Annotated in this window: 95 protein-coding genes and 1 tRNA gene (1 of these 96 only partly in view); 34 read left to right on the top strand and 62 right to left on the bottom strand. The window is 59.2% G+C overall.

Annotated elements, in window-relative coordinates; genetic code table 11:
* Both ACO07T_RS07865 and ACO07T_RS07860 read left to right on the top strand, forming a co-directional pair.
* A partial coding sequence (locus ACO07T_RS07865; RefSeq protein ID WP_422048936.1) for an EF-Tu/IF-2/RF-3 family GTPase occupies window positions 1–601 on the top strand: 601 nt, incomplete at its 5' end.
* 162 nt (window positions 602–763) lie between these two features.
* Window positions 764–839 (top strand) — tRNA-Trp (locus tag ACO07T_RS07860).
* A 56-nt stretch (window positions 840–895) separates the two neighbouring features.
* Here the strand turns inward: ACO07T_RS07860 and ACO07T_RS07855 are convergent.
* On the bottom strand, window positions 896–1,477 hold the full coding sequence (locus tag ACO07T_RS07855) for a hypothetical protein (RefSeq protein ID WP_422048935.1): 582 nt from the start codon (window positions 1,475–1,477) through the stop codon (window positions 896–898).
* A 303-nt stretch (window positions 1,478–1,780) separates the two neighbouring features.
* On the opposite strand from ACO07T_RS07855, the gene ACO07T_RS07850 reads away from it, so the two are divergent.
* Complete coding sequence (locus ACO07T_RS07850) at window positions 1,781–2,425, top strand: 2-hydroxychromene-2-carboxylate isomerase (RefSeq protein WP_422048934.1); 645 nt, start codon at window positions 1,781–1,783, stop codon at window positions 2,423–2,425.
* 280 nt (window positions 2,426–2,705) lie between these two features.
* Entirely contained in the window at window positions 2,706–4,955 is a 2,250-nt protein-coding gene (locus ACO07T_RS07845) for an ATP-binding protein (protein ID WP_422048933.1), read from the top strand.
* 13 nt (window positions 4,956–4,968) lie between these two features.
* Here the strand turns inward: ACO07T_RS07845 and ACO07T_RS07840 are convergent, their stop codons facing one another.
* The 3 genes from ACO07T_RS07840 to ACO07T_RS07830 form a co-directional block, all read right to left on the bottom strand.
* Window positions 4,969–5,691, bottom strand: coding sequence for a glutathione S-transferase family protein (locus tag ACO07T_RS07840; protein WP_422048932.1), 723 nt, complete (start codon window positions 5,689–5,691; stop codon window positions 4,969–4,971).
* 141 nt (window positions 5,692–5,832) lie between these two features.
* Window positions 5,833–6,423 (bottom strand): NAD(P)H-dependent oxidoreductase, encoded by a 591-nt coding sequence (locus tag ACO07T_RS07835; RefSeq protein WP_422048931.1) that lies wholly within the window; start codon window positions 6,421–6,423, stop codon window positions 5,833–5,835.
* Between the two features lie 173 nt (window positions 6,424–6,596).
* Window positions 6,597–7,511 (bottom strand): glycosyltransferase family 2 protein, encoded by a 915-nt coding sequence (locus ACO07T_RS07830; protein WP_422048930.1) that lies wholly within the window; start codon window positions 7,509–7,511, stop codon window positions 6,597–6,599.
* Window positions 7,512–7,717: 206 nt separating this feature from the next.
* Here ACO07T_RS07830 and ACO07T_RS07825 point away from each other — a divergent pair, with 206 nt between their 5' ends.
* Both ACO07T_RS07825 and ACO07T_RS07820 read left to right on the top strand, forming a co-directional pair.
* Window positions 7,718–9,349, top strand: coding sequence for a hypothetical protein (locus ACO07T_RS07825; RefSeq protein WP_422048929.1), 1,632 nt, complete (start codon window positions 7,718–7,720; stop codon window positions 9,347–9,349).
* 101 nt (window positions 9,350–9,450) lie between these two features.
* The gene (locus tag ACO07T_RS07820; RefSeq protein WP_422048928.1) at window positions 9,451–10,227 is read left to right on the top strand and encodes a sulfotransferase family protein; all 777 of its coding nucleotides are present in this window, start codon (window positions 9,451–9,453) and stop codon (window positions 10,225–10,227) included.
* Here ACO07T_RS07820 and ACO07T_RS07815 read toward each other — a convergent pair.
* The 3 genes from ACO07T_RS07815 to ACO07T_RS07805 are packed head-to-tail and all read right to left on the bottom strand — an operon-like array spanning window position 10,224 to window position 13,930.
* Window positions 10,224–11,324 carry a glycosyltransferase family 4 protein gene (locus ACO07T_RS07815; protein ID WP_422048926.1) on the bottom strand — a complete coding sequence of 367 codons (1,101 nt, stop codon included), beginning with the start codon at window positions 11,322–11,324 and terminating at the stop codon, window positions 10,224–10,226. The two genes, ACO07T_RS07820 and ACO07T_RS07815, sit on opposite strands and share 4 nt — an antisense overlap.
* A complete protein-coding gene (locus tag ACO07T_RS07810; protein ID WP_422048925.1) occupies window positions 11,321–12,469 on the bottom strand; it encodes a glycosyltransferase in 1,149 nt (382 codons plus the stop codon). Before ACO07T_RS07810 ends, ACO07T_RS07815 begins: the two co-directional genes overlap by 4 nt.
* A 12-nt stretch (window positions 12,470–12,481) precedes the next feature.
* On the bottom strand, window positions 12,482–13,930 hold the full coding sequence (locus tag ACO07T_RS07805; protein WP_422048924.1) for a mannose-1-phosphate guanylyltransferase/mannose-6-phosphate isomerase: 1,449 nt from the start codon (window positions 13,928–13,930) through the stop codon (window positions 12,482–12,484).
* A gap of 958 nt (window positions 13,931–14,888) precedes the next feature.
* Here ACO07T_RS07805 and ACO07T_RS07800 point away from each other — a divergent pair.
* Together ACO07T_RS07800 and ACO07T_RS07795 are read left to right on the top strand one after the other, a co-directional pair.
* Window positions 14,889–15,335, top strand: coding sequence for a hypothetical protein (locus tag ACO07T_RS07800; RefSeq protein WP_422048922.1), 447 nt, complete (start codon window positions 14,889–14,891; stop codon window positions 15,333–15,335).
* Window positions 15,336–15,480: 145 nt separating this feature from the next.
* On the top strand, window positions 15,481–16,377 hold the full coding sequence (locus tag ACO07T_RS07795) for a hypothetical protein (RefSeq protein ID WP_422048920.1): 897 nt from the start codon (window positions 15,481–15,483) through the stop codon (window positions 16,375–16,377).
* Between the two features lie 8 nt (window positions 16,378–16,385).
* Here the strand turns inward: ACO07T_RS07795 and ACO07T_RS07790 are convergent, their stop codons facing one another.
* Complete coding sequence (locus ACO07T_RS07790; RefSeq protein WP_422048948.1) at window positions 16,386–17,444, bottom strand: acyltransferase family protein; 1,059 nt, start codon at window positions 17,442–17,444, stop codon at window positions 16,386–16,388.
* Window positions 17,445–17,662: 218 nt separating this feature from the next.
* Here ACO07T_RS07790 and ACO07T_RS07785 point away from each other — a divergent pair, with 218 nt between their 5' ends.
* Window positions 17,663–18,757 (top strand): glycosyltransferase family 4 protein, encoded by a 1,095-nt coding sequence (locus ACO07T_RS07785; RefSeq protein ID WP_422048919.1) that lies wholly within the window; start codon window positions 17,663–17,665, stop codon window positions 18,755–18,757.
* Here ACO07T_RS07785 and ACO07T_RS07780 read toward each other — a convergent pair.
* The 4 genes from ACO07T_RS07780 to ACO07T_RS07765 all read right to left on the bottom strand — a co-directional run bounded on the left by ACO07T_RS07780 (window position 18,687) and on the right by ACO07T_RS07765 (window position 23,327).
* On the bottom strand, window positions 18,687–19,484 hold the full coding sequence (locus ACO07T_RS07780) for a metallophosphoesterase (RefSeq protein ID WP_422048918.1): 798 nt from the start codon (window positions 19,482–19,484) through the stop codon (window positions 18,687–18,689). The two genes, ACO07T_RS07785 and ACO07T_RS07780, sit on opposite strands and share 71 nt — an antisense overlap.
* Window positions 19,485–19,581: 97 nt before the next feature.
* Window positions 19,582–21,435, bottom strand: a complete 1,854-nt coding sequence (locus tag ACO07T_RS07775; protein ID WP_422048917.1) for a hypothetical protein — start codon at window positions 21,433–21,435, stop codon at window positions 19,582–19,584.
* On the bottom strand, window positions 21,435–21,701 hold the full coding sequence (locus ACO07T_RS07770) for a spike base protein, RCAP_Rcc01079 family (RefSeq protein WP_209063978.1): 267 nt from the start codon (window positions 21,699–21,701) through the stop codon (window positions 21,435–21,437). Before ACO07T_RS07770 ends, ACO07T_RS07775 begins: the two co-directional genes overlap by 1 nt.
* 156 nt (window positions 21,702–21,857) lie before the next feature.
* On the bottom strand, window positions 21,858–23,327 hold the full coding sequence (locus tag ACO07T_RS07765; protein ID WP_422048916.1) for an oligosaccharide flippase family protein: 1,470 nt from the start codon (window positions 23,325–23,327) through the stop codon (window positions 21,858–21,860).
* A gap of 191 nt (window positions 23,328–23,518) precedes the next feature.
* On the opposite strand from ACO07T_RS07765, the gene ACO07T_RS07760 reads away from it, so the two are divergent.
* The 4 genes from ACO07T_RS07760 to ACO07T_RS07745 all read left to right on the top strand — a co-directional run bounded on the left by ACO07T_RS07760 (window position 23,519) and on the right by ACO07T_RS07745 (window position 29,729).
* The gene (locus tag ACO07T_RS07760) at window positions 23,519–24,967 is read left to right on the top strand and encodes a hypothetical protein (protein ID WP_422048915.1); all 1,449 of its coding nucleotides are present in this window, start codon (window positions 23,519–23,521) and stop codon (window positions 24,965–24,967) included.
* A gap of 98 nt (window positions 24,968–25,065) precedes the next feature.
* Complete coding sequence (locus tag ACO07T_RS07755) at window positions 25,066–27,282, top strand: GumC family protein (protein WP_422048914.1); 2,217 nt, start codon at window positions 25,066–25,068, stop codon at window positions 27,280–27,282.
* A gap of 55 nt (window positions 27,283–27,337) precedes the next feature.
* Complete coding sequence (locus ACO07T_RS07750; RefSeq protein WP_422048913.1) at window positions 27,338–28,495, top strand: polysaccharide biosynthesis/export family protein; 1,158 nt, start codon at window positions 27,338–27,340, stop codon at window positions 28,493–28,495.
* A gap of 520 nt (window positions 28,496–29,015) precedes the next feature.
* On the top strand, window positions 29,016–29,729 hold the full coding sequence (locus ACO07T_RS07745; RefSeq protein ID WP_422048912.1) for a sugar transferase: 714 nt from the start codon (window positions 29,016–29,018) through the stop codon (window positions 29,727–29,729).
* 237 nt (window positions 29,730–29,966) lie between these two features.
* Here ACO07T_RS07745 and ACO07T_RS07740 read toward each other — a convergent pair whose 3' ends face one another.
* From ACO07T_RS07740 to ACO07T_RS07710, 7 genes are all read right to left on the bottom strand, one after another.
* On the bottom strand, window positions 29,967–31,004 hold the full coding sequence (locus tag ACO07T_RS07740) for a hypothetical protein (protein ID WP_422048911.1): 1,038 nt from the start codon (window positions 31,002–31,004) through the stop codon (window positions 29,967–29,969).
* Window positions 31,005–31,012: 8 nt separating this feature from the next.
* Window positions 31,013–33,739, bottom strand: a complete 2,727-nt coding sequence (locus ACO07T_RS07735; RefSeq protein ID WP_422048910.1) for a Hint domain-containing protein — start codon at window positions 33,737–33,739, stop codon at window positions 31,013–31,015.
* Between the two features lie 486 nt (window positions 33,740–34,225).
* Window positions 34,226–36,010: a methyl-accepting chemotaxis protein gene (locus ACO07T_RS07730; RefSeq protein WP_422048909.1), complete on the bottom strand. Its 1,785-nt coding sequence runs from the start codon at window positions 36,008–36,010 to the stop codon at window positions 34,226–34,228.
* A 235-nt stretch (window positions 36,011–36,245) separates the two neighbouring features.
* Window positions 36,246–37,133: a GNAT family N-acetyltransferase gene (locus tag ACO07T_RS07725; RefSeq protein ID WP_422048908.1), complete on the bottom strand. Its 888-nt coding sequence runs from the start codon at window positions 37,131–37,133 to the stop codon at window positions 36,246–36,248.
* A 209-nt stretch (window positions 37,134–37,342) separates the two neighbouring features.
* Window positions 37,343–39,007 (bottom strand): Dyp-type peroxidase, encoded by a 1,665-nt coding sequence (locus ACO07T_RS07720; protein ID WP_422048907.1) that lies wholly within the window; start codon window positions 39,005–39,007, stop codon window positions 37,343–37,345.
* Window positions 39,008–39,016: 9 nt separating this feature from the next.
* Window positions 39,017–40,006, bottom strand: coding sequence for a hypothetical protein (locus ACO07T_RS07715; RefSeq protein ID WP_422048906.1), 990 nt, complete (start codon window positions 40,004–40,006; stop codon window positions 39,017–39,019).
* A gap of 12 nt (window positions 40,007–40,018) precedes the next feature.
* Window positions 40,019–40,663, bottom strand: coding sequence for a hypothetical protein (locus ACO07T_RS07710; protein ID WP_422048905.1), 645 nt, complete (start codon window positions 40,661–40,663; stop codon window positions 40,019–40,021).
* A 369-nt stretch (window positions 40,664–41,032) separates the two neighbouring features.
* On the opposite strand from ACO07T_RS07710, the gene ACO07T_RS07705 reads away from it, so the two are divergent.
* The gene (locus ACO07T_RS07705; protein WP_209087894.1) at window positions 41,033–43,822 is read left to right on the top strand and encodes a bifunctional aconitate hydratase 2/2-methylisocitrate dehydratase; all 2,790 of its coding nucleotides are present in this window, start codon (window positions 41,033–41,035) and stop codon (window positions 43,820–43,822) included.
* 317 nt (window positions 43,823–44,139) lie between these two features.
* Window positions 44,140–44,844 (top strand): NAD(P)H-dependent oxidoreductase, encoded by a 705-nt coding sequence (locus tag ACO07T_RS07700; RefSeq protein ID WP_422048904.1) that lies wholly within the window; start codon window positions 44,140–44,142, stop codon window positions 44,842–44,844.
* Between the two features lie 52 nt (window positions 44,845–44,896).
* Here the strand turns inward: ACO07T_RS07700 and ACO07T_RS07695 are convergent, their stop codons facing one another.
* Window positions 44,897–45,808, bottom strand: coding sequence for a LysR family transcriptional regulator (locus ACO07T_RS07695; RefSeq protein ID WP_422048903.1), 912 nt, complete (start codon window positions 45,806–45,808; stop codon window positions 44,897–44,899).
* A gap of 134 nt (window positions 45,809–45,942) precedes the next feature.
* Window positions 45,943–47,013, bottom strand: a complete 1,071-nt coding sequence (gene zapE / locus ACO07T_RS07690; protein WP_422048902.1) for a cell division protein ZapE — start codon at window positions 47,011–47,013, stop codon at window positions 45,943–45,945.
* A 138-nt stretch (window positions 47,014–47,151) separates the two neighbouring features.
* Here zapE and ACO07T_RS07685 point away from each other — a divergent pair, with 138 nt between their 5' ends.
* A complete protein-coding gene (locus ACO07T_RS07685; protein WP_422048901.1) occupies window positions 47,152–48,390 on the top strand; it encodes an MFS transporter in 1,239 nt (412 codons plus the stop codon).
* Between the two features lie 188 nt (window positions 48,391–48,578).
* Here ACO07T_RS07685 and ACO07T_RS07680 read toward each other — a convergent pair whose 3' ends face one another.
* From ACO07T_RS07680 to ACO07T_RS07670, 3 genes are all read right to left on the bottom strand, one after another.
* Window positions 48,579–49,493 carry an ornithine cyclodeaminase family protein gene (locus ACO07T_RS07680; RefSeq protein ID WP_422048900.1) on the bottom strand — a complete coding sequence of 305 codons (915 nt, stop codon included), beginning with the start codon at window positions 49,491–49,493 and terminating at the stop codon, window positions 48,579–48,581.
* Window positions 49,490–50,113: an HAD family hydrolase gene (locus tag ACO07T_RS07675; RefSeq protein WP_422048899.1), complete on the bottom strand. Its 624-nt coding sequence runs from the start codon at window positions 50,111–50,113 to the stop codon at window positions 49,490–49,492. Before ACO07T_RS07675 ends, ACO07T_RS07680 begins: the two co-directional genes overlap by 4 nt.
* Before the next feature lie 84 nt (window positions 50,114–50,197).
* On the bottom strand, window positions 50,198–51,163 hold the full coding sequence (locus ACO07T_RS07670; protein WP_422048898.1) for a DMT family transporter: 966 nt from the start codon (window positions 51,161–51,163) through the stop codon (window positions 50,198–50,200).
* 242 nt (window positions 51,164–51,405) lie between these two features.
* Between ACO07T_RS07670 and ACO07T_RS07665 the strand changes: the two genes are divergently transcribed.
* Complete coding sequence (locus ACO07T_RS07665) at window positions 51,406–51,900, top strand: SRPBCC family protein (protein ID WP_422048897.1); 495 nt, start codon at window positions 51,406–51,408, stop codon at window positions 51,898–51,900.
* Window positions 51,901–51,915: 15 nt separating this feature from the next.
* Here ACO07T_RS07665 and ACO07T_RS07660 read toward each other — a convergent pair whose 3' ends face one another.
* The 4 genes from ACO07T_RS07660 to ACO07T_RS07645 are packed head-to-tail and all read right to left on the bottom strand — an operon-like array spanning window position 51,916 to window position 55,129.
* Window positions 51,916–52,365, bottom strand: a complete 450-nt coding sequence (locus tag ACO07T_RS07660) for a YaiI/YqxD family protein (RefSeq protein ID WP_209079464.1) — start codon at window positions 52,363–52,365, stop codon at window positions 51,916–51,918.
* 17 nt (window positions 52,366–52,382) lie between these two features.
* The gene (fghA, locus tag ACO07T_RS07655) at window positions 52,383–53,216 is read right to left on the bottom strand and encodes an S-formylglutathione hydrolase (RefSeq protein ID WP_209064023.1); all 834 of its coding nucleotides are present in this window, start codon (window positions 53,214–53,216) and stop codon (window positions 52,383–52,385) included.
* A 36-nt stretch (window positions 53,217–53,252) separates the two neighbouring features.
* Window positions 53,253–54,182 carry an AEC family transporter gene (locus ACO07T_RS07650; RefSeq protein WP_422048896.1) on the bottom strand — a complete coding sequence of 310 codons (930 nt, stop codon included), beginning with the start codon at window positions 54,180–54,182 and terminating at the stop codon, window positions 53,253–53,255.
* 56 nt (window positions 54,183–54,238) lie between these two features.
* On the bottom strand, window positions 54,239–55,129 hold the full coding sequence (locus ACO07T_RS07645; RefSeq protein WP_422048895.1) for an EamA family transporter: 891 nt from the start codon (window positions 55,127–55,129) through the stop codon (window positions 54,239–54,241).
* Between the two features lie 72 nt (window positions 55,130–55,201).
* On the opposite strand from ACO07T_RS07645, the gene ACO07T_RS07640 reads away from it, so the two are divergent.
* Entirely contained in the window at window positions 55,202–55,552 is a 351-nt protein-coding gene (locus ACO07T_RS07640) for a winged helix-turn-helix transcriptional regulator (RefSeq protein ID WP_422048894.1), read from the top strand.
* A 122-nt stretch (window positions 55,553–55,674) separates the two neighbouring features.
* The gene (locus tag ACO07T_RS07635) at window positions 55,675–56,295 is read left to right on the top strand and encodes a TetR/AcrR family transcriptional regulator (protein WP_422048893.1); all 621 of its coding nucleotides are present in this window, start codon (window positions 55,675–55,677) and stop codon (window positions 56,293–56,295) included.
* A gap of 12 nt (window positions 56,296–56,307) precedes the next feature.
* Here ACO07T_RS07635 and ACO07T_RS07630 read toward each other — a convergent pair whose 3' ends face one another.
* Together ACO07T_RS07630 and ACO07T_RS07625 are read right to left on the bottom strand one after the other, a co-directional pair.
* A complete protein-coding gene (locus ACO07T_RS07630) occupies window positions 56,308–57,015 on the bottom strand; it encodes an NYN domain-containing protein (protein WP_422048891.1) in 708 nt (235 codons plus the stop codon).
* 76 nt (window positions 57,016–57,091) lie between these two features.
* Window positions 57,092–58,231: an S-(hydroxymethyl)glutathione dehydrogenase/class III alcohol dehydrogenase gene (locus tag ACO07T_RS07625; protein WP_280637743.1), complete on the bottom strand. Its 1,140-nt coding sequence runs from the start codon at window positions 58,229–58,231 to the stop codon at window positions 57,092–57,094.
* A gap of 197 nt (window positions 58,232–58,428) precedes the next feature.
* Here ACO07T_RS07625 and ACO07T_RS07620 point away from each other — a divergent pair, with 197 nt between their 5' ends.
* Entirely contained in the window at window positions 58,429–58,692 is a 264-nt protein-coding gene (locus ACO07T_RS07620) for an I78 family peptidase inhibitor (protein WP_422048890.1), read from the top strand.
* Between the two features lie 21 nt (window positions 58,693–58,713).
* Here ACO07T_RS07620 and ACO07T_RS07615 read toward each other — a convergent pair whose 3' ends face one another.
* Window positions 58,714–59,148 (bottom strand): c-type cytochrome, encoded by a 435-nt coding sequence (locus tag ACO07T_RS07615; protein ID WP_209079471.1) that lies wholly within the window; start codon window positions 59,146–59,148, stop codon window positions 58,714–58,716.
* A 347-nt stretch (window positions 59,149–59,495) separates the two neighbouring features.
* Here ACO07T_RS07615 and ACO07T_RS07610 point away from each other — a divergent pair, with 347 nt between their 5' ends.
* Window positions 59,496–59,843, top strand: coding sequence for a DUF2794 domain-containing protein (locus ACO07T_RS07610; protein WP_422048889.1), 348 nt, complete (start codon window positions 59,496–59,498; stop codon window positions 59,841–59,843).
* A 78-nt stretch (window positions 59,844–59,921) separates the two neighbouring features.
* Here ACO07T_RS07610 and speB read toward each other — a convergent pair whose 3' ends face one another.
* The 4 genes from speB to ACO07T_RS07590 form a co-directional block, all read right to left on the bottom strand.
* The gene (speB, locus tag ACO07T_RS07605; protein ID WP_422048888.1) at window positions 59,922–60,899 is read right to left on the bottom strand and encodes an agmatinase; all 978 of its coding nucleotides are present in this window, start codon (window positions 60,897–60,899) and stop codon (window positions 59,922–59,924) included.
* Window positions 60,896–61,771: an NlpC/P60 family protein gene (locus tag ACO07T_RS07600; RefSeq protein WP_422048887.1), complete on the bottom strand. Its 876-nt coding sequence runs from the start codon at window positions 61,769–61,771 to the stop codon at window positions 60,896–60,898. The genes speB and ACO07T_RS07600 overlap by 4 nt, the downstream gene beginning before the upstream one ends.
* A complete protein-coding gene (locus ACO07T_RS07595) occupies window positions 61,771–63,162 on the bottom strand; it encodes a leucyl aminopeptidase family protein (RefSeq protein WP_422048886.1) in 1,392 nt (463 codons plus the stop codon). Before ACO07T_RS07595 ends, ACO07T_RS07600 begins: the two co-directional genes overlap by 1 nt.
* A gap of 88 nt (window positions 63,163–63,250) precedes the next feature.
* Complete coding sequence (locus ACO07T_RS07590; RefSeq protein ID WP_209064048.1) at window positions 63,251–63,631, bottom strand: hypothetical protein; 381 nt, start codon at window positions 63,629–63,631, stop codon at window positions 63,251–63,253.
* 144 nt (window positions 63,632–63,775) lie between these two features.
* On the opposite strand from ACO07T_RS07590, the gene ACO07T_RS07585 reads away from it, so the two are divergent.
* On the top strand, window positions 63,776–64,426 hold the full coding sequence (locus ACO07T_RS07585; RefSeq protein WP_209064050.1) for a carbonic anhydrase: 651 nt from the start codon (window positions 63,776–63,778) through the stop codon (window positions 64,424–64,426).
* A gap of 121 nt (window positions 64,427–64,547) precedes the next feature.
* On the opposite strand, the gene ACO07T_RS07580 is transcribed toward ACO07T_RS07585, so the two are convergent.
* From ACO07T_RS07580 to ACO07T_RS07560, 5 genes are all read right to left on the bottom strand, one after another.
* Entirely contained in the window at window positions 64,548–65,177 is a 630-nt protein-coding gene (locus tag ACO07T_RS07580) for a LysE family translocator (RefSeq protein ID WP_422048885.1), read from the bottom strand.
* A 243-nt stretch (window positions 65,178–65,420) separates the two neighbouring features.
* Window positions 65,421–65,552: a hypothetical protein gene (locus ACO07T_RS07575; protein WP_422048884.1), complete on the bottom strand. Its 132-nt coding sequence runs from the start codon at window positions 65,550–65,552 to the stop codon at window positions 65,421–65,423.
* Between the two features lie 118 nt (window positions 65,553–65,670).
* Complete coding sequence (locus ACO07T_RS07570) at window positions 65,671–67,296, bottom strand: DUF4139 domain-containing protein (RefSeq protein WP_422048883.1); 1,626 nt, start codon at window positions 67,294–67,296, stop codon at window positions 65,671–65,673.
* 199 nt (window positions 67,297–67,495) lie between these two features.
* Window positions 67,496–68,518 carry an aspartate-semialdehyde dehydrogenase gene (locus tag ACO07T_RS07565; protein WP_209064062.1) on the bottom strand — a complete coding sequence of 341 codons (1,023 nt, stop codon included), beginning with the start codon at window positions 68,516–68,518 and terminating at the stop codon, window positions 67,496–67,498.
* A 145-nt stretch (window positions 68,519–68,663) separates the two neighbouring features.
* Entirely contained in the window at window positions 68,664–69,836 is a 1,173-nt protein-coding gene (locus ACO07T_RS07560; protein ID WP_422048882.1) for an MFS transporter, read from the bottom strand.
* Window positions 69,837–70,023: 187 nt separating this feature from the next.
* Here ACO07T_RS07560 and ACO07T_RS07555 point away from each other — a divergent pair, with 187 nt between their 5' ends.
* Both ACO07T_RS07555 and hpaR read left to right on the top strand, forming a co-directional pair.
* Complete coding sequence (locus ACO07T_RS07555) at window positions 70,024–71,187, top strand: DUF3095 domain-containing protein (protein ID WP_422048881.1); 1,164 nt, start codon at window positions 70,024–70,026, stop codon at window positions 71,185–71,187.
* 136 nt (window positions 71,188–71,323) lie between these two features.
* On the top strand, window positions 71,324–71,764 hold the full coding sequence (gene hpaR / locus ACO07T_RS07550) for a homoprotocatechuate degradation operon regulator HpaR (protein WP_209064067.1): 441 nt from the start codon (window positions 71,324–71,326) through the stop codon (window positions 71,762–71,764).
* Window positions 71,765–71,768: 4 nt separating this feature from the next.
* Here the strand turns inward: hpaR and maiA are convergent, their stop codons facing one another.
* The 7 genes from maiA to hmgA form a co-directional block, all read right to left on the bottom strand.
* Window positions 71,769–72,407: a maleylacetoacetate isomerase gene (maiA, locus tag ACO07T_RS07545; RefSeq protein WP_422048880.1), complete on the bottom strand. Its 639-nt coding sequence runs from the start codon at window positions 72,405–72,407 to the stop codon at window positions 71,769–71,771.
* Entirely contained in the window at window positions 72,404–72,610 is a 207-nt protein-coding gene (locus ACO07T_RS07540; protein ID WP_422048879.1) for a DUF2783 domain-containing protein, read from the bottom strand. Before ACO07T_RS07540 ends, maiA begins: the two co-directional genes overlap by 4 nt.
* Window positions 72,611–72,614: 4 nt before the next feature.
* On the bottom strand, window positions 72,615–74,225 hold the full coding sequence (locus tag ACO07T_RS07535; protein WP_422048878.1) for an FAD-dependent oxidoreductase: 1,611 nt from the start codon (window positions 74,223–74,225) through the stop codon (window positions 72,615–72,617).
* Between the two features lie 103 nt (window positions 74,226–74,328).
* On the bottom strand, window positions 74,329–75,279 hold the full coding sequence (locus ACO07T_RS07530; protein ID WP_422048877.1) for an MBL fold metallo-hydrolase: 951 nt from the start codon (window positions 75,277–75,279) through the stop codon (window positions 74,329–74,331).
* Complete coding sequence (locus ACO07T_RS07525) at window positions 75,276–75,818, bottom strand: dihydrofolate reductase family protein (protein ID WP_422048876.1); 543 nt, start codon at window positions 75,816–75,818, stop codon at window positions 75,276–75,278. The genes ACO07T_RS07530 and ACO07T_RS07525 overlap by 4 nt, the downstream gene beginning before the upstream one ends.
* A complete protein-coding gene (gene fahA, locus ACO07T_RS07520) occupies window positions 75,815–77,089 on the bottom strand; it encodes a fumarylacetoacetase (RefSeq protein ID WP_422048875.1) in 1,275 nt (424 codons plus the stop codon). Before fahA ends, ACO07T_RS07525 begins: the two co-directional genes overlap by 4 nt.
* 121 nt (window positions 77,090–77,210) lie before the next feature.
* Window positions 77,211–78,566: a homogentisate 1,2-dioxygenase gene (hmgA, locus tag ACO07T_RS07515; protein WP_422048874.1), complete on the bottom strand. Its 1,356-nt coding sequence runs from the start codon at window positions 78,564–78,566 to the stop codon at window positions 77,211–77,213.
* Window positions 78,567–78,643: 77 nt separating this feature from the next.
* On the opposite strand from hmgA, the gene ACO07T_RS07510 reads away from it, so the two are divergent.
* Both ACO07T_RS07510 and ACO07T_RS07505 read left to right on the top strand, forming a co-directional pair.
* Complete coding sequence (locus tag ACO07T_RS07510; protein ID WP_422048873.1) at window positions 78,644–79,075, top strand: MarR family winged helix-turn-helix transcriptional regulator; 432 nt, start codon at window positions 78,644–78,646, stop codon at window positions 79,073–79,075.
* A 220-nt stretch (window positions 79,076–79,295) separates the two neighbouring features.
* Window positions 79,296–79,583 carry a VPEID-CTERM sorting domain-containing protein gene (locus tag ACO07T_RS07505; protein ID WP_247742937.1) on the top strand — a complete coding sequence of 96 codons (288 nt, stop codon included), beginning with the start codon at window positions 79,296–79,298 and terminating at the stop codon, window positions 79,581–79,583.
* Window positions 79,584–79,622: 39 nt separating this feature from the next.
* Here the strand turns inward: ACO07T_RS07505 and xrtE are convergent, their stop codons facing one another.
* The 3 genes from xrtE to ACO07T_RS07490 all read right to left on the bottom strand — a co-directional run bounded on the left by xrtE (window position 79,623) and on the right by ACO07T_RS07490 (window position 82,685).
* Complete coding sequence (gene xrtE / locus ACO07T_RS07500) at window positions 79,623–81,215, bottom strand: exosortase E/protease, VPEID-CTERM system (protein ID WP_422048872.1); 1,593 nt, start codon at window positions 81,213–81,215, stop codon at window positions 79,623–79,625.
* A gap of 6 nt (window positions 81,216–81,221) precedes the next feature.
* A complete protein-coding gene (locus ACO07T_RS07495; protein WP_209064087.1) occupies window positions 81,222–82,031 on the bottom strand; it encodes a division plane positioning ATPase MipZ in 810 nt (269 codons plus the stop codon).
* A gap of 105 nt (window positions 82,032–82,136) precedes the next feature.
* A complete protein-coding gene (locus ACO07T_RS07490; protein ID WP_422048871.1) occupies window positions 82,137–82,685 on the bottom strand; it encodes a pseudouridine synthase in 549 nt (182 codons plus the stop codon).
* A 98-nt stretch (window positions 82,686–82,783) separates the two neighbouring features.
* Here ACO07T_RS07490 and ACO07T_RS07485 point away from each other — a divergent pair, with 98 nt between their 5' ends.
* The 3 genes from ACO07T_RS07485 to ACO07T_RS07475 all read left to right on the top strand — a co-directional run bounded on the left by ACO07T_RS07485 (window position 82,784) and on the right by ACO07T_RS07475 (window position 85,070).
* Complete coding sequence (locus tag ACO07T_RS07485; protein WP_422048870.1) at window positions 82,784–83,926, top strand: trans-sulfuration enzyme family protein; 1,143 nt, start codon at window positions 82,784–82,786, stop codon at window positions 83,924–83,926.
* Window positions 83,927–84,058: 132 nt separating this feature from the next.
* The gene (locus tag ACO07T_RS07480; RefSeq protein WP_422048869.1) at window positions 84,059–84,553 is read left to right on the top strand and encodes a hypothetical protein; all 495 of its coding nucleotides are present in this window, start codon (window positions 84,059–84,061) and stop codon (window positions 84,551–84,553) included.
* A 100-nt stretch (window positions 84,554–84,653) separates the two neighbouring features.
* Window positions 84,654–85,070: a VOC family protein gene (locus ACO07T_RS07475; RefSeq protein ID WP_209079493.1), complete on the top strand. Its 417-nt coding sequence runs from the start codon at window positions 84,654–84,656 to the stop codon at window positions 85,068–85,070.
* 20 nt (window positions 85,071–85,090) lie between these two features.
* On the opposite strand, the gene ACO07T_RS07470 is transcribed toward ACO07T_RS07475, so the two are convergent.
* Window positions 85,091–86,017 (bottom strand): alpha/beta fold hydrolase, encoded by a 927-nt coding sequence (locus tag ACO07T_RS07470; protein WP_422048867.1) that lies wholly within the window; start codon window positions 86,015–86,017, stop codon window positions 85,091–85,093.
* Window positions 86,018–86,150: 133 nt separating this feature from the next.
* Between ACO07T_RS07470 and ACO07T_RS07465 the strand changes: the two genes are divergently transcribed.
* From ACO07T_RS07465 to yghX, 3 genes are all read left to right on the top strand, one after another.
* The gene (locus ACO07T_RS07465; protein WP_422048865.1) at window positions 86,151–87,371 is read left to right on the top strand and encodes an MFS transporter; all 1,221 of its coding nucleotides are present in this window, start codon (window positions 86,151–86,153) and stop codon (window positions 87,369–87,371) included.
* Window positions 87,372–87,539: 168 nt separating this feature from the next.
* Window positions 87,540–88,940: a DUF3179 domain-containing (seleno)protein gene (locus tag ACO07T_RS07460; RefSeq protein WP_422048864.1), complete on the top strand. Its 1,401-nt coding sequence runs from the start codon at window positions 87,540–87,542 to the stop codon at window positions 88,938–88,940.
* A gap of 120 nt (window positions 88,941–89,060) precedes the next feature.
* Window positions 89,061–89,948 (top strand): YghX family hydrolase, encoded by an 888-nt coding sequence (gene yghX / locus ACO07T_RS07455; RefSeq protein WP_422048863.1) that lies wholly within the window; start codon window positions 89,061–89,063, stop codon window positions 89,946–89,948.
* Between the two features lie 93 nt (window positions 89,949–90,041).
* Here yghX and queF read toward each other — a convergent pair whose 3' ends face one another.
* The 6 genes from queF to rplS all read right to left on the bottom strand — a co-directional run bounded on the left by queF (window position 90,042) and on the right by rplS (window position 93,094).
* Window positions 90,042–90,506, bottom strand: a complete 465-nt coding sequence (gene queF / locus ACO07T_RS07450; RefSeq protein WP_209064104.1) for a preQ(1) synthase — start codon at window positions 90,504–90,506, stop codon at window positions 90,042–90,044.
* A gap of 40 nt (window positions 90,507–90,546) precedes the next feature.
* Window positions 90,547–91,254, bottom strand: coding sequence for a 7-carboxy-7-deazaguanine synthase QueE (queE, locus tag ACO07T_RS07445; RefSeq protein WP_422048862.1), 708 nt, complete (start codon window positions 91,252–91,254; stop codon window positions 90,547–90,549).
* Window positions 91,251–91,604 (bottom strand): 6-carboxytetrahydropterin synthase QueD, encoded by a 354-nt coding sequence (gene queD, locus ACO07T_RS07440; RefSeq protein ID WP_422048861.1) that lies wholly within the window; start codon window positions 91,602–91,604, stop codon window positions 91,251–91,253. Before queD ends, queE begins: the two co-directional genes overlap by 4 nt.
* Window positions 91,604–92,308 (bottom strand): 7-cyano-7-deazaguanine synthase QueC, encoded by a 705-nt coding sequence (gene queC / locus ACO07T_RS07435; RefSeq protein WP_422048860.1) that lies wholly within the window; start codon window positions 92,306–92,308, stop codon window positions 91,604–91,606. Before queC ends, queD begins: the two co-directional genes overlap by 1 nt.
* A 178-nt stretch (window positions 92,309–92,486) precedes the next feature.
* Entirely contained in the window at window positions 92,487–92,708 is a 222-nt protein-coding gene (rpmE, locus tag ACO07T_RS07430; protein ID WP_058239645.1) for a 50S ribosomal protein L31, read from the bottom strand.
* Between the two features lie 11 nt (window positions 92,709–92,719).
* Entirely contained in the window at window positions 92,720–93,094 is a 375-nt protein-coding gene (gene rplS, locus ACO07T_RS07425; protein WP_209064113.1) for a 50S ribosomal protein L19, read from the bottom strand.
* Window positions 93,095–93,506: 412 nt separating this feature from the next.
* Between rplS and ACO07T_RS07420 the strand changes: the two genes are divergently transcribed.
* Window positions 93,507–94,325: a glycoside hydrolase family 25 protein gene (locus ACO07T_RS07420; protein ID WP_422048859.1), complete on the top strand. Its 819-nt coding sequence runs from the start codon at window positions 93,507–93,509 to the stop codon at window positions 94,323–94,325.
* A 115-nt stretch (window positions 94,326–94,440) separates the two neighbouring features.
* A complete protein-coding gene (locus ACO07T_RS07415) occupies window positions 94,441–95,535 on the top strand; it encodes a peptidoglycan-binding protein (RefSeq protein WP_422048858.1) in 1,095 nt (364 codons plus the stop codon).
* A 137-nt stretch (window positions 95,536–95,672) separates the two neighbouring features.
* Here the strand turns inward: ACO07T_RS07415 and ACO07T_RS07410 are convergent, their stop codons facing one another.
* The 5 genes from ACO07T_RS07410 to bluB form a co-directional block, all read right to left on the bottom strand.
* Window positions 95,673–96,614 (bottom strand): alpha/beta hydrolase, encoded by a 942-nt coding sequence (locus ACO07T_RS07410; RefSeq protein WP_422048857.1) that lies wholly within the window; start codon window positions 96,612–96,614, stop codon window positions 95,673–95,675.
* A 119-nt stretch (window positions 96,615–96,733) separates the two neighbouring features.
* Window positions 96,734–97,066, bottom strand: coding sequence for a YegP family protein (locus tag ACO07T_RS07405; RefSeq protein WP_422048856.1), 333 nt, complete (start codon window positions 97,064–97,066; stop codon window positions 96,734–96,736).
* A 97-nt stretch (window positions 97,067–97,163) separates the two neighbouring features.
* On the bottom strand, window positions 97,164–97,976 hold the full coding sequence (gene trmD, locus ACO07T_RS07400; RefSeq protein WP_422048855.1) for a tRNA (guanosine(37)-N1)-methyltransferase TrmD: 813 nt from the start codon (window positions 97,974–97,976) through the stop codon (window positions 97,164–97,166).
* Entirely contained in the window at window positions 97,976–98,494 is a 519-nt protein-coding gene (gene rimM / locus ACO07T_RS07395; protein ID WP_209064126.1) for a ribosome maturation factor RimM, read from the bottom strand. Before rimM ends, trmD begins: the two co-directional genes overlap by 1 nt.
* 182 nt (window positions 98,495–98,676) lie before the next feature.
* On the bottom strand, window positions 98,677–98,977 hold the 3' end of the coding sequence (gene bluB / locus ACO07T_RS07390; protein WP_422048854.1) for a 5,6-dimethylbenzimidazole synthase. The gene runs 329 nt beyond the window's last position; the window shows 301 of its 630 coding nt (coding positions 330–630); its start codon lies beyond the right edge, outside the window; it ends in the stop codon at window positions 98,677–98,679.

The raw sequence follows: 98,977 nt of genomic DNA, 5'->3' as shown, positions 1-98,977 counted from the left end.
TGTTGACGAGTACATCCCACAGCCACCACGTGCGGTTGACGAGCCGTTCCTGATGCCAATCGAAGACGTGTTCTCGATCTCTGGCCGTGGTACTGTTGTGACCGGCCGTGTTGAGCGTGGCGTGATCAACGTTGGCGACGAAATCGAAATCGTTGGCATCAAAGACACTCAGAAAACCACCTGTACCGGTGTTGAAATGTTCCGCAAGCTGCTGGACTCCGGTGAAGCGGGCGACAACATCGGCGCGCTGCTGCGTGGTGTTGACCGTGAAGCGGTTGAGCGTGGTCAGGTTCTGTGTAAGCCAGGTTCCGTGAACCCACACACCAAGTTCGAAGCAGAAGCCTACATCCTGACCAAGGATGAAGGTGGCCGTCACACCCCGTTCTTCGCGAACTACCGTCCACAGTTCTACTTCCGTACAACTGACGTGACCGGCACTGTTGAACTGCCAGCGGGCACCGAGATGGTGATGCCTGGCGACAACCTGAAGTTCAACGTTGAGCTGATCGCACCGATCGCAATGGAAGCCGGCCTGCGCTTCGCGATCCGCGAAGGCGGCCGCACCGTTGGTTCCGGTGTTGTGTCCAAAATCGTCGAATAATCAGTTCTGCTGATTGTTTACGGAAAGGCCGCCCCTCAGGGCGGCCTTTTTGCTTGGGGAAGGCGCGGTCCCGCCAAGGGAAGAAAGCCGCGATCAGAGCGCATTTTGCGCGTTTTCCCTCTTGCCCTTCCTGCAGCACTGCACTACGAAACTGCTCACGTTAGGGGTATAGCTCAGTTGGTAGAGCGACGGTCTCCAAAACCGTAGGTCCCGGGTTCGAGCCCTGGTGCCCCTGCCATTTCCCAAAAGATACATGTGTCAGAGATTTGTGCGCTTCGCGGCGCTTTTGGAACTTTATATGCGGACCATGTGCCTGAAGCGGCTTGCGGACATGCGGGCCAGTTTGATGGCGCGCTGCGGGGTTTTGAACTTCACATAAGGCGCGTTGGCATCAAAAAGCGGGGGCGAGAAGCTGCTCTCCACCCCAAGCCATTTGTAGAAATCCTGATAGTAGATCTCCCGCAGCGCCAGTGCGCTTTCAAAGCTGAAGATGTAATACTCATGTGTCTGCATGATGTTGGCGAAGATGTCGCGCGCGCGCGCATCATCGGCTTTGTACGTCGCGGTGGCGCCGCCAAAACGGAGCTGGCGGCTTGTGCGGCTGATGGAAAGGTCGCGGGTGCAGATCACGAAGCGCACATCATAGTCGGCCAGATCCTTGATCTCGTCCTGAAGCTCCTCAAACCATTTTTTTGGCCCGCGGGAGTAAGGCATCGAGCGGTGGATGATCACCAGATCGTCGCCTCTGTCGCCGTTCCAGCCGTAGCCATCCCACGCGCCGAAGGTTTTGCATTTCTGGAGCACGTGTGAGGCCACGCGGGCAAGGAATACGCTACCGGAAGATTCAAAACCGGTGACAATCAAAAGCCGTTTCATGTCTCTCGTCCTTAACACTATCCATACTGGCACAGACCGGGCCTTGGGGCCCGCAGCGGCACATTTGACAGGCTCTGAAAGGGGGCAGGACTGATCGAAATTCTCAGCGATCCCCGGCAGATGAGCGTGCCGCTATGCGCCGCAGATAAGCTATCATGGGTTGTCGTAGCGGCAGAGTATTATCTGCATGTGACGGGCCACAGGCGGAGTTGAGCCGGCGGCTGCTGATTTGTTGTGCGGGGCGGCGGAGGGGGCTGGAGCTTTTTTCTGGTTATGGGGGAGGGCCGCTGTTAGCGTCCCGCTATGGCTGAAATCGAGATTGAATATTTTTACTCCACCCACTCTGCCTTTGCTTATATCGGGCATCAGAGACTGCTGGACATCTGTGCCAGGAAGGGCGCGCGTTTGCGGCATCGCCCCATAGAGCTGTCGCCAGTTGTGGAGCATGCAGGCGGGCTGTCCTTTGCAGGCCGGACGCAGGCGCATGTGGACTATTTCTTTGGTCGCGAAATCGAGCGGTGGGCCGCGTTCCGGGGCGTGGAGGTGCTTGGGCATCGTCCGAGTTTTCACGATGCGCCGTTTGCGCTCTCCAGTGGTGTGATGATTGCAGCCGCAGAGGCGGGCTTTGATCTGGACAGGTTGGCCTTTGCCCTGCTGCAGGGTCATTGGCGTGACGATATGGATTTGAGCGATGCAGGGGCCTTGGCCGAGGTGCTGCAACGTGAAGGGGTAGATGCGGTCGGGCTGCTGGAGGCGGCGATGTCGGCGCCCGTGCAGGCGCAGTTGGCGGCAAACACGCAGGAGGCCATGGCACGCAATGTATTTGGCTCGCCCACCTATGTGTTGAACGGGGACATGTTCTATGGGCAGGATCACTTGGAGCTCCTGGAGCATGCGCTGGAGACGCCCTTTGGCCCGCATCGGTTTCAAAACCCGCCGGTGGGTTGAGGCTTGGCTGTTTGCCGATTTTTTATGCGCTGCTGGCGGGCGACGGGTTTGTACGTGACGTCGCGGCGTGTAACCGCATAACGGGTGGCTTGACTTGAGTGCTCACCCAAAAGTAAGTGTCTGACCGCACGATTAGCCCCGTGATCAACTTAAAATTTACAACAAATGATTTTTAGAATACTGAAAACGCTATGAAAAATGGCGGTCTTCCCAGTCGCGATGTTAACGTTTGTGACCCTTAGAATAGTTTCTGAATACCTTTTTATCCTCTAACGAGACCATGACCCAGGCACCGACAGCTCTTTACTCTGCGCAGGACGCCCTGCCGGCTGATGCCGCGCAGCGCAATCGCTGTCCGCTGCTTAAAGAGTATGCACAGGAGCGGGCTGCGCGTTGGAAGGCGCGGCTGGTGCTGTTTGCGATTGGTTGTTTCATTGCCAGCTTTGCGCTGGATCCGCGGATTGTTGCGATTGCCTTTCTGCTCGCTGTTGGCGGTGATTGGTTGGACAGCCATATACTGAGAACCCATGTGCGCCGCCTGATTGACGCAGGGCGGTTGCGGCCTGCGCAAAGGTTGGCTGTGATCTCCAGCGCCATTCAGGGTGGCGCCTTTGTGGCCAGCATTGCGGTGTTTTATTTTGCGGAGCTTGAAGAGGCTGATTTGCTGTTTGTCGTTGGGGCGCTCTGTATAGGCGCGGTGAATGCGACAATTGCCCTGCCGAAAAACCCGGCAACAGCCATTTGCAGATTGTTTTTCTATGCCAGCGCCCCGTTTGTTCTGATGGGGGTGCATGCCCTGCAGCTGGGGTCCTTTGAGCCGTTCTACCTCATCCGCGCCTCCAGCGTGATGCTGATGTTTTGCCTGTGTTATATGTTCATCGCATTTTCGAAGGCGGGGCTGGAAAACGCCCGTATCACTCAGGATCTGCGTCAGCAGCGGGCAGAGATGAAGGCGGTGACAGCGCGCCTGCAGGAACAGCAGACCGAGATGCGCCAGTTGTCTCTGGTGGCCCGCAACGCCAACGACTGTGTGATCATTTCTGACAAGAACCGGCACATCGTCTGGGTGAATGACGCTTTCACAAGGATCACAGGGTTTTCTTTGGCTGAGGCAAAGGGGCAGGCCATTGTCGATCTGTTGACCGGCAACATCGAAGAGCTGCGAAGCTACAAACCCATTGAGGATGCTGTGGCCGCTGGCCGTGCGTTTCGCGGTGAGCTGCAGAATGTGACTAAGGACGGGCGTCGCATCTGGGTGGATGTGAACCTCTTCCCGATCCGGGATGAGGCTGGCGAAGTTGAGTTCTTCGTGTCCATTGAGCGGGACGTGACCGAGGCGCGGCAGCTCGCACAAGATATGGTGACGGCCCGAGAGGCGGCTGAGCAGGGGGCACGCACCAAAGCGGAGTTTCTGGCCAATATGAGCCATGAGATTCGCACGCCGCTGTCCGGTGTGATCGGCATGGCCGACCTATTGGCCGAAACCCAGCTGGACACAGAGCAGGCGCGCTTTACCGAGACCATTCGCGGATCCTCCATGTCGCTGATGGCGATCATCAACGACATTCTGGACCTGTCCAAGTTGGATGCCGGGCGCATGCAGTTGCACCCGGTGGTGTTTTCACCGCACGCCTGCATCAAGGAGACCTTGGATCTGTTGAGCCCTGCGGCGGACGACAAAGGGTTGGTGATCACCTTTAATGTCGGGGAGAGCACGCCGGACTATGTGAAGGCTGATGACGGGCGCATCCGTCAGGTTCTGACCAATATTTTGGGCAACGCCATCAAGTTCACAGACACTGGTGGTGTGGATGTGATGCTGCGCCATACCTGTGATGCAAACGGGCGGCGCCTGATCTGCAAAGTCAGCGACACCGGGATCGGTATTCCGAAAGATCAGCAGGACAAGATTTTTGATCACTTCACTCAAGCCGAAGCCGCGACCTCGCGCAAGTTTGGCGGTACGGGGCTTGGTCTTTCGATCACGCGGCACATTCTGGATGTGATGGGTGGCAGTATCATGGTGGAGTCCGAGCCCGGCGAAGGGGCGACGTTCTGCGTTGAGATCCCTTATGAAGATGTGGAGCAGTCTGAGCTGTCCCCTATGCAAGCTGCCAACACAGATGTGCCCGCACAGATCGAACCGGGGCTGCGCATACTTGTGGCTGAGGACAATCAGACCAACCGTTTCCTGATGAAGAAATACCTCAAGGATCAACCGCTGGAGCTGGCCTTTGCCGAAGATGGTCAGGAAGCGGTCGAGATGGTTGAAGGCTTTGCGCCCAACCTGATTTTCATGGATATGTCGATGCCGCGTCTGAACGGCGTGGAAGCGACGAAGGCCATTCGCAAAATGGCCATTGCGCAGCCGACCATTGTGGCGCTGACCGCGCATGCGTTTGATGGGGAAATGCAGGCCTGTCTGGATGCAGGCATGGATGAATTTCTTACGAAGCCGCTGCGCAAGGTTCAGCTTTTGAACTGGATCGCGGATCACCAGAAAAACGGGCAGATCACCGGCGCAGCGTGACGCTTGGTGTGACCTAGGGCTGTTTTGCATCCATGGCAAAGCGCGCAGCGTTTTCGGCGCCAAAGGCATCATCCTGCGCTGAGGCGCTCCAGAATTGCGGCTGGGCCTTGGGGATGGTGAGTGCTCTTTGCGTTGCGGGGCGTGCGTCGATCCGGTCAAACCACGCTTGCAGATGCGACAGCCCGTCGATCGAAACCTTGGCCCATACGTACGCACGTGCCCATGGAAAGGTTGCCATATCGGCGATGCTGTAATTCTCGCCCGCAAGCCATTCGCGGCCCTCCAGGCGGGTGTTGAGCACTTCGAGAAGGCGGCGGCTCTCATCCACATAGCGTTTGATTGCGTAGGGCTCTTCATGCCCATTGGGCGCGGCGATGCGCTGGAAGTACATGGCTTGGCCCATCATCGGCCCGACACCGCCCATTTGAAACATCAGCCACTGCAGGGCTTCGGACCGTGCGTTTGGATCTGTTGGCAGGAACTTCCCGTATTTTTCGGCCAGATACCAAAGGATTGCGCCGCTCTCAAACACCGCAAAATCGCCGTTTGAGCGATCCACGATGGTAGGGATGCGCCCGTTCGGGTTGAGCTTCATATAGTCCGGCGCTTTCTGCTCGCGTTTGCCAAAATCAATGAATGTCAGATCGTAGGGCACACCGGCCTCTTCCAGAAAAAGGACCGGTTTGTAGCCGTTCATTGTGGCGGCGGTATAGAGGTGGATGTCTGGCGTGGGCATCAGGGCACTCCGGCAGTCGGCTAGCTGGTATCCTCAGGGTAGCAGTTTTGCCTATTGCTGGCGACACGTGGCTGGCGGCAACACATTTGACTGGTGCAGCCGCCGAGTTTGGGATGCAAGTTTGGTTGAGGGCGTTGGCCGTTAGCCTGCGAGATGTGCCGCGATATGGGCGTCAAAACGCTCAAAATCCGCGGCAATGTCAGGGTTCTTCATCACGTCAAACGCGGCAAAGGTTGGCAGGGCGGACATGTCAAAGAACTTTGCGTTCAGGTGCATGGGGCGCAGCAGGTCATCGACGCTGCCACCGGCAAAAAGAGCCTCGGCAGGATCATCAAAGGACTCTCGCGGGGCGTTGAATGTGACTGACAACATGTAGCGGGTGCCCGTGAGCGCGCCACCCATGCCGTAGTTGGACTTGGGGGCCTCCTCGGTGCGGCCATCGCCCGCACTCAAGCGGCCGTCCAGACCGGCGGTGTAGACTTCATCCATGTATTTCTTAAAGGACCATGGCACGCCCATCCAATTGACCGGGAACTGGAAAATCACAGTGTCCGCCCATTGGTGGTTCGCGATCTCGGCGTCTACGTCATAGCCCTCGGCGACGGTTGTGACGCGCACGTCATGGCCTTTGGCTTCGAGCGCTGTGCGGGCGCGGTCGGTCAAAGAGGCGTTCAGGCGGCCCGGTGCAAACTCATAGGGTTGGGCGCCGTTGAGGATCAGTATGTTGGTCATGATGCATTCCTTGCATTTGGGACAACCGCTTGGGGAGGTGCGGTGCGCAGGACGTGTGGCTGCACAATGCGAGGTTCAACCTTTGCGCGTTTCTCAAATCCGCACGTTTCCGTGAAACTTGCAGAGGGCACAGAGAAATCAATTTGTAAGGAACGGGTTATGCGCCCCCGCTGCTACATTTTCAGGATCTTTTCGGGGTCAGACCGGCCCATCAGCACATCTGCAATGGCGATCCAGTTGCCGCGGGCGCGGCCGCGTCTGTCCACCCATGCCTCCGGGCGCAGGGACCGCAGGTGGTTGGCAGCGAAGTTGCGCAGGCACATGGTCAGGCCGCGCCGCCACGGAATGCTGCCTTTGCGGATCAGGTAGAGCGGGTTGGCGATCTGGGAATAGCCCAGGATTGCGCCGTTGCGCTCGCGGCCAGATTTGACGCCGCAATGCACCCCTACAAGACTTTGCAGTCTGACCTTCTGGCCCGGCAGGCGGGCGCCAAAGTCGAGATCTTCCTGCCATGCATAGAGCGGGAGTTTCTCGTCAAAGCGCACGTCTTTGGCCGCAGAGGACCGCACCGCCATGTTGCAGCCGTAAAGCCCAAGCAGGCCGGAGTTCAGGATTGTGGGTTCCCCCCTTCCAGCGTCCGGAGCTTGCTGCTCCCAATTGACAACGGCATGCCCCGCATCCTTGATGCTGATGCCCTCAGAGTTGATCCCATCCGCCAAGAGATTGCCGGTGACCCCGGTCACCTCCGGGAAGGCCTCAAAAGCTTTGATGATGTCAGCAATCACATGGCAGCTGGGCACATAGTCGTCATCTTGAAAGAAGACAAAGTCGGACTGATCCACAACGTGATCCAGCCCGACGTTGCGTTGCCGGGAAGAGCCTTTTTCCGAGAGGATCACCTCCGGGAGGACAGGTGCATGGGGGAGAAGTTTTGCAAAATCCGGCGCGTCTTCGGGTTTGGTGACCACCAATAGGATCCGGCTGGGCAAGACGGTCTGCCGCATCAGATAGGGCATCATTTGGGCCAGAGTGTCAGAGCGACCAAGCGAGCAAATCACCACTGCTACGCGCTTTGGGGCAACCGACATACAAGCACTCCGAAAAATTTCATTTTCCAGTGTCTATATGTCTAGCAGGTTGCATAATGCGATAAAGTGACAGTTGTGCCTTTTCCGGTTTTTTGGTGGTGTGTTTGGTGGTATTTCGCAAAAGAGGTCCGCTGCTTAGGCAGATTATCGCCACTGTGCTGTTGGGTAGTTTTTTATCTGCGCAGCAAAGTGGCGCTGAGGGGAAATTGAGGGCACCGCCCATTGGTGTGGCGAGCAATTTTGGGGTGGACCAGCAGGATCGGGTGCTGCGACTGGCGCAGGCGTTTCCCATTCTCAACATGCGCGATTCCATTTCCTGGAAAGAGCTGGAACGCGAGGGTGCTGCCTATGACTTCGGCAGGCCGCGCACAGGCTTTCCCGCGCAATTTGATCTGGAGAAGGTCGCGACAACGCTGATCGTGCATCCCGCCAACCCGCTTTATGAGGCGGGCAATACGGTGATGACTGAACACGGCATCGCCGCCTTTGCGCGCTATGTGGAGGCGGTGGCCACGGCTTATCCCGGGGTGGTGGCCATTGAGGTGGCCAATGAGTTCAACGGAGGCAGTTTTGTCAAAGGCCCGGCGCGTAAGCTGGGGCCGATGGCGCGCGCGGATTTGCATGCGGTACATCTGGCCGCGGTTTCAGAGAGGTTGCGTGCGCGAGCCCCTGAGGTACGCATCATTGGTGGAGCCGCGCATTCAATCCCTGCAGGCTTTCTGTGGCGGCTTCTTGATCAGGGTGCGGCGGCGTGGATAGATGCCATCGCGCTTCATCCCTACACCACAGAGCCTGAACAGTTTGTGCGGCAAGTGGCGGTGTTGCGGCGGCATCCGGAAATGGCGGGGCTTGGCATTGATGTGACGGAGTTTGGTCATATCGACCGGGAGGCGGCGCCGGGCTACATGCTGCGGTATTATTGCCAGATGGCATTGGCCGCTGTGGACCGCGTCGCTTGGTATCCGCTGGTGCGCAGGGGGAAATATGCGGGTCTGTTCACGCGCGATGGGCGGATTGAGCCTGCGGGGCGCAGTTATCGTATGATCGCTGCGGAACTCTCGGGCACGGATGTGGAGACATTTGAAGCCGGGGCCTTTACCTATGGCTGCGCCTTTGATGGCGGCCGCAAGCTGGTGCTTTGGGGGGCGCCGCGTCTGGTGACTGTATTGGCGGCGGATGTGACCGTGCGCGGCGCAGATGCGGCGGCGGTGTCTACCCACGAAGAGATGGTCTTGTCACGGGAGGCACCGTTGGTGTTCAGCGCGGAGCGGCCACTTGCGCTGGGCACGGATATTCGGCCGGGGGCGCAGGCGCTGCTGGCGGATAGCTTTGATCAGTTTACCTATCCTTCGGAGGGGGACGCTCCGGGCAGAGCGCCGGGGTTTCAGCGTTTCCTGCAGGTGGCTGGGGCTGACGATGTGCCGTTTGTCACGCGACCGGGGCAGGAGGCGCGAGGCAGACCCTGGACGCCTTACCTTGGCACGGACCTTGCCGAAGGTGTGTGGCTGACGGCGCGCGGGATGCAGCTGTGTGGACGCCGCGCTCAGGAGATCGGGATCGTGCATCGCTATGTTTCGGAGCGGGACCTTACGCTTGATGTGTCTGCCAAGCTGGAGATCACAGGACAAGGTGGCGATGGTATGATGGTTGTCATCAAGGCTGGCAGTGAGGTGCTGGTGCAGCAGGTTGTGCAGACCGAGGAAGAGATAGCACTGACAGACGTCAAACTGGGTGCGGGACAGGCATTGGACATCGTCGTGCAGGCACATGGTTCAACGCATGGGAATAGTTTGCGCCACCGATTTCAGCTTTTTGATGCTGGGGTTGCCCGTAACTGAGCAGCGGGTGGGAAAAGGGTCACCTCGGGTCCATGAAGCTTTGACACAGGGGAGGCGATGGCGCAGGAATAATCTTGTATTCTGTGTGTTTGGCCATTTTTATGACCGTTTCTGTGAGATCATTTGTGAAGGCACCGGTGGGGGCCGCGGTGGCGGCGGTCAATCCGCAATGCCGCTTTGACCGCGCGATATTTGTGATGTCTCACATGCGCGGCGCGACGACGGCCTTGTCCAACGTGCTGTGCAGCCATCCTCAGATATCAGGCTATGGCGAAGCGCATATCTCTTATCAAGGACGCGGGAGCCTCGGGCAGCTGGCGGTCAATCAGGCAAGGCGCAGTGCGTGGTCGCCGAGTGCGCGTTATCTGTTTGACAAGATGCTCCACAATCGGCTCGACCGCGACCTGCCCGAGGCGTTTTTTGCTGCGCGCGTGGTCTTCTTGTTGCGGGCGCCTGAGCCGACAATCCCATCGGTGGCCAATCTGTTCCAGCATGTGGGGTCCAGTGAATATCCCGATGAGACCACAGCGGCGCAATATTACCTGGCGCGGGTGCGGCGGCTCACACGCCTGTGGCCACGGTTTGCGCCAGAGTGGCGCATCGGGTTGCGCAGCGAGGCGTTGCTCTCTGATCCGGAGGCCGCCGTGGCGCGCATTCAGGGCATGCTGCAGATGAGCCCTCCATTACAGAACCGCTATGTCAGCCGGGCGGCGAGCATCGGGGCGGGGGCGGGCGATCCGATCCAAAGTGGCAACCATGCCAGGATTGAGCGGCGCGCGGCTCAAGAGGACGTGCCGGTGCCCCACATTGCGCCGTCTCTGTTGGTGCAATGCCGGAAGGCCTATGAGGCGTTGTTGCAGATGATGGAAGAGGGTTAGGACACAATCCGGTGCTGATCCAGCGCGGCAATCACCGCGCGGGCGGCATTCTCCCAGGTAAAGTCGGAAATATGCGCGCGGCCTGCTGCGATCAGAGAGCTGCGCAGCGCCGGTTGGCTCATCAAGAGTTGGGCGCTGATCGCCCAGTCCTCAGGGTTGTCGGGATCCGCATAAAGTGCTCCGTCACCGCACACCTCAGGCAGGGCGCCGCATGGCGCGGCGATGGCGGGTGTGCCCAGTGTCAACGCTTCGGCAGGGGGAAGGCCGAAACCTTCGGTGCGAGATGGCGTGAGCACGGCAACGGCTCCTTGATAGAGCGCGGCGAGTTCCCGATTGGAGACAAACCCCGGGAAATGGACGTTGTCCGGCACCATATGGCCTGCGCTCAGGAAGGCCTGTTTGGTGGATTTTCCGACCAGCACCAGCTGGGCATTTTGCATGTCGGGCCGTGCAAAGGCCTGCAGCAAAACGGTGATGTTCTTGTGATCCTGCAGGCTTGAGAGGGCGACGAAGTAAGGCGTCTTCAGAGGGGTGTTGTTCGGATTGTAGCTATGAGAAGGCAGGGCGGCCAAATGGCCGACGCCATTTGAGACCACATGGATCTGGTCTGATTTGGCGATGCCCAAAGCCACCAGTCGGGACTTGGAATATTCCGACACCGCCAGCACCAGTCGCCCATCAGTGGCCGCACCATAAGACAGCAGCTTGCGCCACTGACGCGTGGGGAAACTGTAGCTCTCCGGTGCATCAAAGACATGGGCATCGTGCAGCATGGTGACATGGTTTTTACCGAGCAGCGGAGCGGTGTTAAAAAAGCCGGCGATGCGGCCGCGGCGGCTCAGGCGGGGAAGTTCCAGCTGTTCCCAGAAAATGCCGCCGAGGCGACCGAAGACCTGAAACGGGATGCCCAAAGCTTGCGCCGCTTTCTTGGCAGTAGGGGGGACAACCACTTTGAGGTCATAGCGGGCGGCGACGTCCGCATCGGTCGCCTGAAGTTTGGCCAAGGCCAGGGTCAGCTCGCGGGCGACCGTGTTCACTGCTGTGGTGTCTGCGGTCAAGAAGCGCCCGTTGACAAAAACCGGAAGTCGGGTCGTCACATGATCTCCTCAACCAGCTGCTGCATTTTCTTTTGAAACACTTCTTTGCGGAAGCTTTCGGCGTGGCGGCGCACGGCTTTGGGTTTGATGTCGTCCTCCACCGCAAGGAACTGATCGACCGCTCCGAGCAACGACGGAATGCTCTGTTCGTTATAGAGCACGCCGGTGGGGTCGCCTTTGTCCAGCCCGCGCACGGTCTCCGCAGAGCCACCAACACCAAAGGCAATAACCGGAGTGCCGCAGGCCTGCGCCTCGACCGGGACCATGCCAAAATCCTCAAGCGCGGCAAAAAGAAAGGCGCGGGCATTGCGGAAACATTTGGCCATATCGGCGTCGGCAAGGCGACCGGTGAACTCCACATTGGGGCCGGCAAGGGCCATGATGCGCGACTGCTCCGGGCCGGTTCCCACGACTTTGAGTTTGAGGTCCGGGCGGCGAGCGAAGGTTTCGACAATGAGGTCGATGCGTTTGTAGGGCACAAAGCGGGAGGCAGTGACAAAGTAGTCATCACGCGCGCCCTCGTTATAGGGGAAGCGCTCCATATCAATGGGAGGGTGGATCACTTGCGCCTTACGGCGGTAGACTTTTTCGATGCGCTTGGCGATGAATTCCGAATTGGCGACGATGTGGTCCACCATATTCACCGTGCGCAGATCCCAAAGGCGGAATTTGTGGAGCATGCCGTGTGCAAGGTGGCGCTTGAGCTGGCCCAGAAAGCCGCCACCGAGACTGTCCAGATATTCTGGCGCAAGATCCCAGGCATAGCGGGGTGGCGAGTGAATATACGCGATATGGGGTTGGTCGACCCCGGTGATCACGCCCTTGGAAAAGGCGGCGGAGGAGCTGATCACGCAATCAAAGCCACGCATGTCGAATTTTTCGATCTCGCGGGCGCATTGAAGCAGCAGATATCGGTAGTATTTCTGCACGCCGGGCAGCCGATTGAGCCGGCTGACCTTGAGCGGGCTGAGCCCGCCGTTTGTAGCGTAGTCACGCTCTTCCTCGGTGAGAAAATCAAAGAGAGTGTGTATGGGAGCGCCGGGGAAAGCACGCGCCAATTCGGCGGTTACGTGCTCTCCTCCAGCAAGTCCGGGGAACCAGTCATGTACAAGTGCGATGTTGCGTGCCGGGGAGCGCATCAACATGGCGAAACCTACCTATCCTTTGGCACCTTGCCCCCGCGAATACACATCTTCGTAGCGAATGATGTCATCTTCGCCGAGATAGCTGCCGGTTTGAACTTCGATGAGAACCATGGGGACTTTGCCAGGGTTTTCCATCCGGTGAACCGCCCCAAGCGGGACGTAGATTGATTGGTTTTCCGATACCAGTTGTTCGGTGTTGTCCACCGTTACTCTTGCCGTGCCCTCCACGACGATCCAGTGCTCTGCCCGATGGTGATGGGATTGCAGAGACAGGGATGCGCCCGGGTGGACATGGATACGTTTGACCTGAAAGCGATCGCCAATGACGAGACTTTCAAACCAGCCCCAAGGACGGTGATCTTTGGGGAATGCGGTTGCCTGTAGGGCGTTTTTGGACTTGAGCGCGGTGACGGCGTGTTTCACGTCTTGCGCCTTGCTCATATCCGCGACCAGAACCGCGTCGTTCATGGCCACGGCAATGATGTTTTCCAAGCCGATGCCTACGATTTCCTGGGTGTCGGTTTCAGAGCGCAGCAAGGTGTTGCGGCAGCCAAGATCGGTGGCATTGCCTGATAGCGCGACACCTTGGTCGTTCTGATCACTGTTGCGCCATACGGAGTCCCAGCCGCCAAGATCAGACCAATAGCCGGAGAAAGGCAACACTGAGAGATTGGTGGCCCGCTCCATCACCGCGTAGTCGATGGAGATGTCTTCGGCCGCGCTCCAGGGCTCTGGCGCCAGACGCAGGAAGCCAAGGTCCACTTCTGCCGCCTCAACAGAGGCCTGGACTGGGGGGATGAGGTTGGGGGCGTGCGCCTCAAAGGCGGCGATAATGTCTTTGGCTTTGAACAGGAAGATGCCCGCATTCCAAAGATAGTTGCCCTGCTCAAGCATGGCCTGGGCCACCTCAAGCTTTGGTTTTTCGACAAAGCGCGACAGCTTGATCGTGCCTTCAGCGTTTTCGGGGGAGCCTGCGAGCTCCAAGTAGCCGTAACCGGTTTCCGGAGAGGTTGGCGTGATGCCGAATGTCACCAGTTCACCACGCTCAAGCGCAGGCAGCGCTGCTTTGACACTGGCCTGAAATGCGGTCACATCAGGCACCACGTGGTCAGATGGCCCCACAAGCATGACGGCGTCCCGGTCTTCGGAGTAGAGGTGCAGGGCCGCTGCCAATACGGCGGGTGCGGTATTGCGACCCTCGGGTTCAATTAGAATGGTTTTGGGGTCAATTCCGATATCCATTAATTGCTCGGTGACAATAAAACGGAAGTCTGAATTTGTAATAACAACGGGAGTTGAGAAGTTCATATTTTCAATGCCGCCCGTCAGGCGCTGAGCGGATGCTTGAAAAAGAGTGTGCGTGCCAACCAATTCGACAAATTGCTTGGGGTAACTCTTTCTAGAAAGAGGCCACAAGCGCGTTCCAGAACCGCCACAAAGTAAAACCGGCGAAATTTTCATTCGGGGTTATCTCCAATATTAATCTACAGATCCTGAAAAAAAATCAGGAAGTATACGCAGATCCTGAAACTGAATTCAGGTATAAGTGTATCGTGTGACTGTCTCAAGTTATTGAGAACATTGTCACAAAACTATCACCCGCTGCGGGAGATTGCCTGAAAATTAGGCTCTTCGCCAGCTCTTTTGCGCATGAACTAACCGTTTGAGGAAAGTTCCGCACGAAAGAGTATGCGGCTTTGTTTTCATGGCGGTTTCGGTTTTTTGCCGTTCTTTCTGGTCGATTTATCGACAGATGTCGTGCTGATTTTGAGGAGATGTTTTTCATAATTATTCTCCTTATGGTTAAGTATTGTTCATAAAAGATTAATGAAGGATTAATTTTGATTTTGTGATTTTTGAAACGCTGCCGTGGTTTGGATTTGGCGAAATTATCGAAATGTTTGAGCGTTGAATTGGCGTGTCGCCCTTGGGGACTTGATCAACAGAAAGTGAGCGAAGTCAGCATTGCTGACGGCGTTATGGGCGATTGTTTGCTGGTTGCTTTAACGTCAGTTCGGCGGCAATTTGCCGAATTATTATTTTGTTAACTATTCGTGTCTCGCAAATGCGCTCGAAATAATTCAAAAGGCAAAAATAATCTTGTGTCAGGCGCGTGCGTAATGCCGCTGCCACCGTTTCCAGTGATCAGTAGAAAATTAACTTCGCAGAGATATCGACTCTGTTGAAGCAATTGTGGTGCCGGAATTGAACTGAGGAATAGTGGCCGTTTCCTAAATGTCGCGGGAGGAGTGCGTATGCACAGCCTGTGGAGCATTTTCATCGAGTGGGGGCGCATTCAACGGATCGGTTCGTCAGCCCGGCGCATAAGCAAGCCGCGATGGTCGGCAGAGAAGATCGGACGCAAAGTCCCAATCCGGTGCAGGAGCCAGAAGGTCTGCGCCAAGGTGGAGAAGACAAAATGACTGACACCGCAGAACGCGATGTCTTGAAAGACAGAACTCTGAAGCTTGACCGCGATGAGAGCCGCTGGACCTCCCGCCAAGGGGGCGAGGCGCTCTTTGTCGGGCACGGAGATGACAATGTGATCGGCGCAAATGGCGTGGATCGTTTGGCTGAGGTGACGGTAGACGACTCTCTGACCGATGGTGGCTCATCAGATATGTTGCGGGACGATGTCGATGAAACGGCACTGGCTGGCGATGAAGTATGTGAGCGCGCCATCAGCTTTGATATCTTTGAAAGTGACCGGTTGGTGTTGAAGCTGGCGCACGTTGATGAGCGTGGTCCGGATTTTGTGGCATCGCGCACTCAGCTGGGCGGGAGGAGTGAGGCCGTCAACTTCTTCGGATGCTTTCAGCAGGGCGAAGGCCAGCAGGATGATCGCTTGGAAGCACTTCTCGCGTGAACACGAGATACCGTTGAGCAAAGCAGCCTGATCAAAAAATGAGCGACTGGCCAAACGGACCTGCCTGAATAGCCTGTGTCGTTTACCGCAAACGGGCCGCGCGATAAGCTGGCAGCGTTGGTTGATTTGTTTTGCGGGTGGTTTCTTGGACAGGCTGATTTACATCGTCGGCTCCGGGCGCAGCGGCTCCACCGTTATGGAGCGCGTCCTCAACAGTTCAGACAGATTGGTGGGCGTTGGAGAAATCCACGCACTGTGGCGGCTGCCGATTGACGGGTTGATGTGTTCCTGCGGTGCCACCGTACCCGATTGCACTTTCTGGCAAAGCGCCTTGTCGCACGCTGAAATTGATGCGGATGATCTGGCGGAACTTGCGGAGCTGGAGGACAGCGTGATCCGCAATAAGTTTCTAGTGCGAAAGCGGTATGATCTCAGGAAGATTGCGCGCGATCCGGGCATTGTACGTTTTAACGCATTGCAGGCTCGGCTGTTTGACGGCGTGCGGGTTGCGAGCGGTGCCGAGATCGTGCTCGACAGTTCCAAGGCGGGGCCGCGGGCTTGGGCTTTGGCCGCCTCAGAACGCCCTCCGGTGTTTTTACACGCCTATCGCAATGCCCGTGATGTGATCGCGTCATGGCGTAAGCCGAAATTTGAACCCTCCACCAATAGCTTGATGAATAAGCCAAGTTTGGGCAACGCGGCGCTTGATTGGATCAAGGTGGAACAAGCCGCGCGCAGTCTGGCCCGCCGAGGGCAGAAGGTGAGTCGCGTGAACTATTTGGATTTTGCCAAAGCGCCGCGCCCGACCTTGCACGCTGCGCTGGAGCCTTGGTTTTCGGGGCTGGTGGACACGATGAATTGGCGTGGCGAGAGGGATGTCGCACCGGGCGCGCAGTATCATTCTGTCCTTGGAAATCCGGATCGCTTTGACAGAGGGGTGATCCAGATCCGGCCGCAACGGGTGGCGGCGCAAACCTTCTCGCGCAGCGAAGCCATTGCCATTCAGAGCGTTGCCGCGGTTCTGCAGCGGATTTACCGATAGCTGGCGATCTAGGCCTGTGATCCCTTTGGGGTGAAACTGTCTCGGCACCAGCGGGTTATGGGCCGTTCGATCCAGAGGTGGGTGGCTGTGCCCGCAGCGATTGCCGCAACAAACAGCACTGCCGCAGTGCTGATGGGCCCCAATAGGGCGTCGAGCTTAAGGGCTGCGAGCCCTTTTTCTCCGATTTGCAAAACAATGGTGTGAGACAGATAGAGAGCGTAGCTTGCAGCGCCTTGTTGTTGCCAAAACGGGGATTTGAGCGATTGGGAGGCGCGCTCCAAGTAAAGTGCGCCAGCCACGATGCAGAAGGCTGGCAGGCCGAAGACTAAAAAACGAAGTGGCATGAGCTGTTGGAAATCTGGACCCCAGTCGAAAATCTCTGGGAGAGCCAGCCCAAGACCACCGGCTGTGATCAACAGCCAGCCGGTGCTGCGCCGCCCGCCAATGGGGCCTGCTTTCAGGTACCAATGTGCCAGCCAGCAACCGGCGAGAAACTCCAAGAGAATACTGTTGGTGAAGAAGCGGGCCACCGCGCCGGAGGGCTGTAGAAGCAGGCCAGCCAGCGGCAAGAGCAGAAGGCAAGTGGTGATCGCCATCAGACGGTGGCGACTGGGCAGAAAAAGCGCTGTGCCAAAGAGCAGGTAGAAAAACGCTTCGAAGTTGAGGGTCCAGCCGACACCGAGAATGGGCATAAGCGCGCCGTTGCTGCGTTCAAACGGAATGAAGGCCATGGATTTGAACAGATTGGCCAGCGTGGCGTCTGTGTCAGTGAGGCCCACAGGGCGGAGGCCGATGGCCACCATGCCAGCGATGAGCAATAGGAACAGCCAGTAAAGTGGCACGATGCGTGTGGCGCGCTGTCCAAAGAATTGTGCTGGCGTCGCAGTTCTCTGCGCCGTGGTCAGCGTGATGATAAAGCCTGAAATCACAAAGAAGATATCGACCCCGGCCGCGCCTACATGGATGTCCTTGATCCAAGGGGCATATGGGAGCAACGGCGTGCGCAGGTGGTGCAGGACCACCATGGTCGCGGCAACAGCGCGCAGAACTTGTACATTACATAACATAGACAAGGACCTCTCCCCGAAGGGTCTTGCTACACAAAGATGGGTCGGATCTCTGTTTTAGCTCTGCTGGAAAGATGGGCTCTGTCAACCTGCGGGAGATGATAGTGCCCAGCATTGGGCAGATTTTGCGCCTCCAAGTGGCAATGGTGTTGAAAGATCCGGCAGCCGCTCGCAAGGTGAGGCTGTTTTTTATGTGTTTGCTTTGATGTGTTTTTGAGATGGCGCTTTTGCTCAATGGCCGCTTTTTGACGCGACCGCCAACCGGTGTGGACCGGGTTGCTGTGGAACTGATGCGCGCGTTTTTGGCGCGGGACGATGCGCCGGAGCTGCGATGTGTGGTGCCGCAGCCAGGACCAACTCAGGAGCTGGGAACCTTTCCTGACGCTTTGATCAAGTCTGTGGAAATTTCCGACAGCATCTTGAAGGGGCAACTTTGGGAACAGGTCTCTTTGCCCCGTCTGGCGGCAGAGGAGACCTTGCTCAGCCTTTGCAATATCGGGCCGATTGCCTTGGCAAATCAGGTGGTTATGATGCATGATGCGCAGGCGTTCTCACAGCGGCAGGCATACGCGCGCGCCTTTCGCATGTGGTATCACGCGGTGCAGCCGCGATTGGGGCGGAAGGCCAAATTGGTTCTGACCGTGTCCCGCTTTTCAGCGGGGGAGCTGGAGGCGCATGGTGTCGTGCCGCGCGGCAAGGCGCGGGTGGTGCACAATGGGGCGGACCATATTTTGCGCACCGCTGCGGATCCGGGAACCCTCAAAGATTTTGCGCTGGAGCCACAGGGGTATTTTCTCGCCATAGGCAGCTTGGCGCCGCATAAGAACTTGAAAATGTTGATTGCTGCGGCCGAGCGACGCGGCGCGGGAGCACCGCCCTTGGTGATAGCAGGTGGCGGCAATGCGCGGGTATTTGGCGAAAACGGTTTGCGGGAAAGTGCGTCGGTGCGCCTGTTGGGGCGGGTGCGCGATGCGCAATTGCGCTCTCTATATGAAAATGCGCTGGCTCTGACGTTTCCATCGCTGACGGAAGGATTTGGATTGCCTCCTGTAGAGGCGATGATGTGCGGCTGTCCGGTGATTGCTGCGCCGCGCGGTGCTGTGCCGGAGATCTGTGGTGGCGCGGCGCGCTACGCCGATCCAGAAGACGCTCAAGCTTGGACTGTTGCGATGCAGGACATCGCTGACAACCAGGAGGAAAGGAAAGAACGGGCCGAGGCAGGGCGCGCCCAGAGTGCCGCATTCACTTGGCAGGCAGCGGCGGCGCAGTTTGCGGCGCATCTGGATGAGGCTGGTCTATTGTCTTTAGCGTAAGGCCACCGGCTTCGATCCGTGCCACGGTGAGCGCGCCGGTCGCATAGACGCCGCTGTCGATTGCGATGCGCCCGTTGATCAGGCCGGTGCGATCCACAATGAGATGGCCGTGCAGCACAAACAGTCCGTCTTTGCGGCGAATGTCATAGCAGTCGGCATTGCCCCAAGTCAGCACTGCCGGGTCTTGGGCATCGGGCGATTGGGCTGGGTCGAGACCTGCGTGAACCGCAATGATGTTGCCGGATTGCCAGAGCCAGGGCCAGTCGAGCATCCATTGGATCATCTCGACACCCATGGCCTGCGCAAGGGCATCGCGCAGATCATAGAGCGCGTCTTCGCTGTTGGTGGTCGGTGTGAGGCCGAAACTTTGCAGGGTTTCTGCGCCGCCAGCCCCAAGCCACATTGGAGCGTATTGGACCGGATCATCCAGAAAGCCGAGCAGCATTTCCTCGTGATTGCCACGCAGGCAGATCAGGTCCGGCCAGGCGGTACGCAGGCTGAACAGCCGACGCAGCACAGCCGCGCTGTTGGGGCCGCGATCTATACAGTCCCCGAGAAGCACCACCGGTGCTTCTGCGTCCTCAGGGCGGGCGGCGATCCAGCCAAGGGCGGCGTCCAGACGATCGGCGCAGCCATGTACATCGCCGATGGCAAAGAAAGGCTTTTGCGGGGCAAGCGCGCTCTCGGTGAGCGGTTTGGTGCGGAACAGGCGGGGAAACAGAGGCATCACAGTCTGAGATCGGAGTATAAGCTCAGACTGGCATGCTTTTGTCCGGGGTCAAGCGGGAAGCGCTAGGGATGGATCACATTTGCGGAGCCTCCCGCTAGCCCCAGGGCTGAAAGCCCGTTGGCAGGGGCAATGTGAGGCCAGAGGTGCGCAACCGTGCGCCGGTGGTTGTTCCAGGGCCAAGGCCTGCGAGCGGTTTGAGGGGGCCAAGGACGGCCGAAATATCTGCGCCAGAGGTCCCGGTGGCGGGATCCGCATCGGCAGTGTTGTTCCAGAGGGGCGCGCCGGAAGGGCGCAGCCAGAGCTGGCGGGCTGTCAAGTCAACGGCCACCTGCACGGTTGTCTGGCTGTTGATATGGGACCCCATCTGCTGAAGACCGCTACCGGAAAAGCGCAGCGTTGTGCCCAGCCAGCCTGCTTTGCGCACACCATTCGTGCCGCCGCCCAGCGGCGCATCCTGATCCCCGACCCCGACAAAGACGACGCTCCCGAACACATCGACCTCAAAGATGAACTTCCCTGTTTCACGTGTTTGGGTGCCGCGCGCGTAGCGGGTGCCGGTCTCGCCATTGTTCACCAATGCCCCATTTTCGGAGTAGCTGAACAGGCTTGGTTGATAGGTCACATCCCAGACCGAGGCGCTGGAGGGCAGGGTGATGTCGGGGAGCGATTGCAGGGGGCTGTTGATCTCGTCTGTTGTTAGCAACGCGTAGATGTCCATTGGGGTGTCCTGCGGCAGGGCGCTTAAAAGGACAGTGGATTGTCCGCCGGGGGGAAGAGTGCTTGGCAAAGATTCCTGTTGAGTGGCAAGGAAGCCGATGCCAGCCTTCAATTCCGCAGGCGTCGGTGCCGGATCGCCTGCGGGCAGTGCTGCCACATAAAGCGTGCCGCCATCAGTGCTGCGCAAGGCCAGGGTCAGATCTGCGTCTGAGATGTCCGTTTCGGCGAATTGCGTGATCACAGGGCGCAATGCCGGTGCGTAGGATTGCGACGCGCCAACGGCACCGCGCAGATCAATTAGAGCATTGGCGATGAGCTGGCCGAGTTGCTGCATTTGAGATGCTGTCAGATGCACATTGTTGCCGTTGCGCAAACCGTGCTCGATAAAATAGCGCTGAGGATGGCCGCCGTTGGCCGCGTCGGTGATGGTGCCATCTTGTGCGATGTGCCAGCGGCAAAGGCCGCGCAATTGGTCGTTGATGGCAGCGGTGTAAGGATCGGGTTGGCCGGACCCAAGGGAGGTTTCGATCGGAGACAATGCGATCAGAAACCAAGGCGGCTGCGCGCCCATTTGGGCCTCTTCAAAGGCGTAGATCTCCTCAAAATGCTGGGCGTAATCGGTGATGTCGGGGTGCGTGAGGTTGGCCTCGGCTCGTGGCGTGCTGGTATTGGTTTCGCCCTGCCACCAGATTTTTGCCTGATAGCGCAGAGGGGCAGGCAGGCTTGCAAGCGTCTGGCGCAGATGGCGTCTTCCGTGGACCTTGTTTTGCCAGACCTGCCCGGAAAGGCTTGGGCGGAAGGCGTCGATATGTTGTCCTGCGGTGGCTGCCTTGGCCAGCAGGAGCGCGTTGGCCGTTCCCCAAAGCGTGCCTGTGTCAAAGGCTGCGGCGAGGCCGATGGTTGGGCCTGTGCCCCCGCTACCGCCACCGGACGTGAGGCAGCGCTCCCCGTAGCGACCCTCTTGCCCGGCGATGGTTTCATCTGCTGCGGCCAGCACGTAAGGCAGGGTTTCCACTGTTGGCGTGGAGGTTCCTGCACCAGCGGTGATCGAGAGTTGGGAGACGTCCCCATAGAGGCGCCGTGCGGAGGCAGGCAGGCTGTCGATGGAATTGAAGCCCACGATGTTGGATTGCCCTTCTGCATCGAGAAAGGCGATGAAACTGGGTTGCGGTGAGACTGTTCCGGCTTCCCCAAGCGTGCTTGCAGAGATGTCGAGGCCGATCCCAATCATCAGCTCAGCCCGATGATGCCGGTTGCGGTTGTGCCTGTGGCCCAGACGCGCGTGGCGCGCACGGGGAAGGTGATCCCGGCGGCAACAAAAAGCGTGGCCACAGAGCCATCGGCGGTTGTGAGGCGCACCGTGCCGCTGCTGGCGACGTTCAGGGCGCGTGTGGTTTTGCTGAGATCTGCGCTGTCGTTTGGGGTGATCTCCTGCAGAGACACCGCGGGAGCGTTCAGGGTGACGGGATATTGGGAAAAATCATCTGGTGACGGCAAAGCTGTGTCCTCGCATGGTCAATCGGTCAGGCGGGGTGCCTGAGCTTGATGGGCAAGGGGGATGCCAGATCGTGCTTAATCAGGGGTGGGCGCAGCGCTCGCAGGCTACGAGTTCCGCGCAACGGGAGCTGTCTGTAGTGGCTTGGTATGATGGGCTTACCGTTCGGCAAACACCCTCATATCAAACACGCGCAGCCGCATTCCCGCGCCGATCGTCGCCAGAGCCAGAAGCGTGGCCAATGACAGGCCGATGCCAAGGCTGAGACCACTGACGCCAATCCCGCCTTTGATCCAGAGCCACAGGCCACTGGCGGCAGCGTAGTAGGCGCCCACCACCGCCAAGGCGATGAGGATGTTGTAAACTGCGCCCCGAATGGGCACCTCGCCTTGCCAAGAAATGAGTGCGAGCGCGGCAATTGCTGTGAGGATGGCCACGCAGGCTTGGGCAAAGGCGAGCGTGTTCAGGCCCTGATCAGAGGTGACAAAGATGGTGGCGATCATCACGCTGGTCCAGAGCAGATTGTGATACATCGACACCTGCGTTTTGTTGCGGGCGGCAAAGATCGGCAGGATCAGCGCATTGCCAAAACCGGCAAAGGCGCGCACCGACAGCGCATAGAGGGCGCCAAGGGCGGCGAGATAGCTTGGGTGAAAGAGTGTGGTGACGAGATCGGCTCCGAACACCAAAATGGAGGCGGCGAAGCCCCCCATCAAAATGACCATCACACCACAAAAGCGGTTGAGCACTGGCTCCAGCTGCGCCCCCGTGCGGGCAGCTGCACCAAATTGGTTGAGTGCAAAACTGCGCAAGGGTTGCCCCACGATATCAATGGTGGCGGTCGAAAGCCGATTGGCGAACCGATAGAGACCAGATTCTGCCGTTGTGAAGAAATAGGCCAGCAACAGGTCTGTGCCGAAATTTGAGACAAAAACCAGCAGGCGGGATCCATAAAGGCCTGAGGCATAGCGCAGCGCATGTGCTGCCATTGGGCGGTCAAACAGGAAATGGGGTCGATCCGGCGTCATGACGCCGTACAGAAAAACACCGATGACAACGCGGATATAGCGGTAGACCACCAAGGCAAAGAGCGACTGCCACAGCCAAAGCACCACTGCGCCGCCGAGCATGGCGGCACTGTTTTGCAGCAGCATGATGATGAAGTGCCGCCGCATCTGCTGACGCCGTATCAGAACGGCGCCGGCCCAGGCCATGCCGGAGGCAAAGGGTTGCAGCAGGCCCAGATAGCGCAGGACGGGTGCGAGATCAGGACTGTCAAAGACCTGTGCCAACCATGAGGCAAACACGATGAGTGCCCCACCGCCAATCCAGCCCACAAGCTGCATCAGCCAAAACATGGTGGAAAGCACGGATGTGTCATCCTCCGAAGAGGTAACGACAAAATGGTAAAACCCCGCATAGGTGAACGCGAGCACCAGCTCCACAAAAACAATGGCCAGCGTGTAGACACCGTATTCAACGGGGGCGAGAAAGCCTGCCGCCAACAGCGTGATGACAAATCCGGATATTTGCTGCGATGCGAGGCCAATTATGGAGAGCGCCGCATTCGCGCCGGATTGGATTTTGGATTGACCTGAGGATTGGGCTGCGGGAGCGCGATCTGCCATCTGTCCTGTAAATCCGAGTTTTGAACAAAAGAAACCAAAGTACGGGTGATGAAAATTCGTGCGCCATAGGGCGCGATATCGGTAATTCAGAGGTTTTGGCGCGTGAATAGGGAACGCGGCTATTAAATTGCCTTAAAATGTTACATCCTGTCGGTATTTGTAAGTAAAGCGTATTTGAGACCTGGTTTGGTATGCAATTCGTCTCGACCTCTTTTATTGCCGTGTTTTTGTGCAGTGTCCTGCTGTTGCAGGGGCCGTATCGCGGGCTTTGGGCTTTTATAGTCTCTTTGCCTTTTGGTGCGGCGGCGGCGATTACCTTTCCGGCGGTTGGCGGCACATCCCTCTTGGTCAGCGATATTGTGCTGCTGGTTATGATGATGCAGCTCTTCTTTCAGCGCCGTTGGTTTAGCCAGACTTTGGGAACATTGCGCCCCTATCGTCCCGGGTTCTGGCTTTTGCTGTGTTTGATCGGGGCGGTTGTATCGGCGATTTTCCTGCCGCGCCTGTTTGTCGGTCAGACCGAGGTCTTTCAGGTGGTGCGTTATGAGGACCGGGCGCTGCCGATGCTGCAGCCCTTGCAGCCGTCAAACAGCAATATCGCGCAGGCCTTTCGCCTTCTTCTGTCTGCCTCTGCCTTTCTGGTGCTCGCCACGCTTTACCGGCTACGGCCCGAGCCGCAGCATGTGGTGCGTGCCATGGCGGCGGCATTGGCTGTGCACGCCACGCTTGGATTTGCAGATGTCGCCTCTTACGCGCTGGGTATGCCGGATTTGCTGAGCGTGATCCGGACCTCCGGCTATCAGATGCTCGACCACCAGATGCTGTTGGGGGCAAAGCGCATGGTTGGAGGGTTTCCGGAGCCTTCGTCCTTTGGCTATTACACCATCGGGCTCTTCGGGTTCTGGCTGCGATATTGGGTGGGTGACCGTTCAAATATGCTGGCGATCATCTGTCTGCTGGTTGTGACAGTTCTGGTGCTACGCTCCACCTCCAGTGGCACCTATGCGGCGGTGGGGGCGTTTATGCTGATTTTCCTCGGCCTTCAGCTGCGCCACATGCATTTGGATCATTTGCCTCCGGCGCAGGTCAGGATGTTGGGTGCTTTTGCTGTCTTGTTGCCGCTTTTTGTCGGAACCGCTGTTTTGATCCTCAACCTTGTGCCTGCGGTTGGGGACTATTTTGACCACGTTTTGATTTCCAAGCTGTCCTCCTCCTCTGGGGTGGAGCGCATGAGCTGGAACCGGCAGGCGTTTGTCAATTTCTGGGACACATGGACGCTAGGGGCAGGCATCGGATCGGTGCGCGGCAACGGTTGGCTTGGCGCGACACTGGGCAATATTGGCTTGGTTGGAACCCTGTTGTTCGGAGCGTTTCTGGTAGGGGTGATCCGCGCGCGGGCGGTGGATCCCGCGTCACAGCAGGCGCTGGTGGTCTCGGCCCTGCAATATGGCTGTGGCGCGGTTTTTCTGCAGGCGATGCTGACCAAGACGACACCCAATCTGGGCACGGAATTTTTTGCGATGGCGGGGCTCGCCGTAGGTATCGCCCGAGGATCAGAACTGTTGGGGCGCCCAATGCGACCGGTGCCTTTTCGGCCAAAATTGAGGGCAGGTATGCAGGGTGTGTCGCTCAAAAGCTGAGTGCCGCACCCCGGAGGACTGCGCATAAAGCGCGCCATTGATGAGGCGTCTTTCGAATTGAGATGACAGAGCGTTTTGGCGCTGCACGGAGATTGAATGTGAATACGCTTGGCAACGAAGACCTGGGCACGGAGCGCTCCTACATCGTTCGACCCGCATCCAATGCAAAGGGCGATGAGGTTGATCTGAGCGAGTTTGTGCACTCTTTGCTGCGGCGCAAATGGCTCATTTTAGGATGCTCCTTCGCTGTCGCGGCGTTGTTTTATGTGCTGACTGCGCAGATGACGAGCTACTACACCGCGCGCGCCACATTGATGCTGGACCCAAGGGATACGCAGATTTCGACTTCGCAAGCGCTGGTGTCTGATTTGCAGTTGAGCAATCCGATCTTGGACAGCGAAGTCGCGGTCATTCAATCCAATCAGTTGCTTGAACAAGCCATCAGCAGCATTGGTGTGGACCGGATTGATGCGCTTTATGCCGAGGCCAATGCGCCGCTGCCGCCGTTTTCCTGGTTTCGCTCACAAAAGCCCGCGTACAGCTCAGAAACCGACAACACAGCGGAGGTCGACGCGCCACCTGCGCTGATCCCGCCGGAGCGAGTGAAGATGAACCGGGTGTCGTCCCGCATTCGCGAGGGGCTTTCGGTTCGGCGCGTGGGTCAGTCCTATGTCATCGAGATCCTGTCTGAAACGGTGGATCCGCAGCTCTCCAGCCTCATGGCGAACAATCTCGCCAATGGCTATATCCAGCAGCAAATCGTCAACCGGCGCGAGGCGGCGCTGCGTGCGACCACATGGTTGTCCAATCAGGTGGAGGCGCAGCGCACGCAGGTTGAACGCGCCGAGGCGGCGGTCGAAGACTTCAAGAGCGCGCAGATTATCAGCGATGGGGCTTCAAGCGATATCGTGTCTCAGCAGATGATTGAGCTCAATGATCAACTGGCCCGGGTGCGCGCGGAAATTGCGGCAGAAGAGGCGCAGGTTCAGCAGATCGAGGCGGTGTTGCAGGGAGACGGTGCGCCCGCTGTTGGCGATCTTTTGTCCTCGCCTCTCTTTGCGACCTTGCGGGAGCGCCGGCTGGTTTTGCTGCAAGAGGACGCCAATCTCGCAACGCGTTTGGGGGAAGAGCACCCAGAGCGGCGACAAATTGCTTCGGTGATTGCGCAGCTGGATGCGGAAATGACCGATGAGGCGCGCAAGGTTATTGAGGGCTTTCGTAATGATGTGCGCATTCTGGAGTTCCGCGAGCAGGCGCTGCTGGAGAACGTGAGCGAACTGGAGGCCAAGCTGGCCGCTATCTCGCGCTCTTCGCTTGAGCTGCGCCAGCTGGAACGCGAGGCAGATGCGCTGCGCGGCACCTATGAGGATTGGCTGGCCCGTTTGAGCGAGGCGCGTTCACAGGTCGAATTGCAAAGTGCCGAAGCCTTTTTGATCAATGCTGCGAAAATCCCTTCAGGTCCGTCTGCACCGCGCCCGAAGCTGCTGACCGCCTTTGGCGCGGTCTTAGGATTGGTGATCGGGTTGATCGCCGCGCTTGTACTGGAAACCAGCAGCCATGGGTTTGCGCGCAGTGCGCAGCTGGAAGCGGCGCATGGCTTCCCGGTGTTGGGCAGCCTGCCCAAAGGTAATTGGACTGGCCCCGGAGAGATCTTTGCCTCTCTGGCAGATGATCCTTATTCCTTGTTCAGCGAACGCTTGCGGCAGCTGCGGGAAACCTTGCTCAGCCGAAAGGAGAGCGGGACATCGCACAGCTATGTTCTGTTGTCTTCTGTGCCAAATGAAGGGAAATCAACTGCGGCTCTGGCGCTGGCGCGGATGTTTGCGATTTCCAACCGCACTACGATCCTCGTGGATCTGGATACGCGCCAATCCGCGATCTACCGCGAAGCCAATCTGACAATGGAGCATGACCTTGGGGATTTCATCGCCGGGCGAGTGTCGCTCAGTCAGGCCATCATGCGCGGAGGCTCTCTGAATTTTGATGTTCTGGGCAGTTCCTCCTCCAAAGGCATTTTGTCTGATGCGGTGAAACACTCTGAACTTGTTGAGTTGGTGGAAACGCTGAAGCGTCACTATGAGATTGTCATCATTGATGCGCCGCCGGTGCTCGCGGTGTCCGATGCGCTGATGGTGGCAGGGGTGGCGGACAGCCTGTTGTATCTGGTGCGTTGGCGTAAGACGCCCAAACGTGCCGTTAAAATGGGGCTGACACATCTCGCCAGTATTGGGGCGCGTCCGGAAGGCATGGTTTTGACCATGGTCTCCACACAGCAGGATCCCGACTATTATGTGAGGCACTACAATTATGGTTAGAGCGAGTGCATGCGCGCTGGGCCTGTGGGCCGCGCTTTTGAGTTCAGGCGCCAGGATGGCCAATGGAGAGAGCTACAAGCTGGTCATTGGCGACCGTCTACAGGCGAGTTTGCTGGGAGAGTCGCAACCCATGACCGGCACCGTTGATCTGGATGGGCATCTGCGTTTCGCAGGGCTGGCCCAGTCGCGTGTCGCGGGACTGACACTGGAGGAAGCCGAGCAAGCCCTTGAGAAAGACCTGCAGGCGGCGGAGCTTTACGTCAATCCGGATATCAGTCTGGCGGTTGTGAGCCATGCGCCCATCGTAATTGTCGGAGCGGTGCAGCGCCCAGGCTCTTTTGATTTCCTGCCACAATTGACCGTGGAGCTTGCGCTTGGTTTGGCAGGCGGCGTTTCGCTGACAGACTTGAGTGATGATCAGCGGCAACTGCTTCAGGCAGATGCCGAAGGACAACTTCGTGCGGCGGCCCTTGAAATTGTGCACCAGACAGTCCGGATGGCGCGCTTGGAAGCGCAGTTGGCGGGCAAGTCGGTGCTTGCCGCAGAAGATGTCGATCCGCGCGAGATGCCAGTCGCTTTGCCAGAGATCATCGATGCGCAGCTCGGGTTGGAGCAACAGCTGCTGAGCACCTTCATTGCGCAGGGGAGTAAGCAAGACGCACTTTGGGATCAGCATCTCAAAGAGCTGCAAACGGAAATCGCTCTTTTGTACAGCCGGATTGAGATTCAGCAGGACGTTGTGCGGAGTCGGGTGGAGGAGTTGGAGGACACCAGATCTCTGGCGGAGCGGGGTCTGCAGCGCGCGACCATTGTCACAGCGCAAGAACGTCTTGAGTCCGAGGCACGCGCGCGCATCTTGGAATTGGAGGCGCAAAAATCGCGTGCGCAAAGTGACTGGATTGCTGCATCCCGCGCGCAATCCAACTTTCATGACCAGCGGCGAATTGAAACGCTGGAAGCCTTGCGGAGCGCTGTGCAGGCCCGCGATGGTCTGCGGCAACGTCATGAGAATCAGCGCCAAAGGTTGGCTGTGCTCTCCTCAAATGGGGTGATTTTGGGGTCCGCCAGCGATCTTTTGGATATGAACTACGTGATTTTGCGTAGAACAAACGCCGGAATCGAGCGTTTGGACGCGACACGTGACACCGTCGTTCTACCAGGCGATGCGGTGATTGTTTCCGCTTTGATAGGCAATGCTGCAAACGACTTTTGAGTGTTGATATTTTGGGCGCTGCAGCTGCACTGAATCCGGTCTTGGAAAACACGTTTATTGTGAACTCCCTGAAGGAAATACGCCAATAAATGAATGCCTGCGTCTCGATGCCCTCCCAAATGAGGGGATGTCATAAAGGGCGCAAATCCCCTTGTTTTACGAGAGATTCATACGCTTATTTCGCAGGTGGTATTTGTTGGAATGCTTTGTGTAAGTATATGTCGTTTATGCGTATTTTCTAAATTTAACTTGAGGACAAATTCACTTTCCAATTCGCTAAATGGCGCAATCTAATTGTGCGTGAATTTCAGGGTGATTTCTTTTTTATGTAAATTAGTCAGGTTTTCCTGACTAACGCGCGGCACCAAAAAATGGAGAATCAATAAATCTCTGCAGTGCAGAAAAGCCACGAATATAGATAAGTTAAAAATTTACTTACAATCAGAATCAAACTACTGTTTATCCAATACCTAAGAATACTTTTCGCTATTTTTCGTAAGTTCTGTTTTGAGTTTTGGTCATGAAAGATATTGTGGAAGAACGATTTTTGTTCGCCCGACAGAGTTTCACTCGCTCTGATGAAAGATCAGCCACCAAGGCTACTGTCAGCGCTTCGGCAAACCGGTTTTATCGCCGTGCTGGTAAGCGTGCCTTCGATGTTATCCTGGCCTTGATCATGCTTCCGGTTTTGGCGCCGGTCATTTTTTGCCTTTGGGCTGTGACGCGTCGCGACGGCGGCAGTGGCTTTTTTGGCCATGTACGTGTCGGAAAAGACGGTCGCAAATTCAAATGCTGGAAAGTGCGCACAATGGTTATGGGGGCAGAGGAAAAGCTCCAAGCCTATCTGAGTGAAAATCCGGAAGCGGCAAAAGAGTGGTATGAAAACCATAAACTGACTGATGATCCGCGTATTACAAAGTTTGGTGATTTTTTGAGAAAAACCAGCTTGGATGAATTGCCGCAGATTTGGAATGTTCTGGTCGGCGAAATGAGTTTTGTCGGGCCGCGTCCTGTTGTTCAGGATGAACTTAAGAAATACGGTCACGGCGAAGAATTCTACCTCGCTCAGAAACCGGGTATTACGGGTCTTTGGCAGGTATCCGGTCGCAATAGCGTTTCTTATGACGACCGTGTGGCTATGGACTACGAATACCTGCAGCGCATGAGCATGGGATTTGACATCCGCATTGTGCTTAAGACGTCGCAAGCAGTTGTCAAACGCACTGGGTGCTAATCAGAGCTCAGCGCAGGCCGTGAGGTTTAACAGTCGGAAATTTCTTTTGGCAAAAAGATCAGAAATGCGCGCATGCATTTGGGATCTAATTTCGAAGACCCAATTTAAGTAACGAGTTCAATTGGTTTGAATACCGTCGCTAAACTAAAATAAGAGCGCAGATGGGGGCGTCTGCGCTCTTATTCCTTTGAGAGGTTTTTCGTTCCAGTAAGCGCATATGAAATGCACTTTCATATGTCAGGCAGCCGAGCCTCGGGCGCCCTGGAGCTGTTCGCGGATCTGCTCAAACATTCTCACGAGAGGCCAGGTTTCTTTCTCCATCGCTGCGAAGGTCTCGCCACGCAGCAGCAGGGCCTGAACCATCTCCGGATGCGCGCCAACGCGGTCTGACCTGTCGATCTCCTGCCGGGTGTACCAACGGCGTCGTTTGATCAGGTGACGCCCGATGCGGCGCGTGCGTAGCGCGATCAGGAGGGTGGTCATCAAATGAAACCGGCGCAACACAAGTGGGGCGGCCAGCCCGTGATATTCTTCGATCCGCGCGACAAAGAGCGGGTAAATGTCGGCAAAAGACAGCGCATGATATTCGTCGGCTGCCAACCAAGCCAGATCTTCAAAACCTGAACCGACAAAACTGTCCTCAAAATCAAACCAGCCAATTGTGCCTGATGGTGCGACAGAAGCGTTTGCGAGCCGGTTGTCCCATTTCAGAAAGAACGCGTCTGTTGGCGCAAATTCGATTGCAAGCTTGTCGGGATCGTATCCGTTAAGCGTCAGACCAAAGACCGATGCCGTGCGAATGGGGCCGTCACAAAAATACTGACGCTTCGCATTGTCCTGAAACAGCACAGGCACCTCAGCTTGAGGCAAGGGGCGGCCGATGTGCATTTGATAGTTGAAGACCGAAACAATGGCGTCGTCAAACAGCGCCTTTTGTTCAGCGGGACGTATGGCGCCGATCCGATTTGCGAGACTCACCGGGCCCATATCTGTCTGAAACAGAAACCCTTGATGCTCCCCAATCAGTTGAGGGAAATGATCTGTGCAGGGGGCGACATGCTCCAAAATGCGCCGCTCCCGTGCAGCGCCTTTGGTGTTGTCCCGTCGGGACACAATCACCGTTTGATCTTCCAGATACATCCGAAAAACCGCCCGGTCACGCCCACCCGGGCAGCTGGCTTTGATCACCGGCTGCCCGAGGAGTTTTTCTGTGGCCGAGATGAGGCTTGCAACCTCAACTCCACCGACACGGTCCACGCTGTGCGTGTCCTTCATGGCTTACCTCACTGACGGATTTGAACGTCGGCGGAAGTCGTCACTTTGGGATCCACCAGCGCTTTACGGTTCCGCTGCATGCGCTCCAAGAATACCCGCAGCTCTGCGCCTTTTGGTGTGGCGCGCGCGATCATCGGAATGCCATTTTCCCCGCCGGTCTTGAGCTCCGGGAAGATGGCAAAGATCTCGTCCCGCGCCTCCGGGGAAAGGGACTTAAGCGCTTCGGTGCCGGTGAAGAGGGTTTCGGTCACAGTGCCTTCCGACCAGACCAGCTCGTGGTTCTCGCAGAGGAAGTGATAGTAGGACACGCCATCCGGGTTGTCCTCCACCACATCAATGCCTTTGAACATGGTCAGCTTCTTGGCGGCGATCAGCACCTCACTTTTGCCAAACATGCGCTCGGCAATTTTGGAGCTGACAAAGATCCGGTGCTGTGGGCTGACCACCAGGTCACGCTTGGGCATGTCCGGCCCCAAAGCGCCGGCAGAGATGCGCACGGGCTTCAGGTTCGGGTGCTTTTCAAGCTCCTCCGCCGAGATATGACGGTTGCCGATCCAGCGGATAGGCTGCGCGCCGTTGTCCTTGGTCATCACCTTGTCGCCAACCGACAGGGTCTCAATGGCGACCTCGCCTTCCGAGGTTGCGATTTGCGTGCCGCGGGCAAAGCAGACAACGGTGAAGTTGATCTCTTCGAAGTTCTCAAAGGAGATATTGCCAACTTGGCCGCTTTCGTCGCCATCGGTGATCCGGTAGGTGCCGCCTGGCGACACATTCGGAACATTGCCGTCCAGAATGTCGCGCAGCGTGGGCTGGCCCGGGCCACCAAAGTTGATCGCAGCGCCGTTGTTGGGGGTGAACACCCCGGAGGCACTGTTGTCAAAGCCCGTGATCGTTGACACGTCGGTGACATTGGTGGTCAGCGTAATGGAGTCATCATTTGCAGTCTCATCTGCAACAAAATGCTCGACCTGATTGACCGTATCGCGTGAGCCCTCGATCAGTTTGTCGATGTGACCGTTGCCACCATCGTCGATGAAGGCATCAATGTGCTCATCCGCAGGGTCGGCGCTCTTGTAGGTGTCGCGGCCAAGACCGCCGACGATGCTGTCGCTGCCATCGCTGCTGACAAAGGTGTCGTAACCTTCGTTGCCAAACAGGGTGTCATCCCCATCGCCACCATCAAGCGTGTCATTTGCGGCGCCGCCATAAAGCGTATCGCTGCCGTCACCGCCTTCCAGATAGTCGCGGCCGTCGCCACCGGAAACGACGTCTTTGCCGTCTCCGCCAATCAAGATGTCATCACCGCCGCGGCCGTCAATCACATCGTCGCCGTCCGCACCTTGAATCACGTTGGTACCATCGGTACCGGCAAGCGTGTCGTCACCGGCGCTGCCGATTGCGTTTTCAAAGTTGGTGGCAGTTTCCGTCGTGCCATCGCTTAGACGAGCTGTGCCAGCCTGCAGGTCGAGGTCGACGTTTTGATCGGCCGAACCAAACGCACGTTGGAAGCTGACCGTGTCGATGCCATCGCCACCGTCCATGTGGTCAGTAGAGAAGCCACCGTCCACAGTGTCGTTGCCACTGCCACCTTGGATGTTGTCGCCACCCCAATGGCCGTACAGGCTGTCATTGCCCGCGCCGCCGTCGATTTGATCATGTCCTATGCCACCATCTACGGTGTCATTGCCAACGCCGCCATTGACGGTGTCATTGCCGTCGCCACCGAGAAGCGAGTCGTTGCCATCGCCGCCGTCCACATAGTCGTGGCCTTCGCCCGCATCAATCGTATCATTGCCCGCCACAGACGGGGTTTCGATAACGGATACGTTATCGATTTTACCATCGCTGCCATTGCTGTTACCGGTCGCTGTTGTGTTGGTAATGCGCAGCGTGGTGTTTGGAGTTGTTGCAGTAAAAGTAAAGCTTACATGCTCTGTCGTGCCGTCTTGTACCGCGACGGATTCAGAGGAAATGACATTGCCATCTGCGTCGAGAACATCAATGCGGAAGCCATGATGCGCGACACCTGAGTGGTCTTCAAACAGGTCCAGAGAGACTGTGTGCTCTGCGCCAATATTTGTTGCGAAGGTCTGTTGAATCGCATCGCCTGGGGCGCGGCCACCCTGATTGAACTGTGCACGCCCGCCGCCAACAAATGGCGCCACGCCATCATTGTTTTCGTCTACTCGATGCCAGCCGGAGCTTGAGGAGAAATCCCCATTGGTGATCAGATTGCCGGTGTTTCCGGTCTGGGTGTCCCCATAGATGCGGTCATTTCCAGAGCCAGCGAAGATGCGATCGCTGCCGCCACCGCCGAACACCGTGTCATTGCCCTCACCAGCATAAACCGTGTCGTTGCCTTCGTTGCCCGCAACCACATCGTTGCCATCGCCACCGTAGGCAACGTCATTGCCTGCACCCGCATCAACGTAATCATTGCCATCACTTGCGTTGACTGTGTCGTTGCCGCCGTTGGCATAGATGATGTCATCATTGCCTGCTTCTCCGGGGAGGCGCGCATCATTGCTATCTACGCGGTCGCCGTCGCCATCGGTGAAGCCAGGGAAGATATTGTCGCTTCCGTTGCCGCCGCGTACGACGCCATCGGGACCCAGAGTGAGGGGGGCGAGACCGCCGCCACCGCCGCCGCTACCTGATCCGCTGCCGCTGCCGCTCCCGCGACCACGACGTCCACCTGACCCACTGCCGCTCCCGCTACCACTACCGCCTGACATTTCAGCACCTCCTTAAGTCTGCGCGCGCAGAATGCATAGTTCTCTGAGAGCTAACCCCAGATAGATAAAAGACTTCTTAAACGCACATGAGAGGATGCCAGCGAGGGCCGTTTCGTAAGTCCCGTAGCACAACGGATATTCTACCCGATGCTTATTTGCGAACCGACACTACCTAGAGTGTGAGTGCGCACCAAGCAACGAGTTTGTTATGAAAGCGTGAACTTACTTGAACAAAGTCCGTAGTCATCCCCAGTGTCGTCATGGGGCACGAAAATGCCCTTCATTTGTGATAAAATTAGGACGCGTGCGGGACCTCTTCGTGTCTCAGGTGTGTCTTTTCGGGCAACGGAGAGACGGGATTGCCTTTATTGGCAGAGATCTGGGCGCGGCGGTGGTGCGTAGTTGCCAGAACGCGGCGATGCGATCTGAAGGCGCTTCATGTGAGCTCACACCGAAAAAGGTGCAGATGAAGCGCCGTCAGGCCTGTTAAGCGGCGATAGTTTCTTCGGGGGGCACAGCTGATTCGGTGCTGTCAATCTGGAAGAACGAGACGATTTCCGACAGGGTTTCAGCGTCATTGCTGAGCACCTGGCTGGTTGCGGTGGCTTCTTCCACCATCGCAGCGTTGCGCTGGGTGACTTGCTCAAGTTGAGATGTGCCGCTGTTGATTTCGGCGAGATTGCTGGCCTGCTCCACGGCTCTGTCTGACAGCTCGGACACCAACTTGGAAATGTGGTTTACGCGGTCGGCAATGCCGTTGATTGCAGCGCCCGCATTGCCCACAAGCTCCACGCCTTTGTCGACTTGCTGCGCACTTGCAGAAATGAGGTTTTTGATCTCCATGGCGGAATCCGAGGACTTTTGCGCCAAAGAGCGCACTTCGGAGGCGACCACGGCGAAACCACGACCCGCATCGCCGGCGCGGGCGGCTTCGACACCGGCATTCAGCGCCAGAAGGTTGGTCTGGAACGCGATGTCATCAATGACGGCGACGATCAGCGCAATCTGGCTCGAGCTGTGCTCGATTTCGGTCATGGCGCTCACCGCGTTCTCAACAATTTGGCTGCTGCTCGCGGCTTGCGCGCGCGCTTCGTCCATTGTCTGGGCCACATTGGTTGTCGCATCAGCCGCAGCGGACACACTTGCCGTCATCTCATCCATGGCGGCGGAGGTCTCTTCCAAGGTGGCAGCCTGGCTTTCAGTGCGATGGGCCAGATCCCCGGAGGAATGGCTGATTTCCAGAGCGCCGGTGCGGATGGAGGAAGAGGCATCCTTCATGGAGGTGATGGTATCAGAGAGACGTTCAACAAGTTGGTTGAAGTCGGCGCGCAGGGTTTCATATTGGCCAGCGAAGGCTTCGTCGATGGAAACGGTGAGATCCCCGCGAGACAGCTGGTCAATGTTTTTGCTCAGTGTTTCGACAACATGGCTCACCTCCTGAGCTGCGCGCTCTCTTTGCGCGGCTTCTGCGTGCGAGGTGGCCTCAATAGCGTGTTTCAGGTCGGTTACGGAGTGGGCCAGTTGGCCAATCTCGTCGCGGCGGTTCAGCATTGCGGCGTCAAGCTGCCCTTCGCCTTTGACCATCTGATTGAGGACACCGCGCAGCTTTCCGAGTGGACTGCTGATCGAGCGGACCAGAAAGGCCCCGACGGAGACGCCAAACAGGGTAAACACCACAGTTGCGATCACAATGATGCGCATGGTGCTGTCATAGGAGCTCTGCGTTTTGCCAAAGTAATGCGCCGCTCCTTCGATATTGGTGGCCAGCATGGTCGCGCTCAGGGTGCTGATATCTTTGTACAACGCTGCGAATTCAGTTGCGCTGAGTTCGGCGGCCAATTCATCATTGTTGCTCTGGCTGAGCTGGATGATTTTGTCATTCAGGCTCAAGAGCAGCGTGGCTTTGCCCATCAGCTCTTGGAAAGCTTGTGTTTCCAGACCCGGATCAAGCGTTTTCTCAAAGGCCTGCATGCGCTCTGTGAACTGCGCAGTTGCCTCTGCCATCTCCGCCTCAAGTGCGCGCATCGCGGCATCATCAGGGGCGATGATGTGGGATTTCTGGGCGATGAACAGATGGCTCAGCGCAGAGTCGGCCACGCCCACATTGATGGTGCTCGTGAAGTAGTTTTCGTAGATTTCCGACACACTCTCTGAGACCTGCTCCAGAGATTTCACATAATAAAAGGCGAGGGACGCGAAGGCGATCAAGAGGGTGGCGAAGGCTGCGCCGATCTTAAACGAAATTCTGGCGTTTTTTGCGACTGAGAGCATAGCGGGTTTCTGCGCTTACATTGTTGAAACTGGAGCCGCTGTAGATGGATTTTGTTATTGGGGGTTTAATTTTGGGCGCTTTAAACGGCCATTCTCAGACCTCAAATATCGCAAATTGTTTGAATTGAATCCGAGAATTTACGAATTGAATTCAAAAGTGCAATTTGCTCAAGGATTTGGCCCGATTTGCTTTGAGGCTCGTTGATGTCATCTGCAGGCTTGATTGGCCGCCTGCTTATTTCATCAGGTTTTGGTCCAGCAAACTCAGGGGGCGCAGCATCCCGCGCATGGGCGGCCACCAGAGCCACGTGCCGCCGAGTGGGCGCATCGTTGCACCGGTTCCGAGTTTGAATCGGGCGAGGCCTGCTGCGGAGCCTTCGGTGGAGGCAACGCCCAGATCGAGATGCAAAGCCCCTTTGGTGGCCAGCCAGCACATGCCTTGCCACATCAGCAGGTTATGTGCGGCCAATGAGCGGCCCAGAGCGGTGCTATGGCTGATGTGATAGGTCGCGCTGTGCCCATGTCGCAAAAACAACATCGCAGCGACAGGGGTCTTGCCGGAGAAAGCGGTGAAGAGCTTGGCACACCCAGGGTTTGCCTTGGCATAGGCCAGCGTGAGGGCATCGGGCCAGCCGTTATAGCCGCGCTCTTTCTGCTGGGCCTGGTTTTGTTGCAGCAGCCACTGATCAGGTTTCAGTGTCATGTTCTGCCGTGTGATACGCAGATCCTGCTGTTCGGCAAAGCGCAATCGATTGCGCCACTTTTGATGCAGTTGCGCGCGGAGATCACCCTGCAAAGACAGCTCCGCGATGTGCTGCGGGGTCATCACCGGAACCGCGCCGAGCTTGCCCAGCCACGGGGCGGGCTGATCGGGGTTTAACACCAAGAGGTGTTTGTGGAGGCTGCCGCCCTTGATAGGTTTGCGGATCAGCACGGCTAGGGTGTCTAGGGAGAGCTGAGCGCGGGGGAACATTGCCACAGACACACCCGCCAATTTGCGCCGCAGCACCAGCGTACCATCCTCCAGAGCGGAGGTTTGCGTCTTGGTCAGCGCCAGAGCCTTGCGATATTCATCACTTTGCTGAAGCGGGGTTGGCGGGAGGTCTGGGCAAGCATCAAACATGCGGCCATTAACGCATCTGAAACCTAAATCATGGTTAATAAACTCATGAGAAAATCAAAACAAACCCCCGTATACGGCCAGACCGCACCAAGCGCCAAATGGACGAAGGCGGCGGCCCTTCTGTTGGCCACAGGACTTTCTATTCCTGTGTTTCTGGTGCTTTCGGTGATTGAATGGCTTTGGCTCTGACCCCGCGCCACGTCGCGTATTTATGTTGGGTCCACCACGCCCATAGCAATGAGCCGCAAGGCGGTCATTGAGGGCACAAAGAAATATTCTCCGCCCCGGCACTCCACAAAGGTTTTGAGTTTGGACATGATGTAGGGCGGCTTTCCGCATTTCGGATCCGCCGGAATGGTATGGCGTTTGTGGGTGCTGTGATCGCCCAGCATCGGGCAGGTGTTGTTGCCTTGGTTAAAATCCAGCCCGTATTGCACCCACTGCTGCTGCACAAACTCAAACTGACGAAACAGGCTTGCTCCCATCAGGATCATGGCGACGCCCTGTTCAGTTTCATCTGTATTTTTGCGGGCATCTGAGCTGCCGTAGGGCAGGCCACGACGCAGCACGCGGCGCCGTTTGTTGAGCGCATGGGTGGCGTTTTTGTTGGGGTACGGCATTCCTTCGGCATCAACGCCGTTCTGATTGAGCGGGTCGAGATAGTCGCGCGTGTTCATGCGCCGAATATGTGCGCCGCCGGGCACCTTGTAGCCCGGCATGTCATCTGCGTAGCGAAAATCTGAGGCGCAGGGGGAGCGCAGGAAAGCCATTTGGTTTTCAAGCGCTTTGACCGGATCAGGATCGTCAAAACCGCGCCCTGCCTTAAAGGCTTGCCAGCCCGCAAATGTGGGGTGTTTGGCCAGCGGCACACCGTCAGACCAGCGGCCACACATTTTGGCCATGAGCGTTTCACGCGCTTCTTCTTTTGGGACCGACATCACCTTTGCGAAACGTGCGCTTTCCGTCTCCAGCACCTCATTGAAACTGCTGACGTTTTCATGGAGCTTGCGAAACGCCATGAAGGTGCCGTTGTGTGAAAACTCAGGTGGCATAGCGGCAGGGGGCAACTCCTGACTTTCGTCAGGGTGGCCGAGAATAAACTCTCCGGTGGCGATGGGCGTCCATTTGCCATCCATGCGCTTGCCGCGCCCGATCACCCGATCAGGCATGTCTTCGGGGCGGTACTGCCCGTCAAACACCGGATCACCGATGCCGTCTGCAAAGCCAAAATGCTCTTTGGGTGTGGGCAGTACGACATCGCCGTGGGTGTCAAACACCGCATTGGCTTCCAGATAATCCGCCCTGCTATCACGACCGGCATTCAATATGCGTACACCGCCACTTGAGGTCTCGCACAGATCGCGCAGCCACTGGGTGCGTGTCTCAAGGGCGGGGGAGGGATCAGCCTTACCCGGTTGCGCAAGTTGCGCGTTCAGAGAAATCCAGATGTGCACATCCTCAGCCCCTCCGCTGCCGGGAGCGCGGTTTTTTTGCCAGATGGGATCCCAATGTGCATCCCATTCCGGATCGTCCTGCGCCACCTTTGTGGTGTCACGATCGCCCAGAACAAAGGCGCGCGCCTTCATGCCATCGGCGAACTCAAAAGGCATGCCTTTCAGCGTGCGCGTGGGCACTTCCAAAGCGAGAAGCCCCATGAAACTGAAAGCAACATTGACCGTGCAAGCGGGCTTTTCGGCCTCTTCCGGCCAGCGCGCGCCTGTGGTGACAACTTTGCGAAGCGCGTCGACAAACTTGCGCCCCTCGGCAGCCTTGTTGATATGCAGAAAGAAGTAGCGGGCATACGGGAAGGAATACCGGCCATAAGCGCGGATCACATTGCCCTGAATGTCATGCAGATTGAGGGTGCGTGCCATGGGCTGTCCTTATGGTTTTGGGGCGGCAATTGTGCCGGGGGGCTGTGTTGGCGCGGTCTTGTTTGCCGGCTGATGGGCGGCGAGAAAGGCGCCAAACTGCGCGTGGAGTTCTTCGGGATCTGCCCCTTGGGTGTCGACCGCGAAATCCGCGAACTTCTGCTGCAGATAGAGCGCCTTAAGCACCGATGGCAGATCGTCATATTCTGCGGGTGGCAGAGGTTTTTTCCCGTTTTGGCACACGTACCAGACCGCTGCCGCGGCCATGAGGACTGCCGCGAGCAAGCCGCCAATAAAGGCCCAGAAGGTGCTGATAGGTAGAAGCGGCATGTCCATCACACCGATCAGGCGCAGCAAAAGGCCCAAAAGTGCAAAGAGCAGTGGGACAGCGACCAAAGCAATCAGGCGACGCAGGGGCAGGTGGTGGAAGTCGGGCAGGTTGAGGTAATAGTCATGAAACGGCATGGTCGTTTCGACGTGGCACTTGTCCAGATAGAGCGCGAAGTCGTCAGCGGACTGAACGCCATCAAAGCCCTCACAATTGCAATAAACCGCGCGCAATTCGGCTTCCATGGTGTTCCAGAGCGTGCGGGCATAAGCGGCGCGTACCTCTTTGTGCTCCGCGCGGGAAAGCTCTGCGGGCAAAGGGGCGCCATCTTCTGCTATCGCGTCAATGTCGGCACAAAAAACCACATACGATGTGTTCAGGCGGTCCACATGTTGCGGATCAATCGGGTCTCCGCGAAAGCGTTTGCCCACACGTCCGTTGTAAACCGCGTCATTGAGCACAAACATACGGGCAAAGTGGGTGCGCGTGTTGCGCGCAAAGGGGCTGTTTTTGCCGCTTTTCTGCGTGGCCGGAGATTGCAGCGCGGGTGGCATTTTTGCCAAGGCGATGCGGGCGGTTTGCGTATATGAGGTGTGGGTGTGCTCGCCGGCGGCGCTGTCGCGGATAGGAGCGAGCGTTGTCAGGAAATAGTGGCCGCTGTCCAGATCTGGCATTGGGGGCGCTCCTCACGCATCATTGGCGACATAGATGTTGCGGTTCAGATCCGCGCGTTCGGTGCTAAGGCTGGCGACAGGGCCAAAGCCCACATCGCCCAAACAGCCCTGAACCCGGCTCATGGCCTCCCGAAAACTGCGGGCAAAGACTTCGGGGCTCTCCTCTGCGTAGATCGTTTCCAGGTGCAGGAGCGCGTCATAGACCTTCAGCGCCCCTTTGATGTCACGCTGCGCGGCGCCGGGAGTGGCGTTGTAGTAGTAATCCGTGCCGATCTGATTGTGGGTGATGTAATCTTTGAAGGGCGTGACCGGTATCGACAGCGGGTATTTCGTGGCGGAAAACCAGAACAGATCAAGCCCGCTGGGAATGCCATCGGAAAAGGCGTCGATATACTGGTCCCAGGTCCCGTTGAAATTGGAACAGAACAGAACGTAGTCGTTTTGCAGATTTTGCGGGCCTTGCCCGAGATCCGGCCAATCTTTGGGTTTGATGATCACCCAGCGGGCAAAGTGAATGAGGGACAGGCCCAAAAGCCCGGCCAGACGTTCGGGTAATCCCCGGGCCGCCATGAAAAACAATCGGTTGAGCCATGTCAGCTTGGGGCTGCTGGGGGTGACGACATTCATGGCATACGCCTTGCCGGCAACATTGGTCATAAAAACCTCGACCTAAATAACAACGCACATAAAAATATTTTCTCAGACTAAGCCAATTGAGACGGTTTGTTAACGGAAAAGGCGGAAAAATTTGGGGTGTGCTTTGGTCGCATCCGCAAGATGTGACGGAGATGGCCCTATATGGTATGCGTTTTCGCAGCCATGTGGCAGGTGACCGATTGCTGGGCTTCAGATTCCGGCCAAATGGCCTAGTTCACAACGCGTTTTAAGCATATTGTCGTTGGTCTGGACCTTGTAACCGAGGTAAGCTTGGTATACATCGGCATACAAAGAGCGCTTCAGGGCGCGCTGATCTTTGTCAGCACCCTGTGCTCTCGCTTCTTCTAACGCTTACTCGTCAGGATAGCCATGAGCCTTTATACGGATTACCTAGCTGAAATCGAAACGCGCAAAGAGCAGGGTCTGAACCCCAAGCCGATTGACGCGGGAGACCTGGTTGCCGAATTGATCGAACTGATCAAGGACACCGGGAACGAGGCGCGCGAAGGTGCGCTTAACTTCTTTATCTACAACACACTTCCGGGCACCACGAGCGCTGCTGGTGTGAAAGCGGAATTCCTCAAAGAGATCATTCTTGGCGCTGCTGATGTGGCCGAGATCTCCCAGGAATTTGCATTTGAGCTGCTTTCGCACATGAAGGGTGGCCCTTCCGTGCGCGTGCTGCTGGATCTGGCGCTGGGCGACGATGAAGCCATCGCGAAGCAAGCCGCAGAAGTTCTGAAGACTCAGGTGTTCCTCTATGACGCGGACCAGGCGCGTCTCAAGGAAGCGCTGGACGGCGGCAACGCAATCGCAAAAGACCTGCTGGAAAGCTACGCCAAGGCAGAGTTCTTCACCAAGCTGCCTGACATCGACGAAGAGATCGAGATCGTGACCTTCATCGCGGCAGAAGGTGACATCTCCACCGACCTGCTGTCTCCAGGTGCCGAGGCACACTCCCGCGCGGACCGTGAACTGCACGGCAAGTGCATGATCACCGAAGCGGCACAGAAGCACATCGAAGAGCTAAAGCTGCAGCACCCTGGCAAACAGGTCATGCTGATCGCTGAAAAAGGCACCATGGGTGTGGGCTCTTCCCGTATGTCCGGTGTGAACAACGTGGCGCTCTGGACCGGTAAGCAAGCCTCCCCTTACGTGCCATTCGTGAACTACGCGCCGATCGTGGCGGGTACCAATGGCATCTCCCCGATCTTCCTGACCACTGTTGGCGTGACCGGCGGTATCGGTCTGGACCTGAAGAACTGGGTGCGCAAAACCGATGAGGATGGCAACCCGATCCTCAACAACGACGGCAACCCGATCCTTGAGCAGAAATACTCTGTTGAGACCGGCACGGTTCTGAAAATCAACACCAAAGACAAAAAACTGCTGAGCGAAGACGGCGAAGAGCTGGTGGATGTGTCCTCTGCCTTCACCCCGCAAAAAGCCGAGTTCATGAAGGCTGGCGGCTCTTACGCGATTGTCTTTGGTAAGAAGCTGCAGACATTTGCCGCAGAAGCTCTGGGCGTGGAAGCAACACCTGTCTTTGCGCCGTCCAAAGAGATCACCGCGGAAGGCCAAGGCCTCACTGCTGTTGAAAAGATCTTCAACAAAAACGCATTGGGCTCCACGCCGGGTGCCACTCTGCTGGCAGGTTCCGACGTGCGCGTGAAGGTCAACATCGTTGGCTCTCAAGACACCACTGGCCTGATGACCATGCAGGAACTGGAAGCGATGGCGGCGACTGTTGTGTCCCCAATCGTGGATGGTGCCTATCAGTCTGGCTGTCACACCGCCTCTGTGTGGGATGCAAAAGCGCAGGCCAACACGCCGCGTCTGATGCAGTTCATGAACGACTTTGGCCTGATCACCGCGCGTGACCCCAAAGACGTCTATCACTCCATGACAGACGTGATTCACAAGGTGCTGAACGACATCACCGTGAACGACTGGGACATCATCATCGGCGGCGACAGCCACACCCGTATGTCCAAAGGCGTGGCCTTCGGTGCGGACTCCGGTACTGTGGCTCTGGCGCTTGCGACCGGTGAAGCCTCCATGCCGATCCCGGAATCTGTGAAAGTGACCTTCAAAGGTCAGATGGCTGATCACATGGACTTCCGTGATGTGGTGCACGCCACTCAGGCGCAGATGCTGGAGCAGCATGGCGACAACGTGTTCCAGGGCCGCGTGATCGAAGTGCACATTGGCACGCTGCTGGCAGACCAAGCCTTCACCTTCACCGACTGGACCGCAGAGATGAAGGCGAAAGCCTCGATCTGTATCTCCAACGATGAGACCCTGATCGGCTCTCTGGAGCTGGCGAAATCCCGCATCCAGATCATGATCGACAAGGGCATGGACAACGAAGTGAAGATGCTTCAGGGCCTGATCGACAAGGCGGATGCCCGCATTGCCGAAATCCAGTCTGGTGAGAAGCCAGCACTGACCCCGGATAGCGACGCGAAGTACTTCGCCGAAGTAGTGGTGGATCTGGAACAGATCGTTGAGCCAATGATCGCCGACCCGGATGTGAACAACGCAGACGTCTCCAAGCGCTACACCCACGACACCATCCGTCCGATCAGCTACTACAACGCTGAAAAGAAAGTGGATCTGGGCTTTGTGGGCTCCTGCATGGTGCATAAGGGCGACATGAAGATTGTGGCTCAGATGCTGAAGAACCTCGAAGCGGCCAATGGCAAAGTCGAGTTCAAGGCACCGCTGGTTGTGGCCGCGCCGACCTACAACATCATCGACGAGATGAAGGAAGAGGGCGACTGGGACATCCTGCAGAAGTACTCGGGCTTTGAGTTTGATGATCTCTTCCCGAAACAGCAGGCTCGTACCGAGTATGAAAACATTCTCTATCTCGAGCGTCCAGGCTGTAACCTCTGCATGGGCAACCAAGAGAAAGCTGCGAAGGGTGACACCGTTCTGGCGACCTCGACCCGCCTGTTCCAAGGCCGTGTTGTGGCTGACCTGCCGGAGAAGAAGGGTGAGTCTCTGCTTGCGTCCACGCCGCTGGTTGTGCTCTCCGCGATCCTCGGCCGCACACCAACGCTGGAAGAGTACAAAGAGGCGGTTGAAGGCATCGACCTGACCAAATTCGCTCCACCGCTTCAGGTGCCAGCGAACGCGAAGTCCGCACACTTCTAAGAAACACATCGACGGGCAGCATCTGAAAAAGGTGCTGCCCGTTTTCTTTTTCAGGCACTAATGCGATATGCATGCAAATGCCTGCCGAGCGATTTTCTCGCCTCTCAAGCCTCTCAAAATCAAATGAATTTGATGGGTTAGCACCCTTTTGCCGATACGCAGTTCGTTGCGTTATCCCTTGATTTACGTCTTTCCGGCAAAGTGTAATTCACCCGTTAATTATATGCGAAACCCGAATTCTCTTTTGTGACTCGCCTCAGTTTTTGTCAGATCACGCTTCTCATATCTGAGCGCCATCAGATTTTTGGAGTGAAGACATGAAAGACATCACTGACACCACCCGCATCCAGGCCGAAATCCTTGAGGCCTTCAACTTCCGTCACGCGACCAAAGTATTCGACGCGGAGCGCAAGATTGATGACGCCTCTTTTGAGACCATACTGGAAGCCGCGCGCCTGTCGCCAACTTCCTTTGGGCATGAACCGTTCAAGATCGTCATGCTCCAGAAGCCGGAAAACCGTGAGCTGTTCCGGGAGTTCTCCTGGGGCGCCAATGGGATGATGAACGGCAGCACCGGCCAGCTGGGCACTGCGAGCCACTTCGGCATCATTCTGGCGCACACCGAAGAGACCATGACGGCAGGCTCCGATTACCTGCAGAACTTCTACCGTAATGTGAAACAGCTGCCTGAAGAGGTAATCGAGATTTTCAACGGCGCTTATGGCAAGTTCCAATCCGACGATCACAAGATCAGCAGCCCGCGTGAAATTAGCGACTGGGCGGGCAAGCAGGCCTATATCGTGCTGGCAAATATGATGACGACAGGCGCGCTGATGGGCATCGACTCCTGCCCGATCGAAGGCTTTGACATGGCGCAGACCGCAGAGGTGCTTGAAAAGCACTTTGGCATCGATCCAAAGCTCTACAAACCGGCTGTGATGTTTGCCTTTGGCTACCGCGCAAATGAGCCTGAGTTCGGCAAGACCCGCCGCAGCATGGAAGACACTGTAAGCTGGTTCTAAAGCCGGCTTTGCCGAAGCACTTTGACTGCGCCCCAAAACCCGGGGCGCGGTTTTATACCGGGGTCTGCCAGACCGGGGATTTGCCGATCTCTTCGATCAGAAAATCCATAAACACCCGCACCTTGGCAGAGAGTACATTGGTTTTTGGGTAGATCATCCAGAGCACTGAGCCATCTGCCACCTCATGATCGGGCAGCACGCGCACAAGCGCGCCGGACTTCAGCTCCTGATGCACGCTCCAGACCGGATTGCTGGAGATGCCAGCCCCGGCAATGGTCGCCAATTTCTGGCTGAGGCCGTCGTCCAAAATCACCCGGCCTCGCGCTTTATGCGGGTCAAAACTCCCGATCTCCCCATCACGACGGCGCAGAGGTTTGGCCTCCTGATCAGCAAAGGCAATCAGTTCGTGTGAGAGCAGATCCTCAGGCGTTTGAGGGATGCCACGTTTCTCAAGATAGCTGGGGGCCGCGCAGAGGATGCGGTGGTCATTGGCCAGTTTGCGCCCTTTGAGGCTGGTGTCCTCCAGCGCAGAGTTGCGGATCGCGAGGTCAAAGCTGCCCTCGATCAGGTCAAACCGGCTGTCAGAGAGGCGCAGATCCAGCGTGATGCCCGGGTATTGCTCCAAAAACTTGGGTAGGATCGGAGCAATGTAGAGCTGTGCAAAGGTGCTTGGCGCGGTGAAGCGCAGCGTGCCCGTAGGCATGGCCTGACCTTGGCCCAAAGCGGCCAGTGCGGCTTCCTCCTGAACAAGGATTTCCCGCGCATATGGGAGGAACTCCGCGCCTTCTAGTGACAGGGACACCTTTCGAGTGGAGCGGTGCAGCAGGTCGGCCCCAAGGGCGTGCTCAAGCTTGGCAAGGCGAGCGCTGGCAACGGCAGGGGCCAGACCAAGTTCCCGACCAGCAGCGCTGATGTTGAGCTTGTCGGCGGCGAGCACAAAAAGGCGGAGGCTGTCAGTATCCATGGGCGCCTCATTGCATGGAAGGATGGAACGATCCAACCAGAATTGAGCGGTTTTTCCCTAAGGCGCAATGGTTAGGTGACCAAAGGGCGCAGTAAGGGGATGACCTTGTTGCCGCTACGCCTCTTGTTTTTGGCTTAGTTTTCCGGCTCTTGGCCCCACTCCGCGTCTTGCATTTCACGTAAGCGGGAAGCGGTGCGTTCAAACTCAAAGGTGCCTTCCCCCTCAAGATAGAGCATCTCAGGTTCTGCTGCGGCAGAGCAGATCAGGCGAACGCGGGCCTCATAGAGGGCGTCGATCAGGGTCACGAAACGCTTGGCTTCGTTGAAGTTTGTGCGGCTCAGGGCCGGGATGTCTTCCAGGATCAGAACCCGCACCGCATTGGCGATGGCCAGATAATCACCGGGGCCAAGCATCTTGCCGCAGAGATCAAAGAAGCTCGCCCGTGCCACACCATTGCGGAATGCAGGTAAAGTGACTTCACGGCTTTTGACCGTAAGCACTAATGGCGCGGCGTCGCCGCCGGTTAGATCCTCCCAGATGCCGCGGATTTGCGCGCGGGCCTCGGTGCCAGCCTGAACAAAATAGACCTGATTGCCCGCGAGACGGTTTTGGCGGTAGTCGGTTGGGCTGACCAGCTCCCACACCCGCAGTTGTTCCTTGATGATCGCAATAAAAGGCAGAAATAACTGACGGTTGAGACCATCCTTATAGAGATCATCAGGCACGCGGTTTGAGGTGGTGACAACCACCACACCTGCCTCAAAGAGCTGTTCAAACAGGCGGCCCACAATCATTGCGTCGGTGATGTCGGTGATCTGCATTTCATCAAATGCGAGCACGCGCACGCTTTCTGATACCGCTTGGGCCACGGGTTGAATGGCGTCCTCAACCCCATCAGCGCGGGCCTTGTGCATGGCCTCGTGGATTTCTTGCATAAAGGCATGGAAATGCACGCGCCGGACGGGGACAGTGAGGCTTTCGACAAACAGATCCATTAGCATGGATTTGCCCCGACCAACGCCGCCCCAGAGATAGAGCCCCTGCACGGGGTCAGGTGTGGATTTGCGGAACCAGCTCTTTTTGACCGGTTTGCTCACCTCTGCGCGGATGCGCTCAAGCTCTGGCAAAACGGCGGTCTGGGCGTCGTCAGGCGTGAGGATGCCTTCGGCAACCTTGGCGGCGTAAATCTCTGGCAAGCTTGTCATATTATCGGGTGTAGCCAATCACGGGGCGGAGGAAAAGTGGCGTTACATTGACAGGCGTGATGTGGGTGCAAACAAATGCTGAATTGCCTGTGTTGTTTAAACTGTGCAGTATCTGCTCTACGCAACAGGAGAACCCCCATGCCGCAGAAGACTCCTCTTATGACCCCGGTGTTGATCGTGGGCTGTATCATCATTCTGGTGAGCTTTGCCATTCGGGCGAGCTTTGGGGTGTTTCAGATCCCGATTGCCGATGAGTTTGGCTGGTTGCGCAGTGAATTCTCTCTGGCGATCGCCATTCAGAACCTTGCCTGGGGGATTGGTCAGCCGTTTTTCGGGATGATTTCCGAGAAGATGGGCGACCGGAAAGCGATCATTTTGGGGGCTGTGACCTATGCGGCGGGGCTTGTTCTGTCGTCTTTCGCGGTCACACCCGAAGCGCATCAACTCTATGAAATCCTTGTGGGATTTGGCATTGCAGGTACGGGGTTCGGGGTGATCCTGGCGGTCGTGGGGCGGGCCAGTTCGGACGAAAACCGCTCTATGTCACTGGCGATTGCCACGGCTGCAGGGTCAGGTGGCCAGGTGTTTGGGGCACCGCTGGCGGAGTGGATGCTGGGCTTTTTGAGCTGGCAGGAAACGTTCCTTGTTTTTGCGGCGGTTATTCTGGCGGTGCTGCTGCTCTTGCCAATGATGCGGGCGCCTGCGGCACCTAAGGCGGAGCTGCAGGAGAGCATGGGGGCGATCCTGATGAAAGCCTTCCGGGATCCGTCTTACACCTTGATTTTCCTTGGGTTTTTCAGCTGCGGCTATCAGCTTGGTTTTGTTACTGCGCACTTCCCTGCGATGATCACTGAGATGTGCGGGCCGATTGCGCCGGGGAGCATGTTGGCGGGGTTGGGGATTTCGACCACCTCGGCACTGGGCGCGGTGGCGATTTCGCTCATTGGTCTGGCCAATATTGGAGGCACTTTGCTGGCCGGTTGGTTGGGCAAGCACTATCAGAAAAAGTATTTGCTGGCAGGGGTTTACACCGGACGTACCCTCGCGGCGGCGATGTTCATTCTGATGCCGATCACGCCGACGACGGTGGTGGTCTTCTCGCTGGTGATGGGTTCCTTGTGGCTGGCCACCGTGCCGCTGACCTCTGGGCTGGTCGCGCATCTTTATGGGCTGCGCTATATGGCGACGCTTTACGGAATTGTCTTTTTCTCTCATCAGCTTGGCAGCTTCTTGGGTGTCTGGCTGGGCGGGCGTTTGTATGACCAATATGGCGACTACACGGTGGTGTGGTGGCTGGGGGTGGCCATCGGGGCGTTCAGCGCGATTGTGCATCTGCCGATCCGCGAAAAACGCGAGCCCGTTGCGTCCGCGGCCTAGGGTGCGTTAACCATAAATCGGGACGTCGGTATTGCGTCTGTATCGCGGCTGTATTGCGGAGGTGCGAAATTTGGCGGCGAAAAAAGGTTACCCAACCGCGCGTTGCGTCGTCAAACAGAGGCCCTGAGAAGCATGCTGGGGCGCAATCTCGCCCCAAACATCGGTTTGGCAAGAGGACGGCGCGCGCGTCAGCGCGCGGCCTGCCATTGATCGAGAATGTAGCGGCTGGTCATCAGATCGAGATGGGCCCCGCCGCCGTTCTTAAAGAGTGTGATCTCGTCCTCTGATTGGCGGGTGAACCGGGGCAGGTCATAGTAGTCTACCAGTACATCCTCGCGGGTGAGCGTGCCCTCGGCCAGCGGGATCTTCAACTCGCCGATATGATCTAAGGTGGTGGCGTAGCTGTCCACAAACACGCGGGCGCGTTTGAGGGCGGTGTCATCGGCCTCGCGCATGTCGGGGCGATAGGCACCGATCAGATCCACATGCTGACCGGGTTGCAGCCAGTCGCCGCGCAGGGTGGGCTCTGTGGACATGGTGGCGCAGGTGATGATGTCGGCCTCGCCCACGGCGGTTTCCAGATCGGTAGCCACAGAAAGGCCCTCGATCTCAGACGCCATTTTCTCGGCATTGGCCTGTGTGCGGTTCCAGACGGTGAAGCGCGCCTCAGGGAAGGCAGCGCCATAAGCGTCGCGCAGGTTGCGCCCTTGCGTGCCTGCGCCAACGATCAGAATATTGCGGCTGTCAGGGCGGGCGAGGCGGCGGGCGGCCAGAAGGCTGTCGCCTGCGGTTTTCCATTTGGTGACAAGGTGAAAATCAATCAGCGCGGAGAGCGTGCCTATCTTGTCGTCAAACAGGGTGACCGCCCCGTTGACCATGGGCACGTCCTGCGCCGGGTTGCCGGGGAAAACGGTGGCGGATTTGACCGCGATGCCCAGACCGTCGATCCAGGCCTGACGCTGCAAGAGCGTGTCATTGCCGCGATAGAGAAAGCTGTCGGAGATTTCGGCGCGGGGCAGATCATGACCTGCAGCCAGCGCATCGGTGAGGCCGAGCCAGTTGATGTTTCGCTCGCCCTCTTCAAAGGAGATATAGGGGATCATTTTGCTTCCTCCGCCGTCAGGAGACCCTCAGCCACCAGCCGGTCGGCCCAGCCCTGAGGGTGTTCAAAGAGATGGGTTTGCCAGCCACGTGCGGCGGCGGCGGCGATGTTGTCGGCGCGGTCATCGGTGAAGAGAAGGCACGCGGGATCAACACCGCTGTCGGTTTCCACATGGGCGTAGATCGCCGGATCGGGTTTGATCAGTTTGAGACGACCTGAGACATATTCGCGGTCAAAGCGGTTGAGGAACGGGTAGACCGCTTGGGACAGCGGGAAGTTGTCGTGGCCGAAATTGGTGAGGGTGAACACCGTCACGCCTTTGTCCACCAGCGCGTTCAGCAGGCGCACGGAATGGGGGATTGCCGGGGCGGCGAGGTCGTTCCAATTGTCGTTCCACATGCGCAGCTCCGCCTCATATTCCGGGTACTGCGGGACGAGGCTTTCGATCATGCCCGGCAGGGAAGCCCCGGCATCAATGGCTTCGTGATGGCGATGGATGTCTGTGTCGGCAAAGAAGGCTTTGCGGCGTGCCTCGCCCACGGTGCGGTCGTAGAAATTCTCCGGTTGCCACTCGATCAGCACATTGCCGATGTCAAAGATCACGGCCTCGATTTGCGACATGGTCTTCCCCTGTATGGATATTTTGGGCTGACCGTAGAGCGGCGGGGGCGTCAGGGGAACCGGTTTTTCTATCAAATACAGCTGCTAGCGGCGGCTGCGCGGGCGTTCGGGCGCGGGCACATCGCCGAGCTTGGTTTCGCGCCAGAAGACAAACAGGCCGCTGCCGATGATCAGCACCATGCCGAGCCATGAGGCCGGCGTGGGCCATTCGTTAAAGAGCACGATGCCGACGACAACCGCGATTGGCATGGCGGCATATTCCAGCGGCGCAATCAGGCTGGCCTCTGACAGGCGGTAGGCCTGTGAAATAAAGAAGCCGCCGCCCGCGCTGGCGACGCCCAGCAGCACCAGCAGGGGCCAGTCCGCCGCGGCGGGGATGTGCCAGCTGCGCAGCAGGAAGGCGAGCATCTCGACGCCTTTGTCCTCCCACGCGCCATGGCCGAGGGTGGCCCCAACGGTGGCGGAAACAACCACAAAGACCAGCTGGATATAGACTGACATGGTGGCCGCGCTTTCGGTGCCGCCGATTTTGCGGGTGAGCACATGCAGCAGCGCATAGGCCACGGCAGCGAGGATCGGCAGGAGGAGCGCGGCGTTGAAGCCCTCAGCCCCGGGGCGCACCATGACCAGAACGCCAACCATGCCAAACCCCACCGCCAGCAGGCGGCGCGGGCCGATCTTTTCCCCCAGCAGCAGCACAGAAAAGGCGGTGATCAAAAGGGGCGAGACAAAGAAGACCGCCACAGCATCGGCCAGCGGCAGCACCGCTAGGCCAAGAAAGAAGGTGGTGTTCGCGGCGACCACACAGAAGCCGCGCAACATATGCATGCCAAAGCGGCTGGTGCGCAGCACGCCAAAGCCGCCCTGCAGAGGCACGATGATGGCCAGCAGGATCGCCAAGCCGATGACGGAGCGGATCAGCACGATCTGATGCAGCGCGTAGTCGCCAGACAGGAATTTGATCGTCGCGTCGTTGATCGAGAAGAAGATCACGGCGATCACGGCCGAAAGCGGGCCGAGGGGCAGGCGATGGGTCAGGGCTTGGCTCATGTGTCCACTTGGGATGAACAATCGTTCAGCGTCTAGAGCAAAAACGACCTGAGCGGAATTTTGCGGTTTTGCGGCAGGTGTCCCCGCGCGGAGTTGGGGGGCAAATCAGGTCTATCGTCAGAACTTCTTAAGGCTGTGGCCGTATTTAGGGGAGGCACAGGTGCGTCTTTGGACGCCACCGGTGTGTTTGAAGGCAAGACAGATGCGTGTGAGGCGCGCGCAGGAAAAGGAACGCTAGGGTCATGATCGACGTGCCGGTATTCACCTTGGAGCGCGATATTGCGGCTTCGATGGATCAGGTCTGGGCCGCCTTGAGTGTGCCGTCGCTGCTTGGGCAGTGGTATGGGGTGGGCGTTGAGACTGTGACCCATGGTTTTGCCTTTGAGGAAGGTGGCGAGTGGCGCACGGAAATGCGGTTTAACGGGCAATGTGACCACAGCCGCATTCTGTTCAAGACCATTGAGGAAAAGGCGCGTCTGGTCTGGCTGCATCAATCGACCGATGCGGATTGGCAGAAAGCGCCAAGCCAGTCGTTGCCAAATTGGCCGCAGGATATTCTGACCACGATCACCCTTGCGCCTGCGGGCGAACACACCAGGCTCGGGGTGTCGATGGTGCCGGTGGCAGCTTCTCTGACTGAACGGATCTGTTTTGTGGAGTATCTGCCGATGGTGGAAGGTGGCTGGCGCCAGAACCTTGCGCGGATGGAGCGCCTGTTGGTGGGGGAAGCGGCTTAAGCGGCTTTTTTCGGGCTAGCGTTTGGCGGCGCGCAGCTCGCGCTCAAGCGCATCCAGAAAACGGGAGCGGTCTGCTTTGGTGAAGCCTTTGCCGCCGCCCTGACGGAATGGGTCTGCAGCGCGCAGGTCTGCCATGAGATCGCGGGTGGCCAGCACATTGCCGATGTTGGCCGCGGTGAGGGCTTCGCCGTTGTGTTTGAGCACGCGGGCCCCGGCCTCCACACATTTTGCGGCCAGAGGGATGTCGCCGGTGATGACAACATCCCCCGTTTTGGCGCGGTCTGCGATCCACATATCGGCCACATCCGGGCCTTCGGGCACAATCACGTTTTCCACAAGCGGGTTCTGGCTGGGCCGGAGACCGCCGTTGGAAACAACGTAGATTTTGACCTTGTGGCGGGTGCCGACCCGTTCGACCTCGGCTTTCACCGGGCAGGCGTCGGCATCCACATAAATCGCAGTCATTTGGGCCTGTCCTGTGCTTAGTCTGCGTAGAGCGCTTCGGCGTGGAAGGCGATGTGCTCTTCCATGAAGGAGGAGACAAAGAAGTAGCTGTGATCATAGCCTTTTTGCAGACGCAGGGTGGCTTCCTGACGGCGGGCGTTGGCAGCTTCGGCCAGCGCTTCGGGGCGCAAGAGATCAATGAACTGATCGTCGGTGCCGGTGTCCACAAGGATCGGGCCGTCAAAGCCTTTCTCGCGCATCAGCAGCGTTGCGTCATGGGCCGCCCAGGCGGCTTCGTCGTCGCCGAGATAGGCAGAAAGCTGTTTACGGCCCCAGTCCGCAGCTGTCGGGTTGGCGATGGGGGCAAAGGCAGACACAGAGCGGAAGCGGCCGGGCAGGGACATGGCCAGCGTCAGCGCGCCGTGGCCACCCATGGAGTGGCCCATGATGGACTGGCGCGACAGATCCACAGGGAATTCCTCCTGCAGGAAGGACGGCAGATCCTCGGCGATGTAGTCCCACATGTTGTAATGCGGGGCCCATGGTTTTTGGGTGGCATTCACATAAAAGCCCGCGCCCTGACCCAGATCATAGGCCGGATCATCCGCCACACCTTCGCCGCGGGGCGAGGTGTCAGGGAAGACCAGCGCAACGCCCTGTTCGGCGGCCCATTGCTGTGCGCCTGCCTTCACCATGGCGTTTTCATGGGTGCAGGTCAGGCCGGAGAGATACCAGATGAGCGGCACCGGGCCGACCTTGGCTTCTTCGGGCAGAAAGAGGCCAAAAGTCATGTCACAGCGTGTGCTGTGCGCATTGTGTGTGTAGACGCCTTGAGTGCCGCCAAAGGCGCGGTTTTCAGAGATCAATTCCATGGGTGGGGCTCCTGCCAAACGGTTTGCGCCAAAATGTCAGAACTGGCTGACCCATGCAATCACCAGCGAGACCGTTGCGATGGATGCGACGGTAGAAAAAAGAATGGCGGCAGACACCCGATGCGGGGCAACGCCATAGTGCTGTGCAAGCATATAGACATTGCCAGCCACCGGCAGGGCCGCGGCGGCGATCACAACGCTGGCGGAATAGGGATCAATTGGCAAAATCCACAGCACGGCGATGGCCACAAACAGCGGATGCAGCACCAATTTGGCAAAGCTGAGCCAGACCGCCACCTGCACGCGCTCGGCTGATTTGCTGGCCAGCGACGCGCCAATGGCAAAGAGTGCGCCGGGTGTGGCTGCGCCGCCAAGGATGGCCAGAAACTCGTTCACAGGCGCGGGGATCGGCAGCGCAAGGGCGGACCAGACAAAGCCCAGCGAAATCGCCACAATCATCGGATTGCGAATCAAACCGGCGGCAACCGTGCGCAGGATCGCGAGGTTCATGCGCCCGTCCCGTGAGCCGGTGATCAGGATCACAATGAGGCTGGAGAAGACGATCAGATCCACCGCCAGCACCAGCATCACAGGGCCGATGGCTTCCGGCCCCATCAGAAGTGTCAGCATGGGCACGCCCAGAAAGCCGACATTGCCGATGGTGGCGCATTGCGCCTCGACAGCGGCGGTGGCCACATCCTGTTTGCGCAGCATGGCCATGCTGGTGGCCAGCCCGTAGATCACGCAGCTGCCCATCAGATAGGCCCCCATCAGGCGCCAGTTCAGAACCTCTGCGAGGCTGAGATTGGCGGCAAAGCGGAACAGCATCGCTGAGAGCGCGAAGTAGAACACAAATTTGGTGAGATAGGCCGTGGCCTCCTCTGAGAAGAACCGCGTGCGCCCGGCCCAATAGCCAAGGCCAATGAGCGCAAAAAACGGCAGTGTTTTCAGAAAGATTGCCAGCATGGCCAAGGCTTAACAGGTTTGGTGCAGGTGGCAAGGGCGGGCGAGGCGGCGTCTGCCTAGAGTAAGGCGATGACCGCTGTGCCTGTCACGGCGATCAGCGCGCCTATAATGGCCATGGGGTGTGGCCGAAGACGCTCTTTGGCCCATAGGATCGGCAAGATCAGCACCGGGGACAATGCGCCCAGTGTCGCGGCGATGCCCGCATCCAGATGCGCAAAGGCAAAGAGCAGCAGAGACGAGGCAAACATATAGCCGATCACCCCCGGCAGGATGGTTTTGCCCAGCAAAGGCGGATTGAGCGCCGTGTGGGGTTTCGCGGCTTTCATTGGCAGGCAGGCCATCACAGAAATCAATGCTGCGGCACCCAGCAGGCGCAGGGCGGTGGCCGCGATGGGGGTCAGCCCGGCTTCGAGCGCGGGTTTCATGGCCAGAAAACCAGCCCCCTGCAATGCGGTGGCCGCCACGCCCAAGCCCACAATGTGCAGCAATGGAGCAAAGCGCGCGTCGCTTTGGGATTGCGTGTTGGTGCCAAAAACAATGGCGATGCAGACCCCGATCAGGGTGATAGTCGCGCCGAGGATATCGGCTGGCGCGGGCACTTCCCCCAGCCAGAGAAAGGCGATGCCGCCCACGATGGGGGCTTTCAGGGACAGCAGCAGCTCTGTGCGTCTGGGGCCGCCTCTGCGCAGGCAGGCGATCATGGCGAGGTTGCCCAGCAGAATGCCAAAGACACTGCTGAACACAAAGGCAGGCCAGAACTGCCACGGGACGCTGTGCCAATGTCCGAGCGCGGTGGTGAGCGCGGCAGCAAGCACCCCGCAGGCGACCAGCTGGATATGGGTGAAGGCAAAGGCCCCCAACAGCTTTGCAGGGGATTGGGCAATCACGATGCCACTGGCCCAGCCAAAGGACGCAGCCAGCGCGGCAAGAAGGGGAAGAAGGGTCATGACAGGGCTCACAAGATTCGCTACGTTTTATGTAGCAATAGTGTGCTATCAAATGTGTAGCAAGGAGGATCTATGACGCATCAGGTGCCAACACCCGGCCGCCCCGTGCGCGGCTCAAAGACCGGCAAGCCGATTATGGCGCTGTTTGACCTTTTGGGGCGCAGTTGGGCGCTTGGGGTTTTGTGGCAGCTCTCGGACGGGGCGCTGACCTTTCGCGCATTGCAGGCGCGCTGTGAGCAAGTGTCGCCAACGGTGCTGAACCGGCGTCTCAAAGAGTTGATGGCCAGCGGGTTGGTGCAGCGCGGCGATGCGGGGTATGAATTGAGTGCTGCCGGCAATGAGTTGTTTGCGCTGTTGGCCCCCTTTGGCCCTTGGGCGCAGAACTGGGCGCAGGGTCTGGCGGAGAGCACACAGGACGACTAGCGGTATTGGAGGACCCAGGTTTTGCGGTGCTGTCGAAACAAGTTTCGCAACCGGACTTGCCGCAGGGGAAAGCGGCGGTGTACTGTCTGGGCGCACGCCAGCCAAGAGGTCAGCACAGCCTTATGAACACCCAAAGCCCCATCATTCGGCAAGGCCGGAAATTTGCGCAGGTTCTGGATCATGCGCGGCGTCTGTTCATGCAGCATGGGTTTGAAAGTGTGAGTATGGACCATATCGCGCAGGCGGCGCAGGTCTCCAAGGCGACGCTTTACAACTATTTCCCCGACAAGCGGATGCTGTTCATGGAGGTTGCGCGTCAGGAATGTGCGGAGCAGGCCGAACAGCTTGAGGCGGCGGTGGATGGCACGCAGCCGGCCGCAGAGGTTTTGCGCGTGGTCGGGCGGGGGCTGATGGGGATCATCCTGTCTGAGTTCGGGCGCAATATGTTTCGGGTCTGTGTGTCAGAAGGCGACCGGTTTCCCGAGCTGGGGCAGCAGTTTTACACCTCCGGCCCGCAGCTTTGTCAGAGCCGGTTGATGGCGTTTTTTGCTGAAGCGGAAGCGCGCGGGGAGCTGCGGGTGCCCGATAAGAAACTGGCAGCGGACCAGTTTGCGGAGCTGTGCAAGGCCGGGCTGTTTCTGCGGCAGGTGACCGGCGTGCAGACAGAGTTTGCGGCGGGCGAAGTGGAGCACGTGGTTGAGGGCGCCGTGGAGATGTTCATGGCGCGCTATGGGGTGCGGTGAGACCGGGCTGCGTTACCTTTTCTGTTCGACCCTGCAGACTTCGATCTTTTTTCCGTTGTTTTGGGACTTCTGTGTTTTGAATTCAGGCAGGCTGCGCACCAGCTCGCTGAGTTTTTGAAACCCGTAGCTGCGCACATCAAAATCAGAGTGCGCTGCGGCAATTTTCTGGCCGATGGTCGAAAGTGAGAACCAGTCTCCGTCCTGATCGATTTTGTTCATGGCGGCGTGGATGAGCGGGACGGCGCCCTGAGCTTTGCTCTTTTGCGGCTGCTGTTTTTGATCACCGATGTTTTCGATGCGGATAAAGCGGTTACAGACGTTGCGCAGGCTGGCGGGGGTTTTGTCTTCGCCGATGCCAAAGACCGTTAGGCCCTGTTCGCGAATCCGGTTGGCAAGTGCGGTAAAATCACTGTCAGAGCTGACCAGCACGAAGCCGTCAAAACGCCCGCTGTGCAGGATGTCCATGGCGTCAATCACAAGACCGATGTCGGAGGCGTTTTTGCCTTTGGTATTGGCGCTTTCCTGATGGGCCACGAGGCCCAGGTTTTGCACAGCCTCCGTCCAGTTTTTCAGGCTGGCGTTTGACCAGTCTCCGTAGACACGGCGCAGCGCGGGCTCTCCAAAGGTGGTGATTTCTTTGAGAATGGCGGCTGCGTGTTTGGCGGGAATGTTGTCTGCATCAATAAGAACGGCAAGCAAGGGGCGTTGGTTCTGGGACATAAAGCTCTCTAAACAATAAAAAAAGCGCGTGCCAAAGGGCACACGCTTTGGTGGTGTTTAGCTAAGCTGTGGCTGCTTAGAATTCAACCACTGCGCGAATGGACTTGCCTTCGTGCATCAGATCAAAGCCGTGGTTGATCTCATCCAGCGTCAGTTTGTGGGTGATCATCGGGTCGATTTCGATCTTGCCGTCCATGTACCAGTCAACGAACTGAGGCACGTCGGTGCGGCCTTTGGCGCCGCCAAAGGCGGTGCCTTTCCAGACGCGGCCGGTGACCAGCTGGAACGGGCGGGTGGAGATTTCTGCACCAGCAGGGGCCACGCCGATGATCACGGAGACACCCCAGCCGCGGTGGGAGCATTCCAGCGCGTCGCGCATGACCTGCACGTTGCCGGTGGCGTCAAAGGAATAGTCCACGCCGCCGAACTGGTCTTTCTCGGTTTTGGTGAGTTCGATGATCGCCTCGGTCACGGACTGGCCTTCGGGCAGCTCAGACGGGTTCACGAAATGGGTCATGCCAAACTTCTTGGCCATCTCGGCTTTGTCGTTGTTGAGATCCACGCCGATGATCATGTCGGCACCGGCCATGCGCAGGCCCTGGATCACGTTGAGACCAATGCCGCCGAGACCGAAGACCGCCGCAGAGGAGCCGATCTCGACGCCCGCGGTGTTGATCACCGCGCCGATGCCGGTGGTGACGCCGCAGCCGATGTAGCAGATTTTGTCAAACGGCGCGTCTTCGCGCACTTTGGCAAGCGCGATTTCCGGCAGAACTGTGTGGTTCGCAAAGGTCGAGCAGCCCATGTAGTGGTAGATCGGCGTGCCATCGAGCATGGAGAAACGGGTGGTGCCATCGGGCATCAGGCCCTGGCCTTGCGTGCCGCGGATCGCGGTACAGAGGTTGGTTTTGCCTGACAGACAGGCGTGACATTCGCGGCATTCCGGGGTGTAGAGCGGGATCACGTGGTCGCCGGGCTTCAGGGTGGTGACGCCTTCGCCCACTTCCACCACAACGCCTGCGCCTTCGTGGCCGAGGATGGAGGGGAACAACCCTTCAGGGTCCGCGCCGGAACGGGTGAATTCATCGGTGTGGCACAGGCCGGTGGCCTTGATCTCCACCAGAACCTCACCCTTTTTCGGGCCTTCGAGGTTCACTTCCATAATTTCCAAAGGCTTGCCGGCTTCTAGCGCGACGGCGGCACGGGTACGCATCATTTTGCTTATCCTCCATGATTTGCTCAGAGCGTGGTTGAAACCCGCGCGCTATGCAACCTTAATGGCGACGTCGCAAGCCCGAATTGCGCCACGCCGCGTGTGGACCAATGCAGGCGAAACCGTTGGTTGTGCAAGGCCGGGCGGATGTGGCAGGGGCAAGGCGCGCGGGCGCAATGAGAGGGATTGAGAAGATGCGTATGATCGGTTTGATGGCCCTGAGCCTGACGGCATTGGTGGCCTGCAAAGAGGAAGAGGTGGCAAGCCAAGGCAGCACAACCTGTGATCCGGAGGCGTTTGCCTTTCTGGTTGGTCAGGACAAGAGCGCGCTGGAGGGGGTCACCACACCTGAGGTGGTGCGCGTGTTGGGGGAAAACTCCCCCGCCACGATGGATTTCAATCAACAGCGCCTCAATGTGATCCACGATGACGCGGGCAAGATTATTGAGGTCAGCTGCGGCTGATGCGCCGCAGGGCGCAGGGCTTTATTTCTTTTCGCGGTACTGTTTGTGGCAGGCGCGGCAAGCGCCGCCCACGGCACCCAATGTGTCCGCCAGCGCCGCGCGGTCTTTGAAATCCAGCGCCTGCGCGGATGTGGTCAGATCGTCCGCGCGGTCGGAGAAATCTTCCCAGTTCGCCCAGATCGCCGGAAGCGCCTCGGATTTCGGGTCACTGGCCTGCGCTTCAAACAGGGCTTTGATGTTGCCGGAGTGCTGAACAATCGTGTCGCGCGCCATGCGCGCCTTGGCCTGATGCAGCGGCGTTTCGTTCTTGGCCATGCTCACCAGAGTTTTGAAGGCGGAGCCGATGCTCTCCATGGCCATCATGCGGGCCATGACCTGAGGGTCTTTCACGCCGTTATGGGCGGCGGCGGCATTTGCGAGCAACAGTAGGCAAGACAGAGTGAGAGTGCGAAACACGGCGGTATCCTTAGATTTTGGCTGCGCGCACTACAGAGCAAAGTGGCGGAGAAAAGCAAGTAAACTCATCGCGGGGTGGCTTTGCGCGCGGCCTGCTGCGTTTTTGCGCAGGGTACAATCTGTCTGGGAAAAAGTGCCCCCCGGCGGCGCAGACTGGGTGGGGGCAATAAAGCCGCGCCGCCGGGAGTAGCGTAGTCGTCGCTATGACCTTAATTTTCCATTACCCTTTGGCAAAAAGAGGATCGGACGAAGGCCTTTTGCAGATAAATCTGCGGCGGAAATGAGGCAGCGGACGGCGGTTCAGAGAGAGGCTTGATTTTGCGGGCAAAGGGCGCAAATCTGAACATATGAATGCACAGCCGCCCACCGCCCTGCACCCTTCCTTCAAACCGTCGCAGCAAGTTGCGTTTCACCGCACGGAATTGTCGATCATTCTGAGTCTCTATGGCCGGATGGTGGCGGCCGGAGAATGGCGGGACTACGGGATTTCCTCATTGAAAGAAGTGGCGGTCTTCTCCGTCTTCCGGCGCACGGCGGAAAACCCGCTTTATCGCATCGAGAAACGCCCTAAGCTGCGCAATAAACAGGGGCTTTATGCGGTGATCGGCATGGATGGTCAGGTGCTCAAGCGCGGTCATGACCTCAAAACCGTGCTGCGGGTCTTGGAACGCAAGCTGATCCGCGCCGTGGATTGACGCACCCCCACCCAGAGCTTCTCATTCTCAAAATATCCCGGGTGAAGCCCCAACCGTGTTGGGGCGAGGGCAGAGCCCTTACTTTTCTGCGGGTCGGGAAGCGATGGTGTTTGCCATCACACAGAGCAGCTCAAACATGATCGATACCCCCAGAAACGCGGTACCGCCGCTGGAATCAAACGGAGGCGAGACCTCCACCAGATCTGCGCCCACAATGTTCAGCCCATCCAGCGCACGTACCACCTCAAGCGCCTGAAAGCTGTTGGGGCCGCCCACTTCCGGTGTGCCTGTGCCCGGCGCAAAGGTCGGGTCCACAAAGTCGATGTCATAGCTCACATAGGTGGGCGCGGTGCCAACAATCTCGCGCGCCTCTGCCATCACATCCGCCAGACCGCGGGCAAAGAATTCCTCGATCCGGATCACGCGGATGCCGACGGATTTGGCAAAATCCGTGTCCTCATCATCATAGGTGCTGCCGCGAATGCCGATCTGCACCACACGTTTGGGATCGAGCAGCCCTTCCTCCACCGCGCGGCGGAACGGCGTGCCGTGGGTGTACATCGTGCCGCCAAAATAGCTGTGATAAAGGTCAGTGTGGCTGTCAAAATGCACCATGCCCAGCGGTGCGTCTTTGGCCAGCGCGCGCAGCACCGGCAGGCTGGTCAGGTGGTCGCCGCCCGCCGTGAGCGGCGTGATGCCTGCGGCCATAACCTGCTGATAAAACGCAGTGATGCGCTCCATACTGTCCGGAATATCCGCCGGATTGGGGCCGACATCGCCAAGGTCCGCACAGTTGATCAGATCAAAGGGGCGCACGCCGGTCGCACCGTTCTGGGCGCGGATCATGGTGGAGGCGTCGCGCAGTTGGCGCGGGCCATGGCGCGGGCCGGGGCGGTTGGTGGTGCCGCTGTCCCAGGGCACACCGATGAGGCCCACATCCACGTCGCTCAGGCGCGTGTGCTCAAGGTCCATGACCGGCAGGCGCATGAAGGAAGGCACCCCGGCAAAGCGGGGGAGGTCCATGCCGGAGACGGGTTTGAAGTAATCATCGCTCATGCGGCATCTCCGTAGGTCGGGCGCTTGTGGGAGGTCACCGGCCCGTCGCCCTGTGCGGCAATGCGGGCGATGGCCTCGGCAATGGGCTCATAGGCCACGGCCATATGATGCGCGTTGGCGTGGATCAGCGTGTTGGCGTCTGTGACCATGGCGACATGGCCTTTCCAGAACAGAAGATCGCCGCGCAGGTAAGGCCCGCTGGCCTCCTCAAAGGCGGCTTCCTGCAGATCGCTGTCGCCGGGGCAGGAGAGCCCCACCGCATGTAGCGCGGCCTGCACAAGGCCGGAGCAATCCAGCCCGAAGCTTGAATTGCCGCCCCAGAGATACGGCGTGCCGATCAGCCGTTCGGCCACGGCAGCGGCGTCAGGCTCGATGGTATCCACGGCGCTCAGGTGGCCTGAGGGCACATAGAGATCGCGGGTGATCCGTCCGCCGTCCCAGGCGATGCGGGACCAGCCGTCTTCTTCAGACAGCACCACAAGGCGGGTGCCGTAAGGCAAGGGTGTGACCAGCCCCATGATTTTCAGGCCCGGCGTCGATTTGGCGTAGGTGCGCGCGGCAGAGACGCGGTGGGTGGGCGTTTGTTTGGGGTGGCTCAGCACATCGCCGATGTCGACCCAGCCCACATAGCCGTCGCGGTCGGCATAGCCAAAGGCCATGCCCATTTCCTTGTGCACCACGTGAAAAATTTCGCCGCGCACCAGCTGGCGGTCGCGCGCGCCGGTGGGGGCGGACAGCAGATCGGTCACCACCATGGCAACGCGATAGGCGGCGGGGGTGACATAGGTTTCGGCCTCCACCACGCCGCGCAGATGGTCTGCGGCGACTTTGCCGGTGCTGGCGATCAGGCGTCTGTCCAGAGGGTCCGCCATCAGAAATCCAGCATCTCAGGCAGAGCATCCAGAATGGCGCGCGCGCCCATGCCAACGCCGCCTTTGGGACGGGCAGGCGCAGCGGAGGGGTTCCAGCCGTAGATGTCAAAATGCGCATAGCGCGGGCCTTCTGCGAAGCGGCGCAGGAACAGGGCTGCGGTGATGGAACCGGCAAATCCGCCCGCGGGTGCGTTGTCGAGATCGGCGATGCCCGGCTCGATCATTTTCTCATAAGGCTCCCAGAAGGGCATGCGCCAGACCGGATCAGCCACGGCTGCCGCGCCCTGTTCCAGCGCGGCGGCAAAGGTGGCGTCATCGGTGTAGTAAGGCGACAGGTCCGGGCCCACGGCCACACGGGCCGCGCCGGTAAGGGTGGCCATGGAGATCATCAGGTCGGGGGCGTCCTCTGCCCCCAGTGCAAGCGCGTCGGCCAGCACGAGGCGACCTTCGGCGTCGGTGTTGTTGATCTCCACCGTCAGCCCTTTGCGCGAGGTCAGGATGTCGCCGGGGCGGAAGCTGTCGCCGGACACTGCGTTTTCCACCGCAGGGATCAGCACGCGCAGCTGCAGGGGCAGATCCAGCGCCATGATCATATGGGCAAGGCCCAGCACAGTGGCCGCGCCGCCCATGTCTTTCTTCATCAGGCCCATGGAGCCGCCGGGCTTCAGATTGAGCCCACCGGTGTCAAAGCAGACGCCTTTGCCGACCAGTGTGAGCTTGGGGCCGCTGGCGCCCCAGGAGAGATCGATCAGGCGCGGGGCGCGGTGGGGCGCTGCGGCCCGCCCAACGGCGTGGATCATCGGAAAGTTGTCTTCCAGAAGCGCGTCGGCGGTGGTCACGGTGCAGCTGGCCCCGAAGGTACCTGCCAGCGCGCTTGCGGCGTCCTCCAGATCCTGCGGGCCCATGTCGGCAGCCGGGGTGTTGATCAGATCGCGGGTGAGCGCTTCGCCGGCGGCAATCGCTTCGAGCTTGGCCGCGTCAATGCCTTCGGGGCAGATCAGCGCTGCTGGCGACACTGAGGCGTCTTTGTAGCGATCAAAGGCGTAGCCGGTCAGCAGCCAACCCAGAGCCTCGGTTTCCAGATCACCGGCAGGCAGGGCCGTGGCCAGCGCGTAGGTGCCTGCAGGCAGGGTGCTGGCCGCCGCCGCCAGCGCAAATCGGCCGCGCGCACGGGTTTGGGCGGTGCCAAAGCCCGCAACCGCCAGCAGCGGCTGGCCTTCGGCATCAGGCACCAGAAGGGATTTGCCGATGGCCGGTTTGAACCCCGTGGCAGCCACAAAAGCGCGGGTCGGCGCAGGCTGCGCCGCCACCCACGTATCAAACCCATCGACGTCTATGACGTGCAGAGGAATGACATTGGAGCTGTCAGGGGAAGCAAATTTGAGAGACATCGCGCACCTTTCTCGCCGATCGCTGGCCATTTACCTGCCAGCCTAGCGGTTGGTGCGCTGCCTGCAAGCGCGCGTTGCCCAAGCGCGATCAGATGTAGCTGCGCTTCAGATCCCAAATTTCCCGCAAAGCGCATTCGCCAACGCGGATCAAACGCGCGTAAGTCGCTGAAAGTGCTACAGTGTCCCGCCGCTCGCAACAGGCGATCACATCTTCGGCAATATGGGTCAGTGCGGTCATGCACAGGCGCCCGGCGATGAGTTCCACCAACGTCATCGTCTCCGCCAATTCGGCGAAATTTTCGGCCTGATACTGTTGCTCTGCCATGGCCAAGTGATCCGTCAGCGATTTGATCAGACCCATAAACGTCTCTTCCGCTTCCTTTGGATCCATGCGGACAAGGACGCGCGCAAGTTCATCTTGATCAACAACGGCTGGCTCAGACATTTTGAGCGTTGCGATTTGGTTCATAGTTCACCCCAAGTTCTTCCGTTACCCAAACGGTTGGAACATAATGATCACGCAAACCTTCTCAAAAAGTTTCCTAGAGCGTTCTTTTCCCTCGAATTACAGCTAAATTTCTCCTATTCCTCCGAAAACGCGTGAGGAAAACTTATGGATCATATCAAGCCGCTCCCGTCTTATCTGGTGCAACGTTACCAGGGCTGGAAAGCCACCACATATGAAGAAAACCAGAGCTGGTACCGCCATCTTGGCACCGAAGGACAGCACCCGCGGGCCATGATCATCAGCTGCTGTGACAGCCGTGTGCATGTGACTTCGATCTTTGGCGCGGATCAGGGCGAGTTTTTTATCCACAGAAATATTGCCAACCTCGTGCCGCCGTTTCAGCCTGATGGCAACCAGCACGGCACCAGCGCTGCAATCGAATATGCGGTGACCGCGCTGAAGGTGGCGCATGTTGTTGTGCTTGGTCACAGCCAGTGCGGCGGTGTGCAGGGCTGCATCGACATGTGCAAAGGGCAGGCGCCGGGTCTGGAAGCGAAAGACAGCTTTGTTGGTCGCTGGATGGACGTGCTGCGCCCCGGTTATGAGGATGTGGCGGACATCAAAGACGCCACCGAGCAGGCGCGCGCGCTGGAAAAACGCTCTGTGCTGGTGTCGCTGGATAACCTGATGACCTTCCCTTTTGTGAAAGAGCGCGTGGATGCGGGCACCCTGACCCTGCACGGGCTTTGGCACAATATCGCGGAAGGCGGGCTTGAGGCCTATGAGGGCGCGAGCAAAGGCTTTGTGCAGGTCTAAACGACCACTTACGTTGATCTAAGCTGAAAGCCCGCAAATCTTGCGGGCTTTTTGTTTGAGGGGCGCACCTCGGGATATTTGGGGCAAGAGGAAGCGCAGAGAGAAAGCGATAGGTTGGGCGTTACCGCTCGCCGATGGATTTGGCTCCAAGCAGGAGAGCTGCGCCAATCATGAAGCTGCCACCGATGCGTTCAATCCAGACGCGGGCCGTTCCTTTGAAACGCTTGGCGATCCAGCTTGCGCTGAGGCCGTAGGCGGAGAGGAAGAGACCGTCCATCACGATATAGGTGGCTGAGAGGATCAGGAATTGCGGCCAGAAGGCGCTTTCCGGTGACAGGAACTGTGGAAAGAGCGCGGCGAAGAACACCACGGCTTTGGGGTTGGCAGCAGAGGTGATGAAACCCTGCATCCAGAGGGAGCCAAGGGAGGCTCTGCTGCGGTTTGGGGTCAGATCGGGATCATCGGGTTTGGCGCGGCGGATCATGCGCAGACCAAGCCAGATGAGATAGGCCACACCGGCCCATTTGATCACCGTGAGGGCTGTGGCGGAGGCGGCAATGATCGCTGCAAGTCCCAATCCCGCCGCCAGCATTTGCAGGGCATTTGCGCTGAGGTCTCCGGCTGCGGTGGAGAGCGCACGGCTGAAACCATGTGCGCCGCTGTTTGACAACATCAGCAATTGGCTGGGGCCGGGTGTGCTCATCAAGGCAAGCACGGTGACGACGTAAACTGTCCAGATTTCAAAACTCATTGGCGTCTCTCCCTGTCTGGGAGGACGCTATCATCCCTCGTGCAAAATGCCAGTGGCGTGCGGGCGGGCAGCTTTTAGATCATCGCCCAACAATTCCAAAACGACAGTGGCGCGTCACAAAGACCGGCCCCCGACCCTGGGTGGGGGTGAAGCCCCCTCCCTTGGGGAGGGTCGGGGGCTGGTCGGCTTCGCCTCCTGCGCGTTGGTGGAGACTAAGCGTTTCAGTTTTTTAAGGACGATGCTTTAGGCAAACAGCGATTTCTGGGCAATGCCGTGCATTTTGAGCGCCTTGAGACGGCGGTGGCGGGCCTTGGCTGTCAGTGGGCCTTCCTTGGATCTTGCGCCAGACAGGCGCTGAGCGATGCGCGTGAACATATGCTGTTCCTCTGCTTGCCTGCCCCCAATGCATCCAGTTTGAATTCAATTTGAGGCAAAAATGGCGCCGATTGTGGCGCCATCTTGGAAATTTACGTGATGATTTGGTGGCGCGGGGTTAGCGCAGGATCATGTCTGTGGGCCATTTGAGCGCGTGGGAGAGGGTGACCGTGAAGGTTTCCCCTGCAGCCAGTGGGCGCTCCCACATCAGGATACCACGGTCTCCGTCCACATCCTCAGACGTCGGGGCGGGGGCGGCCTGCCATGTGATTTGCAGGTCTTCCTGCTCGGAATAGGGCACGCGGCCAAAGAGGCGCAGATCCCACGTCTGACCGGTGAGGTTTTCCGCCGTGAGGATACGCTCTTCGGTCTGGTCGTTGCGGGTGGTGATCACGCCGCTGTCGCCGGTGTTGCGCGCAACCAATGTCTCGGTCAGGCGCAGGCCGTTGATCGGTCCAAAGGAGAGCTCGGTTGTGTCGCCCTGCGCCAGAAGGGGCATCTGGCCAGCGCCAATAAAGGTGCCATTGAGATAGAAGCTGCTGTCCTCGCTTGGCAGGATGAGCTCCTCAAAATCATTGCTGATCTCGGCCATGAGGAAGGCGGTTTCGTCATACAGCGGGTTGGCGTGGGCGTAGACCGTGGGCGTGAGGTCCAGCGTGTCCAGTGCGATGCGCAGCGCATCCGCGTCCGAGGTGAGGTCAACCGGCGTGTTGTAGCTGTAGGTGGCGTTGATGCCGTCGCCGAAGTCCACCACAGCGGTGTCTGCCATGATCGCCATTTCCGCCAAGGGGGCGGGAGCGCTCTTGAGGGCGCGGCTTTCGGTGGCAAAGAGCTGCTGCTCCTGCTGGGGCAGGATGCGGCGCAGGTCGGGCCAGAGCTGCTGCGGCTGGGTCTGCGCGTCGGGACGGCTGGTGGAAAGCGTCACGGCGACGTTGCGCCAGTCTTCGCCGGTGTATTGGCCAATGAAGGCGCCGCGCTGCAGGGAGAGCGCGGGGGTGTCACCCGTCGTCAGGTGCAGATCATAGACCGGTTGCCAGCGCGCCTGATCGACAAGATGGGTCAGGGTGAGCGTGCCGCTGGTGGCCTCCTGCGCGGTGATGGAGATTGCGAGCATGGCGTTCTCACTCAGCGACGGGGTGAGGGCATCCACCAGTTTTTGCGCGTCCTGCAGGTCTTGCTGGCGGTCCTTCAACTCCTGTTCAAAGCGGCGGGCATCACGCTCGATTGCTGCGATTTCCTGCCGAGTGGCGAGGGTCTGTTCGCCAATCAGGGCGAGGGTTGCGGTCAGGGTTTCCGGTGTGGCGGCGGTGTCTGTGGGGGCGGTCAGCGTGGCGAGATAGGCGAGGCGGGCCTCTGCGGCCTGTGCATGCATGAGCACATCGGCCTTGGCGTCCTCAGAGGTGCGCAGGGCATCGCGGGCCGCGTCGCGTGCGGCTTTGGCGGCGGTCAGCTCTGCGCTGTCGGTGAGGTCGATGGGCTGCGTGCGGTCATTGCGCAGGGTGACGGCGCCAAGGGTTGCGCCCTCAAGGGCAACGCGCACCGAGCTTGGGTCGAGTGAGGCAGGAAGGTTGGTGATGAGCAGCTCATGCGCGCCAGCAGGCGCCGTGAAGGGCACAGAGCGGGTGAGTGTTGCCCCTTGGGAATAGAGCGTGACGGCTGTGACGGGGGCGTTCAGCGCAATGACATCCGCCGCGAGAGGGCTGGCGAGTGGCAGCAGGGCGGCGGCTAAAATGGCGTTTTTCATCAATCACCTATGTGTTTTGTTTGGGGAGAGACGAACATGGCGCGAGAGCGGAGGCAAGGGGAGCTATGACCGAGTGCTCCCATGGGCGGGGGATTGCCAGAAGCGCCGGAGGGGGCGCGCACCCGCGGTCGCGCGCTGCCCCTATCTCACAAAAAAGGCGCCCCGGGGGACGCCTTTCTGAAATCTATGAGCGCGGGGCTTAGCCCTTTTTGAGCACTTCGCGGCCCAGGGTTTCGGCGATCTGAACCGCGTTCAGGGCCGCGCCTTTGCGCAGGTTGTCGGAGACACACCACAGGTTGATGCCGTTCTCCACGGTGCTGTCCTGACGGATGCGGGAGATGAAGGTGGCGAAGTCGCCCACGCATTCTTTCGGGGTGACGTAGCCGCCGTCTTCGCGCTTGTCGATGACCATGATGCCGGGGCTTTCGCGCAGGATGTCACGGGCTTCGTCTTCGTCCAGGAACTCTTCGAATTCGATGTTGATCGACTCGGAGTGGCCCACAAACACAGGCACGCGCACGCAGGTGGCGGTGACTTTGATGTCTTTGTCCACGATCTTCTTGGTTTCGGCGACCATCTTCCACTCTTCTTTGGTGGAGCCGTCTTCCATGAAGACGTCGATGTGCGGGATCACGTTGAAGGCGATCTCTTTGGTGTAGACCTTTGGCGGCACATCGGAGGTCGGGTTGTAGACCGCTTTGGTCTGATCCCAGAGCTCGTCCATCGCGTCTTTGCCGGAGCCGGACACGGACTGATAGGTGGAGACCACCACGCGCTTGATTTTGGCGCGGTCGTGCAGTGGCTTCAGCGCCACAACCATCTGCGCGGTGGAGCAGTTCGGGTTGGCGATGATGTTTTTCTTGGAATAGCCGTGGATTGCGTCGGCGTTGCACTCAGGCACGATCAGCGGCACGTCCGGGTCGTAGCGGTAGAGCGAGCTGTTGTCGATCACGACACAGCCTGCGGCCGCTGCGATGGGGGCGAATTTCTTGGTTGCGTCAGAGCCGATGGCAAAGAGCGCGATGTCCCAGCCCGAGAAGTCGAACTGTTCAATGTCCTGAATCTTCAGGGTTTTGTCGGCGAAGGTGACCTCGGTGCCCTGGCTGCGGCGGCTGGCCAGAACGGCAAGCTCATCCACTGGGAACTGGCGTTCCTCCAGAATGTTCAGCATTTCGCGACCCACGTTGCCCGTGGCGCCTGCGACGACGATGCGATAGCCCATCTTAGGTCTCCATTTTAAACGACGCGCCCTCTTAGCCCTGTTTTCCTCAAGAAAAAAGGGGGCGGGTGACGGAAATTGCTTATGAGGGCCATTCCGCTTTGCGATCATGGCTCACAAGTCGGTGAATTCGCAGCATTGAAACCGCTCAGTCGAGCCGGTCTTCGGAGAAGCAGTAGATCAGCGCGCCGATCACCAGAAGGGCGGCGAGGCAGCCGAAAATCACCTGATAAGCGAGAAGCGGATTTGATGGCGCAATGGCGCTGTGCAGCTTGCCGGAACCAAATTGCATCACGCCCACCCCGCCGATGCCAAAGAGGTTCATCAGTGTGACGCCGCGACCGGTGAGATGTTCGGGGAAGAAGCTGCGCGAATGCGCGATCATCACCGGGAACGCCGCTCCGGCAAAGCCGACGATGGACATCAGCACCACCGCGCTGAGCGCGCCATGGTTGGCAAACAGCGTAAGGCCGATCAGCGCGGTAGCGGACACCGATGCGCCGCCGATGATCACCCATTTGCGGGTGCCAAGGAGGCGGTCTGACGGGCCATAGACAAAGGTGCCAAGGATCATCGACAGCCCCATGGCGAGGGTGGCCTGCCCCACTTCGCCGGTGGTGAGGGAGAAGACATCAGACAGATAGGGTCCGATCCAGAGGCCGCGAATGCCTGCCGAGGGCATATAGTTCACAAACATCAGCGGGATCAACAGCCAGACGGCGGGGAGTTTGAGCAGATCCAGCACAGAGCCGCGGCTGTCGCTTTGGGCGGGCGGTGGGTCTTGCACCATGCGCCAGGAGGCAATTGCGATCACGCTGCTGACAGCCGCGAGCACCCAGAGGGTTGCGCGCCAGCCAATGGTTTCTGCCGCCCATGCGGTGGGGTAGGCCGCAATCAGGTTGCCCACAGACCCAATGCCGAGCGTGAGCGCGGCCAGGGTGGCAAAGCGCGCCGGAGGGTAGCTGCGGGCAAAGATGAAATAGCTCGCCATGAGCACCGGAGAGCAGCCGATCCCGATGAGCGCCATGGCAATGGAGATATGGATCGGCGCGGTGGCCATGGCAAAGAGCGCGGCCCCGCCTCCGCCGCCCAGTAGCAGCAGGATGGCCGTGGTGCGGCGCGGCCCGAAGCGGTCCAGTGCTGCGCCCACAGGGATTTGCATGCCCGCAAAGATCAGGAACCAGAGGCCGGAGGCAAAGGCGAGATCAGCTGCGGTGGCGCCGAGATCGACCTCCAGCACCTGTGTCAGCACCGCCAAAAAGGCCCGGAAAAACTGGCTCAGCACATAGGCCAAGCACAGCAAGATCAAATCTGCGCGCATGAAAATTCCTCCCTCGCGCGGGACAGGACAGCATGTCTGTCCAAATGGCAAGAGGGCGCGCGCCAATTGCGGTGTGGTTTGATTGGTGGGAGGCGCTGCGCACAAAGGTGTGATGGCGCTGAAACACCCTGAACCTCGCCGCGCCTTTTTGCGTAATCTTGGCAGTGGAACCGTATAGGGCCGGCGCATGACCACGTTATCAGAACAGTCTCAGCAGGACGGGTTTTATGAAACCTTGCCGCGCTTCAGTGAATTTGACCGTATGGCGGAGCCTGAGGGCTATGCCCCTTTGCCAGAGGACTGGGTTGTGGGGGCGGCTGATATTGTTGGCTCAACACAGGAAATCGCGCAGGGGCGCTACAAAACGGTGAACCTCGTGGGGGCGGCGGTGATTTCAGCGCAGCTTAATGCGGCGCAGATGGCGCGGCTGCCTTACGTTTTTGGCGGCGACGGGGCGCAGTTTGCGGTTTGGCCGGAGCAGCGGGCGCAGGCGGAGGCGGCGTTGGATGCGGTGCGGCGCTGGGCGCGGGAGGAATACGGGCTGAACCTGCGGGTGGCGATGGCCACGGTGGGTGAGATACGGGCGGCGGGGCAGGAGGTGCGCGTGGCCCGATATGCGCCTGCCGAAGAGGTTGATTACGCAAGCTTCTCCGGCGGCGGGCTGACCTGGCTGGAAGCAGAGATGAAGGCGGGGCGGTTCGGGATTGCGGAAGGTCGGGCCTCGACCGCGCCGGATCTCAGCGGGCTGAGCTGTCAGTGGGCCAATGTGGAGGCTGCGCGCGGGGTGATCCTGTCGCTGGTGGTGGTGCCGCGTGAGGGCACCTCGGAGGCGGCGTTTGCGCAGGTCGCCCAAGAGGTGATTGCGGCCACGCAGGACACAGCGCGCGGTGGGCATCCGCTGCCGCAGAGGGGGCCAAAGGCGGTGTTTCCGCCGCCGGGGCTAGATATTGAGGCGCATATCCGTGGCGGTGGCCCGGTGTGGTGGCGGCGGGCGAAGCTGACCTGCAGCAGCGCGTTGATCTGGTGTCTGTTTCGCAGCGGGATGCGACTGGGCCGGTTTGATCCGGTGCTGTACACGGCGGATGTATCGCGCAATGCGGATTACCAGAAGTTTGATGACGGTCTGAAAATGACGCTGGATTGTGATCCGGCAATGCAGGCGCAGATTACAGCGGTGCTGGAAGCGGCGCAGGCGCGCGGGGTGATCCGATACGGTTTGCACACGCAGGATGCGGCGATGATGACCTGTATTGTGCCTGCACCGGTGGAGCGCTCTCACATGCATTTTGTGGATGGTGCGGCGGGCGGCTATGCGCTGGCGGCGCGGAACCTGCGGGCGCGGGCGGCATAGCGGTTTTGCAGCCGCGCGGGCCTTTTCTGAAGCTGGTTTTGATGCTGGGGAAGTGCCTTGGTGACGATAGGTCGGAAAAGTGCAATTTCAAGCTAAAGAAATTGCCTTTTAAGCGGTTCCGGTGCATCAATGTTTCATGACAGGCAATACAAATATTCTCAGTACTACTCAGTCTCTCCCCATCGTGTTGCTCCGTGCCCGCGAGAAGGTGATGAAACCTGCGCGGACCATGCTGGCGAACGTTGGTGTGACCGAACAACAGTGGCGTGTGGTGCGCGTTTTGGTGGAAGAGGGGCCGATGGATCCGACCTCAATCGCCGAGCGCGCGGTGCTGTTGCTGCCCAGTTTGACGCGGATTTTGCACAAGCTGGAGGAGAAGGGCTACATCACGCGGGAGCGCGATGAGAAAGATGGGCGGCGGCAGGTGATCCGGGCGACGATTGTGGGCTGTAAGCTGATCGACGACAATATCCCTGCGGCACATCAATATGCCCAACAGCTGAAGGATCATATGGGCGGTGAGCGCTATGACCAGCTGTTGGATCTGCTCAACCAGCTAAACGAAATCGACCTCTGATTGCTCAGCCTGCGGGTCTGAGCTGATCGGGATGGGCGGCCGCAAAGGCGGGGTGCGCGGCGCAGGCTGTGGCCACCGCATGGATGCGGGGCAGGTCGTGCGTGTCCACCTCCCAGCGGGCGGCATTGTAGAGCTGCGGGATGAGACAGATGTCCGCCAAAGAGAATGTCTCTCCACAGGCAAAGGGCGTTTGGCTGAAAGCCGTAAGCTGCGCCTCAAAGGCCGCGAGGCCGGGGCGGATGAAACGCTGCATCCAGGCTTTGGTGGCCTGTGCCGGGTCGGGGGCATCGTGGGTGGCGTGGCGCACCACCGAAAGGTTGCAGACCGGATGCACATCCACCGCGACCGTATGAGCCAGCGCGCGGACCAGCGCGGCTTGGGCCGGATCTTCAGGCAGCAGCCCCATGCCCCGCGTGTCATTCAGATAGTCCAGAATGGCGAGGGATTGCGTGAGGCGATGCCCGTCGATGTCCAGCACAGGCACAAGGCCCTGAGGGTGACGCGCCAGATGGTCCGGCGCTTTGTGCGCGCCGGAAAGCAAATCCACGGTGACGCGCTCAAACGGGACACCTGCGAGATGCAGGGCGATCCGCACACGGTAGCTGGCGGATGAGCGCCAATAGTCATAGAGCACTGTGCTCACGCAGGCGTGCCTGCAGATTTCGCCGCGGTGATGGCGTCAGTCAATGCGCGCGCATCGCCTATGTGATTGGCGAGCACAAAGATCAGACGGGCGTTTAACGCGTCGCTTTCGGCGCGGGTGAGCCCGTCGTGGGCCTCGGTGAGTGCGGCGAAGAAGGCGTCGGCGTCCTCAAAGTTTGCAGCAAGTGTCAAAGCGTCAGACATCAGATCACTCCTTACCGGTGGCGCGGCGCAGGGCGGCGCGGAAGTGGCGCTCATCAAAGGTGTCGCGGCGGGCGGCGACATGTTGGTCAGGCCGGATCAGGTACACACCGGAGGGGCAGTCCCCAAGGTACTGGCGCTTCAGCGTGAGCGAGGGATCATCGCGCACAGACAGAGCCAGACGCAGCGCGGTGACGCCGCACTCCTCCAGATGATCCGGGGCCTCCGCATCAATGGTCAGCAAGATGAACTGATTGCCGAGATGATCCAGCAGATGGCCTGTGCCGATGGGCGCGTCCGGGCAGGGGCTGCCGGGGCGGGTGAGCGCCGGAGCCGCCAGCGCATCCGCGCTGATCAGGGGGCTGCCGTCATAGGTGCAGGGCGTGGAGAGCCGCCCGGAATTCACCAGTGGCCGCGCAAAGGCATGGTGGGCCGAGAGGTCCAGCACCGCGTCCCGCAACAGGCGGCTCATGTCCGACTTGGGGGTGATGAACTCCGTGGAGCGGGTGGAGTTGAGAATGTTCTCATCTGCGGCCTGCGCGCGCTCGATGTTGTAGCTGTCAATCAGGCTGTTGGGCGCTTTGCCGGACAGCACAAGGTGCAGCTTCCAAGCCAGATTGTCGGCGTCCTGCAGGCCCGAGTTGGCGCCGCGCGCGCCAAAAGGGGAGACCTGATGTGCAGAGTCCCCGGCAAAGATCGTCCGGCCGTGCACAAACCGCTCCATGCGGCAGCATTGGAAGGTGTAGATCGAGACCCAATCCAGGGTGAACTCCACATGCTCCCCCAGCATGGCCTTGAGGCGCGGGATCACATTTTCCGGGCGTTTCTCACGCTCTTTGTCGATGTCCCGGCCCAGTTGCAGGTCGATCCGCCAGACGTTCTCTGGCTGTTTGTGCAGCAGGGCGGATTGGCCGCGATTGAAAGGCGGATCAAACCAGAACCAGCGCTCGGTCGGGAAATTGGCCTGCATGACCACATCAGCGATGAGGAAGTTGTCCTCAAAGACCTGACCGTCAAAATCCAGCCCCAGCATTCGACGGGTGGGGGAGTTGGCCCCGTCACAGGCGATCAGCCAATCGGCCTCCAGCGTGTAGCTGCCTTCGGGGGTGTCCAGTTCGATGGCCACGTGATCATAGTGCTGGCCAATGGCCTCAACCTTGTTGCAGCCGCGAATTTCGATGGGGGCGCCCGCGCTCTGCATCTCGCGGATCTGCTCCACCAGCAGGCGCTCAAAGGTGTATTGCTGCAGATTGATGAAAGCAGGGCGCTTGTGTCCCGGCTCATCGGTCAGGTTGAAATCATAGACCGGGCGGTCATCAAAGAAGACCTTGCCCTTGGACCAGCCGACGCCGTGGTCGACCATCTGTTGCCCGCAGCCCAGACGGTCGAGAATTTCCAGCGGGCGCTTGGCGAAACAGATCGCGCGGGAGCCAGTCACCACGCGGTCATTGTCATCAAGCACCACCACCGGCACGCCCAGCTGGGCGAGATCAATCGCGGTGGTGAGACCCACAGGGCCTGCGCCGATGATCAGAACCGGATGGCGTACCGGCACCGAGGCATCCTGATCCGGACTGCGCTGATAGGCGTAGAGCGGGACGTCAAAAATCTTGGTCATAGTGCTCCTCCGTGTTTGCGCGCGCTCCGCGCAAAAGGCTGCCAAATCCTGCCGCGCCCCGCTATGATTTCGGTCAAACCGGCGGAGTGGCGGCCCTTGGGTGTCAGGCTTGCAATGCCTCCCACATCTCCATATCGCGCTGGGCGGTCCAGATGCGCGGGGTGTCAATGCCGCGGGCCTCGTCATAGGCGCGGGCGACGTTGAACGGCAGGCAGTGCTCATAGATCGCATAGTCGGCAAATTTCGGATCACAGGCGGCGCGCACCGCGTCCCATGCTTCTTTCAATGAGCCGCCGCGTGCGGCCACCTGTGCTGCCGGGCGGTAGGTGCTTTGCACAAAGTCGCGGGTGCTTGCGATGGCGGCGTTGACCATGTTTTTGCCAATGAGGGCGTCGCCGCGACCCGGTGCAATCGCATCCAGATCAAAGGTTTGGATCGCGTCCAGAGTGGTGCCCCAGTCGCCAAAATGCCCGTCGCCGCAGTAGCACGCTGAGTGGTATTCCACGATATCGCCGGTGAACATGACGTTTTGGTCAGGCACATGCACGACGATGTCGCCTGCGGTATGGGCGCGGCCCAGATGCATAAGGTCAACACGCCGGTTGCCGAGGTAGACCGTCATCTTTTCGCGGAAAGTGGTGGTGGGGTAGGTCAGGCCGGGGATGCTTTCATGGCCTTCAAACAGGCGCGGGAAACGCTGAAATTCGCTGTCCCAGTCCTCCTGTCCGCGTTCCACCACCATGGCGCGGGCAGCATCACTCATGATGATCTGATCGGCGCCATAGGCTGAGGCCCCCAGTACGCGCACGGCATGGTAATGGGTCAGCACCAGATGGGAGATCGGCTTGTCGGTCACGGAGCGCACGCAGTCGATCACCTTTTGCGCCAGACGGGGTGTGGCCTGCGCCTCGACAATCATCACGCTGTCATCGCCAATGATCACACCGGAGTTGGGATCCCCTTCGGCTGTGAAAGCATAAAGCCCGTCGCCGACTTCGGTGAAGGAGATGGTTTTTTCCTGCGTGTCGCCCTGGGAAGCGAAGGCTTTGCTCATTGGGTCTGCTCCTTAAATTTGTAGTCGAGTTGCACAATGCCCTCAGGTTTCTGGGTGATCTGGGTCAGATCCAGATCGCGCTGGGCACCGGGCGCAAAACACGGCAGGCCAGCGCCCAGAAGGGTGGGCATCACAAACAGGGTGATCGCGTCAAACATGCCCGCATCGAGCGCGGCGCGCTGGGTTTCGCCCCCGCCCATGACCCAGATGGTTTTGTGGCCGTTGGCCGCGATGGCGGTGCGCAGGGTGTCTATGTCGCCGGCGGCCGTGACATGGTCACCGGTAAAGTCGTCCTGTCGCGTCAGCACATAGCCCGCGCGCGTCTCATAGGGCCAGCCCCAGCGCATCACCTGCTGATAGGTGCTGCGGCCCATCAGAACGGCGTCAACGGGGGCGATGAAAGCGTTGTAGCCGCCGTCATCCCCTCCTTCAGCCAGTGCGCTGTTGAATGGGTCAAGCCAGTCAATACCGCCATCTGGCCTGGCGATGAACCCATCAAGGCTCATGGCGATATAGCCGAGATAGCGGGGCTGGCTCATGCGAGGTCTCCTGCGAAAGGATCGTCTGATGCGGCCAGAACGGTGCCGGTGCACTCGCCAAAGCCGATGGTGTAGCCGTCGCCCCGCGCCGCGCCCTGCAGGGTCAGCGTGTCGCCATCCTCGATGAAGGTGCGGGTTTCGCCGCTCTCAAGCGTCAGAGGTTCTTTGCCGCCCCAGCTGAGTTCCAGAAGGCTGCCGCGCTCAGGCTTTGTGGGGCCTGAAATTGTGCCGGAGCCAAGCAGATCGCCCACATTCATCGGGCAGCCGGAGGTGGTGTGATGGGCAAGCTGCTGGGCAGCGGAGTAATACATCTGGTCATAGTTGGTGCGCGCAATGGTGGTTGGTGTCTGCCCCTCCGGTGCCATGCTGATGCTGAGATCAATGTCATAAAGCATGGGGCCCGCGTCTTTGAGGTGGTCAAGCAGCTCAAAATCACGCGCGGGCGTGTTGGTGCGGAAGGGATCAAGTGCGGCTTTGGTGACGATCCAGGGGGAGATCGAGGTGGCCGTGGCCTTGGCTTGAAACGGGCCAAGCGGCTGATATTCCCAGGCCTGGATGTCGCGCGCGGACCAGTCGTTGAGCAGCACATAGCCAAAGATCATGTCGTCCGCTTCCTGCACGGTCACGGGCCGTTTGGAGGGCTGCCCGACAATGGCGCCCATCTCAAGCTCGATGTCAAAGCGGCGGGAGGGCAGGAAGGCGGGGACGTCATGGTCCGGCGATTTGAGCTGACCCCAGGGGCGGCGGATGTCGGTGCCGGAGACCACAACCGAGGAGGCGCGCCCGTTGTAGCCGATCGGGATGTGCAGCCAGTTGGGCGGCAGCGCGTTCTCAGGGCCCCGGAACATGGTGCCGACATTCTGTGCGTGGTGCCTGCCGGCATAAAAATCGGTGTATTCTGACACTTTGAACGGCATGTGAAGCGTCGCGGCAGAGAGCGGCACGGAATAGAAGGTCAAAGCATCCTGCGTGGCCTCATCCGCGCTTTCTGCCAGCAGCGCCTGAAGGGCCGCGCGGTAGCGGGCCCAGACCTCTGCCCCAAGCTCCATAAAGTCGTTCCAATAAGGCGCGTCCAGCACATCCGCATCCGGGTCCGCGCGCAGGGTGCCTGCGGCCTCAAGCCCGGTGAGGTCAATGATCCGGTCCCCGATGGCGGTGCCGCAGCGCAGATCGCCGTCGTCAACGGAAAACACCCCGTAAGGCAGATTGTTCAGTGGGAATGGGCCGTCCGGAGTGTTGGCGCTCTCCACCCATGATCTCAGCAAAGGCATTGCAGTTCCTTTTGTTTCAGCACGCCGGCTGGGGTTTCTCATTCACAAAATATCCCGGGGGTGGGCTTGCCTTTGGCAAGCGAGGGGGCTGGCCCCCTTACCCAGGTTTATTATTGGGGCCTCATTTCTTGCCGGGGGTGCCGTCAAACTTCTTTTCGATGTCGGACCAGCAATCGATGTAATCGTCCTGCAGCGGGGCCTCCTGTCCGGCAAAGGCGGTGAGGTGCTGCGGGAAGCGGGTCTCAAACATGAAGGACATTGTGTTGTCGAGTTTTTCGGCTTTCAGATCGGCGTTGGAGGCCCCCTCAAAGGCGTTTTTGTCCGGGCCGTGGGGGATCATCATATTGTGCAGGCTCATGCCGCCGGGAATGAAGCCTTGAGGCTTGGCGTCATATTGGCCGTAAATATTGCCCATCAGCTCTGACATGATGTTCTTGTGATACCAGGGCGGGCGGAAGGTGTCTTCGGCCACCATCCAGCGCTCGCGGAAGAGCACAAAGTCGATATTGGCGGTGCCGGGCACGCCGGAGGGGGCGGTGAGCACGGTGAAGATCGAGGGATCGGGGTGGTCAAACAGGATCGCGCCAACCGGACAGTATGTACGCAGGTCGTATTTCACCGGTGCGTAGTTGCCGTGCCAGGCGACCACATCGAGAGGGCTGTGGCCGATCTCTGTGCGGTGAAACTGGCCACACCATTTGATGGTCACGGTGGAAGGCGCGTCGCGGTCTTCAAAGGCGGCCACCGGCGCTTTGAAGTCGCGCGGGTTGGCCATGCAGTTGGCGCCGATGGGGCCACGGCCGGGCAGCTCGAATTTCTGGCCGTAGTTTTCGCAGACAAAGCCGCGCGCCGGGCCTTCGAGCACTTCCACGCGATAAAGAAGGCCGCGGGGCAGAATGGCGATCTCTTTGGGTTCCAGATCAATGATGCCGAGTTCCGTGGAAAAGCGCAGCACGCCTTCCTGAGGCACCACCAGCAGCTCTGAATCGGCGGAGAAGAAATAATCGTCCTCCATGGAGGTGTTCACCAGATAGATGTGGCTGGCCATGCCGACCTGTGTGTTCACATCCCCGGCGGTGGTCATGGTGCGCATGCCGGTGATCCATGTCAGCGGTGCGTCGGTGTGGGGCACCGGATCCCAGCGGTATTGGCCCAGTGAGAGGACATCCGGATCCACATTGGGGGCGGATTGCCAATAGGGCACATCAATCTTTGTGTAGCGATGACTGTGTTTCACAGACGGGCGGATGCGGTAGCACCATGTGCGCTCAACCGTTTCAGCGGTGAAGGCGGTGCCGGAGAGCTGTTCGCCATAAAGGCCATAGTTGCACTTCTGTGGGCTGTTCATGCCTTGAGGCAGTGCGCCCGGCAGAGCCTCGGTTTCAAAGTCGTTGCCAAAGCCGGGCATGTAGCCTTCGTGCGGGCCGGTCAGCGAAGGGGCTTTTTGCATGCGGGTCGGGACCATGTGTTTGGTCATCTCAACGCTCCTGTGACAATATTTGTTGCAAAAGTAAAAGTTGGTTTTGTAACTAACAAGCCAAAGGAGCGCGCAAAATGTCAGAAAAAGACCCCTTCGATTTGCAGAGTTTTCTGCCCTATCTGCTCAATCAGGCGGCAGAGGAAAGCAGCCTTGGGTTTCAGAAGGTCTACAAAGACCGCTATGGCATGTTGCGCAGCGAATGGCGGGTGCTGTTTCACCTTGGGATCTTCGGGCAGATGACGGCCACAGAGATTGGCGGGCGTGCCAAGATCCACAAAACCAAGGTCAGCCGCGCGGTGCAGCGGCTTTCGGAACGGCGCTTTGTGCGGCGGGCGCGCAGCGAAGAGGACCGCCGCGTGGAATGGCTGGAGCTGACAGCGGCGGGGTGCAAAGCCTATGAGGACCTGCGCGATGTGGCCGCAAAATATGAGGCGGCGTTGCAAAGCAAGCTGAGTGCAACGGAGGTGACCCAGCTCAAAGAGCTGCTGAGCAAGCTTGCCAAATAGGGCGCAGAGGCGCGATTCGGACCCGATTTGATTCGCATCGTTGTGCGTATTGCGGCGAAAGCTGCGACAGTTGGATCGCGCGTCGCGCATTGTTTTCGCAATGCAAACAGTCGATCCGCAAGTGGCAGTTATTTATGGTTAATTTGACGTAAATTTCTTGAAACGACTTGGGGCGCTATGGCAGATTTTTCAGGCACGATGGATGACGCTCGAGGTTGGAATGGGACTTTTTCACGGACTAAAAACTGCGGCTTTGGCTGCAGGTGTGATGGCCGCGAGCGCTCCGGCAGCTATTGCGCAAAGCCACTCTGGCTGGCGTGGCTGGTGGTGGTGGAACTGGAATTGGAACTGGGGTGGCCACGGCGGTGGCACAGGCCACACCGGTGGGACCACCAACGCAGTGCCGGAAATTGATGCTGGAGCCGGACTATTGGCGGTTGCCGCCGTTATGGCAACCCTGGCACTGGCATGGGAGCTGCGCCGTCGCAATCGTCATAAAGAAGGCTAAGCCTTCCAGATTGTGGTGCAGACTGGGGATGATGGGCGCTCAAATGAGCGCCCATTTTCCGGTTAAAAGGGCCGCTGCTGCGATCACCGCATTGGCGATGATATGTGCGGCGATGGGATCGGCGAGCCGGTTGCGGTGCAGATAAAGCGCGCCAAAGGCAACGCCCGCAAGAACACCCGCAAAGAAGCGATCATGCAGCAGGCCAAAGAGCAGGCTGGAGACCGCAATGGCGAGGATCGCCCAGAGCAGACCGTCTTGCCTGAGGCGGCGCAGCACATAGCCGCGAAAGAACAGCTCTTCGATCACCGGCACCAGAAGGATTGTGCCCAGAAGGCGCAGGCCGATCCAGAAGACACCGGGGGCCGATCCTTCGGATACCGGCGCAGGGGCGGCGGTGAGCACCCAGAGGAGGCCAATCGCCAGACCGGTTGTGATGGAAGCGCCTGAGGGCAGGGCGTGCCAGTTTCGCAGCGCGGGCCAAAAATAAAGCAGCACCGCGCCCATCAGCAGCGCACGCAGGGGATAGCCGTCAGAGGGGTTTGGCCAGAAGGCAGAGGCTATCACGCCTGAGAGCATCATCACGATAAAGGGCACAATGCGCGCGGCCAATGTATCGCTGCGCATGGCGCTGCGAGAGATCTGCGGGCGGGGGGTGCGGTGCAACCGACGGGCGCGGTGCGCGACGATCACCACGCAGAGGGCCAGCGCGGTGAACATCAGCCAGCCGGCGTAGGAATGAAACCCGTTGAGGGCGTGCTCCGGGGACACCCGTGCGCCGATGATGATGAGAACCGCAATTCGCAGGATGTTAAACAGCCAGCTTGTCAGCACGGCGAGCGGATAGAGGATCAGCCAGAAGCGGCGCTGGCGCAGATCCGGGCGCATCAGGAGCGCATAGAACCCCATGAAGATGGTGATCAGCGCAATGCCTTCGACGCCAGAGCACTGGCTGGCGATCTGGACAAAGAAATCCTCGATGCCGATCACATAGGTGGGCGGGTCGACACTGACCTCAAAGCCGAAAGCGATCAGGCTGAGAAAGACCAGAAAGAAGGTGAGGCTGCTGAGGGAGGACCACTCCCATGCGGGGCGGATCAGATTGGCGAGGTCAGGGACCAGAAAGCCGAGCAGCAGCGCGAGGGGCAGCAGGTAGCTGTCGCCTCGGATCCAGCTGCGCCAGCTGTGAAGGGGCGTAACCCAGAAGACTGCACCAAGGATGGTGAGCAGGCTGCCGAGGCTCAAAAACAGCAATGTAGGGGTGAAGGCGCGGCTGATTTCGGCGGCGCCAAACAGCGGCAGCGGCGCAAAGATCAGGATGAGGCCTGCAAGATGCGCCCACAGCCAGGAGGGCCGGCCGGGTGTGGTGCGTGCCGCACCTGCCAAGGCACGATAGGCGGTCGGCCTGAGCCAGAAATAGAGCGCCAAGACGGTGATGATTGACAGGCCGCGGGCGGTCATGGAGCGCAGAGCGCGGCAGGCGCTTTCGATCTCGGTCAGGCGGCACTCGATGGAGGCGAAGACCTGATAGGCGAGAATGACCAGAAAAAGTTCCGCCACCGCGAGGGCGGCGATGGTCATCAGCCGAGATGGGCGCGACGGCCCGGTGTTGTCTGCGATATCCGGGCCGGTCATGTAGATTTAGAAGTCGATGGTGACGCCGGGCAAGTTCAGCGCCTTGATCAGGTCCCGCAGTTCCTGACGGGCGGCGACGTTTGAGATGTTGAGTTGCTTCACCCCGATGTCGCGCAGATCGAGCAGGGTCAAGCCACGCGGGAAGAGCTCCCGGAACACCACACGCTCGTTAAAGCCCGGTGCGACGCGGAAGCCGATGCGCTTGGCCAGACGGTCCAGTGCCTTGCCCATTTTTTCCTTGTTGACCATCTGCTGGGCGCCCATGCGGTTGCGCATGACAATCCAGTCGATGGGCTTCAGCCCCGCCTGCGCGCGCAGCTGGCGGGCGTTCCAGACCATTTCGGAATAGACCGAAGGGCCGAGGATTTTCTCGCCATCCTCATTCACTTTGGCCAGCAGGTCAAAATCCACAAAGCTGTCGTTGAGCGGGGTGACCAGCGTGTCGGCGAGCGAGTGGGCCACCTGGCTGAGGCGGGTGTGCGAGCCCGGGCAGTCGATCAGGATAAAATCGTTGTCAGGCTCCAGCATGGCCACGGCCGCAGAGAGGCGCTGATCGTAGATGTTTTCACCGGGCTGCAGGGTGTCCGGATCAATTTCCGGCAGGTCGCGATAGGTTGGCCCGGGCAGCTCGAGACCGGCCTTTTCCGAGAAGCGCTGGCGGTTGGCGACATAGCTGCCAAAGCTCTTTTGGCGCAGGTCCAGATCCAGCGCGCCGACCTTGTGGCCCATGCGCGACAGAGCGGTTGCGATGTGCATCGACAGGGTGGATTTGCCCGCGCCGCCCTTTTCGTTTCCGACAACGATGATATGTGCCATTCCGCTTGTCCCTGCTCGAAGTTTCAGTGCCGCGGCTCTTACGGTGCGGCCTTGTTAGTGTCTACTATATGTTGTGATTTTCCACAGGAAAAGTGCGTTGAATTGCTAGATTTCCCGCCATTTTCCGGTTTCCAGCCCATTGAGCGACCAATCCCCGATTTGCGCCCGGATCAGGCGCAGGGTGGGGTGGCCTACGGCGGCGGTCATGCGGCGCACCTGACGGTTGCGGCCCTCGCGGATGGTGAGCGCGATCCAGCAGTCTGGCACCGATTTGCGAAAGCGCACCGGCGGGGTGCGAGGCCAGAGATCTGTTGGTTCCTCAATGCGTTGCGCCTGTGCGGGACGGGTGAGACCGTCCTTGAGCTCCACCCCCTTGCGCAGCGCGGCCAATGCGGCCTCATCGGGTTCGCCCTCGACCTGCACCCAATAGGTCTTGGCCATCTTGTGGCGCGGGTTGCTGATCTTGGCCTGAAGCTTGCCGTCATCGGTGAGCACCATGAGGCCTTCGCTGTCGCGATCCAGCCGTCCGGCGGGGTAGACCTTGGGCACGTCGATAAAATCAGACAGAGTGCGGCGGGGGCTGCCCTCGGTTCCCTTGTCGGTGAACTGAGAGAGCACATCATTCGGTTTGTTAAACAGGATCACGCGGGCCATGGCCTCTCCTACACGGGGCCGTGTTGGGGTTGCAAGTTCGCTTTGCCTGCGCTTTTTTGCGGCGCAAGACAGCTGGCCAAGGTGCGGGGAGAAAGATCATGGATTTCAAAGATATGCAGCCGGAGACGGTGCTCGCACAGGCCGGTGGCGCGCTTGACATGCAGAGCGGGGGCGTGGTGCCGCCCATTCAGCCTGCCACGACCTATGCGCGGGATGAGAATTATAACCTGCTGAACGAGAACAACCTTTACAGCCGTCCCCACAATGATGTGGTGCGTCAGGCCGAGGCGGTGCTGGCGCAGCTTGAGGGCGGGGCAGAGGCTTTGTTGTTCCCCTCCGGCATGGCTGCGATTGCGGCGCTGTTTCGCACGGTGCCGACCGGCGGGCGGGTTGTTGTGCAATCGGGCATCTATTGGGGCACCACCAAGTGGATCCGTGAGTTCTGCACGCGCCGTCAGGTGGCCATCACTGAGGTGGATGCAAGCGACAGCGCGGCCTTGCAGACGGCCTGCGCAGCGGGGCCTGCGCATCTGGTCTGGATCGAGACGCCTTCAAACCCCTGGCTCAAGGTCGTGGATATTGCCGCCGCAAAGCAGGCGGCGGACAGTTGCGGCGCGCTTCTGGCGGTGGACAGCACGGCGGCCTCACCGCTTTTGTCCAAACCTTTGGCGCTGGGCGCGGATGTTGTGATGCATTCGACCACCAAGGTGATCAACGGCCACTCTGATGTGCTGGGCGGGGTTCTGGTCTCCAAGACGGTGACGCCGGTTTGGGAAGAGATCGCCAATGACCGCGCCAGTGCCGGGGCGGTGATGGGGCCGTTTGAGGCCTGGCTCTTGTTGCGCGGGATGCGGACGCTTTCGGTGCGGGTGGAACGTATGGTGGAGAACGCGATGAAAGTGGCGCGGTTTCTGGAGGATCACCCCAAGGTCGAGGCAGTGCTGTTTCCGGGGTTGGAAAGCCACCCGCATTATGAGCTGGCGCAAAAGCAGATGCCGGGCGGGGCGGGTTTTTTGATGTCTTTCCTTGTGAAGGGAGACAAAGAGACCGCGCTGGGGGTGGCCGGAAAGTTGAAGCTGTTTCATCGCGCGACCTCGCTTGGCGGGGTGGAGAGCCTTGTGGAGCATCGCCACACAATTGAGTCTCACACCGGCATTCCAGAGACGCTTCTGCGGATTTCGGTTGGGGTGGAGAGTGCTGAGGATCTGATGGGTGATCTGGGGCAGGCTTTGGGGCAATAAGCCTGCCTTGTGCGCTTTGGCTGTAAGGATCCGGGGCCTTCGCCTGCTGGCTAATGATTTATTAACCAATCCTCAGAGCTAATGTCGGCGCACAGGTGGGGTATACCCAGAAGACAGCGGCGGAAGACCAAAGTGAAAAAGCGCATCAGCAACCCGGCGGACATCACACCGGCTTATGAAGACAGAGGGTTGTTCAAAAAGCCCAGTACCGAGCTGGCGATCAACCTGATCCCCAAATTCGGCAAGAACACCCGCCATGACATCATCATCAAAGGGCTGATGCAAAATGATGTTGAGGTCGATGTGATCTTTGCCGGGCGGCGCAAGCATCACGCGGAAGAGCTGGTCACCCTATTGCGGCGCAAGTGGGACGAAGCCAATCAGATTGTCATCAAGGGGATGAAACCTCCAACCCGAAAGCGGGTGCGGGTGCCAACGCGGGTGCAGGGGTCCTGGCGCACGCGGGTGATCGACGATGAGCAGAACCTCTATATCGTGGAGCATCAGCTGTTGGTGGCGCGCTGGGCCTATAACTCCTTTGGCGGGGAGTTTCGCAGTTTTGGCGAGCCGCCCTATGTGCAGCAGCGGTTTCAGGAGTTTCTGGAGAAAACCAAAGAACGGGACTGACCACGCGCGGGTCAATGCGTGACCTGCGGAGTTCGGCTTGATTCCGGGCAGCGATGGCGGCTCTATGGGGCAAATATCCAAGCCTTGCGGGAGCCCCTCCATGAAACTCGAATTTCACCACATCAATTTTGTCTCTCATGATGTGGACCGGCTGCATGATTTTTACACCCGGGTTTTGGGATTGGCGGATATTCCGCAAGAGGAGTTTCCGCGCACGGAGGCGGATGAGAACACCGGTTATGACGGCAAAATCCGCTTTGCCACCGATGGCGATATGCAGATGCATTTGGCAGAGCGGCGGCTGGATGTGGCCTTTGTGAACGGGCAGGTGATCAACCCTGTCGACCGCGGCCACATCGCCTTTCGTACCGATGACATTGCCGCCTTCCTGAAGGTGTTGGAAGAAAATGACGTGCCCTATTCAGACTATGGCACGGCCTTTGCCAAAGAGTGGCATCAGGTGTTTTTCCTTGATCCCGAAGGCAATGTCATCGAGGTGCATCAGCAAGTCGGCTAGGCAGCCTAGGCCCCACCGGCTCAGGTCAGCAAGGCAAGATCCGCCTCATTTGTGGGGCGACGCGTGGCCATAGTTTGCGCGTCAGCCCCGTCTATGGTGAGCGCGAGGTCTTTGTAAAAGCCGTCGTTATCAAACCACCAGCGGTGGGAATAGACTTGGGTTTTCTCATTGTCGGGCACGTCGCGTTTGTATTGTTCGTTGCAGTAGATGTCCCACTGGCCTTTGGTGATCGGCTCTGAGATGCCCATATGCCCGGCGCGCTCTCGGCCGCCGTTGATCAGGCCGCCGGCAAAGGCCAGCACCTCGTCTCGGCCGCTGTAGTAATTGGTGAAACGGGCGGCGCGGCGGTCAAGCACCAGTGCGCCCCAAGCGCCTCTTTCCAGCCAGTCGGCATTCACATCCGCCGCGCAGAAGGTGACTTCATCGACCTTCCAATTGCGCGCGCCAGCGCTTGCGGAATCGCCAACTCCAGCAAAGCCGCGCAGCACTACCAAGGCCCCCATGGAGTGGGCGATCAGATGCACTTTGGGGCGCGGCGTCATGTTCAGGAGCGGGACGATGCCGTCACACACAAGATAAGGCGCGGTCTTTTTGGCGTCGGTGCGGTCGGTGTTATAGGCCAAGACCGTACCGTCGCTGGGCCAGTCATAAGCGATGACGGCCCCGGTGAAGCCTTGGGCGCGGACGCCGTCTTCGATCTTTTTGAGCCGTCGCAGCATATCGGTTTGGGAGGTGTTGAACCCGTGTACATAGATCAGCACTTCATTGCCGCCGCCCGCCTGTTTGACGCGGTCGAGCCAATCGGCCTGCGGGATGGCGGCGCCTTTGTGGATGGTGCCGTCAGGATTGGTCTGACTGACCGCCACATAGCGGGTGACGCTGGCGGGGTTGTTGGTGAATTTCTGGGTTTTCGCGTGATAGGCACGGCGAGAGAAAAACAAAGCCATGGATCAAATTCCTTTTCAAATGATCCAAGAATGCCATGAAGCCGCCAATTCACAAAATGCGCTCTGGGGTGGCGTAGCCTGCGCGGGCACTCTGGCCCTATACAGGCGCGGCGGCAAAGCCTAGCGTGCCCCCATGACTGACCATCCCGTTCTTGATAGCCGCTATAGCTGGACGCGCCTCGCCATCACCTTGCTGATTGGTGTGTTTGCCAATGTCGGCATGTGGGCGGTGATTGTGGTGATGCCTGCGGTGCAGGCGGAGTTTGGCATCGACCGGGCGGAGGCGTCGCTGCCCTATGTGCTGACCATGATTGGTTTTGCGATTGGCAATTTTGCCATCGGACAGGCGGTGGACCGCTGGGGCGTGACCCGCGCGCTGATTGGGGCGGCGGTGCTGAGCGCGGTGAGCTATGGGCTGGCGGCGGCGAGCGGCTCTGTTCTGATGCTGTCGCTGGTGCATTTCTTTCTTGGGTTTGGCACGGCGGTGGGTTTTGGGCCGCTGATTGCGGATGTGTCGCTGTGGTTTCAGCGGCGGCGGGGGATCGCTGTGGCGATTGCGGCCAGCGGGAACTACCTTTCCGGTGCGATCTGGCCAGTGCTGCTGTCAGGCGTGCTGAGCGATCACGGCTGGCGTGCGGTGTTTCTGGTGCTGGCAGCGCTGACCTTGGTGGCGGTTGTGCCGCTGGCCTTGCTGCTGCGCCCCAAAGTGCCGCAGGACGCGCTGACGGCGCAGGAGAACGCAGCCGTCGCACGGCAGGCCGGTGCGCCGATGAAACCAGCGCCGCTGATGTGGGTTCTTGGATTGGCCGGGATCGGCTGTTGCGTGGCGATGAGCATGCCGCAGGTGCATATCGTGAGCTTCTGTGTGGATCTGGGCTTTGGGCCTGCGGTGGGCGCGGAGATGCTCTCACTCATGCTGTTGGGCGGCGTTGTGTCCCGCCTTGTGAGTGGCCTTGTGGCCGACAAGCTCGGCGGGGTCTGGACCTTGCTGATCGGGTCGATCCTGCAATGTGGTGCGCTGTTCCTGTTTCTGCCGTTTGACGGATTGGTCTCGCTCTATCTGGTCAGCGCGGCCTTTGGGTTGGCGCAGGGCGGGATTGTGCCCGCCTATGCGCTGGTGGTGCGGGAATATATGCCTGCGCGGGAAGCGGGCACGCGGGTTGGCTTTGTCATGATGGCAACCATCATGGGCATGGCGCTGGGCGGCTGGATGTCAGGTTGGATCTATGACGTGAGCGGCAGCTATGAGCTGGCCTTTGTGAATGGCATCGCGTGGAATGCGCTCAATATCGCGATCATGGGATTGATCCTGATCCGGGCGCGGCGGGGGCCGGGCGCGCTGGCCGCCGCGTAAGGCTGGCTAGGCTCTGATCACCAGAGCTTGATGCAAACGTGATTGGCCGTCGCAAGCGTTTGCGACGACTGTGGAGCCAAATGGCGCGCGTGCGGAGAAGGGCTTCGGCGTGGCTATCGGGGTTTCACAGAGCGTGGGCGGACAGGCCCGGCGCGGGAAGGATCATTCATGGCGAAGGTGGGGTTTCAGGTCTTGGGCAACATGCGCAGGTCGGTGCTGCGGGCCGCAATGGGCGTGGCAGTGGCGGCGAGCATGCTGGGAGCAGCAGAGGTTCAGGCGGCGGATAAGCTGCCGGATTATGTGATTGCCGAGTTCGGCGCGCCGCCTGCGATCCCGCAAGGGCCGCTCTCCAAAGAGGTGGAGGAGGCCGTGAAGGTGGCCTTTGTCGACAGCATGACACAAGGCGGCTGGGGGCGCGATCAGACCATTGCGCTGGATGTGATTGCTGAGTCCAAAGACCCGCGACTGGTGTGGATCATCAGTGATCTGATGCGCTTTGCCACGGGGCCGGAGTTCACCTCTGTGCTGAGTGGTGCGGCGGGCACGCTGCTGGGTAAAGACCTGCCAAACCACAACCACTGGGGCATTGTGACGGATCACCTGATTGCCTGGGATATTCCTGCGCCGCCGGATTATCTGGAGGCCAAACGGGCGATTTTCACCAATATCGTGCCCGGCTGGGACCGGATTTTTGTCAAAGGCGATATCGACTGGCGGCATGTGTCCTGGGGCGGGGTGCTGATTGATGATCGTCCCTTTGACACCACGGATGATCCCTGCAACTGCATCCCAGCAGCGGACAATCCGGAGGTCAGCAGCGCAGAGGAGGCCACATGGTTGTCAGATGACGCTGTGGTCTTTGGTGTGGAGGTGAATGGCGAGTACCGCGCCTATCCGCGCCGCATCATGGAAGTGCGCGAAATGGTGAATGACACGCTGGGTGGGCGTGATCTGGGCATTCCTTATTGCACCCTTTGTGGCGCGGCACAGGCCTATTTCACCGATCAGATGCCTCTGGGCGTGGAGCGCCCGGTGCTGCGGACCTCGGGGCTGCTCATTCGCTCCAACAAGGTGATGTATGACATCACCAGCAACTCGGTGTTTGACACGTTTCTGGGCAAGGCCGTGACTGGCCCGCTGGCCAAACGAGGCATTCAGCTGAAACAGGCCAGTGTGGTGACCACCAGCTGGGGCGCGTGGAAGGCGGCGCATCCGGAGACCACCGTGCTGGTGGAAGATCTGGCGCTGGGTCGGGACTTTGATTTCCGCAATGGGCGCGATGCCAATGGGCCGATCTTTCCGGTGGGCGATGTCGACCCGCGTTTGCCGGTGCATGAAGATGTGATCGGGATTGTCACCGCCTCGGGCAAACCGGTGGCCTTCCAGCGCAGTGCGGCCTTTGTGGCGCTCAATGCGGGCAAAGAGGTTGCGGTGGAGAACGTGCGGCTGGCGCTTGATGCTGGCGGGATCAAGGCCGTGGACGCAAGCGGGGCTGATCTCGGCAGCCATCAGGCCTTCTGGTTTGCCTGGTCACAGTTCCATCCTGATACAGAGCTGTGGAACGGCTGAGGTTAAGGGCGGCGGGGGCGTGTCCTCTGCCGCCGCTGCGCAAAAATCTCCGTGTGTGGTAAGCTTACGCCCAATGTGACTTGGGTAGTGTTTTGACGTGTATTTGGGAGGAATGTTGCGATGACACGCATGACCGCAAAGGACTTTGATCAGGAACTTTTGGATCTCTATGATTTCTACGCCCACGGCAAAATCACCAAACGGGAGTTTCTCGACCGTGCGGGGAAATTTGCGGTTGGCACTGTGACCGCGGCGGCGCTGCTGAATATGCTCAGCCCGGATTACGCCATGGCGCAGCAGGTGTCTTTCAATGATCCGGACATCCATGCGGACTACATCATGTATCCCTCCCCAAACGGGACAGGCGATGTGCGCGGCTATCTGGTGCGCCCGTCCGGCGTGGAGGGACCGCTGCCTGCGGTGCTGGTGATCCATGAGAACCGGGGGCTGAACCCCTATATCGAAGATGTGGCGCGACGGCTGGCCAAGGCGGGCTTTATGGCGCTTGCGCCGGATGGGTTGACCTCGGTTGGCGGCTATCCGGGCAATGATGCGGATGGGCGTGAACTGCAGCGGACGGTGGACCGTGCCGAGTTGATGAATGACTTCTTTGCCGGGTTTGAGCATCTTCTGGGACGCGAAGACAGCACCGGCAAAGTGGGCGCGGTGGGCTTTTGTTATGGCGGTGGCGTGGTGAGCGCGATTGCGGTGGCCTATCCGGAGCTGGCGGCGGGCGTGCCGTTTTACGGGCGGCAACCTGCGGCGGAAGACGTGGCAAAAATTCAGGCCCCGCTGCTGGTTCAGATGGGCGAACTAGATGAGCGCATCAATGTAGGGTGGCCAGCCTTTGAAGCGGCGCTGAAGGCCAATGACAAGGTTTATGAGGCTTATATCTATGAGGGTGCAAACCACGGCTTTCACAACGACAGCACGCCCCGATATGACGAGGCGCAGGCCAAGCTGGCCTGGGAGCGCACGGTGGCGTGGTTTGAGACTTATCTGAGCTAAGACATTGAGCGGTTTTGATCGGCGGTTTGGGCCGTTCTAAGGATGGGCGCATCGACCTGCACAGGATGCAGGTGGCCGATGCGCTGCGTTTTCTTAGCCGCGGCCGCGGTAAGGCGGCACGCCTTGATCCGGGATCCAGACACCTTCGGGCATGGCGCCGGTCTGCCAGAACACATCAATTGGAATGCCGCCGCGTGGATACCAGTAGCCGCCGATGCGCAGCCATTGGGGCTCCAGAAAGTCGGCCAGACGGCGGGCGATGGATACGGTGCAATCCTCGTGAAACGCGCCGTGGTTGCGGAAAGATCCCAGGAAGAGCTTCAGGGATTTGCTTTCCACCAGCCATTTGCCGGGCACATAGTCGATCACCAGATGGGCAAAATCGGGCTGGCCGGTCATCGGGCAGAGGGAGGTGAATTCGGGCGCGGTGAAGCGCACGTTATAGGCCACATCGGCCTGCGGGTTTTCCACACGCTCCAGCTCGGCCTCTTCCGGGCTGGTGGGCATGACGGTGGCACCGCCGAGTTGTTTCAGATTGCTGTAGATGTCTTCGCTCATCTTTGTTCTCCAACTATGGGCCATGGGCCCGAGAGGCGTTTCAAACGCCGCGTTTGTTGCCCCAGACCAGCACATGCAGCTGTGGCAGCACGCGCGGGGCGAACCAGCTGGAGGCGACAACCTTGTCGATCAGCCATTCCAGCCGGGAGGTGGTTTGCGCCAGATCCACAGGTTTCTCCGGATCCACCATCGGGTTGCCGGGCTGCAGATAGAGCGGCAGATCGGGGAAGCGGGCATGGGCCTTTTGTGCCCAGAGGAAATCCTCGTCATCAAAGATCACGATCTTGATTGCCACATCCGCCGTGGTGCCAGCCGCATAGAGGCAGCTGTCAAAAGCGGCCCAATCCACAGTTTCGCCGCTGGAGGGCGGCTTGGGGCTGAGCACCAGCGTGTCCAGATCCGCAAACCAGGGTTTGGCAATCGAGCCCTGTGTTTCGCAGGCAAAGCGGTAGCCTTGGGATTTGCCAAGCGCGATCAGCGGGGCGAAATCATGGATGGCGGGGTTGCCGCCAGAGAGGGACACCGTGAGGGGGCGATTGCCGGAAAGGCGTTTGATGTCCTCCATGACCGCCTCGGCGCTCATGGGTTTCCAGTCATGGCGGTTGGCACTGTCGACCGCATGCAGGCTGTCACACCATGAGCAGCGATAATCGCAGCCGCCGGTGCGTACAAAGACCGTGGGCTCGCCAATCAGCGCGCCTTCGCCCTGAATGGTGGGGCCAAAAATCTCAACAACACGCAGGGTCATGGGCGGTACTCGGCCCAGGTCTTGGGGGTTTCTGAGACTTTGACCATGGTGACCTCGTCCCAGCGGGCCTTGCACCAGTCATAGAAATGCTTGGCGAGGTTTTCCGCCGTTGAGGGCACGTTGAGCAGCTCGTTGAGGTGGCGGTGATCGAAGTGGTCGTCGATGTAGGATTTGAGCGGTTTGAGCTCGTGATAATCCCGCACAAAGCCGTCAGAGTTCAGTTCAGCGGCGGCAAGTTCGACCACAACGATGTAGTTGTGGCCATGCAGGCGCGCGCATTGGTGATCGTCGGGCAGATGGGCCAGCTGATGGGAGGCGGAGAAGTGAAACTCTTTGGAGATGCGAAACATCAGCTTGCCTCCCGCTCGGCCACGGCGGTGCGCCAGAAATCCGGATCCTCATAGGGTGTGGGATCGGGAACGCCCGCAAGGTCAAAGGCCTCGCGCCGCTCGACGCAGGTGCCGCAGCGGCCACAGTGATGTGCGCCGCCTTTGTAGCAGGACCATGTCAGCGCAAAAGGCGTGTTGGCGGCGGCCCCATCGGTGACGATGTCGGCTTTGCTGCGATGCACAAACGGGGTGTGCAGGCGCACGTCGGCATAGCCCTCCAGCGCGGCCTGTTGCATGGTGTCAAAAGCCTCGGTGAAGCCGGGGCGGCAATCGGGATAGATGAAGTGATCCCCGCCATGCACAGCGGTGGCCACGCGGCTGTCGCCATTGGCCGCAGCGATGCCATAGGCGATGGTCAGCATGATGGCGTTGCGGTTGGGCACCACGGTGATGCGCATGGTTTCCTCAGCATAATGCCCATCGGGCACATCCACATCCGCTTCGGTCAGGGCAGAGCCGGTGAGGGCGGCGCCAACCGCGCGCAGATCAATGATGTGATGGGGCACCCCAAGGCGCTCTGCGCAGGCCGCCGCAGAATCGAGCTCTTTGCGGTGGCGTTGGCCGTAATCAAAGGAGACCAGTCGGGAGAGATTGCCTTCGGCTGCCACAATGTGAGCCAAAGACACGGAGTCCAGTCCGCCGGAGCAGACAACAGTAGTTTTCATGTTTGTAACCCTTGTTTTGATGTACCGGGTAGGCTGCGACCGGTGCGCGCGGCTTTTAGAGCGGCGTGCGGGCAAAGGCAAGAGCGCGATCTTCACAGCTCTGTGGGAGCGGAGATCTGCACAACAAAAAACGCCGCCCCGAGGGAGGCGGCGTTTTCTGAAACGTTGGTTGCTAAGCTTAGAAGCCCAGACCTTCGTATTTCTTTTTGAATTTGGACACGCGGCCACCGGCATCCATAAGACGGGTGGAGCCACCGTTCCATGCCGGGTGCACGGATGGGTCTACGTCCAGCGCCATGGTGTCGCCTTCTTTGCCCCAGGTGGAACGCATCTTGATGATGGTGCCGTCGGTCATTTTCACGTCGATGAAGTGGTAATCGGGATGGGTATCTTTTTTCATGAGACCACTCCTTACGCTTTTTTGGGCTTGTAGTTGGTGTCTTCTGCGATACGTGCGGATTTACCGCGACGGGCGCGCAGATAGTACAGTTTGGCGCGACGTACACGACCACGACGCACAACGGTGATGCTGTCGATGTTGGTGGAGTACAGTGGGAACACACGTTCCACGCCTTCGCCAAAGGAAATCTTGCGAACGGTGAACGAGCCGGCGATGCCGGAGCCGTTTTTGCGGCTGATGCAGACGCCTTCGTAGTTCTGCACACGGGTGCGCGAACCTTCGGTCACTTTAAAGCCAACACGGATGGTGTCACCGGCTTTGAAATCGGGGATCTCTTTCCCCAGCGCAGCAATCTGCTCCGCTTCGAGCTGTGCGATCAGATCCATTGGATCATCTCCTATAATGCTTGTGGTTATATCCACAAAGGTTTGATGCACCTCAGAACTCTTGGTCTTCTTCCGGGTCCGCCATGTGCACAGCGCCCGCCAGAGGGTCAGGTCGTCTTTTCTTGTCTTTTGCGCCGCGCCTGTAGCCTAAGCCGAAGAAAGCAGAGGTTTGCACACTGCACAGCACGCCCAAACGACTCGGTAAGAGCCGTGGACGGGCGGTTCTTAGGGGAAATCGGGCTTTGGCGCAAGGGTGGATTGCGTATCCACACCACGCGCAATGGCGCAGCTGCGCGGCGTGTCTGGCGAAGAGCTGCCGGTTGCATGCCGCGCGCCGCTTGTGCCTTGTGCGGGGCCTGTGCGCAACGCTTAACTGCTTACACAAAAGGCGTTGAGGCGTGGGCGGTTTTAGATGATGCGTTGGGTGGGTGTGCTGATTTTGGCAGGGGCTTTGCTGGGCTGCGCACCTGCGGCTTATGAGACCCCGGCACCCATCAATGACGCCGCTGCCGCCGAAGACGCGCGGGTCGCCGCCGAGGTGGCGCGGCTGAGGACCTATCCCACCTTTGGAGATGCCGATCCGGTGGAGTGGGACCGTCGCCCGCCTGAGCGCCATCCGGTGCATGGCATTGATGTGTCGCGCTGGCAGCAAACCGTGGATTGGCACGCGGCACGTCGGGCAGGGGTGAGCTTTGCCTTTATCAAAGCCACAGAGGGCGGTGATCTGGCAGACCCTATGTTTGATGCCCATCGCAGAGGCGCGCAGGCCGCAGGCGTGCCCTGGGGCGCCTATCACTACTATTATTTCTGTCGTTCAGCGGAAAGTCAGGCGCGCTGGTTCATCCGCAATGTGCCGCGCGGTGCGCCGTTGCCGCATGTGCTGGATATGGAGTGGACACCGCATTCCAGGACCTGCCGGTTGCGCCCCGACGGGCGGACCGTGAGGCGTGAAGCGCGCAAATTCCTCGCGATGCTTGAGGCGCATTATGGGCGGCGGCCGATTGTCTACACCACGGTGGATTTTTACCGCGATACCGGGATTGGCGGGCTGGATGGAACGGAGTTCTGGCTGCGCTCGGTCGCGGATCATCCGCAAAAGACCTATCCCGGCGCGCGCTGGGTGTTCTGGCAATATAGCGGCACGGGGCTGGTGCCGGGGATTGCGGGTGAAGTGGATTTGAATGTGTTTCGGGGCAGTCCAGAAACCTGGGTGCGCTGGCAGGGCCTCTGAACACGGCATCCGGATGGAAAGCTGTTCCAAAGCGGGGAGCACTATCCTTTTGCGCGTGTCCGGCAATGGCGGTTCTGCTGTTTCCTGTGGGTATCCCAACTCTCAGGAGGCAACGATGACCCGAAGACTACTGTTTGCACTCTCTTTTGCAGCACTGACCGCGACCCCTTTGGCAGACACATCGGTGTTTGCGATGCAGGCCCTCACTGAGAAGGAGCGCTACGCCAAAGCGGAGGCGCTGCGGTTTGGCACCGAGATGCCAAAAGACACCGCTGCGGCGTTTCTGGAAATGCAGGCGCTTGCCCAGGATGGCAATGCGCGGGCACAGGCGCGGCTGGCGTATTATCACCTGAAAGGGATTGGCACATCGGTTGATCCGGATGCGGCGGCGCTGTGGTATCAGGCCGCAATCAATGCAGGGCGCGATAATGTGCGCACGAGCTATGCAAAGCTTTTGATGTCCCAAGGTCAGGCTGTGGAGGCCCTGACGCAGCTGAATGTGGCCTCAGAGGCTGGCGTTGAGAAGGCGCAGGCGTTGCGCGCGCAATATCACTATCTGGGGCGGTTTGCCGAAGCCTCCGACAAGCCCTTTGGGCGCGCGGAGTTGACCCGTTTTGCCCAAGCCGGGGACGTGGCCTCGATGAAAGTTGTGTTGAGCGCAATGCAGCAGGGGGCGGAATTTGATGTCGACGCAGACCTGTTGACGGCGCAGATGCTGGATGTTGCGCGGCAGGACAGCGGCAAGGCCGGAGGAAAGGCCGCCGAAGCGTTGTTGCGCCTGTGGCGCGGGCAGGATGATGCAGAGACTTTGGCGCTGCGGTCCGAGCTGGTGGCACATGCGGCCCTTCGCGGACGTGCGCGGGCAGAGGAAGGCTTGTTGCTGGCTTATGACACCCATGATGCGCGGGCCTTCCGGCCCTTGGCGCAGCAGATCGTTTCAGAGGCTTCTGATGCGGACTATGAGCGGGCGCTTTATGTGGTGTCGCGGCTCGACAAAAACGCCTTTGTGCATGTTTTGCAGGAAGAGCTGCGGACGCGGGGCTATCGGGTGGGGCCGACCACCGGGATTTTTAACACACGCACCATGTGGGCGGTTGTGTCGTTTTGCCAAGACACCGGCATTCAGGCGGAGTGTCGTCTTGGCCCTCTGCGCGCGAAAGTCATCAAGGCCATTGCTGGGGAGCTGGCCAAGATGACCCCAAGCGCGTAGCTCCCTGAACTCTCCCAGGGAGGGTGCGGTCTGTGTTGTGGGATGCGCAGACCGCATTTTATGTTTTTGCTCCGCGGTTGGCCCTGCAAATGAGGCGGCCTTGATGAGTGATCCTGCCGGTGCTCCAAGTGGCGCGCTTACTCTTTTTGAGCGTTCAGAAAATCGACAATGGCCGGTATCAGATCAGGATGCAGTGGCAGGCTGGGATCTGAGTAGGTGGCGAAAGGGTTGCCCGGCACATCGTCTTTCAGAATGTGCGTGCCACCAGACAGATCCACGCGATCACCGTTTGGCAAAGCGCTGATCAGAAGGTCGGCATCGCGCATCTGGACCTGAGCGTCGCGATCCCCTTGCAGCACCAAAGCGGGGCCTGCCCAGACGCGGGCAAGCGCGATCGGATCATGCGAGAACAGATCGGTCATATAGCGCTGCAGGCCGGGGCGAAACAGCGCATGAAGGGCGGGTGGTACTTCGGAAAACGGGCGGGTTTTGCCCTGCTCCAGATCGGTCACAAGAGATTTGACATCGTCGAGAAGGGGGGCGTTTGCCGGGTTGCGCTCCATTTGTTCGATCAAGATCTGCCCAACGGGGCGACCGGGGGCGGCCATCAGGATCAATCCGCAAAGCCCTTCAGGCGAGGTCTGTGCTGCGTAGAGCGCCACCAGACCACCTTCGGAATGGCCCGCGAGCCAAACACAGGGGGCAACTTGGCGCGCGCGGCCAACCCAATTGACCATGTCTTCAGCATAGCCGCCAATGGTCACGTCGTTTGGATCAGCAATCGCCTGATCACTGCCAAAAAAGCCGCGTTTGTCCACGCGCAGGGAAGCGACCCCCTCTGCAGCGAGCGCTTCGGCGATTTGTTTGTAGAGGTCGGTCTTGGATTGGAAGCTCGGCATATTGCCGTCTCGATCAATCGGACCAGAGCCGGGGATGATCACAACGATGTCGGAGGCATCTGGCGCGGAAATCAGCGCGCCTTCCAATGGGCCTTCAGGACCCGGGATCGTGATCGTTTCGCCCCAGATGGGCGTCGCAAGAGCGAGGATAGCCGTGAGGCTGAGAAGAAAGTTGCGCAAGGTGTTCTGCCAATCAAAGGGCCTTAAACAAAGATCACTCGGTTTAAGGCGGAGGTCTGGATCTGGCTGGCGGTGGATGAACCCTTGCGCGCTGTATGACGAGTTATATCGGCGTTGTCTTACTCGACTTCAACAACTTCGGCGTCGGGGGCGTTTTTCTTGACGCTTTCGATGCCGTTGTCGCGGCCTGAGGCGCTGGTGTAGCTTTGCGAGGTGCCGATGACCTGACCGTTGCTGGCCTTGAGGTTGAACATATGTTTGCCGGCGCTGGTTTCTTTGCGCTCGTAGCGGTCATCGTCGCCTGCATTTTTCTTCACGCTTTCGATGCCGTTTTCGGCGCTGGCTTTCTGTTTGTAGCCTTCAGAGGCGAGGATGTTCTCGCCGTTGCCAGCTTTCAGGCGGAAGCGAAATTCTCCGGCTTTGTCGGTGTAAAGCTCAAATTTGGCGGCCATGTGCATGATCCCTATATGAAATTTCTATGCCGGGAGGAAAACATGGCGCGCGTCGCGGCGCAAGGACTTGGTGTCCTTGCGCGGACGATGCGTAGGTTTACCGACCGCTTTTCTTTTGCGACTCATAGGCGGACCACATGTCCGGCCGGCGCTCTTGAGTGATCTGTTCTGCCATCTCGCGGCGCCATTTTTCGATGTTGCCGTGGTGGCCGGACATCAGCACATCCGGGATCGGGCGGCCCATCCACTCCGCCGGGCGGGTGTATTGCGGGTGTTCCAGAAGGCCGTTGGAGTGGCTTTCTTCCTCAATGCTGTCGGCATTGCCCAGCACGGAGGGTAGAAGGCGCACGGTGGCGTCGATCATGGCCTGTGCGGCGATCTCACCGCCGGTCAGAACAAAATCGCCAAGGCTGACTTCCATGATGTTGTAGTGATCCAGCACGCGCTGATCCACGCCTTCAAACCGGCCGCAGAGCATGGTGACGCCATCGGCCTTTGACCACGCGCGCGCCATGCGCTGATCAAAGCGGCGGCCACGTGGTGAGAGATAGACCAGCGGCCAGTTGCCGCGCGCGCCGCGCATGGTGTGCTCAATGGCGTTGCCCAGCACATCGGGGCGCAGCACCATGCCCGCGCCGCCGCCTGCAGGGGTGTCATCCACGTTGCGGTGTTTGGTCAGGCCAAAATCGCGCAGATTGGTGGTTTCCAGCTGCCATTTGCCATCTTTGAGCGCCTTGCCGGTCAGGCTTTCGCCCAGAACGCCGGGGAAGGCATCGGGAAAGAGCGTGATGATGCGCGCGGTCCAGACCCCGGCGAGACGGGGATTGTGGGTGATCAGCTCGCGCGGCTTGAGCGAAGCAGAGATCGAAAGGCGGCCGTGAGACTTCGGCTTCTTGGTGGTGTCGCTCATCAGTCAAACAGCCCCTCGGGCGGGTCGGCAATGATGCGGCCGGAGGCGATGTCGACAGTGGGCACCGCCGCCAGGGTGAAGGGCAGGAGCACGGTTTCCGCGCTGCCCGGGCGGAGCACTTCCAGAAGGTCGGTCGAGCCGTGGTTGACCACGGTTTTCACCGTGCCAAGCGCCGCGCCGCCGGTGTCGCGCACCTCAAGCCCGACCAGATCGGTGTAGTAATATTCATCATCGTCGGTTTCCGGCAGCCGATCCCGCGGAACAAAGAGTTTCACGCCTTTGAGCGCATCGGCCTGTTCCTTGGTGGCAATGCCTGAGAGCCGCGCTGCAAGACCATTTTTGATGGCGCGGGTGATGGTGACGGTGAATTCGAAGGCACCGTCTTCAGTTAGCAGCGGGGCGTAGTCGGCGATGGCGTCTGCTTCGGCGGTGAAGCTTTTGAGGCGGACTTCGCCGCGCACGCCGTAAGCGCCGCCAATGGCGCCAACGCAGATGAGATCAGAAGGGGTGTCGCTCATGGCGGGGCCTTTGTTTTGCTTGGCGCTTGTTTTCCATGATTGTGGCACGGGACGCAAGGGAGGGAGGTGTTTGTGGGGAGCGGCGTAGGGAGGGCGCTGCCCTCGTCACAACAGGGTTGTGACTTCACCCTGGATATTTTGGTCAAGAGAAAGACCCGTGGTGTGGCCTGTCTTTGGAGCCTTTAGCGCGATTGGATTGAGAGCGATGCGTCGCGGTCTTCCCAGCCGGCTTTGGCAAGCTCGGGTGTGTCAGACAGCTCTTCGGGCCAGCCGACGCAGAGATAGGCCACGAGCGACCAGTCTTCGGGGGCTTTGAGGTCGCGGTTGAGTTGCTCGGGATCAAGGATAGAGACCCAGCCGACGCCAAGCCCGTAGGTGCGGGCGGTGAGCCAGAATTGGGTGATGGCGCCCACCACGGAGTAGCGGCGCATTTCAGGCATTGTGGCGGCGCCAAGACCCGCGCCTTTGGCGGTGGCATCGTCA

This window comes from Shimia sp. (assembly GCF_965227725.1).
Lineage (GTDB): Bacteria > Pseudomonadota > Alphaproteobacteria > Rhodobacterales > Rhodobacteraceae > Shimia.
This window is presented reverse-complemented; position numbering and strand designations above follow the sequence as displayed.

What these genes read in the sequence shown, in the direction of transcription:
- ACO07T_RS07555 (WP_422048881.1), top strand. Translation starts at nt 70,024, where the DNA reads ATGACCACGTTATCAGAACAGTCTCAGCAGGACGGGTTTTATGAAACC.
- ACO07T_RS07680 (WP_422048900.1), bottom strand. Translation starts at nt 49,493, where the DNA reads ATGATCCCCTATATCTCCTTTGAAGAGGGCGAGCGAAACATCAACTGG.
- rimM (WP_209064126.1), bottom strand. Translation starts at nt 98,494, where the DNA reads ATGAGCGACACCCCTTCTGATCTCATCTGCGTTGGCGCCATTGGCGGC.
- xrtE (WP_422048872.1), bottom strand. Translation starts at nt 81,215, where the DNA reads ATGACCGGCCCGGATATCGCAGACAACACCGGGCCGTCGCGCCCATCT.
- ACO07T_RS07570 (WP_422048883.1), bottom strand. Translation starts at nt 67,296, where the DNA reads ATGAAAAACGCCATTTTAGCCGCCGCCCTGCTGCCACTCGCCAGCCCT.
- ACO07T_RS07845 (WP_422048933.1), top strand. Translation starts at nt 2,706, where the DNA reads ATGACCCAGGCACCGACAGCTCTTTACTCTGCGCAGGACGCCCTGCCG.
- ACO07T_RS07745 (WP_422048912.1), top strand. Translation starts at nt 29,016, where the DNA reads ATGAAAGATATTGTGGAAGAACGATTTTTGTTCGCCCGACAGAGTTTC.
- ACO07T_RS07695 (WP_422048903.1), bottom strand. Translation starts at nt 45,808, where the DNA reads ATGGATACTGACAGCCTCCGCCTTTTTGTGCTCGCCGCCGACAAGCTC.
- ACO07T_RS07780 (WP_422048918.1), bottom strand. Translation starts at nt 19,484, where the DNA reads ATGCCTCTGTTTCCCCGCCTGTTCCGCACCAAACCGCTCACCGAGAGC.
- ACO07T_RS07580 (WP_422048885.1), bottom strand. Translation starts at nt 65,177, where the DNA reads ATGAGTTTTGAAATCTGGACAGTTTACGTCGTCACCGTGCTTGCCTTG.
- ACO07T_RS07475 (WP_209079493.1), top strand. Translation starts at nt 84,654, where the DNA reads ATGAAACTCGAATTTCACCACATCAATTTTGTCTCTCATGATGTGGAC.
- rpmE (WP_058239645.1), bottom strand. Translation starts at nt 92,708, where the DNA reads ATGAAAAAAGATACCCATCCCGATTACCACTTCATCGACGTGAAAATG.
- ACO07T_RS07415 (WP_422048858.1), top strand. Translation starts at nt 94,441, where the DNA reads ATGACCCGAAGACTACTGTTTGCACTCTCTTTTGCAGCACTGACCGCG.
- ACO07T_RS07625 (WP_280637743.1), bottom strand. Translation starts at nt 58,231, where the DNA reads ATGATGCGTACCCGTGCCGCCGTCGCGCTAGAAGCCGGCAAGCCTTTG.
- ACO07T_RS07850 (WP_422048934.1), top strand. Translation starts at nt 1,781, where the DNA reads ATGGCTGAAATCGAGATTGAATATTTTTACTCCACCCACTCTGCCTTT.
- ACO07T_RS07660 (WP_209079464.1), bottom strand. Translation starts at nt 52,365, where the DNA reads ATGACTGCGATTTATGTGGATGCCGACGCCTGCCCGGTGAAAGCCGAG.
- ACO07T_RS07800 (WP_422048922.1), top strand. Translation starts at nt 14,889, where the DNA reads ATGACTGACACCGCAGAACGCGATGTCTTGAAAGACAGAACTCTGAAG.
- ACO07T_RS07635 (WP_422048893.1), top strand. Translation starts at nt 55,675, where the DNA reads ATGAACACCCAAAGCCCCATCATTCGGCAAGGCCGGAAATTTGCGCAG.
- ACO07T_RS07710 (WP_422048905.1), bottom strand. Translation starts at nt 40,663, where the DNA reads ATGACCAATGTTGCCGGCAAGGCGTATGCCATGAATGTCGTCACCCCC.
- ACO07T_RS07585 (WP_209064050.1), top strand. Translation starts at nt 63,776, where the DNA reads ATGGATCATATCAAGCCGCTCCCGTCTTATCTGGTGCAACGTTACCAG.
- ACO07T_RS07630 (WP_422048891.1), bottom strand. Translation starts at nt 57,015, where the DNA reads ATGTCCCAGAACCAACGCCCCTTGCTTGCCGTTCTTATTGATGCAGAC.
- ACO07T_RS07735 (WP_422048910.1), bottom strand. Translation starts at nt 33,739, where the DNA reads ATGTCAGGCGGTAGTGGTAGCGGGAGCGGCAGTGGGTCAGGTGGACGT.
- ACO07T_RS07730 (WP_422048909.1), bottom strand. Translation starts at nt 36,010, where the DNA reads ATGCTCTCAGTCGCAAAAAACGCCAGAATTTCGTTTAAGATCGGCGCA.
- ACO07T_RS07805 (WP_422048924.1), bottom strand. Translation starts at nt 13,930, where the DNA reads ATGAAAATTTCGCCGGTTTTACTTTGTGGCGGTTCTGGAACGCGCTTG.
- ACO07T_RS07700 (WP_422048904.1), top strand. Translation starts at nt 44,140, where the DNA reads ATGAAAGACATCACTGACACCACCCGCATCCAGGCCGAAATCCTTGAG.
- ACO07T_RS07530 (WP_422048877.1), bottom strand. Translation starts at nt 75,279, where the DNA reads ATGAGCAAAGCCTTCGCTTCCCAGGGCGACACGCAGGAAAAAACCATC.
- queD (WP_422048861.1), bottom strand. Translation starts at nt 91,604, where the DNA reads ATGTTTCGCATCTCCAAAGAGTTTCACTTCTCCGCCTCCCATCAGCTG.
- ACO07T_RS07835 (WP_422048931.1), bottom strand. Translation starts at nt 6,423, where the DNA reads ATGACCAACATACTGATCCTCAACGGCGCCCAACCCTATGAGTTTGCA.
- ACO07T_RS07590 (WP_209064048.1), bottom strand. Translation starts at nt 63,631, where the DNA reads ATGAACCAAATCGCAACGCTCAAAATGTCTGAGCCAGCCGTTGTTGAT.
- speB (WP_422048888.1), bottom strand. Translation starts at nt 60,899, where the DNA reads ATGAGCGATGATTACTTCAAACCCGTCTCCGGCATGGACCTCCCCCGC.
- ACO07T_RS07650 (WP_422048896.1), bottom strand. Translation starts at nt 54,182, where the DNA reads ATGCTGGCAATCTTTCTGAAAACACTGCCGTTTTTTGCGCTCATTGGC.
- ACO07T_RS07665 (WP_422048897.1), top strand. Translation starts at nt 51,406, where the DNA reads ATGATCGACGTGCCGGTATTCACCTTGGAGCGCGATATTGCGGCTTCG.
- yghX (WP_422048863.1), top strand. Translation starts at nt 89,061, where the DNA reads ATGACACGCATGACCGCAAAGGACTTTGATCAGGAACTTTTGGATCTC.
- ACO07T_RS07820 (WP_422048928.1), top strand. Translation starts at nt 9,451, where the DNA reads ATGACCGTTTCTGTGAGATCATTTGTGAAGGCACCGGTGGGGGCCGCG.
- ACO07T_RS07535 (WP_422048878.1), bottom strand. Translation starts at nt 74,225, where the DNA reads ATGACCAAGATTTTTGACGTCCCGCTCTACGCCTATCAGCGCAGTCCG.
- ACO07T_RS07495 (WP_209064087.1), bottom strand. Translation starts at nt 82,031, where the DNA reads ATGGCACATATCATCGTTGTCGGAAACGAAAAGGGCGGCGCGGGCAAA.
- ACO07T_RS07420 (WP_422048859.1), top strand. Translation starts at nt 93,507, where the DNA reads ATGATGCGTTGGGTGGGTGTGCTGATTTTGGCAGGGGCTTTGCTGGGC.
- ACO07T_RS07765 (WP_422048916.1), bottom strand. Translation starts at nt 23,327, where the DNA reads ATGGCAGATCGCGCTCCCGCAGCCCAATCCTCAGGTCAATCCAAAATC.
- ACO07T_RS07540 (WP_422048879.1), bottom strand. Translation starts at nt 72,610, where the DNA reads ATGTCTGACGCTTTGACACTTGCTGCAAACTTTGAGGACGCCGACGCC.
- ACO07T_RS07470 (WP_422048867.1), bottom strand. Translation starts at nt 86,017, where the DNA reads ATGGCTTTGTTTTTCTCTCGCCGTGCCTATCACGCGAAAACCCAGAAA.
- trmD (WP_422048855.1), bottom strand. Translation starts at nt 97,976, where the DNA reads ATGAGCGACACCACCAAGAAGCCGAAGTCTCACGGCCGCCTTTCGATC.
- ACO07T_RS07510 (WP_422048873.1), top strand. Translation starts at nt 78,644, where the DNA reads ATGTCAGAAAAAGACCCCTTCGATTTGCAGAGTTTTCTGCCCTATCTG.
- ACO07T_RS07610 (WP_422048889.1), top strand. Translation starts at nt 59,496, where the DNA reads ATGAATGCACAGCCGCCCACCGCCCTGCACCCTTCCTTCAAACCGTCG.
- ACO07T_RS07490 (WP_422048871.1), bottom strand. Translation starts at nt 82,685, where the DNA reads ATGGCCCGCGTGATCCTGTTTAACAAACCGAATGATGTGCTCTCTCAG.
- ACO07T_RS07855 (WP_422048935.1), bottom strand. Translation starts at nt 1,477, where the DNA reads ATGAAACGGCTTTTGATTGTCACCGGTTTTGAATCTTCCGGTAGCGTA.
- ACO07T_RS07565 (WP_209064062.1), bottom strand. Translation starts at nt 68,518, where the DNA reads ATGGGCTATCGCATCGTCGTCGCAGGCGCCACGGGCAACGTGGGTCGC.
- ACO07T_RS07830 (WP_422048930.1), bottom strand. Translation starts at nt 7,511, where the DNA reads ATGTCGGTTGCCCCAAAGCGCGTAGCAGTGGTGATTTGCTCGCTTGGT.
- queE (WP_422048862.1), bottom strand. Translation starts at nt 91,254, where the DNA reads ATGACCCTGCGTGTTGTTGAGATTTTTGGCCCCACCATTCAGGGCGAA.
- fahA (WP_422048875.1), bottom strand. Translation starts at nt 77,089, where the DNA reads ATGCCTTTGCTGAGATCATGGGTGGAGAGCGCCAACACTCCGGACGGC.
- ACO07T_RS07465 (WP_422048865.1), top strand. Translation starts at nt 86,151, where the DNA reads ATGACTGACCATCCCGTTCTTGATAGCCGCTATAGCTGGACGCGCCTC.
- ACO07T_RS07675 (WP_422048899.1), bottom strand. Translation starts at nt 50,113, where the DNA reads ATGTCGCAAATCGAGGCCGTGATCTTTGACATCGGCAATGTGCTGATC.
- ACO07T_RS07775 (WP_422048917.1), bottom strand. Translation starts at nt 21,435, where the DNA reads ATGATTGGGATCGGCCTCGACATCTCTGCAAGCACGCTTGGGGAAGCC.
- queF (WP_209064104.1), bottom strand. Translation starts at nt 90,506, where the DNA reads ATGAGCGAAGACATCTACAGCAATCTGAAACAACTCGGCGGTGCCACC.
- ACO07T_RS07525 (WP_422048876.1), bottom strand. Translation starts at nt 75,818, where the DNA reads ATGAGCCAGCCCCGCTATCTCGGCTATATCGCCATGAGCCTTGATGGG.
- ACO07T_RS07645 (WP_422048895.1), bottom strand. Translation starts at nt 55,129, where the DNA reads ATGACCCTTCTTCCCCTTCTTGCCGCGCTGGCTGCGTCCTTTGGCTGG.
- ACO07T_RS07715 (WP_422048906.1), bottom strand. Translation starts at nt 40,006, where the DNA reads ATGCCAGATCTGGACAGCGGCCACTATTTCCTGACAACGCTCGCTCCT.
- ACO07T_RS07405 (WP_422048856.1), bottom strand. Translation starts at nt 97,066, where the DNA reads ATGGCCGCCAAATTTGAGCTTTACACCGACAAAGCCGGAGAATTTCGC.
- ACO07T_RS07725 (WP_422048908.1), bottom strand. Translation starts at nt 37,133, where the DNA reads ATGTTTGATGCTTGCCCAGACCTCCCGCCAACCCCGCTTCAGCAAAGT.
- ACO07T_RS07595 (WP_422048886.1), bottom strand. Translation starts at nt 63,162, where the DNA reads ATGTCTCTCAAATTTGCTTCCCCTGACAGCTCCAATGTCATTCCTCTG.
- ACO07T_RS07705 (WP_209087894.1), top strand. Translation starts at nt 41,033, where the DNA reads ATGAGCCTTTATACGGATTACCTAGCTGAAATCGAAACGCGCAAAGAG.
- rplS (WP_209064113.1), bottom strand. Translation starts at nt 93,094, where the DNA reads ATGGATCTGATCGCACAGCTCGAAGCGGAGCAGATTGCTGCGCTGGGG.
- ACO07T_RS07485 (WP_422048870.1), top strand. Translation starts at nt 82,784, where the DNA reads ATGGATTTCAAAGATATGCAGCCGGAGACGGTGCTCGCACAGGCCGGT.
- ACO07T_RS07785 (WP_422048919.1), top strand. Translation starts at nt 17,663, where the DNA reads ATGGCGCTTTTGCTCAATGGCCGCTTTTTGACGCGACCGCCAACCGGT.
- ACO07T_RS07620 (WP_422048890.1), top strand. Translation starts at nt 58,429, where the DNA reads ATGATCGGTTTGATGGCCCTGAGCCTGACGGCATTGGTGGCCTGCAAA.
- ACO07T_RS07505 (WP_247742937.1), top strand. Translation starts at nt 79,296, where the DNA reads ATGGGACTTTTTCACGGACTAAAAACTGCGGCTTTGGCTGCAGGTGTG.
- ACO07T_RS07560 (WP_422048882.1), bottom strand. Translation starts at nt 69,836, where the DNA reads ATGCGCGCAGATTTGATCTTGCTGTGCTTGGCCTATGTGCTGAGCCAG.
- ACO07T_RS07840 (WP_422048932.1), bottom strand. Translation starts at nt 5,691, where the DNA reads ATGCCCACGCCAGACATCCACCTCTATACCGCCGCCACAATGAACGGC.
- fghA (WP_209064023.1), bottom strand. Translation starts at nt 53,216, where the DNA reads ATGGAATTGATCTCTGAAAACCGCGCCTTTGGCGGCACTCAAGGCGTC.
- zapE (WP_422048902.1), bottom strand. Translation starts at nt 47,013, where the DNA reads ATGACAAGCTTGCCAGAGATTTACGCCGCCAAGGTTGCCGAAGGCATC.
- queC (WP_422048860.1), bottom strand. Translation starts at nt 92,308, where the DNA reads ATGAAAACTACTGTTGTCTGCTCCGGCGGACTGGACTCCGTGTCTTTG.
- hmgA (WP_422048874.1), bottom strand. Translation starts at nt 78,566, where the DNA reads ATGACCAAACACATGGTCCCGACCCGCATGCAAAAAGCCCCTTCGCTG.
- ACO07T_RS07460 (WP_422048864.1), top strand. Translation starts at nt 87,540, where the DNA reads ATGGCGAAGGTGGGGTTTCAGGTCTTGGGCAACATGCGCAGGTCGGTG.
- ACO07T_RS07720 (WP_422048907.1), bottom strand. Translation starts at nt 39,007, where the DNA reads ATGGCACGCACCCTCAATCTGCATGACATTCAGGGCAATGTGATCCGC.
- ACO07T_RS07760 (WP_422048915.1), top strand. Translation starts at nt 23,519, where the DNA reads ATGCAATTCGTCTCGACCTCTTTTATTGCCGTGTTTTTGTGCAGTGTC.
- ACO07T_RS07640 (WP_422048894.1), top strand. Translation starts at nt 55,202, where the DNA reads ATGACGCATCAGGTGCCAACACCCGGCCGCCCCGTGCGCGGCTCAAAG.
- ACO07T_RS07670 (WP_422048898.1), bottom strand. Translation starts at nt 51,163, where the DNA reads ATGAGCCAAGCCCTGACCCATCGCCTGCCCCTCGGCCCGCTTTCGGCC.
- ACO07T_RS07740 (WP_422048911.1), bottom strand. Translation starts at nt 31,004, where the DNA reads ATGAAGGACACGCACAGCGTGGACCGTGTCGGTGGAGTTGAGGTTGCA.
- ACO07T_RS07685 (WP_422048901.1), top strand. Translation starts at nt 47,152, where the DNA reads ATGCCGCAGAAGACTCCTCTTATGACCCCGGTGTTGATCGTGGGCTGT.
- ACO07T_RS07750 (WP_422048913.1), top strand. Translation starts at nt 27,338, where the DNA reads ATGGCCAATGGAGAGAGCTACAAGCTGGTCATTGGCGACCGTCTACAG.
- ACO07T_RS07810 (WP_422048925.1), bottom strand. Translation starts at nt 12,469, where the DNA reads ATGTTGATGCGCTCCCCGGCACGCAACATCGCACTTGTACATGACTGG.
- ACO07T_RS07600 (WP_422048887.1), bottom strand. Translation starts at nt 61,771, where the DNA reads ATGGCGGACCCTCTGGACAGACGCCTGATCGCCAGCACCGGCAAAGTC.
- ACO07T_RS07575 (WP_422048884.1), bottom strand. Translation starts at nt 65,552, where the DNA reads ATGTTCACGCGCATCGCTCAGCGCCTGTCTGGCGCAAGATCCAAGGAA.
- hpaR (WP_209064067.1), top strand. Translation starts at nt 71,324, where the DNA reads ATGACAGGCAATACAAATATTCTCAGTACTACTCAGTCTCTCCCCATC.
- ACO07T_RS07790 (WP_422048948.1), bottom strand. Translation starts at nt 17,444, where the DNA reads ATGTTATGTAATGTACAAGTTCTGCGCGCTGTTGCCGCGACCATGGTG.